This is a genomic window from Haloarcula sp. R1-2, assembly GCF_011627385.1.
In the GTDB taxonomy this organism is placed as follows: domain Archaea; phylum Halobacteriota; class Halobacteria; order Halobacteriales; family Haloarculaceae; genus Haloarcula; species Haloarcula marismortui.
Genome location: NZ_JAANTG010000001.1, coordinates 109,914 through 225,256, shown reverse-complemented (window position 1 = coordinate 225,256; position 115,343 = coordinate 109,914). Strand labels below are relative to the sequence as shown.

97 protein-coding genes, 3 tRNA genes and 5 pseudogenes (2 of these 105 cut by a window edge) are annotated in these 115,343 nt (G+C 58.2%); 49 read left to right on the top strand and 56 right to left on the bottom strand.

Annotated elements, in window-relative coordinates; all coding sequences use genetic code 11:
• Positions 1 to 715, top strand: partial view of a histidine kinase N-terminal 7TM domain-containing protein gene (locus tag G9C82_RS01075; RefSeq protein ID WP_127013144.1) — the 3' end only. It extends 1,343 nt beyond the left edge of the window; 715 of the gene's 2,058 nt are visible here — the last part of the coding sequence; its start codon lies beyond the left edge, outside the window; it ends in the stop codon at positions 713 to 715.
• A gap of 159 nt (positions 716 to 874) precedes the next feature.
• Here the strand turns inward: G9C82_RS01075 and G9C82_RS01070 are convergent, their stop codons facing one another.
• The gene (locus tag G9C82_RS01070) at positions 875 to 1,150 is read right to left on the bottom strand and encodes a PadR family transcriptional regulator (protein ID WP_004518082.1); all 276 of its coding nucleotides are present in this window, start codon (positions 1,148 to 1,150) and stop codon (positions 875 to 877) included.
• Between the two features lie 722 nt (positions 1,151 to 1,872).
• Positions 1,873 to 2,019, bottom strand: a complete 147-nt coding sequence (locus tag G9C82_RS01065) for a hypothetical protein (RefSeq protein WP_004961170.1) — start codon at positions 2,017 to 2,019, stop codon at positions 1,873 to 1,875.
• 59 nt (positions 2,020 to 2,078) lie between these two features.
• Between G9C82_RS01065 and G9C82_RS01060 the strand changes: the two genes are divergently transcribed.
• Positions 2,079 to 2,798, top strand: a complete 720-nt coding sequence (locus G9C82_RS01060) for a hypothetical protein (RefSeq protein WP_004961169.1) — start codon at positions 2,079 to 2,081, stop codon at positions 2,796 to 2,798.
• Positions 2,799 to 2,801: 3 nt separating this feature from the next.
• On the opposite strand, the gene G9C82_RS01055 is transcribed toward G9C82_RS01060, so the two are convergent.
• From G9C82_RS01055 to glyA, 4 genes are all read right to left on the bottom strand, one after another.
• On the bottom strand, positions 2,802 to 3,284 hold the full coding sequence (locus tag G9C82_RS01055; protein ID WP_127013143.1) for an NUDIX hydrolase: 483 nt from the start codon (positions 3,282 to 3,284) through the stop codon (positions 2,802 to 2,804).
• Positions 3,285 to 4,178: a bifunctional methylenetetrahydrofolate dehydrogenase/methenyltetrahydrofolate cyclohydrolase gene (locus G9C82_RS01050; RefSeq protein ID WP_127013142.1), complete on the bottom strand. Its 894-nt coding sequence runs from the start codon at positions 4,176 to 4,178 to the stop codon at positions 3,285 to 3,287. It lies immediately after the preceding gene.
• A 75-nt stretch (positions 4,179 to 4,253) separates the two neighbouring features.
• Complete coding sequence (locus G9C82_RS01045) at positions 4,254 to 4,844, bottom strand: hypothetical protein (RefSeq protein ID WP_007190308.1); 591 nt, start codon at positions 4,842 to 4,844, stop codon at positions 4,254 to 4,256.
• Between the two features lie 75 nt (positions 4,845 to 4,919).
• A complete protein-coding gene (gene glyA, locus G9C82_RS01040; RefSeq protein WP_004961161.1) occupies positions 4,920 to 6,167 on the bottom strand; it encodes a serine hydroxymethyltransferase in 1,248 nt (415 codons plus the stop codon).
• A 153-nt stretch (positions 6,168 to 6,320) separates the two neighbouring features.
• Between glyA and G9C82_RS01035 the strand changes: the two genes are divergently transcribed.
• From G9C82_RS01035 to G9C82_RS01025, 3 genes are all read left to right on the top strand, one after another.
• On the top strand, positions 6,321 to 8,408 hold the full coding sequence (locus G9C82_RS01035; protein ID WP_127013141.1) for a hypothetical protein: 2,088 nt from the start codon (positions 6,321 to 6,323) through the stop codon (positions 8,406 to 8,408).
• Positions 8,409 to 8,786: 378 nt separating this feature from the next.
• Positions 8,787 to 9,605, top strand: coding sequence for a transcriptional regulator TbsP (tbsP, locus tag G9C82_RS01030; RefSeq protein ID WP_004961158.1), 819 nt, complete (start codon positions 8,787 to 8,789; stop codon positions 9,603 to 9,605).
• Positions 9,606 to 9,636: 31 nt separating this feature from the next.
• Entirely contained in the window at positions 9,637 to 11,346 is a 1,710-nt protein-coding gene (locus G9C82_RS01025; RefSeq protein ID WP_127013140.1) for a YcaO-like family protein, read from the top strand.
• A 15-nt stretch (positions 11,347 to 11,361) separates the two neighbouring features.
• Here the strand turns inward: G9C82_RS01025 and G9C82_RS01020 are convergent, their stop codons facing one another.
• The 3 genes from G9C82_RS01020 to G9C82_RS01010 form a co-directional block, all read right to left on the bottom strand.
• Positions 11,362 to 12,510, bottom strand: coding sequence for a DUF63 family protein (locus G9C82_RS01020; RefSeq protein ID WP_004961153.1), 1,149 nt, complete (start codon positions 12,508 to 12,510; stop codon positions 11,362 to 11,364).
• A 95-nt stretch (positions 12,511 to 12,605) separates the two neighbouring features.
• Entirely contained in the window at positions 12,606 to 13,445 is an 840-nt protein-coding gene (locus G9C82_RS01015) for an inositol monophosphatase (RefSeq protein WP_007190305.1), read from the bottom strand.
• 72 nt (positions 13,446 to 13,517) lie between these two features.
• A complete protein-coding gene (locus G9C82_RS01010; RefSeq protein WP_004518094.1) occupies positions 13,518 to 13,718 on the bottom strand; it encodes a hypothetical protein in 201 nt (66 codons plus the stop codon).
• Between the two features lie 891 nt (positions 13,719 to 14,609).
• On the opposite strand from G9C82_RS01010, the gene G9C82_RS01005 reads away from it, so the two are divergent.
• Positions 14,610 to 15,827, top strand: a complete 1,218-nt coding sequence (locus G9C82_RS01005; RefSeq protein ID WP_004961149.1) for a glycosyltransferase family 2 protein — start codon at positions 14,610 to 14,612, stop codon at positions 15,825 to 15,827.
• A gap of 27 nt (positions 15,828 to 15,854) precedes the next feature.
• On the opposite strand, the gene G9C82_RS01000 is transcribed toward G9C82_RS01005, so the two are convergent.
• On the bottom strand, positions 15,855 to 16,694 hold the full coding sequence (locus G9C82_RS01000; protein ID WP_127013139.1) for a hypothetical protein: 840 nt from the start codon (positions 16,692 to 16,694) through the stop codon (positions 15,855 to 15,857).
• A 372-nt stretch (positions 16,695 to 17,066) separates the two neighbouring features.
• Here G9C82_RS01000 and G9C82_RS00995 point away from each other — a divergent pair, with 372 nt between their 5' ends.
• From G9C82_RS00995 to G9C82_RS00985, 3 genes are read left to right on the top strand one after another with little or no spacing between them, the layout of a single operon-like run.
• Positions 17,067 to 18,512, top strand: coding sequence for a DUF58 domain-containing protein (locus G9C82_RS00995; RefSeq protein WP_127013138.1), 1,446 nt, complete (start codon positions 17,067 to 17,069; stop codon positions 18,510 to 18,512).
• Positions 18,509 to 19,009 (top strand): hypothetical protein, encoded by a 501-nt coding sequence (locus tag G9C82_RS00990; RefSeq protein WP_127013137.1) that lies wholly within the window; start codon positions 18,509 to 18,511, stop codon positions 19,007 to 19,009. Before G9C82_RS00995 ends, G9C82_RS00990 begins: the two co-directional genes overlap by 4 nt.
• Positions 19,006 to 19,959 carry a hypothetical protein gene (locus G9C82_RS00985; RefSeq protein WP_127013136.1) on the top strand — a complete coding sequence of 318 codons (954 nt, stop codon included), beginning with the start codon at positions 19,006 to 19,008 and terminating at the stop codon, positions 19,957 to 19,959. Before G9C82_RS00990 ends, G9C82_RS00985 begins: the two co-directional genes overlap by 4 nt.
• Positions 19,960 to 19,973: 14 nt before the next feature.
• Here the strand turns inward: G9C82_RS00985 and G9C82_RS00980 are convergent, their stop codons facing one another.
• The 7 genes from G9C82_RS00980 to G9C82_RS00950 form a co-directional block, all read right to left on the bottom strand.
• The gene (locus G9C82_RS00980; RefSeq protein ID WP_007190299.1) at positions 19,974 to 20,984 is read right to left on the bottom strand and encodes a MoxR family ATPase; all 1,011 of its coding nucleotides are present in this window, start codon (positions 20,982 to 20,984) and stop codon (positions 19,974 to 19,976) included.
• Entirely contained in the window at positions 20,977 to 22,071 is a 1,095-nt protein-coding gene (locus G9C82_RS00975) for a DUF4350 domain-containing protein (protein WP_127013135.1), read from the bottom strand. Before G9C82_RS00975 ends, G9C82_RS00980 begins: the two co-directional genes overlap by 8 nt.
• Positions 22,071 to 22,346, bottom strand: a complete 276-nt coding sequence (locus G9C82_RS00970) for a hypothetical protein (protein WP_004961135.1) — start codon at positions 22,344 to 22,346, stop codon at positions 22,071 to 22,073. Before G9C82_RS00970 ends, G9C82_RS00975 begins: the two co-directional genes overlap by 1 nt.
• Before the next feature lie 96 nt (positions 22,347 to 22,442).
• Positions 22,443 to 25,508 carry an FtsX-like permease family protein gene (locus G9C82_RS00965; RefSeq protein ID WP_127013134.1) on the bottom strand — a complete coding sequence of 1,022 codons (3,066 nt, stop codon included), beginning with the start codon at positions 25,506 to 25,508 and terminating at the stop codon, positions 22,443 to 22,445.
• 7 nt (positions 25,509 to 25,515) lie between these two features.
• Positions 25,516 to 26,217 carry an ABC transporter ATP-binding protein gene (locus G9C82_RS00960; RefSeq protein ID WP_127013133.1) on the bottom strand — a complete coding sequence of 234 codons (702 nt, stop codon included), beginning with the start codon at positions 26,215 to 26,217 and terminating at the stop codon, positions 25,516 to 25,518.
• Between the two features lie 90 nt (positions 26,218 to 26,307).
• Positions 26,308 to 27,996 (bottom strand): sodium:phosphate symporter, encoded by a 1,689-nt coding sequence (locus G9C82_RS00955; RefSeq protein ID WP_127013132.1) that lies wholly within the window; start codon positions 27,994 to 27,996, stop codon positions 26,308 to 26,310.
• 277 nt (positions 27,997 to 28,273) lie between these two features.
• A complete protein-coding gene (locus tag G9C82_RS00950; RefSeq protein WP_127013131.1) occupies positions 28,274 to 30,298 on the bottom strand; it encodes a hypothetical protein in 2,025 nt (674 codons plus the stop codon).
• A gap of 209 nt (positions 30,299 to 30,507) precedes the next feature.
• On the opposite strand from G9C82_RS00950, the gene G9C82_RS00945 reads away from it, so the two are divergent.
• Together G9C82_RS00945 and G9C82_RS00940 are read left to right on the top strand one after the other, a co-directional pair.
• Positions 30,508 to 31,521 carry a DUF1616 domain-containing protein gene (locus G9C82_RS00945; protein ID WP_127013130.1) on the top strand — a complete coding sequence of 338 codons (1,014 nt, stop codon included), beginning with the start codon at positions 30,508 to 30,510 and terminating at the stop codon, positions 31,519 to 31,521.
• A 116-nt stretch (positions 31,522 to 31,637) separates the two neighbouring features.
• The gene (locus G9C82_RS00940) at positions 31,638 to 32,171 is read left to right on the top strand and encodes a metal-dependent hydrolase (RefSeq protein ID WP_127013129.1); all 534 of its coding nucleotides are present in this window, start codon (positions 31,638 to 31,640) and stop codon (positions 32,169 to 32,171) included.
• Positions 32,172 to 32,295: 124 nt separating this feature from the next.
• Here G9C82_RS00940 and G9C82_RS00935 read toward each other — a convergent pair whose 3' ends face one another.
• From G9C82_RS00935 to G9C82_RS00920, 4 genes are all read right to left on the bottom strand, one after another.
• A complete protein-coding gene (locus tag G9C82_RS00935) occupies positions 32,296 to 32,436 on the bottom strand; it encodes a hypothetical protein (RefSeq protein WP_004961121.1) in 141 nt (46 codons plus the stop codon).
• A 192-nt stretch (positions 32,437 to 32,628) separates the two neighbouring features.
• Positions 32,629 to 34,281, bottom strand: coding sequence for a PGF-CTERM sorting domain-containing protein (locus tag G9C82_RS00930; RefSeq protein WP_127013128.1), 1,653 nt, complete (start codon positions 34,279 to 34,281; stop codon positions 32,629 to 32,631).
• Between the two features lie 454 nt (positions 34,282 to 34,735).
• A complete protein-coding gene (locus G9C82_RS00925) occupies positions 34,736 to 36,010 on the bottom strand; it encodes a PGF-CTERM sorting domain-containing protein (RefSeq protein WP_174789821.1) in 1,275 nt (424 codons plus the stop codon).
• 779 nt (positions 36,011 to 36,789) lie between these two features.
• Positions 36,790 to 36,873: transfer RNA gene (locus G9C82_RS00920), tRNA-Leu, on the bottom strand.
• A 199-nt stretch (positions 36,874 to 37,072) separates the two neighbouring features.
• Here G9C82_RS00920 and G9C82_RS00915 point away from each other — a divergent pair.
• On the top strand, positions 37,073 to 37,555 hold the full coding sequence (locus G9C82_RS00915; protein ID WP_011223399.1) for a DUF309 domain-containing protein: 483 nt from the start codon (positions 37,073 to 37,075) through the stop codon (positions 37,553 to 37,555).
• A gap of 45 nt (positions 37,556 to 37,600) precedes the next feature.
• Entirely contained in the window at positions 37,601 to 38,389 is a 789-nt protein-coding gene (locus G9C82_RS00910; protein ID WP_004961101.1) for a succinylglutamate desuccinylase/aspartoacylase family protein, read from the top strand.
• A gap of 141 nt (positions 38,390 to 38,530) precedes the next feature.
• Here the strand turns inward: G9C82_RS00910 and G9C82_RS00905 are convergent, their stop codons facing one another.
• The 3 genes from G9C82_RS00905 to G9C82_RS00895 form a co-directional block, all read right to left on the bottom strand.
• Positions 38,531 to 39,439 (bottom strand): aldo/keto reductase, encoded by a 909-nt coding sequence (locus G9C82_RS00905; protein WP_127013127.1) that lies wholly within the window; start codon positions 39,437 to 39,439, stop codon positions 38,531 to 38,533.
• A 337-nt stretch (positions 39,440 to 39,776) separates the two neighbouring features.
• Positions 39,777 to 40,760: a hypothetical protein gene (locus tag G9C82_RS00900; protein ID WP_127013126.1), complete on the bottom strand. Its 984-nt coding sequence runs from the start codon at positions 40,758 to 40,760 to the stop codon at positions 39,777 to 39,779.
• Positions 40,761 to 41,202: 442 nt separating this feature from the next.
• Positions 41,203 to 43,008 (bottom strand): ABC transporter ATP-binding protein, encoded by a 1,806-nt coding sequence (locus tag G9C82_RS00895; protein WP_049939148.1) that lies wholly within the window; start codon positions 43,006 to 43,008, stop codon positions 41,203 to 41,205.
• 489 nt (positions 43,009 to 43,497) lie between these two features.
• Here G9C82_RS00895 and G9C82_RS00890 point away from each other — a divergent pair, with 489 nt between their 5' ends.
• Positions 43,498 to 44,430 carry a glycosyltransferase family 2 protein gene (locus G9C82_RS00890; protein WP_127013125.1) on the top strand — a complete coding sequence of 311 codons (933 nt, stop codon included), beginning with the start codon at positions 43,498 to 43,500 and terminating at the stop codon, positions 44,428 to 44,430.
• Between the two features lie 222 nt (positions 44,431 to 44,652).
• Positions 44,653 to 45,957: an acetamidase/formamidase family protein gene (locus G9C82_RS00885; RefSeq protein WP_007190284.1), complete on the top strand. Its 1,305-nt coding sequence runs from the start codon at positions 44,653 to 44,655 to the stop codon at positions 45,955 to 45,957.
• A 21-nt stretch (positions 45,958 to 45,978) separates the two neighbouring features.
• Here G9C82_RS00885 and G9C82_RS00880 read toward each other — a convergent pair whose 3' ends face one another.
• A complete protein-coding gene (locus G9C82_RS00880; RefSeq protein WP_004961097.1) occupies positions 45,979 to 46,239 on the bottom strand; it encodes a ubiquitin-like small modifier protein 1 in 261 nt (86 codons plus the stop codon).
• Positions 46,240 to 46,474: 235 nt separating this feature from the next.
• Here G9C82_RS00880 and G9C82_RS00875 point away from each other — a divergent pair, with 235 nt between their 5' ends.
• A complete protein-coding gene (locus tag G9C82_RS00875; RefSeq protein WP_004961096.1) occupies positions 46,475 to 47,041 on the top strand; it encodes a hypothetical protein in 567 nt (188 codons plus the stop codon).
• A 39-nt stretch (positions 47,042 to 47,080) separates the two neighbouring features.
• Here G9C82_RS00875 and G9C82_RS00870 read toward each other — a convergent pair whose 3' ends face one another.
• Positions 47,081 to 47,848, bottom strand: coding sequence for a hypothetical protein (locus tag G9C82_RS00870; protein WP_241244066.1), 768 nt, complete (start codon positions 47,846 to 47,848; stop codon positions 47,081 to 47,083).
• A 303-nt stretch (positions 47,849 to 48,151) separates the two neighbouring features.
• On the bottom strand, positions 48,152 to 48,667 hold the full coding sequence (locus tag G9C82_RS00865) for a metal-dependent hydrolase (protein WP_127013124.1): 516 nt from the start codon (positions 48,665 to 48,667) through the stop codon (positions 48,152 to 48,154).
• Positions 48,668 to 49,671: 1,004 nt separating this feature from the next.
• Here G9C82_RS00865 and G9C82_RS00860 point away from each other — a divergent pair.
• Positions 49,672 to 50,889 (top strand): Cdc6/Cdc18 family protein, encoded by a 1,218-nt coding sequence (locus G9C82_RS00860; RefSeq protein ID WP_127013123.1) that lies wholly within the window; start codon positions 49,672 to 49,674, stop codon positions 50,887 to 50,889.
• A gap of 93 nt (positions 50,890 to 50,982) precedes the next feature.
• Here the strand turns inward: G9C82_RS00860 and G9C82_RS21080 are convergent.
• The 8 genes and pseudogenes from G9C82_RS21080 to G9C82_RS21000 form a co-directional block, all read right to left on the bottom strand.
• Positions 50,983 to 51,093: pseudogene (locus G9C82_RS21080) on the bottom strand (glycosyl transferase family 1); the annotation flags it as partial.
• A gap of 92 nt (positions 51,094 to 51,185) precedes the next feature.
• A complete protein-coding gene (locus tag G9C82_RS00855; RefSeq protein WP_127013122.1) occupies positions 51,186 to 52,172 on the bottom strand; it encodes an SDR family oxidoreductase in 987 nt (328 codons plus the stop codon).
• Between the two features lie 139 nt (positions 52,173 to 52,311).
• Entirely contained in the window at positions 52,312 to 53,451 is a 1,140-nt protein-coding gene (locus G9C82_RS00850) for a glycosyltransferase family 4 protein (protein WP_127013121.1), read from the bottom strand.
• A 279-nt stretch (positions 53,452 to 53,730) separates the two neighbouring features.
• On the bottom strand, positions 53,731 to 54,717 hold the full coding sequence (locus G9C82_RS00845; protein WP_127013120.1) for an SDR family oxidoreductase: 987 nt from the start codon (positions 54,715 to 54,717) through the stop codon (positions 53,731 to 53,733).
• Between the two features lie 79 nt (positions 54,718 to 54,796).
• Positions 54,797 to 55,933, bottom strand: a pseudogene (locus G9C82_RS00840) (glycosyltransferase family 4 protein).
• A gap of 96 nt (positions 55,934 to 56,029) precedes the next feature.
• Entirely contained in the window at positions 56,030 to 56,365 is a 336-nt protein-coding gene (locus G9C82_RS21010) for a transposase (protein ID WP_347237899.1), read from the bottom strand.
• Positions 56,366 to 56,646: 281 nt separating this feature from the next.
• A pseudogene (locus tag G9C82_RS21005) lies at positions 56,647 to 56,763 on the bottom strand (hypothetical protein); the annotation flags it as partial.
• Positions 56,724 to 57,206: a transposase gene (locus tag G9C82_RS21000; protein ID WP_347237898.1), complete on the bottom strand. Its 483-nt coding sequence runs from the start codon at positions 57,204 to 57,206 to the stop codon at positions 56,724 to 56,726. The pseudogene G9C82_RS21005 and the gene G9C82_RS21000, both read right to left, overlap by 40 nt.
• 400 nt (positions 57,207 to 57,606) lie before the next feature.
• Between G9C82_RS21000 and G9C82_RS00830 the strand changes: the two genes are divergently transcribed.
• From G9C82_RS00830 to G9C82_RS00810, 5 genes are all read left to right on the top strand, one after another.
• Positions 57,607 to 58,866 carry a sulfatase gene (locus tag G9C82_RS00830; protein ID WP_127013119.1) on the top strand — a complete coding sequence of 420 codons (1,260 nt, stop codon included), beginning with the start codon at positions 57,607 to 57,609 and terminating at the stop codon, positions 58,864 to 58,866.
• Positions 58,867 to 58,901: 35 nt separating this feature from the next.
• Positions 58,902 to 59,921, top strand: coding sequence for a polysaccharide pyruvyl transferase family protein (locus G9C82_RS00825; protein ID WP_164734736.1), 1,020 nt, complete (start codon positions 58,902 to 58,904; stop codon positions 59,919 to 59,921).
• Positions 59,911 to 61,419: a flippase gene (locus G9C82_RS00820; protein ID WP_127013117.1), complete on the top strand. Its 1,509-nt coding sequence runs from the start codon at positions 59,911 to 59,913 to the stop codon at positions 61,417 to 61,419. Before G9C82_RS00825 ends, G9C82_RS00820 begins: the two co-directional genes overlap by 11 nt.
• Positions 61,420 to 61,440: 21 nt before the next feature.
• The gene (locus G9C82_RS00815; protein ID WP_127013116.1) at positions 61,441 to 62,445 is read left to right on the top strand and encodes a polysaccharide pyruvyl transferase family protein; all 1,005 of its coding nucleotides are present in this window, start codon (positions 61,441 to 61,443) and stop codon (positions 62,443 to 62,445) included.
• A 148-nt stretch (positions 62,446 to 62,593) separates the two neighbouring features.
• Positions 62,594 to 64,054, top strand: a complete 1,461-nt coding sequence (locus tag G9C82_RS00810) for a hypothetical protein (protein ID WP_127013115.1) — start codon at positions 62,594 to 62,596, stop codon at positions 64,052 to 64,054.
• Here the strand turns inward: G9C82_RS00810 and G9C82_RS00805 are convergent.
• The 3 genes and pseudogenes from G9C82_RS00805 to G9C82_RS00795 all read right to left on the bottom strand — a co-directional run.
• Positions 64,037 to 65,098, bottom strand: coding sequence for a glycosyltransferase family 4 protein (locus tag G9C82_RS00805; RefSeq protein WP_127013114.1), 1,062 nt, complete (start codon positions 65,096 to 65,098; stop codon positions 64,037 to 64,039). The two genes, G9C82_RS00810 and G9C82_RS00805, sit on opposite strands and share 18 nt — an antisense overlap.
• Before the next feature lie 49 nt (positions 65,099 to 65,147).
• A complete protein-coding gene (locus G9C82_RS20995) occupies positions 65,148 to 66,299 on the bottom strand; it encodes a glycosyltransferase family 4 protein (RefSeq protein ID WP_164734735.1) in 1,152 nt (383 codons plus the stop codon).
• 100 nt (positions 66,300 to 66,399) lie between these two features.
• Positions 66,400 to 66,828: pseudogene (locus G9C82_RS00795) on the bottom strand (IS1595 family transposase); the annotation flags it as partial.
• Between G9C82_RS00795 and G9C82_RS00790 the strand changes: the two are divergent.
• Positions 66,816 to 67,833: pseudogene (locus tag G9C82_RS00790) on the top strand (acetamidase/formamidase family protein); the annotation flags it as partial. The pseudogenes G9C82_RS00795 and G9C82_RS00790 sit on opposite strands and share 13 nt — an antisense overlap.
• Positions 67,834 to 67,857: 24 nt before the next feature.
• Here the strand turns inward: G9C82_RS00790 and G9C82_RS00785 are convergent.
• Positions 67,858 to 68,307, bottom strand: coding sequence for a UPF0179 family protein (locus tag G9C82_RS00785; RefSeq protein ID WP_127013112.1), 450 nt, complete (start codon positions 68,305 to 68,307; stop codon positions 67,858 to 67,860).
• A gap of 32 nt (positions 68,308 to 68,339) precedes the next feature.
• Positions 68,340 to 68,717, bottom strand: coding sequence for a DUF5820 family protein (locus G9C82_RS00780; protein ID WP_007190178.1), 378 nt, complete (start codon positions 68,715 to 68,717; stop codon positions 68,340 to 68,342).
• Positions 68,718 to 69,318: 601 nt separating this feature from the next.
• Here G9C82_RS00780 and G9C82_RS00775 point away from each other — a divergent pair.
• The 7 genes from G9C82_RS00775 to G9C82_RS00745 all read left to right on the top strand — a co-directional run bounded on the left by G9C82_RS00775 (position 69,319) and on the right by G9C82_RS00745 (position 79,380).
• Complete coding sequence (locus G9C82_RS00775; protein WP_127013111.1) at positions 69,319 to 71,391, top strand: PrkA family serine protein kinase; 2,073 nt, start codon at positions 69,319 to 69,321, stop codon at positions 71,389 to 71,391.
• Positions 71,391 to 73,673, top strand: a complete 2,283-nt coding sequence (locus G9C82_RS00770) for a PrkA family serine protein kinase (RefSeq protein WP_004961044.1) — start codon at positions 71,391 to 71,393, stop codon at positions 73,671 to 73,673. The genes G9C82_RS00775 and G9C82_RS00770 overlap by 1 nt, the downstream gene beginning before the upstream one ends.
• Positions 73,664 to 74,977, top strand: coding sequence for a YeaH/YhbH family protein (locus G9C82_RS00765; protein WP_004961042.1), 1,314 nt, complete (start codon positions 73,664 to 73,666; stop codon positions 74,975 to 74,977). Before G9C82_RS00770 ends, G9C82_RS00765 begins: the two co-directional genes overlap by 10 nt.
• Complete coding sequence (locus tag G9C82_RS00760) at positions 74,974 to 77,013, top strand: SpoVR family protein (protein WP_127013110.1); 2,040 nt, start codon at positions 74,974 to 74,976, stop codon at positions 77,011 to 77,013. Before G9C82_RS00765 ends, G9C82_RS00760 begins: the two co-directional genes overlap by 4 nt.
• A gap of 109 nt (positions 77,014 to 77,122) precedes the next feature.
• The gene (locus G9C82_RS00755; protein WP_127013109.1) at positions 77,123 to 77,509 is read left to right on the top strand and encodes a CBS domain-containing protein; all 387 of its coding nucleotides are present in this window, start codon (positions 77,123 to 77,125) and stop codon (positions 77,507 to 77,509) included.
• 94 nt (positions 77,510 to 77,603) lie between these two features.
• Positions 77,604 to 78,929, top strand: coding sequence for a cytochrome P450 (locus G9C82_RS00750; RefSeq protein WP_127013108.1), 1,326 nt, complete (start codon positions 77,604 to 77,606; stop codon positions 78,927 to 78,929).
• Between the two features lie 58 nt (positions 78,930 to 78,987).
• Complete coding sequence (locus G9C82_RS00745; RefSeq protein ID WP_007190173.1) at positions 78,988 to 79,380, top strand: secondary thiamine-phosphate synthase enzyme YjbQ; 393 nt, start codon at positions 78,988 to 78,990, stop codon at positions 79,378 to 79,380.
• A 31-nt stretch (positions 79,381 to 79,411) separates the two neighbouring features.
• Here G9C82_RS00745 and G9C82_RS00740 read toward each other — a convergent pair whose 3' ends face one another.
• Positions 79,412 to 81,394 (bottom strand): long-chain fatty acid--CoA ligase, encoded by a 1,983-nt coding sequence (locus G9C82_RS00740; RefSeq protein ID WP_127013107.1) that lies wholly within the window; start codon positions 81,392 to 81,394, stop codon positions 79,412 to 79,414.
• A gap of 483 nt (positions 81,395 to 81,877) precedes the next feature.
• Between G9C82_RS00740 and G9C82_RS00735 the strand changes: the two genes are divergently transcribed.
• The 3 genes from G9C82_RS00735 to G9C82_RS00725 are packed head-to-tail and all read left to right on the top strand — an operon-like array spanning position 81,878 to position 85,437.
• Positions 81,878 to 83,026, top strand: coding sequence for a poly-gamma-glutamate biosynthesis protein PgsC/CapC (locus tag G9C82_RS00735; RefSeq protein WP_127013106.1), 1,149 nt, complete (start codon positions 81,878 to 81,880; stop codon positions 83,024 to 83,026).
• Positions 83,023 to 84,189 carry a Mur ligase family protein gene (locus G9C82_RS00730; protein WP_241244064.1) on the top strand — a complete coding sequence of 389 codons (1,167 nt, stop codon included), beginning with the start codon at positions 83,023 to 83,025 and terminating at the stop codon, positions 84,187 to 84,189. Before G9C82_RS00735 ends, G9C82_RS00730 begins: the two co-directional genes overlap by 4 nt.
• A gap of 9 nt (positions 84,190 to 84,198) precedes the next feature.
• Positions 84,199 to 85,437, top strand: a complete 1,239-nt coding sequence (locus tag G9C82_RS00725; protein ID WP_127013104.1) for a poly-gamma-glutamate hydrolase family protein — start codon at positions 84,199 to 84,201, stop codon at positions 85,435 to 85,437.
• Between the two features lie 84 nt (positions 85,438 to 85,521).
• Here G9C82_RS00725 and G9C82_RS00720 read toward each other — a convergent pair whose 3' ends face one another.
• The gene (locus G9C82_RS00720; RefSeq protein WP_241244063.1) at positions 85,522 to 86,328 is read right to left on the bottom strand and encodes a poly-gamma-glutamate hydrolase family protein; all 807 of its coding nucleotides are present in this window, start codon (positions 86,326 to 86,328) and stop codon (positions 85,522 to 85,524) included.
• A gap of 239 nt (positions 86,329 to 86,567) precedes the next feature.
• Between G9C82_RS00720 and G9C82_RS00715 the strand changes: the two genes are divergently transcribed.
• Positions 86,568 to 86,708, top strand: a complete 141-nt coding sequence (locus G9C82_RS00715; protein ID WP_164734734.1) for a hypothetical protein — start codon at positions 86,568 to 86,570, stop codon at positions 86,706 to 86,708.
• A gap of 174 nt (positions 86,709 to 86,882) precedes the next feature.
• Here the strand turns inward: G9C82_RS00715 and G9C82_RS00710 are convergent, their stop codons facing one another.
• The 5 genes from G9C82_RS00710 to G9C82_RS00690 all read right to left on the bottom strand — a co-directional run bounded on the left by G9C82_RS00710 (position 86,883) and on the right by G9C82_RS00690 (position 92,648).
• The gene (locus G9C82_RS00710) at positions 86,883 to 87,062 is read right to left on the bottom strand and encodes a hypothetical protein (protein WP_004961027.1); all 180 of its coding nucleotides are present in this window, start codon (positions 87,060 to 87,062) and stop codon (positions 86,883 to 86,885) included.
• A gap of 139 nt (positions 87,063 to 87,201) precedes the next feature.
• Complete coding sequence (gene glmU / locus G9C82_RS00705) at positions 87,202 to 88,383, bottom strand: bifunctional sugar-1-phosphate nucleotidylyltransferase/acetyltransferase (protein ID WP_127013102.1); 1,182 nt, start codon at positions 88,381 to 88,383, stop codon at positions 87,202 to 87,204.
• A 104-nt stretch (positions 88,384 to 88,487) separates the two neighbouring features.
• The gene (locus G9C82_RS00700; RefSeq protein WP_004961023.1) at positions 88,488 to 89,723 is read right to left on the bottom strand and encodes a DUF4352 domain-containing protein; all 1,236 of its coding nucleotides are present in this window, start codon (positions 89,721 to 89,723) and stop codon (positions 88,488 to 88,490) included.
• A 728-nt stretch (positions 89,724 to 90,451) separates the two neighbouring features.
• Positions 90,452 to 90,526, bottom strand: a tRNA-Glu gene (locus G9C82_RS00695).
• 157 nt (positions 90,527 to 90,683) lie between these two features.
• A complete protein-coding gene (locus G9C82_RS00690; RefSeq protein WP_127013101.1) occupies positions 90,684 to 92,648 on the bottom strand; it encodes a 3-hydroxyacyl-CoA dehydrogenase/enoyl-CoA hydratase family protein in 1,965 nt (654 codons plus the stop codon).
• 113 nt (positions 92,649 to 92,761) lie between these two features.
• Here G9C82_RS00690 and G9C82_RS00685 point away from each other — a divergent pair, with 113 nt between their 5' ends.
• A complete protein-coding gene (locus G9C82_RS00685) occupies positions 92,762 to 93,919 on the top strand; it encodes an acyl-CoA dehydrogenase family protein (RefSeq protein WP_011223436.1) in 1,158 nt (385 codons plus the stop codon).
• An 11-nt stretch (positions 93,920 to 93,930) separates the two neighbouring features.
• Here the strand turns inward: G9C82_RS00685 and G9C82_RS00680 are convergent, their stop codons facing one another.
• Entirely contained in the window at positions 93,931 to 95,208 is a 1,278-nt protein-coding gene (locus tag G9C82_RS00680) for an RNA-guided endonuclease TnpB family protein (protein ID WP_127013100.1), read from the bottom strand.
• Positions 95,209 to 95,618: 410 nt separating this feature from the next.
• Between G9C82_RS00680 and cysE the strand changes: the two genes are divergently transcribed.
• A complete protein-coding gene (cysE, locus tag G9C82_RS00675; RefSeq protein ID WP_007190163.1) occupies positions 95,619 to 96,176 on the top strand; it encodes a serine O-acetyltransferase in 558 nt (185 codons plus the stop codon).
• A 45-nt stretch (positions 96,177 to 96,221) separates the two neighbouring features.
• Positions 96,222 to 96,833: a DNA-3-methyladenine glycosylase gene (locus tag G9C82_RS00670; protein ID WP_004961011.1), complete on the top strand. Its 612-nt coding sequence runs from the start codon at positions 96,222 to 96,224 to the stop codon at positions 96,831 to 96,833.
• Between the two features lie 30 nt (positions 96,834 to 96,863).
• Here G9C82_RS00670 and G9C82_RS00665 read toward each other — a convergent pair whose 3' ends face one another.
• On the bottom strand, positions 96,864 to 98,216 hold the full coding sequence (locus tag G9C82_RS00665) for a RimK family alpha-L-glutamate ligase (RefSeq protein ID WP_127013099.1): 1,353 nt from the start codon (positions 98,214 to 98,216) through the stop codon (positions 96,864 to 96,866).
• Between the two features lie 114 nt (positions 98,217 to 98,330).
• Here G9C82_RS00665 and G9C82_RS00660 point away from each other — a divergent pair, with 114 nt between their 5' ends.
• The 5 genes from G9C82_RS00660 to G9C82_RS00640 all read left to right on the top strand — a co-directional run bounded on the left by G9C82_RS00660 (position 98,331) and on the right by G9C82_RS00640 (position 102,212).
• Complete coding sequence (locus G9C82_RS00660) at positions 98,331 to 99,353, top strand: succinylglutamate desuccinylase/aspartoacylase family protein (protein WP_127013098.1); 1,023 nt, start codon at positions 98,331 to 98,333, stop codon at positions 99,351 to 99,353.
• A gap of 99 nt (positions 99,354 to 99,452) precedes the next feature.
• A complete protein-coding gene (sdhC, locus tag G9C82_RS00655; RefSeq protein ID WP_004592522.1) occupies positions 99,453 to 99,872 on the top strand; it encodes a succinate dehydrogenase, cytochrome b556 subunit in 420 nt (139 codons plus the stop codon).
• A complete protein-coding gene (locus G9C82_RS00650) occupies positions 99,872 to 100,237 on the top strand; it encodes a succinate dehydrogenase hydrophobic membrane anchor subunit (protein ID WP_004592521.1) in 366 nt (121 codons plus the stop codon). The genes sdhC and G9C82_RS00650 overlap by 1 nt, the downstream gene beginning before the upstream one ends.
• 3 nt (positions 100,238 to 100,240) lie before the next feature.
• A complete protein-coding gene (locus G9C82_RS00645; protein ID WP_011223441.1) occupies positions 100,241 to 101,128 on the top strand; it encodes a succinate dehydrogenase/fumarate reductase iron-sulfur subunit in 888 nt (295 codons plus the stop codon).
• Between the two features lie 244 nt (positions 101,129 to 101,372).
• A complete protein-coding gene (locus G9C82_RS00640; RefSeq protein ID WP_007190160.1) occupies positions 101,373 to 102,212 on the top strand; it encodes an ABC transporter permease in 840 nt (279 codons plus the stop codon).
• Positions 102,213 to 102,419: 207 nt separating this feature from the next.
• Here G9C82_RS00640 and G9C82_RS00635 read toward each other — a convergent pair whose 3' ends face one another.
• Together G9C82_RS00635 and G9C82_RS00630 are read right to left on the bottom strand one after the other, a co-directional pair.
• Entirely contained in the window at positions 102,420 to 102,626 is a 207-nt protein-coding gene (locus tag G9C82_RS00635; RefSeq protein WP_241244061.1) for a 2-dehydropantoate 2-reductase, read from the bottom strand.
• A 5-nt stretch (positions 102,627 to 102,631) separates the two neighbouring features.
• Positions 102,632 to 103,981, bottom strand: a complete 1,350-nt coding sequence (locus G9C82_RS00630; protein WP_007190159.1) for a PAS domain-containing sensor histidine kinase — start codon at positions 103,979 to 103,981, stop codon at positions 102,632 to 102,634.
• A 248-nt stretch (positions 103,982 to 104,229) separates the two neighbouring features.
• Between G9C82_RS00630 and G9C82_RS00625 the strand changes: the two genes are divergently transcribed.
• A complete protein-coding gene (locus tag G9C82_RS00625) occupies positions 104,230 to 106,056 on the top strand; it encodes an FAD-binding protein (RefSeq protein WP_007190158.1) in 1,827 nt (608 codons plus the stop codon).
• A gap of 39 nt (positions 106,057 to 106,095) precedes the next feature.
• Here the strand turns inward: G9C82_RS00625 and G9C82_RS00620 are convergent, their stop codons facing one another.
• Positions 106,096 to 106,416: a cupin domain-containing protein gene (locus tag G9C82_RS00620; protein WP_007190157.1), complete on the bottom strand. Its 321-nt coding sequence runs from the start codon at positions 106,414 to 106,416 to the stop codon at positions 106,096 to 106,098.
• A 211-nt stretch (positions 106,417 to 106,627) separates the two neighbouring features.
• On the opposite strand from G9C82_RS00620, the gene G9C82_RS00615 reads away from it, so the two are divergent.
• A tRNA-OTHER gene (locus G9C82_RS00615) sits at positions 106,628 to 106,729 on the top strand.
• A gap of 377 nt (positions 106,730 to 107,106) precedes the next feature.
• Here G9C82_RS00615 and G9C82_RS00610 read toward each other — a convergent pair.
• On the bottom strand, positions 107,107 to 107,331 hold the full coding sequence (locus G9C82_RS00610; RefSeq protein ID WP_049919159.1) for a hypothetical protein: 225 nt from the start codon (positions 107,329 to 107,331) through the stop codon (positions 107,107 to 107,109).
• Between the two features lie 86 nt (positions 107,332 to 107,417).
• Here G9C82_RS00610 and G9C82_RS00605 point away from each other — a divergent pair, with 86 nt between their 5' ends.
• The 4 genes from G9C82_RS00605 (at position 107,418) to G9C82_RS00590 (ending at position 111,459) form a co-directional block, all read left to right on the top strand.
• Entirely contained in the window at positions 107,418 to 108,458 is a 1,041-nt protein-coding gene (locus G9C82_RS00605; protein WP_127013097.1) for a nicotinate-nucleotide--dimethylbenzimidazole phosphoribosyltransferase, read from the top strand.
• A gap of 2 nt (positions 108,459 to 108,460) precedes the next feature.
• On the top strand, positions 108,461 to 109,780 hold the full coding sequence (locus tag G9C82_RS00600) for a cobyrinic acid a,c-diamide synthase (protein WP_127013096.1): 1,320 nt from the start codon (positions 108,461 to 108,463) through the stop codon (positions 109,778 to 109,780).
• A 72-nt stretch (positions 109,781 to 109,852) separates the two neighbouring features.
• Positions 109,853 to 110,662 carry a diadenylate cyclase DacZ gene (gene dacZ, locus G9C82_RS00595; RefSeq protein WP_127013095.1) on the top strand — a complete coding sequence of 270 codons (810 nt, stop codon included), beginning with the start codon at positions 109,853 to 109,855 and terminating at the stop codon, positions 110,660 to 110,662.
• A gap of 2 nt (positions 110,663 to 110,664) precedes the next feature.
• Positions 110,665 to 111,459 (top strand): mechanosensitive ion channel domain-containing protein, encoded by a 795-nt coding sequence (locus tag G9C82_RS00590; protein ID WP_004960988.1) that lies wholly within the window; start codon positions 110,665 to 110,667, stop codon positions 111,457 to 111,459.
• Between the two features lie 6 nt (positions 111,460 to 111,465).
• On the opposite strand, the gene G9C82_RS00585 is transcribed toward G9C82_RS00590, so the two are convergent.
• From G9C82_RS00585 to purD, 3 genes are read right to left on the bottom strand one after another with little or no spacing between them, the layout of a single operon-like run.
• Positions 111,466 to 112,014: a DapH/DapD/GlmU-related protein gene (locus G9C82_RS00585; protein ID WP_174789849.1), complete on the bottom strand. Its 549-nt coding sequence runs from the start codon at positions 112,012 to 112,014 to the stop codon at positions 111,466 to 111,468.
• 20 nt (positions 112,015 to 112,034) lie between these two features.
• Complete coding sequence (locus tag G9C82_RS00580) at positions 112,035 to 113,531, bottom strand: TrkH family potassium uptake protein (RefSeq protein ID WP_127013093.1); 1,497 nt, start codon at positions 113,529 to 113,531, stop codon at positions 112,035 to 112,037.
• Positions 113,532 to 113,589: 58 nt separating this feature from the next.
• Positions 113,590 to 114,942, bottom strand: a complete 1,353-nt coding sequence (purD, locus tag G9C82_RS00575) for a phosphoribosylamine--glycine ligase (RefSeq protein ID WP_127013092.1) — start codon at positions 114,940 to 114,942, stop codon at positions 113,590 to 113,592.
• A 152-nt stretch (positions 114,943 to 115,094) separates the two neighbouring features.
• Here purD and G9C82_RS00570 point away from each other — a divergent pair, with 152 nt between their 5' ends.
• Positions 115,095 to 115,343, top strand: the 5' portion of a protein-coding gene (locus tag G9C82_RS00570; protein WP_004960980.1) for a hypothetical protein. The gene runs 15 nt beyond the window's last position; only the first 249 of its 264 coding nucleotides appear in the window; the start codon lies at positions 115,095 to 115,097; its stop codon lies off the right edge, out of view.

The window sequence follows — 115,343 nt, the reverse complement described above, 5'->3', positions numbered from 1 at the left end:
TGTCCTCAACTCCCGAGACGTGACCGAACAGCTACAGCGGAAACGAAAGCTGGAACGGCAGAACGAACGGCTCGACCAGTTCGCGAGTATCGTCGCTCACGACCTCCGGAACCCACTGAACGTCGCAAGCGGACGCCTCAGCCTACTTGAGCGCGATGTCGATGATAGCCAAGACGCGTCGATCGGCACGATACAGGAGCAACTCGAGCGCATGGAATCGATCATCGACGACTCGCTCATGCTGGCTCGCTCAGGTGAAACGGTTACTGAAACCAACGAGGTTGACCTCGAGATGATCTCCTACGATGCCTGGCAGAGCGTCGAGACTGACGGGGCGACCCTCGTCGTCGAAACGACGCTCCAACTCGACGGTGACCGTAATCGGCTCCGGAATCTGTTCGAGAACCTGTTCCGGAACAGCGTCGAACATAACGAGTCGACCGACCTGACTGTCGAAGTCGGGTCCTTACCCGACGGCGTCGGCTTCTATGTTGAAGACACCGGCACGGGCATCCCCAACCAAGAGCGCGACGCCGTGTTCGAACAGGGATATACGACGAACACGGAGGGGACAGGGTTCGGCCTCGCTATCGTTAAAGACATCGTGCAGGCCCATGGCTGGGAAATCTCGGTCACTGAGGCCGAGAGCGGCGGAGCCAGGTTCGTGGTCGAGTGCCACGAGTCACCGATGGTGAACCAACCTGGCACCACATGACGCTGAACGACTCCGTCGACTGGGCTACAGGCGTACAAGGTGTTGTATGTCTCCAGCGACGAATGCCGTCATCGTAGCGTTATCCGCTCCCGTCACCGAAGACGGACTTATCACTGCCGACGATACGACGGCCTCAGCACAAGCCGCGGTGCAACATCCTCAGAGGTCGACGTACTGGTCTTCCCACTCGCGGCGGGCGTCTATCTCACGACGCCCGCGACGCGTGAGCGTATAGAAGTTAGTCCGGCGGTCGCGCTGGCCCTTTTCGACCAGCCCCTTGTCGACAAGCGTGTCGAGGTTCGGATACAGGCGACCGTGATGGATTTCCTTCTCGTAGTACGCTTCGAGTTCCTCCTTGATAGCTAAGCCGTGGGGTTCCTCCCTGCCAGCGATCACGTAGAGAAGGTCACGCTGGAATCCTGTCAAATCGTGCATCGATTCTCCTATGTAATGATTTAGTATCTATACTGTTAAATATATCGGCCCAGAGAACTTGAGGTGGTTTCAGTAGTTTCGGGTATCGAATTTTCTGTATTTAGGCCCTCAGTCATCGTTTTGTCCATACGGTAAATACAGTCAGTATATCATCATTCTCCGGAAACTGATGGCAACAGTATTATTTGTCAGCCCAGGAGAGAGATGATAGAACGGTCCTGTGTGAAAGCAAGGCTGTAGTTGGCCCCACCGTCATCGCGGCAGAACGCAGAGCGATAGCTGACTCTCTGGAAGACCGGGTTGCGACCACGCTCAACGTGGAGGAGAGAAGGCCACGTTCACGCCGACAGTACAGGTCGCGTCTGAATTGAAAGTAGAGCGCGGTGGTCCAAGGGCGGCAATGGGAAACTCACTAATGAGGTCAAACTGGAATGGCTTGGGAGCGCGACAGAGGCAGACCTGTTCAGCAAGTCCATCACATCGTCCAGTAGTCACTTTCTGGACGTACAGAAATCACTCGTGTCAGGTTGTTTGCAGCGAAGTAAGTGGAAAGCGGTCGCGAAAAACGCGACCGCTTGCCGCCCTGAATTGGTCCCCGCTGACGCTTCGGCCCTCCAAGCGAAGCGTCACTTGGTCGAATGGGGCAGAATAACTTAAAAGTACCGGCCCCGTCCAGCAGATGTTAGTTATCGAATTAGAATCGAATGTAAGCTGTAACTAACCTAGATGTGTTCTTCCTCAAGTACCCATCCAAGTGCCCGCTTGTAGTGGGTAAACATCATTCGGACCCGCTCGTGGTCCATCTCCTCGTCGTCTAACTGTTCAGCAAGGAACTCGTACTGCTCACGGATCTCGTCTTCCGAGCGCATACGTTGGTGTAGACAGCCCTCACGGAACAATCTTGAGGGCTGCCCTCTCAGCATCAGGTATGAAAGTCCGCGGGGAGCGCGAGTGTCAGGACTGTGGCACGCGGTGGCGGTACTACGAGACGGGAAGCATTGCCTGTCCGGACTGTGGCAGCATCCACAGTGTCGGCATCGACGAGCACACCGAACACACCGACGCACCGGCCACGCTCGACCTGACGCCGGTGCGGAGCCGAATCGATGCGGATACGACCCGAGAAGTCGCCGACGCGGCAGCGGAGCGCTGCCGGGAGTACACGCGCAAGCGAGGGTTCATCGACGCGGGCGAGCTCCGCCCGCTCGACCCGACGTTCGTCGCCGCGGTCGAACTCCAGCACGTCGGCGCACACCTCGCTCGAGAGTTACGCAGCGGCGACCCGGCAGAGCGGTACTTTTATGAACTGCTCGGCGGGGCTGATGACGGCGACCGTCCGGCCGTCGACGAGGTCCCGTCGGCCCTTCGCGTGCCGTACGGGCTGGCGATGGCGGCCGCTGTCGACAGCTATCAGCGCGACGTGCGGACGTATCTGGACGCCAATTCGGAACCGACCGCACGACAGCTCTCCGGTCGGATTCGCGACCATCGAAAGCGGGTCGAGGCGCTGGACGGCGATGTCGACCCCGCGGACGCGAACCGCCTCGTCCATGCAGCGCGGGACCTGGGGTCGTACATCACCGGCGACGAGAGCGCCTTCGTCAGAGCTGAAAACTGGCTCACCGGAATCGAGGACGACACGGTGTAACCGTCACCGGAGTCGCCGTACAAGCGACTCGTCCAGACAGTTTTCGGGAACCGAGTCCCGCCACGTGACGGTCTCTATCGATTCACCGTCGAGGCCGGGGTCCGACGCGAGCGCCGTTGCATCTGCCGTCCCGCGATAGGTCCCGAAGAAGAACGTCGCCTCGCGGTCGCCGTCGGTTACTGTGACCTCGGTGACGGCAGCCAGTTCGTCGACAGCGATACGCACACCGGTCTCCTCGCGGACCTCGCGGCACACTGCCTCCTGACGCGTCTCGCCGGTTTCGACGCCGCCGCCTGGGAGCTTCCAGATGTCGTCCTCGTAGACGAACAGCAGGCGGTCCGCCGGGTCGGTGACGAGCGCGCCGACCGCCCAGCGAAGGCCGCGGTCAGCACGGGCGCGGACACCGTCTACGCCCGCTGTGTCAGTCTCTCTGGTTACTCGGCGGGTGTGCACGTCGCGGTCCGCAAAATCCGCAAGCGTCGGCATTCAGGGGAGGTCGACGTCGATGTCGTGTTGCAGGCCCGTCGCTTTGACCGTGTTGTACAGCAACATCGCGCGAGTCATCGGGCCGACGCCGCCGGGGACCGGCGTGATTGCGCCCGCGACCTCCTTTGCGCTCTCATACTCCACGTCGCCGACGAGTTCGTACCCCTTCTCCGTGTCTGCGTCGACGCGGTTGATACCCACGTCGATGACCGTCGCGCCCTCCTGTATCATCTCGCCGTCGATCATCTCCGGGACGCCGGCCGCAGCGACGAGGATGTCGGCGTTGCGCGTCCGTTCGGCGAGGTTCTCGGTGCGGGAGTGACACACCGTCGTCGTCGCGTTGCCGCCCGGTGCTTTCTGGATGAGCAGATTCGCCATCGGCTTGCCGACGATGTCCGAGCGGCCGACGACGACGGCGTCCTTGCCCTCGGTGTCAACGCCCACACTCTCGATGAGCTTCTGGATACCGTGGGGCGTACAGGGCTTGTAGCGGGCGTCGCCGGCGACGAGCCGACCGACGTTTTCCGGATGGAAGCCGTCGACGTCTTTCATCGGGTCGATGGCGCGCAGGACCGACCTGTCCTCGACGTGGTCGGGGACCGGCATCTGGACCAGAATACCGTTGACATCCTCGTCGGCGTTGAGGTCCTCTATGGTGTCGTACAGTTCGGCGGCGTCCGCGTCGGGGTCAATGTCGATGTCGATGGCCTCGATACCGACCTCCTCGCAATCGTCCTGTTTCATCGAGACGTACGTCTCACTGGCCGGGTCCTCAGACATCAGCACCGTCGCCAGCGACGGACGGTGGCCGGCATCGGCGAGGCGGTCGATGGACGCAACAAGGTCGTCCCGAATCGACTGTGCGACGGCGTTGCCGTCGATAATCTCTGTCATTAGGTACAACGGCGGCGCGGGGCGGTATGAACGTCCCGGATTTCAGTCAGACGCGACAGGCTAGCACGCTCCCACTCAGGGACAGTCCGACTCGGCAACCGACTTGCGCTCGGCTCCCTGCTGGATAGCCCGCGTCGCGCCGCTCGGGACAGCCACCGTCATCGCCTGCCCACCGTACTCGTGGGTCTGGTCGTGCCCCCGGACCACGACACAGCCCACGTCACTGGGAATCGTAATCATCGCCGACCGGGTGAACGGGGCCGTCGAGTGAGCGTGCAAGAGGTCCCGGCGGCCGAGTCTGTCGCCCGCCAGGGTTTCGACCTGCCACCAGTTCGCGTAGCCGTCCTCGCCGTCGTCGTCATGATAGAGTGTGACGTCGAAGCGGTAGTCGCCGCCGTCCTCGTCACTGACCTCAACGCCGACGACGTTGGCCTCCCGCAGGTCGAGTTCCTCGCCATCGGTCGTCTGGCCGGCAGTGGCCCGCTCAGTTGTCACAGTAGCAGTGTCCGTTTCTGACACCGTGGCCGCCGCAGTCGCCTCGCTCCCGCTGCCATCGCTCTGTCCGGTTTCCGCCCCGGACTCGACATCAAACTGCGTACAGCCGGCAAGTATCGACAGGGACGCGCCTAGTGCAGAGAGTAGCCGGCGCCGAGTTGTGCGGAGCATACCGGACGTGTCGGCTGGAAATGGTAAAAAGTGAGTTGCGAAGTGTGCGGATAGCAGAACCGCAGGCTTCCGGCGTTATTCGTACAGTGTGTACTCGTCGGTCATCTCGTCCACGCGGTCGCTGACTTCCGCGACGACATCGTCGTCGTGGGGAGCGTCGACGACCTTGTAGATGAGGTCCGCGACCTCGCGGCAGGCGTCCTCGTCGAAGCCACGCGTGGTGAGCGCGGGCGTGCCGGCGCGGATGCCCGAGGGGTTGAACGCCGAGCGGGTCTCGCCGGGAACCGTGTTGGCGTTGAGGACGATACCAGCTTCCTCCAGCGCTTCCTCAACTTCCTTGCCGGTGGTGTCAGGATGGGACGGCCGGAGGTCAATGAGCACGAGGTGGTTGTCCGTGCCGCCGGAGACCAGCGAGAGGCCGTGCTCTTTGAATTGTTCGCCGAGCGCAATGGCGTTGTCGACAGTCTGCTGGGCGTATTGCTCGAACTCGGGGGCAAGCGCCTCACCGAAGCCGACAGCCTTGCCGGCGACGTTGTGCATCAGCGGGCCGCCCTGCGAGCCGGGGAAGACGGCAGCGTCGATGTCGTCGGCGTACTCCTCGTCGCACATGATGATGCCACCGCGGCCGGCGCGGATGGTCTTGTGCGTCGACCCGGTGACGAAGTCGGCGACGCCGACCGGCGACTCGTGGACGCCGGCAGCAACGAGACCAGTGATGTGAGCGATGTCCGCGAGGTGGTAAGCGTCGACCGCATCGGCGGCTTCCTGAATCCGCTCGAAGTCGACCTCTCGGGGGTACGCCGAGTAGCCCGAAACGATGATATCCGGTTCGAACTCCTCTGCGTGGTCGTGGAGCCCCTCGTAGTCGACGTAGCCGGTTTCCTCGTCGACCTTGTACTGTTCGACTTCGTACACCTGCCCGGCGAAGTTCGCCGGGTGGCCGTGCGAGAGGTGGCCGCCGTGGGTCAGGTCAAGCGAGAGGATCTTGTCGCCGGGTTCGAGGACGCCGAGATAGACGCCCATGTTGGCCTGTGAACCGGAGTGTGGCTGGACGTTGACGTGGTCCGCGCCCCATAGCTCTTTCGCGCGGTCGATAGCGAGTTCCTCGACGTCGTCGGCGTACTCGCAGCCGCCGTAGTAGCGTTCGCCGGGATAGCCCTCGGCGTACTTGTTCGTCAACTCGGAGCTCTGTGCCTCCATCACAGCCTCGCTGACGTGGTTCTCACTGGCAATCATCGCCAGTGTGTCGTTCTGCCGGCCTCGTTCGCCCTCAAGGGCGTCTGCAACTGCCGGGTCCGCTTCCCGTACGGTTTCGTAGCTCATGTATCCGATTCAGGACCGATACGACAATAATCTACCCTTTGACCCACGCGCGTGTAATGTTATCAATGCTCGTTCGGTTCCGGGGTGTGGTGGGCGGTGACGACGTGCTGACAACCGTACGTATATATCAGATGACGTTCCACATATGCACACATGGTCACCTGGGGGGTGGCAGGCGAGCGGGTGGGCCGGGACGGCGGTGAAACGCTGGACTGGGATGGGGAAACGGCCGACCCGACCGCACTGGTGCACCAATTACACAATCGAGAGAGTACTGACGGAGAACAGTTACCACGGCGTGTCGACGATTGTTACCGCGGGTCCGTCACCGAGTTAGCGCTGCCGGCGGTCGATGCCATGGTAACCCGCGTTGATACTGGCGACGATAACGGGACGGTTGATTCACCGACAACGCTGCAGGAAGGCGAGTACCTGTTGACGATGCAGGCCCGTGCTGCGGATAGCGACCGGGAATCCCCGCTGGGCGTCGTCGACGACATCCGGATCCACGTCCACTTCGACGGCCCGGCGTCGCTCCATTCGGCCGGTATTACCACCGTGCTTAGTTTCCAAGAGCCGACGAGCATTACCGTCGGGTTCCTCTGGGAAACGAACACGGAGCGGCCGCATCTGCAGGTCCCCGCGACGCCCGAAGGGCTCGCAACGGCGATTACGCATCTGAGCGGAGCGCATCACACGATGCAGCCGTCCCGCTCGCATCCGGAACTCCGTGGACACCCGCCGATAGTCACGACCGGCGAGACAACCCGTATTCCGGAGCCGGTGCGACAGAACCGTCCCGAGACTGGTATCACGCTCCGTGTTCCGGAGTGCGAGGCGGAACTGCTCGTCAGCGCGCCGCTGGCGTACTATCTCGGCGCCAAAGTGGTGGTCGAGTCACGGGATGCCGCACTGCTGACGGCCGAAGGCACGTCGATACACCGCTCTTTCGACGCGTGGCCGTCGCTAGAGGCCGGCGTCGCAGCGCTGCTCCGGAAGGTGTTCTACCTCGACTGTCTGGTCAGACGCGTCGACCCGGCCGAGAGTGGCCCTCGTATCACGTCCGCCCTCTCGCTCGACCCAGATACAGTGCGGTCGCTGTCGCCGGCCGGCCGGCTCGAACGGTACATCGAGGTCTCGGACGAGGCCGTGAATTCGATTCTGCCTGAGTGGCCCCTCTCGACGTACGTCTCGCCGGAGCCGGAGCGGGTCCGCTATCTGCCCTTCCTCCTTGATCGGCTCAGTCTCATCTACCTGCCAGACAGCTCACGGCTTGATCAGGATGAACTACTCGACAGAACGCTGGCGGATTCGTATCTGAGTCGCGGATCGGCCGAACGCCCGCCAGTCATCGAGCCGAACCTGCGCGAGGGCCAACTGCACTCGTGGCTCGCGCCGGGGAACCCGATAGACGCCTGCAAAACGCCACCGGAAGCGTACGTGAACCGCTACCGGAGTCAGAACCGTGACACCGACAGCCAACAGGTCGCGGTCGTCCTCAACGACGAGGAGATGGCAGACGAACACACAGAAGTCACGGAGATATATCGGGCAGCTGACCTCCCCATGGACGTACGGGTCAGCGAACTGCTGTCGGTCAACGAACTGGCCGACGTGTTCCGGCAGCCGACGGAGTTCGTCCACTTCATCGGGCACTGCGACGAGGCGGGACTACGCTGTCCCGACGGTAATCTGGCACTGTCGTCGCTGTCGGAAGCCCGAACGCAAACGTTCTTCCTGAACGCCTGTGGCTCCTACGATGAAGGGCTTGATCTGGTCAAACAGGGCGCAGTCGCCGGCGCAGTGACACTCACCGACGTGCTGGACAAGCACGCCGCCCTGGTCGGGACCGCCTTCGCGCGCTTGCTCAGTAACGGATTCAGCATCCAGCGAGCGCTGGAACTCGCTCGCCGGCGGATAATGATGTGTAAAGACTACGCGGTTGTCGGCGACGGGACCTACTCCATCGTTCCCAATCCCGCGCATCCTGCAGTCGTCTGGCTCTCCGAAGGGGAGACAGGATTCGACGTGCAGTGTACGGTCGTGTCCCCGGAACGGCCCGGCGAGAGCTACCGCCTGCCGTTCGACGACAGCGCCGCGCTGAACGGCGAACAGACGAGCCACTCGCTCGGTGCTACGGAGTTGGCCGACGCGCTGGGCCAGACCTCGCTGCCTGTCATCTACGACGGGGAGTTCCACTGGTCCGATGACCTGGCCGCGCGCCTCCGGACGGGCTTCTGAGGAAGGGAGAGCTGTCAGACTCCATGGCCGGAGCCGAGGCGGCCGCTACCTGTTTTTGAACTGGCCGACCGAGTCGTTGCGGCGATGCGACATCTTCCGGGAACCTTTCGTACTGGGGGTCAGATTTGAGACGATACCCGGGTCGTAACTTCTGGCGGGAAGGAAACAGTGACACCAGCCACCGATTCGGCCGAATTTACGCGGCGTCACTGAGCGGCATTGGTGGTTCAGTCCGTGGGTCGAACGGCTTCTGCTTAGGATAATTGACCAATATTTTATCGCTGTTCGCTAGTGGGTGTTGTCGGATTGTTGGCGAAATCAACACAGTATGGCCGGTAAAATTAAATATAGCAGTACACTATATACTGGCAAGGGACAATGACCGAAAATCTCCTGCAAGACGACATCGGGTCCATGCTGACCACGGTGTTTGGGGCAACCGACGAGCCGGTGTACGTCGTGAACCCGTCGCGGCAGACCATTTCTGAGCTTGTATCGACACTAGACGCAGATTCGGGCGCTCCGGAAGTTCGGCTGCTGGCCGACGAGCGGGCACTGAAAGACGTCATGGACGACTTCCTCGTTGCGAGCACCGCGGCCGACCTCATCGATGAGGGGCGGCTCACGATGCGACTGCTCGACGACGTGCCGAACCACTCGGTCGCGGTAACTGTTGACACAGTGTACGCGCTCGTCACGATCAGCGATACGGTCGGCGGTCTCGGGACCGACGACGCAGCGTTCGTGGACAACGCCTACGACTACCACGACTCAGCTTGGACGGACGCCGACGAGTACTCACTCCGGACGCCGCCACTTAACCGCGTCCAGAGCACGCTTGAATCCGATATCGGCCCGGAAACCGCTTCGGACTTCAACGACGTTCTCAGCTCGCTGTCGACGGCCCGCGGCGATGGTGACGGGCTTGATGAGGTCACCATCAGTCTGCTTGTGGCTGCCCGAAACGGCGAACTCCTGTACGACATCAGCAAGTGGGGCGAGGATGTCGGGCTGGCGAGCAAGGCGACGTTCTCGCGGACGAAGACGAAACTCGAAGATATGAACCTCATCGACACCGAGAAGGTCCCGATTGACGTGGGTCGCCCGCGACTCCGCCTGATGCTCGGTGACGACCGGCTCAAAGACGCCGACCCGGACGAACTGGCCTCCGTCGCCCAATCCATCCTCGCCGCGTAGGTTTTTCTCCCTTCACCACGAGGGCTTCGGCATGCGAACTGTCGAAGTCGTCGGGCGTGGACCGGCTGTTGATGCACTTGCCGCGTTTCTCGCTGATATCGACGTTTCAGTAGCACAGCCGTCGACACCAGCGGACAGCAGTGGCGACCTCGCCATCGTCGTCGATACCGTCGGTTCGGAGCGGTTTGCGGCGTGGAACAACCGGGCGAAAGACGATGCCATTCCGTGGGTCGCCGTCGAACTGGGCGGCGTCGGTGGCGTCCCGGTGACTGACGCCGCGATTAGCGGCTTCGGACCTGAGACGGGCTGTTTCGACTGTCTCCGGACGCGGGTCGAGGCGACGGTCGATGACACCGAGGAAGTCACAGGAGCCCCGGCAGCAGCTACGCAACGATTCGCGGGAGCGCTGGCCGGTCGACTGGTGACCCAGTTTCTCGACGGCGACGCTGCCCTCCTTGGAACTGTCACGGAACTCCCGCACACCCAGCGGCGGTTCCTGCCTGTCCCGGGCTGTGACTGTGGCGGGACACAGGGCCATTCCCTCGGCGACGGTCGGCAGACGGCCCCCGACAGCGAGGCGCTATCGCGGGCGGAACTGGGCCTCGACGACCGGGTCGGTATCGCCACGGAGGTCGGTGAGGTCGAATCGTTCCCGGCTCCGTACTACCTGTCGACGCTCGCCGATACCGCCGGATTCAGCGACGTGTCGGCCGCCGCCAAGGCCGCCGGTGTTGCCATCGACTGGGACACAGCATTCATGAAAGCGCTGGGCGAGAACTACGAGCGGTACGCGGCCGGCGTCTACCGGGAAGGGAATCTACAGCACGGAACAGTCGCCGATGTACCGGCTGCCGTCACACCCGATACGTTCGTCAGAGACGAGGCCGAGTGGGACGAATCGCATGCGCTCCCCTGGGTTCCTGCCGAGAATCTGCTGACCGACGAGCAGCGGTCGCTGCCCGCCGAAACCGTCCACTATCCGCCGCCCTCGAACGCTGTCAGACCGGCAACGACGACCGGGCTCGGACTGGGCAACACCGTCACGGAGGCCTTGCTGACCGGGCTGTACGAGGTTATCGAGCGCGACGCCGCGATGCTGTCGTGGTACTCGACGTTCGACCCGCTCCGCGTTGCCATCGATGAGCACGAGCAGTACGAAACGCTCCGGCGGCGCGCCACATCTGAGGGCCTCGACGTGACGGCGCTGTTACTGACACAGGACGTGGACGTGCCAGTCATCACTGTCGCACTGGCACAGGACGAGTGGCCGCGCTTCGCGCTCGGGACCGACGCGGATCTGAACTCAGGTGCGGCCGCCGTCGGCGCGCTGGAGGAGGCGCTCCAGAACTGGATGGAACTCGATAGTATGGGTCCCAAGGCGGCCATGGATGCACAGGGTGCTATCGGGCGCTACGCCAAGTCGCCCGGTGAGGCGGCCGACCTGACGGCTGCGGAGACGGCAGTCCCGCTGGACTCGCTTGGCCCTGATGCGGACCTCTCTGGCGAGGCAGAGCTAGAGACGTTGTGTGACCGGGCGGCCGACGCGGGGCTCGCTCCGTACGGGACGCGGTTGACGACGCGCGACCTCGAACAGCTCGGGTTCGAGGCGGTTCGAGTCGTTTGTCCGTCGGCACAGCCGCTGTTCTTCGGTGAGTCGTTCTTCGGCGAGCGGGCCGAAGCCGTGCCGGCCGATTTGGGCTTCGAACCGCGACTTGACCGGGATCACCACCCGTTCCCCTAAGCGGACCAGTGGGTGTCAGATACCGAACGTCGCCCGCAGCATATCCCGCGAGCCCGGCCCGAGGCCGACGGCGGTAACGGCGATGAGCAACAGCAGTGCGTACCGTGGGCTGTCGTCGATGAACTCCTGGTTGAACAACGAGACGACCAGCGAGGCGACGGCAAGCTTGACAACTAAGAACGGCCAGGATGTGCCGATAGCGGCCGAGAGACCGGCCGGCTGGAGTGCCTCGGTAGCCGTAATGATGAACTCGTTGGCCGGGTGTTTCGGATAGTACGTTAGCGGGACATTGAGTGCGTCGAGCCAGTCGGCCAGCAGAACGTTCGCAACACCGTCGATTGCGTGGCCCCAGATGACCAGCAGGCCGATATAGCCAGTTCCGTCGTTCAGTACCGGGCGGTAGGACTCAAACAGGCGGTACAGTCCGTACGCCAGTGCCGACGCGAGTGCGACAGTCGTGATGAGGACTGACGGGTACAGCGTGGCGTACTCGCGGGTGAGGGCGACAAACGTGAGATACAGAAGCGTCACGGCGACAAAGGCCCCGCCGATAGCGCCGGTCGTCCGGTAGTAGCTGTCGACGACCCCACGCTGTTCGAGGTCCACGCAGACGACGAGGACGAGCAGGGTCAGCAGAAATACCGTGCCGTAAATCACGGGACTGATGATAAGCGAACTGAGCGGGTACTCGACGATCGGTGACACTCCGGCGTCGACTGCGCGGTCGGTTGCGTCTTCGACGGTCCGCAACGCACCGCCAAGCAGCATGAACGGCACGAACGCGAAGTAGAGCTTCGGGTCTTCGGCGATGTCCAGTCGCTCCAGAAGGAAGTAGACGCCGACGAGCATGTACACTAGAATCAGCATATAGCCGATTTCGGAGACGATAGTGTATCCCGGTTCGGCGATGAGCCGCCCCTCCTGAATGGCCGCCGTACAGCCATCGTACAGCGGTTGTGGGCCGGACGCAGTCATTTCGGCACAGCTAGCCGACTTGGCGTCCGCGTACACTGGCCCCCAGAAGTACTGCCAGAGGAACCGGTCCCAGACAGCCTGTGGAGCGGCCGTAACAGCGCCGACCGCGACGAGAAGGACTGCAACAAAAGAGCCCACCCAGAGCTGGCCGGGCCCGTACTCATCAACGGCTCGCTCGAGCGTATCCATGGCCGAGTGACCGGTGGCAGGCGGTTTTAGCGTTCCGGTCCCGTGTGCGTGGCGCGGAATTTCGCGCGGCACTGAACTCCGCGGGGCAAGTGTGTTCAGTTCTGTCTGAGCGCTTCGTTGCCGGCCGCCACGAAGGCCTCATGTGCCTCACCGTTGGAGGCAACGACGGAATCGCTGTCGTGGGTCCATGGCTCACCGTCGAGGTCAGTGACCATGCCACCAGCCTGTCGGACCATATGGACGCCGGCGAGCGTATCCCAGGGTGCCATCGGGCGCGTGCAAACGAGCCCCTCAAGCGCCCCGTCAGCGACGTGTGCCAGCGTTGCCTGGAACGAACCCAGGCGACGGATGTCGCCGAAGCGGTCGCCGACAGCGCTGCACAACCGACCAAACTCATCTCGGTCATCGCGGTCCCACCAGCCAACAGGCGCCACGGCAAAGGTCTCCGGGTCGGTTCGTCCGCTTACCGCGAGTTCGGTCCCGCCTCGCGTACCGCTCTCCGGGCCGGCGGCGTAGAGGTCACCGTACGAGGGCAGATAGGTCACTGATGCGACCGGCTCACCGTCGACAATTGCGCTGACGGCCGTCCCCCACAAGCGCATCCCACGGACATAGTTCGCCGTCCCGTCGATCGGGTCGATGACCCACAGGGAACCACTGTCGGGGACGCTATCGACCGCTTCAGGCTCGCGGTCAGCCTCGGGCCCGGCCCGCGTCGAAAGGTCTTCCTCACAGAGAAATCGGTCGTCAGGGAACTCTGCTCGAATCGTGGCGACGACCTGCCGCTGGGCGTCGCGGTCCGTCTCCGTAACGAGGTCGTTCTTGTTGGCCTTCGAATCGACACTGAGGTCGCCCCGGAACTGCTCGCGGGCAACGACACCGCCAGCGCGGGCCGCTCGCTCGGCAACCGCCGCCCGGTGGCTTGCATCTGTCATATCTGATGCTGGACCGCCCGTGTTCAAACCATCTCGCCTTCCAGCAAAACAGGACCGACGGTCGGCGATGGGTTACTCCTCTTCGACAGCCTCGTCGACGGCATCGAGAATGGCTTCGGCAATGTCCCGTGCCTCATTGGGCGTGTACAGGACCTGATTCCCCAGCGACTGTTCAATACGGACGTAGCCGTCATCGTCCTCAATGGAGAAAAACGCCGTATTCTCCAGTGGTGGCACGTGCAGGCTGGCCCCCTCGGACTGATCTGTGGCCATGTTATTGTTTAACACATGGAGTGGCTTAAATCTACGGCTCTGGGCGACGATGCTCGCCCAGTTACAAAAATTAATAATTGGACCCCAACGGCTTATACTCATCTCGGATATGTACGAATATGGCATCGATACGTGGGGCGCTTCAGTTTAGCAAGGACATCTCGATTATCATGCTGTTGGGAGTTGTCTACGTCCTTGGGCTAAGCGTCACAACGTTGGTCCGCGCATCAGAGGATCGATTGCCGCGGCTACACGCTGCTGGTGGCGAGATACGGAACCGACTTCGCCGCCCAGTGTAAGGCACTCGGCAATCGAAATCCCAGCGCTACCGACCGGCACATGAAATCAGGTGGCCGTCCCTAGAGCATGTCTGTCCGAATTGGTGAGTGTTCACCGACTGTAGACAATACCTGAGCCGCTTTTCTTAGTCTCTCGTTGGGTTCTCAGTGTAGTGCAACTCCTGCAAACGTGGCTGCCTCGCTGGCTGTTGTATTGTGTTATTTGAAATTCTGTAGGCGAAGTCCGCTGCTGATATAGTCTGCTAGTCTGACAGATGTATGCTTCATAACGTACATTAGTGCGTGAATAGTGTCGTTTACTGATAGGTGCCCATTCAACAATCTCATCATGGTCGAAAGAAATTATGCACAATCAGAGGAGAATAGCAGTTCTCATGCTGACTATTGTTATTAATCATGGATTATCCCACCCAACAGCTTTATTATATGCTGCTTTGACATGATACCCTGTGTGGGAACCATGCGGTACCTATCAGAAATGAGCCATTGAAATCAAATAAAATGGGGCCTACCAGCCGTATTCATCGAAAGCCGTTCAGGGGAGTGGAGAGCGCATGTCGCTAGACGCACCAGTTACAGCCGAGGTACGGGAATGACAATACAAGCAAATCAGGCAAATCAAGCAGACCAACAGGGGATCGCAGCCAAGACTGCAGACGAGTTTCTCGTTACGCCCGAGAGCGAAGTCACGCCGGTTTTGAGCGTCGTGATGCCCACGCTCAACGAGGAGAAAGGAATCGTAGAATGTATCGATTGGATCAAAACAGCGATCTCGGAGTTACGCGTCCCAACCGAGATCATCGTAAGCGATAGTTCGACCGACGCGACTCCTGAGCTAGCTCGCGAGCGGGGTGCGACAGTCGTGACACCTGACGAACCGGGCTATGGCTATGCGTATCGCTACGCGTTTGGCAAGGCACGGGGAGAGTACATTGCGATGGGCGATGCCGACACGACGTACGATTTTAAGATGATTCCACAGCTCCTCGAGCCAGTCCAGAACGGCGACGCGGACATCTGTATGGGGAGCCGACTCGAGGGTGAAATCCGTGATGGGTCGATGCCGCCGCTACACAAATACGTCGGCAATCCGCTCTTGACGCGTTTCCTGAACACGTTCTATGGAGCCGGTGTCAGCGACGCACACAGTGGTTTCCGTGTGTTCACCAAGGATGCGCTCGAAACGCTAGAGCTAGAGACAACCGGGATGGAGTTCGCCAGCGAGATGATCATGGAGGCCGGCGCGAACGATCTCACCATCGAAGAGGTCCCGATTATCTATCACGAGCGGGAAGGTGAGGAAACGCTTGACAGTTTCAGTGACGGCTGGCGACACGTCCGATTCATGCTCGTGAACGCGCCGGATTACCTGTTCTCGTATCCGGCTTTGTTGCTCGTCTCTGTCGGGGCAGTGTTGATGTCGCTGTCAATTGCCCAGCTGTCGATCGGTGGCGTCAACTTCGGCATACAGACGATGGTCGGCGGCTCGCTGCTAGCAATCGTCGGGTATCAGGTCTGGACGCTCGCGCTGTTCAGTTCCATCGCTGCGAACCCGATAAACAAACCCGACGGCGTACTCGTCGGCATGATACGGGAGCAGTTCCAGTTGGAGCACGGCGCGTCGATCGGCATCCTCGCGGCCGCAGTCGGAATTCTGTACCTCGGGGGCGTGTTCGGACAGTGGCTGTTCGCCGGCGAAGCGGCGTTGCCGTCAGCCACGGCGACCCTTCTGGCCTCCACAGTCGTGGTACTCGGGCTACAGACAGTGTTCGGGTCGTTCTTCATGAGCATGCTGGCAGACAGCAGCTAATCGTTGACTGCCACTTTTCCGGACGAGTCAGTTCCGCGTACATCTGCTAGAGCACGTTCCGTTCTCCGCGCACGCAATGTCAGGCTGTGTTCGGTTCTCAGCAATGAACTGCCATTCGTTTCGACCCACGCTGTCGGTACCGTTCGAATAGGTAAGTTGTCTGTACAGTCCGTTGTAGTTCATCACGCTATCGTACTCCGTCCGGGAGTAGCGCTCCTCATCGATACCGTCCTGATGGGCGTCGAGTCCCATCGCGTGCCCGAATTCATGCATGAATAGCGAAGCGGTGACCTTCGTCGAATCGAACCGCTCCATCGCCGCGATTTCAGGCCGTCCCGCGCCGACGAAGTAATCGTCACCGTTGTAGGCGACATCATCGGCGAGCAAGACGTAGTAGTAGCCGTCAGAACTGTACTCCGAATGGTTGGCCCGGAAGTCGTAGATATCGTTCCCGGAACCAGCACGGGATTTCGAGTGAACCGTCCCATTAGCTGAAAGGTTAGTATCATCCGTAACGAGATGGATATCGATCCCAGTGGAGTCGTCCGGGTTCGAAACGGGTGCATTCTCGAACGTCTCGACAATGGATGTCTGGACCGAATCGCTGAGCGTCGTTGCCTGTGTCGAATCGACTTCGACATAAATGTCCGTTCGGAGTGGGTCTGCATCCGGGATAGCCTGCTCACAGCGGACTTCCATGCCGTCCGGATAGCCGTCGTCCGTGTCCGCGTCGGTCGGGTCAGTGTTATAAGTAGACCGCTCTAGCGAATCCGACAGTCCGTCTCCATCTGTATCAGTGGCGTTCGCATCGGCCTGAACCTGCTGTACGTTCGGCGTATCGGCCCCACCGCCGCTAGTGGTGTTCATTTGCGGCGACATCCCGGCGACTGGAAACACGACACCGGCGAGAAGTAGCGTAGCGAGTACAATGGCACCAGCGCCGACCAGCGACGCGTTACGGAACCAGTTGCCGGTGAGACGACGGGTGCCGGTAGGGCCGTCTGGGTCTTTAGCTCCAATATTAAGACTGAGTCCAGAAGACGCATTCAGACAGGGTCCCAAAAACCGGGATAAAATAGACTTCTGCGACATCTATACACCAATATTCTTGATCAGAGGTTAAGTAAGTGATTCTCTGAGTATCAGTATCGATTTCGATATCAGGTGCAGATGTACTGCCGAAGTACCCGGGTATGTCTGTCGGTATCTTCAATGGGCTCGATTCAGTAACGGAACGTAATGCGTGTTACGCGGCGGTTCTGGCTCACGCTCACTGCTATCGGTAGCCTCATCGTGGGTGGTGGGCTCCTTGATGCACCCCTCTTAGTCGTCGGAGCCGTCGGGCTCGCAGGCTGGCTGCTCGCGATGCAGTTTGCGTTCGTTCGTGGCGTTTCTCGGCTCAAGGACGAACTCACAGTTAGCCAGTCACTCGACCGGTCCCGAATACGGACTGACGCCGAAACGAACTACACACTTGAAGCATCGGTCAACGCTGCCGGCGATCACCTGCCGCTTTCTATCGAAGCACAGATTCCACTCGCAGCGCGGATGGAAGCGGGCCCCACTCCGGATGTCGATCTCGGTGCGTCGATGCAGTCGTCATCAGTGACACTCCCGCTCACCTGGGAGACTGTTGGCAACTACACCGTTCCCGGAGCCACAGTGACGGTCAGTGACGGCACCGGGCTGTTTACCCAGTCGTTCACAACGGGGCCCGGCCCCGAAATAACAGTCGAGTCGCCGTCGGTCGGCCCGATTCACGTTGGCCAGAGTGGGAAACGGCTGCTACGCGGTGTCGGGGAGCACGATGCCCGCGGGCGGACGGGTGGCCTGTCAGCCGAAGAAATTCGGAAATACGTTCCGGGTGACGCACTGAAATACGTCGACTGGAAGGCGACTGCCAGACTGGACGAGGCACACGTCCGTAACTACGAGGCTGAGAGTAACCGTAGCGTGGTCCTCGTCCTTGATCACCGTCAAACGCTGGGCGATGGCGCACCTGGCGAAACGAAGCTAGAGCATCTCAAAGCGGTCGCAGCGGCGTTCCAGCAGCGTGCCGAAGCGACCCGCGACCCGTTAGGGTACGTGACTATCGATGACGCAGGCGTGACGGAATCGAGAGTCCCAGTAGCGCGAGCCGAGGTTTACAGGTCGTGTCAGCATCGGATCAGTGACCTCGACACCGAAACTGAGACGCCGCCGACAGCCACCACGACAGCGACGCACACCGGAACGATGACAGGGATGGTAAATCCGGCGGCGAACACACAATCACCGATAGAAGCGACGCTGCTCGCGTATCGGAGCGCTGCTGGGTCAAAGCGACACCCTCCCGACCAGCCACTGTACAACGGGTTGCAGGCGGCACCACAGGAGGTACGCAGCGCGGACCTGCTGGTCATTTGTACAGACGACAGCAACCCGAACGAACTGCGGAACACAGTTGGACTGGCAAGACGCAACGCAACAGAGGTCGTCGTGTTTATCACGCCGTCAGTGGCCTTCGATACGGACCTCCTCACGGACCTCGATACCGCCTACGAGCGGTATCGGGCCTTCGACCAGTTCCGGCGTGAATTGAACGAAATCGACTCGGTGACGGCCTACGAGGTTGGGTCGCCGGACCAGATTTCGGCGATTCTGTCCGGCAGCCCAGCGAACACAGACCAGCGGGGGTCCGTATGAGTATGGCACTGGCGAGGGGACGGTCGCTTCAATCACTGCCGACCGTGCTCGGCCTGCTGGGCATCGTCGCCGCGGCAGGCGGGCTCGTCCTAGGTGGACCGGTATGGCTTGGCCTCGTCGGTGTTGTCCTGGGCGGGCTCTATCTGTCCGGAACAGTCGTTCTCGCGGTCGTGCTGGGACAGATAGCACTCATCGCAGTTGGTGCACCGTCACTGCTATCGCTCGTCCTTGTCGAAGGTGGCCTGTTCCTCGCATTGCTTTCGGTCGCAGTTGAGACACCCGACAGTCGAGTCGCTGGCAGCCTCGTGGCGCTTGTCGTGCCACTGCTCGGCGGTCTCGCCTGGCTGTCGCTCGGACGCTTGAACCTAGACCCATTCAGGGCCGGGTCCGCCCTCCTCGTTGGGATTGCCATCGTCGGCTATCTGCTCCATCGCTATCTGCTGCTAGAACTCGATATCGTGACTGAAGACGCAGCTTCGGATCGTGAATTCCTATGAGTCAACCCGAGCCCTCGCAACTGGACGCATCAACTGATGACAGCGACCAGCAAACGGATGTTGTACCGGATCGCCAGACACTCGAAGCGGAGCTAGGCGTATTGCGAGAGGAGAACCGCCGGTTACGCGAGTCCTACGCGCATGCAAAGCGGGCAACGTTCAGACGGACCGCATTGGGCTTTTTTGCGGTCGGTGGGCTCTCCCTCATAGCGGCGTTCGTTTTTCCGGCCCTGCAAACTATTTTCATCGCGTTCGGTGGGACCGGTGTGTTCGCCGGCATCGTCACGTTTTATCTCACTCCCGAGCGATTCGTTTCGGCGTCGGTCGGTGACACGGTGTTCGACACGCTAGCCGATGTCGAGCAGCACCTTGTCAGCGAACTGGAACTCCAGACTGAGACGGTGTATGTCCCAACAGCATCCCACCCGGAGATGGCTGCGCGCCTGTTCGTCCCCCAGCACGTCGAGTACGCGGTTCCCGACCCGGAGCAGTTGGAAGAGCTGTTCGTCACGGGCGTCGAAGCGGAGCAAGGTATATCGCTTCCCCCGACCGGTGTCCGGCTATACACCGAGTTCAAGCGAACCCTCTCGGGTGAACTCGATGACGACCCCGATGCAATAGCGACACAGCTGACTGCGGCCCTGTCCGAGCAGTTCGAACTCGTCGACGACACAACAATCGAAATCGGTGGCGAGAACCGAACCGCTTCTATTGCCATCGATAATCCTGCGTTCGGTGACATTCACCGACTAGATCATCCGGTGGTGTCCCTGCTCGCGGTGGGGTTTGCCACGGGCCTTGACAGACCGGTTACCGTCGACACCCGCGATGACGAGCGCTTCAGCGGCGTCGTGACCGTGTCGTGGGACGCACTCGAACAACCATCGGCGCAGTCCAGTGGCACGGCGACTCCGGAACAAGAGACGACCACAATCCCGGAAACCAGCTAACTGCGGTCCGGTCGCTATTCGGAGTCGCGTTTCGTCCCGCCGTCACCGACCGCTGTCTCGACATCCGCACTGTGGTCGGTGTCAGACCCCGGCGGCGTTATCGACTGGAGGATTTCCTCGATAACCGCTTCAGCGGTGATCTGGCTCAGTTCGGCGTCGCTGTTCATAATGAGACGATGGCGCAACACCGGGAGCGCCATCTCTTTTACGTCGTCCGGAATGACATACTCGCGGCCGTTCAGACGAGCGACCGCTTTCGCTGTATTCTGCAGATCGATTGTCGCCCGCGGTGAGGCGCCGTGAATGACGTTTCGGTGGTCCCGCGTTGCGCCGACGATAGCGAGGATGTACTCCTTGATGCTGTCTTCGATATGTGTCTCAGGGACCACTGTCCGGGCGTCCAGAAGTTCGTCCCGAGAGATGACCTGCGAGATAGAGTCCGCATCAAGCGTCGGATTCGCGTCGAACCGGTCGAGGATTGCGCGCTCATCCTCGGAGTTGGGAATCTCAGTGACGAGTTTCATCTGGAATCGGTCGCGCTGGGCCTCCGGGAGTTTGAACGTCCCTTCCATCTCAAGTGGGTTCATCGTCGCAACGACGGTAAACGGCGTCGGGAGTTCGAGCGTCGACCCTTCGATAGACACCTGCCCCTCCTGCATCGCTTCGAGCAGCGCGCTCTGCGTTTTCGGCGGGGCGCGGTTGATCTCGTCAGCGATGACCAGATTGGTAAACACCGGGCCTTTCTGCAGTTCGAACTCGCCGTTTCGCTGGTGATACACTGTCGTTCCGGTGATATCTGCAGGGAGCAAGTCAGGCGTCATCTGGACCCGAGAGTGCTGGAGATCCGTCGCGTTGGCGATAAGCGTGGCAATTGTGGTTTTTGCGACACCGGGAACCCCCTCTAAAAGCACGTGACCGCGCGTAAGCATTGCGACAGTAATGTGTCGAAGAATCTGCTCGTTACCGATAAGAACTGTTTCCGTCTCCTCTCTGAGACGGTCGTACAGTACCGCCGGATCAGTCATTACGTTGACGGTCGGGCCGCTGTTTAATAACGGCTTCCGTTACTCGCTTTACTTGAGCGGATTCCCAGTCCGGGTGACGGCCGCTAAGGTACTTTTCCACGCCGTCTCGGGACAAGTGCGGGTCCGGCTCGCGGCCGCTGTATTCGCGGAATCGATCCCGAATAGGCTCGTCGAGACGGTGGTCGTACGCGAGTAGCGCCCCGACAAGCACGACGCCACAGAACAGTAACAACGCGTCCGACCGCTGCACGGCGAGGACGGCAGCGGCCACTGGCGGGATACTGCTGGCGTGTGAGTAATCCAGCAGGGCCGTGTCGTGATCGGCGACGATGTTCCGGACGAACCGTCGGTTGTCACCTCGTTCGAGCATCGCGTTCACGAAGAGACTCGGGTCACTGACGGCGATAACTCGACCGTCGCCGACCAATTCGCTTGTGACGACAGGTCGAGATGCTAACTGCTCCGCACCGTCGAGATTGGCGTTACCGTTGGTGTCGAGATAGGCGTATTCGGAGGTGTTGACGAGTGGCGTCGCGTTGCCGGCCCTGACAGTCGTGCCGTAGTTGAGGACGACAGTATCGACGCCGGCAGTCTCCGGATAGTCGCCGGCAGGCGTCGCTTCCGGGAGCGAGGAGTTGCAGTAATAGTTTCGGTTGTCGTACACCGGGCGACCGTCAAAACGCGCGTCAGCACCGACGGCAGCGAGCAGGGAATTCCCTTCTGGGCGGTAATCCTCGGCAACGACGAGTGTCCCGCCGCTTCGAACGAACTCCGCGATTCGTGCCCGCTCGCTCGACGAGTACGGCTCCGCCGGCGAGAGAACGACTGCAACCGTTCCGTCCGCGTCACTCGTCGGATACTGACTCACGTTCGTTCCGACGGTTACGTTTGCACCGGCATCAGCTGCGACAGTTCGAAGCTCGCCCGCCCCGTCCCACTGGGAATTATACGCACCGAACGCCGCTGAAGACGTGCTCGCGGCGTAGACGAGCGCGATGACCGTGAGGGCAGTGTAGGTGGCAAGCAGTAGCTGTGGGAGAGTGAGCGACGGGAGCCAGGAATCTTCGGGAGACGGTTCCGATACCATCAGATCAGCCCCGGCGGGAGAATTGCAAGGATACGTTTGATAACCACGTAAGCAAAGCCCACCAGACCGAGCCCGATGAGCCACCAGAGCCGCCGTCGCCAGCGCGGCGACACGGCCTGCGGTGCGACCAGTTCGACAGTAACGAGAAACCCGATCAGCGAGACGACGAAAAACAGCTCCAGTGTCAGCGCATCCAGGAGGGTCAACACGAGGATGGTCCCAAGCACCCACATGAGATGCCCGTAGATGAACTGCTGTCGCTGTCGGGTCGCCATGATACGGCGTTCTTGTCGGTAGACAGTCAAAGTTCCGACCGACGGGCAAGGTTCAGATTCCCACTGGACAAGCTGATCCCTATGCTAGGGACTCGGTCAGTCGTCGCTAGGCTGTCTTTCGTCGACCGACTCGTCGTCGGGCGTCCGCGTTCGGTCACCACTCGGGAGCAACGAGACCGGTGAGGCCGTCAGATACGGCACCGTTGCGACGAGGGCACCGAACAGGGCGAGCGAGACGCCACCGACGAATATCGCTGTGAGGATCGCTGGCGGCGTCCGCGCGGAAAGACGGAAGCCGAAGAAGACGAGCCAGCCGGCCCGCTCCAGCAGCTGTAACGCGAGAACGGACAGGCCAAGCGCGAGACCGGTCGCTGGGATCGCTATCCGGGCGATATCGGCCAGAATCGTCCGCAGGACCCGCCACTGCGTCGCGCCGGTTGAGCGATGGATGCCGATGGCCTGCCGGCGCGCGTGGACCCCCTGTGCGAACGTCGCCGTAGTACTGCCGACGGTACTCAACGCCGAGAGAACGACAAGGACGCCGAGAATCAACTGGACGTTCCCGAACACGCCCTCGACGGAGCGCTCGATTGGCGTTCCGGACGCGTACGACCCACTGCTTGCCACCGCAGATGCCAGCCGGCGGTCGCCGGTCACCTCGTAGTCCGCCGTGGTGAGGGTGGTCCCGTTGACTGTCATTCGATAGGTGTACGTTCCGGGCTGGCTCCGTCCACCGTCCGGGGAGAACCGCGTTTGCGTGACGTTTCCGGGCGGCATATAGACGGTCCGGTTCCGGGAGACACCGGGACCGATGACGCCCACGTTGCGCGTGAGCGGTTCCTGCCATGGGTTTGCGAGCCCGACCCTGAGCGTCGGTGTCGTCAGGACCGAGCCCGATGACGGAGCTATCGACAGCTCCCCGTACAGTTCCCGCTCAGTTCCACGGACGATTTGAATATCGTGTGTCGCCGTCTGGTTTCCGGACCGGGCCGTTATCGTGTAGTTCCCCGGCTCGCGTGGCAGGGGAACAACGGCAACACCGCTCGAGCCAGTTCTGAGCGACGGGCCGTTTACCGTGACGGTGGCGTTCGAAACGCGCTCGCCAGTTTTCGTGACGACAGGGACGGAGAGTCCCGACCCGGGCGGAGCCTGTGAGGGCAACTGGCTCGGAATCTCGATAGCGTTCGGCGAGACGACAGTCACTGGGTGGGTGTACTCCCCGGCAGTAGCGTTTGCGGTCCCCAGCTCCGACGCGGTAACGGAGACAGTACCAGTCCGCTCCTGTCCCGGCGGAACAGCCACCGTCGTTGTTCGCCGGTCGCCCTGATACCGGACTGTGACTTCCCGGTCCGCCCGCTCGTTGCCGACGTTTCGGACGGCGACGGTGAGGTTGACTGTGTCACCTTTTGTGACGCGTCTCGGACCTGACAACCCCGTCACGACAGCGCCCGACTGGTTAGCCGCGACACCGTCGGCATCGTCGATCTCAGACACCGGGCCCTTCACGCGAATCATGTGGACCTGCCCTGGCCCGGTCGCCAAGTCGGCCGCGGAGTCAAGCGGCAGAATGAGCAAGTCATCGAGCGTTCTGGGGGCGTCGTACCGTCCGACGATGGTGACCCGGCGAACCCCAGGCTTGACGCTCCCACTGACGGTCAGTTCGTCACCGACCTCGACATCGAGCGTCTGTGCGAGGTCGCTCCCGATGACGGCCTCGTCGTGTCGCTGTGGTCGCTGGCCTTCGACCAGCGTGGCTCCAGTGACGTTCGCGAACGCATCGTACTTCGCCCCGTGAGCCATGTACGGCTGGCCGTCCGAAACCTGAGCGTAGATGATCTCCGGGCTGGCCGGTGTCCCGTCGGCACTCAGAGCGGAGGCGTACTCAGCATCGAGCCGACTGTTCAGCGGGTGGGGCGCGCCGGCTTCGGTGATGGTCCCAGTGCCGCCCGCTTCACCGCCAAGCGGGGAGGCGAGGCCGGCCAGCGAGACAACCAGCAGGAACGTGATGCCGAACACGGTCAGCGTCGCCGCCGTCGGCACGACCGAGCGCCACGAAAGGAACGTCGGTGTGACCCAGCTTCTGAGCGTCGCAAGCGTCGACTGCCCGGACTGGCCAGACCGAGTATGGCGGTTTCCGAGAGAGGCCGGTGGACGAGTCGCCGCAGGATAGGCCGCGAGCGCGCCGGCAACCAGCCCCATCAGAACGAAAATGCCGGCGACGCCAGCGACGACAGTAGCGCTCTGGCCGGTGACAGTGATATCGAGCGCGATTGGGAGCCCGACGAAAATCGCGACGTTGACGAGTGCCTTGATAAGGATGAGTCCGACGGCGTAGCCCAGCACGACGCCGGTCGTGACGAGGAGGCCGGCACGAAGCGTAAACAGAAGCCCCACACGCCACCCCGACGCGCCGGTCGAGCGAATTACCCGTATCGCATCGAGTCGGTCGCGGACGCTCATCCGCGTGACGTTGTAGACGACAATGAGGACCAGCAATCCGCCAGCAGCCGCGGCGATACCCAGCGCCCAGAGCACCTGCTCCAGACCGCCAAGGACGTACAGGAGCGCGCTGACAAGCGGTGCCCCTTCACTCGGAAGGCTCCCTAGCCCGGTTCCGCTCGGACTGTGGTTGATGACGAAGTAGCCGGTGACGCCGACCCGCTGGGCGGTCGAGGCGTTCGTCGCGTACCACTGGTTCGAGAGGAACGTCGTTCCTCGCTGCTGTGGCACGACCGTGAGCGAGACGGTGCTGTTCGACCCGCTGACCGTTCGGGTCTGTTGCTGGGAGACCGGTCCTCGGCCGTCGACGCCGTCAGGAAGTGTCGGTAATCGACCTTCCTGCCACTGGGCCGACCCCTCGATGAGCACTCTGGGCGCATCGGGTGGGATGCCGACGAGACGAAGGTCGGTCCCGTCTGTGGTCGCCGTCGCTGTCGGGAGCACGGTGACATCCTCACCGGGTTCCGGCGGGCCGTGTTCTGCGTCGTGGTAAGTGACCGTCCCGGAGTTCGCAAGCGGTTCGGCGAACGTTTCTGAGTACGTGACGGCGGTGAACAACAGCAAGACCGTGCCGATGAGAAACGCGGCCGTCACGGCGACGACGACGACGGTGAGCCGATCTCGTCTGGACCAGCGAAACAGGAGAGCGTTTCTGTATCCCATCGATTCGTTAGTTCGTCTCCGTTGACGGGCTCGCGTCCGGCGTCGAGGCAGTATCCGAGACGAGCGTGCCGCCGCGGATGAACAGCCGTTCGTCGAACCGCTGTGCCAGTTGCGGGTCGTGGCTGATGACGACGAGTGCAGTTTCCGTCGATTCCTTCATGCTAAACAGGAGGTTTAGCACCGACTCGGCGGTGTCCGGGTCTAGCTGCCCGGTCGGTTCGTCGGCGAGAATTATTTCGGGACGGTTTGCAAGCGCTCGTGCGATAGCGACCCGCTGTTTCTCGCCCCCGCTCAGCGTCGCGGGGTACTGGTGTTCGAGTCCGGCGATGCCCAGTCGTTCGAACAGCGTGTCCAGCCAGTCGGGGTCACGGTTGCCCGCGTGTTCCTGCGGGAGCGACGCGTTCTCGCGGGCGGTCAGGTCACCGATGAGCTGGAAGTCCTGGAAGACGAACCCGAGCGTCGTCCGCCGCAGGCTAGCGCGCTGGCGTTCGGACAGGGCACTCGCATCTCGGCCGGCGACCTCCAATTGACCGCTAGACGGTGGTTCTAGGAGTCCGAGGACGTTGAACAGGGTCGACTTCCCGGCCCCGCTAGGTCCCTGCACGAGCATTGCCGCGTCGGACCCGACGGTAAGTGAGACGCCATTGAGAATCTTGGTGCCCCGTCGTGTGACACACAGCCCTGAGCCGACGAGGACGGGGTCAGTCATTGTCGGCCTTTCTGCCGGCCCCGTATTGTATGCCACGGTTACATACACGGGAAAAATGGACATAAGGTGGCCCCCACGAACCGTGTGCGCTCAGCAGTTCGTTCGGTTCCCGCCGGGGCGAACGAGGTACACGGAGTCGAGCCCCCGGGTGTCATAGACTACGTCGTTCTCGTACCGCCACTCCTCCAGCGCCGCGGGCGTGGTCTTTTCGCTTCCTGCCGGAAACAGGTGCGCCCCGGTTGTCCCCCACGACGCCCGCGACAGCGTCGGGCAGCTGGGTTCCATCCCGCCACCGAGCCATCGGGCGGTCGGCTGGTACGTACCGTTGGTTGAACCCGGATAGTACAGGTCAACGATACGGCTGAACGGATGGTCGGAAGCCCACTGTTCGTCGACGTGGTCTGCGGTGAACGTCGCGGCTGCGAACTGCGATTCGGTCGCCCCTGTCGGGAACGCTAGCGTGTCGAGATTGACGAACGCGATAGGCATCGTCATGACTGCGGCGACCACGACGACGATTGTCAGAACTGTTGCGAGTCGGTGGCTATGGGCCTTTGGCGACCCAAGTCCGCCGTCCGGTGATGGCGACCGCCGATAGGCAACTGACGCGATGCCGATGCCAGCGAGCACGAACACGGGCAGATGGACGAACGTCTGTCCGCGGAGCGCCGTCCCGTAGTACTCCGGCGTCAGCGAGGCGGTCAACGAGAAGTACACAATAACGATCGGCGCTAGCAGCAGCGCAAGCATGACCGGGCCGACCAGCCGGCGGTCGCGGCTCGCGCGCGGGAGGCCAACGACCGCAAACACCACCGGGATAGCGAAGGCCGCAACAAGCACCAGAAGGCCGGTCGGCGTGGTCTGTGTCCCGGGGAACACGGTCTGTAACGCGTTCGCGCCGAGCGTCAGGAACCAGAGACCGACCGCGCCGCCGACGGTCACCCGCTGCAGGCGAGCGCTCGTCCGCTGGAACCAGACAAGCGTCGCCACCAGCACGACCACCCAGGCCAGGAACAGCCCCGGATACGCGCTGATACGGTCGACGTAGGGAACCACCAGCTGGGACTGCTCCGCGAACCGGTAGTACCCCCACATATACACCCAGAAGCCTGCGACGACGGCGAGGGCAGTAACAGCGTCACGACGCGACGGAATCACAGCGAGGTGGGCGGCTAGCACTCCTGTCAGTACCAGCCCGGCAATAAGCGAACTGAACGTATGCAGGAGCGGGAAAGCAGCGAACAGGACGACCACGACTGCGCCCCAGCGACGCCTGTATCGATCCGTCGTGAGCAACCGATGGACGGCAATCGCAAACAGTGGCAGCAAGAGGAAGGCCAGCGCCTCTTCGTCGGTCTGGCCAGTCCGACGGAGATAGATTCCCTCCACTGCGAGCCCCATCCCGACCACGCCCATCGCCAGCGTCGTCCGGGAGTGACGCCAGCGACTCGACTGTGCGAGGCGTTTGACTAGCGCCATCGCCGTCAGACAGGACGCTGCACCGGTGACCGCGACGACCGGCTGGGCGATGTACAGCGGCCGCTCACCGGTAAGCGAACCGACGACCGTCAGCACAGCAGTAAACACGATGTTGTCCGCGCGGAACCGTGTGAGTGGAAACGTCCCCGTCCGAAGCGTGTCTCTCGCCAGTGCGACGTAGCCGAATCCGTCTAGCGTCGAGGGCAGCGGTGTCCAGTGGAGCGTCGTCAGTCGGGCCGCGGCTGCCACGGCCAGCACAGCCACGATGAGCAGCACTCGTCCCGTCCGGCCGTCACTCATTGGCGGGTCCTACAGCGGGTGGGTGTAAGATAGTTACCGCATTCCGACGGCCCCGTCGTGCTTACCGCCCTCGTCTGAGTTTACATGGGCATCCCTGCATTGTCGGTAGCAACGGCCGCCGACCCGTCGACCCCGACACCAACGAACCACGACTGCCGGGTTGCCACTATCAGATTCAACAGTTCGTACGCGTCACTCGTTTCCGCTGGTGCGCGCTGAAGACAGCAGTTCCAAACAGAATTGTGGACCACAGCAACGAAGGCCAGGGACTGGACGGTCAGCGGTCCCCGTTCGACTTGATCTCGCGGGTGCGGTCCACAGCCGCTTCGGCCCGTGACCGGTCGACTGATGTCGGCGCGAACGCTGCGGTCTCGAAGGTTTCGACCACTGTTTCGAGATCTGCCATCCGGTCCTCTGGAACGCCGTGCTCCTGGCTCCGCTGGAGGAGTTCCCAGTGTGTTGCCCCTTCATCAATCCCGTTTTCTACTGCTAGCACGTCGTGAACGGCGGTGTACGCGACCATCGCTGCGGCGTCGTAGTTCCCGCTGTCCAGATACGATTCGGCGCGGTCCTCGAATGTTGGCGTCGTTTCGTCTGACGACGTCGCCGATGGGTCAGGGTCAGTCATTGACGTGTCACCCGTCTCTGTCGGGACAGGCGAGTCCGTCTCCCGGGATTGGCGGACCCGTGGCACGACAAACCAAGCGGCGACGACAACCGCGAGCGCTACCCCGCCGCCGAAGACGGGCAGCCAGCTGGAGCCGATAACCGCGTTCCCGAAGGCTGCTGCCGGGTTCCCGTCTGAGCCAACCGGTGGGTTGCCGCCGCCAGACCCGGCCGCTAGCGTTGCCGTTGCAGTCGCGTTACCGAGGTTTGTCCTCGGCTCGTCGTACGTGGCGGTAACAGTAACGGACTCGTTGCCCTGCGGATTCTCGAAAACGGTCTGGAACGACCCGTTCCGGTTCGTCTCGACCCGCTGTGTTCCGCCAGCACCGATCTGCAGGCGTACCGGGCGACCCGTCACAGGGTCTCCAGCAACGGTCTGGAGTTGCCCCCTGACGAGAGCCCCGCCATCCGTGCGTGATGCACTCACTGAGAGGTTCGTTCGAGTCTCGACGACGACAACAGGAGTCTCCGACTGGACGCCTGCAATCGCTCGGTCTGCATACGGAACCCGGGCGACGACCTGACGCTCCCCGTCGTTTACCGTCGCCGGGAGTCGGATCGTTTCTGTGACGGTGCCGTTCGGTCCGGTCGTCGTCCGTGCAATGACAGTGTCACCAATAGCAAACTCAACCGGGACCGCATCGACACCGTCCGACGCGACTATCACGGACGCCGTGGCGTTGAGTTGGTCGCCGTATCCCACCACGTCCGGTGCAATGTCGCTCGTCACGTTCGGGGTCACCTGTTGTACGTCAATGGTGAACGTGTCGTTGTCGGACAGGTACACCGAGTCAGCCTCTGGGACATACTCGATCGATATGGATTGCGACCCCAGCCTGGCCGAGCGCGGCCGGTACTGCGTTTCGAACACACCACTCGAATCAGTCTGCACGGTTCGCGTCCGGTTCTCGATCCTGAGTGCGACCGCCTTGTCCGCGATGACTGAACCGTTCTCAGTCTGTATCTGCCCGGAGACCGTTCCGGGGTCACTGAACGATGCGGTCGAATCTATCGGCTGAACCGTGAGTGTCGTTCCGACGAGCGTCTCTTCACGGATAGCCGCCTGCGTCGCCGTGATGTTCGCTGTCGTCTCATTGATCTCGGTCTGTCCAGAAGACAGGTCGACAGATGTGGTGTTCTCGATCCGTTCGAAGTTCTGATTCAGTTCGTCGCCTCTGTCGCTGATGTTCGACGCTGTTCGCTCCATCGCACGCGCAGTGATGCGGGCTTCGCGTTCGTTACCGCGCTCGCGTGCTGTCTGATACGCCGCGTACTGTTGCCGATACCGCTGGACCTCGTTCGTGAGATTCCGCTGGTTCTCGCGCGCAGCCTCGAACTCCCTCGCCGCGGTGTCGTCCGTCTCCGACGACGTGTCTCCGGCGACCTCGACGTACTGCTCTAGACGCGTGTCGTAGTCGTCACCGAGGACCGACCGGGCCTGGTCGTACTGGGCGTTCGACAGCGCAATACTGCTGTTTTCCAGCCGCCCGCCCATTGTCCGAGCTAACCAGGCGGCTGTTTCGTCACTGTACTCACCGTTTGATACCGAATCCGGGTTTTCCTGTTGCGTCTCGTTGTTGTCCGCCGGGGTCTCCACCTGACGGTCCAGAGCCGGCCCCCCGACCTCGGTTCCCATCGCTGCCACCCCACCAGCGCCCGCTGTAAGCCCTAGTATGGTCAAAATAGTAAACACGGCCAACGACTGGCTCCGGAACACACCGAGGTATTCTCCCGGTTTGATAAAATGCGTTCGGTTGGCTTACCGGAGACAGTTGCAATTATGGACTGAGACAGAAAGCGAAGCAATCAGCTATTTTTTTACCGTGCCGATATGACTCACTGCCAATGGCTGAAACCAAGGCGTGGAAACTACTCTTGCCGCGCCAGCTCCGCCACCTCCCGGCCGATCTAGCAGGCGTTGTCGGCGTTGTAATTCTGACGAATCTGGCCGCCCTGCTGCCGGTCGTCTCCGAAACACCGGTCCGTATCATCGCCGGGCTTGTGTTTGTCCTTTTTATCCCCGGCTATGCGTTCATTGCAGCGCTGTTTCCAGAAGCCGGGAGCGGCCCCAGTACTGACAGTGAAACCGTTTCGAACCCGCAAGCGGACGGGATTGACGGGATCGAACGGACTGCACTCTCGTTCGGGCTCAGCATCGCTCTCGTTCCGCTGGTCGGTCTGGTGTTGAATTTCACGCCGTGGGGCATTCGCCTGCTTCCGATTCTCGTCTCGCTCAGTGGACTGACGCTCGTGTTGACCGCTGTCGCGGCTGTCCGACGCTGGGCGTTGCCCGCCGACGAACGGTTCCGCGTTCCGTATCGTGCGTGGCTCAGTGCCGGACGTGAGGAGCTATTTTCGCCGGCCTCGCGGACGGACGCCGCCCTGAACGTGCTGCTAGTCCTGAGCATCCTGCTTGCAGCCGCCAGTGTCGGGTACGCTGTCACGGTGCCGAAGGACGGTGAGCGGTTCAGCGAGTTCTACCTGCTGACGGAGGGCGAAGACGGCGAACTCGTCGCTGACGGCTACCCAACGGAGTTTGAGCGGGGCGAAGGCCGCTCGTTGATCGTCGGTATTGGGAACCAGGAACACGAACAGACGGAGTACACCGTTATCGCCGAGTTACAGCGCGTCGAGCGCGTCGGCAACGAAACGCAAGTCCGGGAGCGGTCTGAGCTACGGCGTTTCCAGCCGACGCTGGGACACAACAAAACCTGGCAGCGCCAGCACGAGGTGGAGCCAGAGATGACTGGGGAGAGACTCCGGCTCCAGTACCTGCTGTACCGTGGCTCACCACCCGAGACCGTGGACCAGACGACCGCGTACCGTGAAGTCCATCTCTGGGTGAACGTTACCGGCTGACCCACGTTCTCGTAGAGGACAGCACGACCCCGGTAAAGCGGGGCTGTCCTGCTGCCTGCGGTTTGAACATCGAATCCGGCGAACAGCTTTTCTTTTCTCGGCCCATTTGTTTCACGGTGTACCCCGCAGGCCACTTCCTCCTCGCAGCCGTCCCGCTGACGGTGTATGCGGTGGCTCGGTGGCGTCGCCTCCCGTCCGGGCCGGTGGTACTGCTCCTGCTTGTCGCGACGCAACTGCCGGATGTAATCGACAAGCCGCTCGCGTGGACATTCGCTATCCTTCCGAGCGGGCGAATGCTGGCCCACTCGCTTGTCGTCTCGCTACCTGTCCTCACCGTCGTTGTACTGCTGGCTGCCCGCCGTGGCTACGGGCAGTACGGAATGGTGTTTTCCGCCGGCTACCTCTCACACATCGCGGGTGACTTCTATCCGATTGTGCGGCTCGGGATGGAGTACTACTTCTTCCCGAACCTGTTCTGGCCGTTGCTGGCGGCAAACCCCGATAGAACGCCGTCGTTTGCGGCGCATTCACCCGACAGCCTGCTCTCGCTTGCTGTCCCTCTAATCGTCTTCGGAGTGGCCGTCAGCTACAGTCTCGTGACGGTGTACCGGAGCGACAAACGGGTCACAGTAGAGATACCACTGCGCTAGCGCTTCGTCCATCGGTCCTTGTAAGCCGAAGTGGCGGTTCGCCAGCGGCAGACTCAAGTTAGCAGCCAGATGTCGCCGCTGCTGTTTCCAGCACTGAACCCAGGGAAAAAGTAAAACGGCTGCCTCAGGCTGGGGCCGCGGATTCGATCGGCGCTTCGCCGCAGTTGACACAGATGTACTCGTCGTCAACGGTGAGCACGACCGGTGAGTTACACTTGATGCACTTGATCTTCGCCGCACGGGATGGCTTTGCGTAGTCCCCCATTGTATGTACCTTACACTGTCATTTTATTTGTAAAATAATATAAAATTACCCCTTTCAGCAACACTGTGTCTGCAACCGTTGGTGACATGATAGTTCAGTTATCCGCAAAACGTAGACTTCGGATAGGTATACAGCGGAAAAGAAGATCGCGTCAGAGAATTACCGAAACCGCTGCGTAAACTGGAGCGGTCGTTAGTCGCGCCGTGCCAGGAACCCGGCGCCTAGCAGTGCTAGCACCGCGACGAGGACGGTGAAACCGGGACCGCTCGAGCTCGTGGTTTCGACCGTCCCCTCCGTTCCGGTTGTGTCCGTATTATCGGGTTGCTGTGCCCCACCACCTGCGGTCGTAGCTGCTTCCGTTGGGTCCGCTCCGCCTCCAGCCTCGGTGTCGGTGTCAGTCGTCGTTTCGTCTGCTGTGTCTTCTTCAGTAGTCTCGTTATCGGAGTCGTCGTTCCCGCTCTCGTCATCGCTATCTCCGCTGTCACTCTCGTTACTTCCGTTGTCGCTTCCGTCGTTATTGTTGTCGTCGCTGTTGTCGCTTCCGTCGTTATTGTTGTCGTCGCTGTTGTCGCTTCCGTCGTTATTGTTGTCGTCGCTGTTGTCGCTTCCGTCGTTATTGTTGTCGTCGCTGGAGTCGCTTCCGTCGTTATTGTTGTCGTCGCTGGAGTCGCTTCCGTCGTTATTGCTATCGTCGCTGTCACTGCCATCATCGCCGCCGTCGTTGTTGCCATCACTCCCGTCGTTGCTGTCACTGCCGTCATCCGAATCTGACAGTTTGACCGTTCCGGTGGTAGAACTAATCTCGTTGGAGTCTTCGCCAACGGCAACGTGCACGTACGTGTACGCCCCGTTCGACCAGGAATCGAGCGTTTCGACATCAACGGTCGTATCGGCGGCATCAGATACTGTTGTCGCCGAGGCTTGCATCATGTCATCACCGGTCGAATCCGGCGATGCTTCAGAGAGCACAAATCCAAACAGGCCAATCAATCCCGCGGACGGCATCGCCCCTACCGTTGTCGAGTCCCCACTCGAAAAGGTGGCGTCATCATCCATCGACGAGACACCGTTGACGCCGTCGAAGGAGTTCTCGACCGTGACCTGATCTTCGGAGAAATTCTCATCAATGTCGCCGGTCACCCGGACGGTGCTCGTTCGCTGTTGCAGCTCGTCCTCGTCGAACAACAACACGGCGTGCGTGACAGCGTCGTCTTCTAGTTCGGTCTCGATATCGAGTGAGACGTTATCCCCTGCGGCGACATCATCGGCAGTCGTCTCGACCGTGGATGGGCTTTCCTGAACTATCGTCTGTTCGACACCGACAACGGTCACGTTGCCATCGGTCGAAACGTTGTTGTCCGAAACGGACAGGCCCTGTCCGTCATCGACAGTGACCAGAATGAAGCCGTAGGCACCGCCCGAGTCAGGTGTGTACGAGGTTTCGAGCACACCGTTGTCATCTATTGAATCGACACCTTCCGCGTCGTCTAACAGTTCGACCGAGTTGGCGTTGGAATCGTTCGTAAAGATACTCGCTAGATCGGTTCTGACGCTTCCTTCGCTAAATCCGGCCGATTCTGGGCCTTCAGAGAGTCTAACAGCAAGCAGTTGTGCCTCGTCGCCAGCTAGTCCAGTGGTTCCAGCCCCCGTAGTTGATTCGAACGTGAGATCCACTGACTCGCCCGTCTCGTGAATCGTATACTCGTCCCTGTTGAGGGGAACGTCACCGGTCTGTGCAGACTCGATGTTAATGTACGTCTCTGGGGCTGCTATCGCTGTCGGGCCGGTAGAAGACGTCCGAAGCGGGAGCAGTGACCGCTCCCACACATCCACGTTTTCCGTCACTGCCGTCGTTTGTCCGTCATCTACTGGCGTTGCCGCCGCCGACGTTACCGACAAGGGAGCCGCTAACACCAGCAGCACTGTAATCGCACAAATTACAGTATGTTTCCCTCTTGGTGTTTTATACATTACTGAATTTTTTCGGAGGGGTGCGGTATAATTCTTATGCAGTGACACTCAGCGCCACACAGTGTCATATAACGGTTGCAAAACACGTCGACACTGTCTTGGGATTTTACAGCGCGAATCCCGAATCGTGTCTTGAGACGACACCCTATTCGCAATGATGAGAACTGTACAGGAGAGCGACGGTTTGCGGCCATTTAATCGACAACGTACCCGTATGTGGAGTAAGCAGGATGAGATATCGCTGTGGGGTCGGTCTGATGCAGTAAAAGTCGATGGTGAAATGTGTGACTTATTCGGTGAACGCGGCCAGTGACGGCCGCCCGATCAGTTATTCTTCCTCGTCTTCGTCGTCATCCGCAGTGTTATTCGGCCCGCCAGCGTTATCCGGTGGACCGCCGCCGTTACCCGGGCTACCACCGTTATCAGGGCCGCCGCCCGGACTTATTGCTACCGTCCCGGTATCAGAGTTGATGGTACCGGACTCGGTACCGACTGCGACGTGGACGTACTGATACGCACCGTTCGGCCAGGAATCCAGCGTCTCAACAGTTACGTTGGCGTCGGAGTCAGCGCTGACGACCGTTGCAGAGGCGTGGATGACCTCGCCGTCGGCATCCGATTCGGCCTCGGAAACCACTGTGCCGAATAGACCCTGTACCCCAATTGCAGGTATCGACTGGTTTGTGGAGAGATTGACACCTGCGATACTGATGTTGTCATCAACTGTCGCAACACCGCTGACGTTGTCAAAGGAATTTTCGACAGTGATCTGGTCCTGACTGAAGCTCTCGTTTAGCTCACCAGACACCGTCACCGTACTCGACTGCTGCTGGAGTTCGCCCTGCTTTACCAGCACAACTGCGTGCGTGACGTTTTCATCTTCTATCTCCGTTGCAACGTCTAGCGTGACGTTGTTTCCGGGATTGACCGGGTTCTGCGTCGGCTCGACGGTCGAAGCGTTGTCCTGCACAACCGCCTGCTCGACACCGACGACGGTCACGTTCCCGTTCACCGACACGTTACCGTCAGATACAGACAGCCCCTCTTCGCCGCTGTCGACAGTCACCAGGGCGAAGGCGTAGACACCGCCTGACTCGGGAGTGTAGGACGCGTTTAGTTCACCCTCGTCACTTATCGCTCCAACGCCCTCTGCATCATCAAGTAGTTCCGACGAGGTGATATTCGAGTTGTTTGCGAGGACGTCTCCGAGTGAGCCCGGGATATCGCTGGTGTTTGCCCCTTCGGTGGTCGGGGCTTCATCCAACTTGACAGCCAGTAGTTGCGCCTCGTCGCCGGCAAGTGCCCTCGTCCCGGCACCGATTCTCGGTTCGAAAGACATGTTTATCGACTCGTTGCGCTCATGGATCGTCGCCGTCCGCTTGTTGAGCGGTAAGTCGCCAGTCGCAGCTGATTCGACGTTGATGAACGTCCGCGGTGCCACTATCGTGGTCGGCCCCTCTGAGGTCGTTCGCAGCGTGAGCGGGGACCGCTCCCACACGTCGACGTTTTCGGTCACCGAGACTGACTGACTCTCGGCAACTGGGGTTGCCCCGACAGTGGACATCACTGATACCGGACCAGCGAGTATCAACGCGACTGCCATCACGAAAATGGCAATCGGTTTTACTATTGGTATTTTTACCATTACTGAAACATTACTGAAGCCTTTGACATATTTCTTGTGCAGCGATACTATTTTGATGCATTTAGAACCCTTCTAAGAGCATTTAGAGTGAAAACTGGGACAGAATTGATTGTTTTCTTAAAATTGTTTGTTTTCTATAAGTATTAGCAAATGAGCTGGTAATTAACCGATGCTAAACTAGTCTGTATACTAATCAGTAACCGCAGTCCGCGTTTAGCGCTGTAATTACGGAACTGGTCTGGGACAGTCCAGTGGAGGGGTGGCTCCATCGGGCAGGCCTCATGGGCTAGTCACTGAGGGTTGCCGGGTACGCGGCGCTGCAATTCCACCTGATTCCCACCGAATGCCCGAACGCATGACATCGACTTGCTTTCGGACGGATTGTAACATGGAAGACGCCCGTCGGAATTCAGTCGGGGCGAGAGCACAGGACCACAGCAAGCTGCATCGCTGAGACACATCTACGGGACATCGGGTCGGAGAATTGCGAGGGAAGATCGCTCCGTGCGAGTCTTCCGGCACCGATCGGCCCGTGTCTTCTCCGCGAGTCACCACCGGGAACGGCGGCGAACCCGCGACCGTGACGATGGCCGCTCACTGTTTGCGAGGGACCGTGTCGGTCCAACAGTGCGAGGGAAGGGATTTGAACTACGGGAGGCGGGCAACCGCCCCGCCTGCTCTCATTCAAACCCTTCCGCGTGCATCCTTCGGCGCCGCGCTGTGCGGCCCCTATACGATGCGAGGGAAGGGATTTGAACCCTTGGACCCCTACGGGAGCGGATCTTGAGTCCGCCGCCGTTTCCTGGCTTGGCTACCCTCGCACGCGTATTGCATTCAGATACATGGTAGTGCGGTATAAATGTCGTACGGAAGCGACTCAGGGCCAGCCGGGCTCACAGCAACTGAACAAACGACACCAGATCGGACTGCTGTCGTGCGCTCAGATGGTGTCTGGGTTTCAGTGGCGATCATAGCTGACAGAACCGGTGGTTTGACCCACCGTGAACCAGTAGCGTAGGCATGGATGACCACACGCGTGACCCGACCGTCAAGGCCCCCGACGGGAACCCATCGGGGTGGCGGACCGACGGCCAGTGGGAACACGAGACGCTCAGACGGGCCGTGGTCCACGGCGTCCGCCTGTACAACTCCGGCGAGTTCCACGAATCACACGACTGTTTCGAGGACGAGTGGTACAACTACGGCCGCGGGAACACGGAGAGCAAGTTTCTCCACGGAATGGTACAGGTCGCCGCCGGCGCGTACAAGCACTTCGATTTCGAGGATGACGACGGGATGCGGTCGCTGTTTCGCACGTCACTGCAGTACTTCCGGGGCGTCCCCAACGACTACTACGGCGTCGACCTGCTAGACGTGCGAACGACAGTAACGAACGCACTGTCGGACCCGTCGGCACTGCACGGCTGGCAGATCCGTCTCGACGGCGAGTACCCGACGTGTCGCCCGGAGGACATCGAGTTCGCGGAGTCGCTCGAACACTGACTGAATCCGGATAATTCTAAAGGCTGGACGCGTTATCACGGGTAGATGCGAATCGAGCAACTGGGAGACGGGGTTCCGGAAGTGGCCGTCGTGGGGAGCATCCACGGCGACGAACCGTGCGGCCGGGACGGCATCGAAGCCGTCCTTGCCGACCCGCCCGCGGTTGAACGCCCTGTCAAATTTATTATCGCGAACGAAGCTGCCCTCGAGGCAAACCAGCGGTATCTCGATACAGACCTCAACCGCTCGTTCCCCGGCGACGCCGACAGTGAGTCCCGCGAGACACGGTTAGCCGCCGCCATCGCGTCTGAACTCCGTGACTGCACCGTGCTTTCGTTACACTCCACGCAGTCCTACGACGGGATGTTCGCCCTCGTCGACGAACTCACACCGGAGATGGAGGACCTCTGTAGCGTCCTTTCCGTAGACGCTGTCGTACAGACGAAAGGCGCAAACGAGGGGCGAATGATCGCGACAGTGGACTCCGTGCTTGAAGTCGAGTGCGGGTATCAGGGCTCCGCGGACGCCGCTGAGAACGCAGCACAGGTCATCCGAGAGTTCCTCGCCGCCACCGGCGTCACCGCTGCGTCGCCACCACAGCGAGAGACGTCACTGCCAGTGTTCCAGCTCGGCGAGCCGATTCCGAAGGCAGCGGCCGACCAGTACGAGGTGTTTGTCAGGAACTTCGAGCCGGTCCCCGAAGGCGACCCGGTAGCAGCGGCCGACGACGAAACTGTCGTCGCAGAGGAACCCTTCCACCCAGTCTTACTCTCAGCCTACGGCTACGAGGACGTGTTCGGCTTTACTGCAGATCGGATCGGGATGCTTGACTGAGACAGATTGCTGACCCGCTGATTTAGACGGCAAACGCCTTTCGGAAGACCGAACAGAACCCGTATTGACTGCCGGGTGTCAGTTGTCAAACGCGTTTACCTCTCAGTTGCCGAGAGTCCATTCAATCACCTGGAAAGGAGCTCAGGCAATCCGATTGTAGAGACTGTCCGGAACAAAATTTCCCAGAACACTGCGAGCCTCGTATATCGATCCGCCTTCGCGGTTTTCTCTGTACCAGAACGGAGGCTTGAGTTTCCTGATCCGCCGCATGTCGCGGTCAGTGAGTTCGAAGTCAAAAACGTCGATGTTCGCTTCTATGTGTTTCGGCGTCGCCGCTTTCGGAATCGTGACAACATTCTCCTGTTGTATCAGCCACCGGATAGATACCTGCGCTGCCGATTTGCCGTACCGATCTCCAATGGAACGCAAGACATCGTCTTCAACAGCTCGCCCCTCCGCAAGCGGACTGTATGCGGTGACTGTGACATCGTTGTCCTGGCAAAATCTGACGAGTTCCTCGTCACCCCAGTAAGGATGGTATTCAATCTGATTAGTCGCAATAGGAGCGTCCGAAAGTCGCATCGCCTGCTTGAGCTCCTTGATAGAAAAGTTACTCACTCCGATCTGATCGACCAGCCCGTCATCGACGAGTGTGTTGAGCGCGTTGAATGTTTCTTCCATATCGGCCAGTGGGTTCCACCAATGGACCAATAACAGATCTAAATACTCCGTTCCCAGCCGTTCAAGACATCCCTTCGCGGCCTCTATCAAGCGTTCATACTCGACCATTTCGGGATATCCCTTGATTTTTGTCGTCAAGAAGATGTCTTCGCGGTCAACGCTGGATTGTTCGATTGCGCGACCGACGGCCGCTTCGTTTTCGTATGCCATCGCAGTGTCGATATGCGTGTAGCCACAATCAAGCGCATTCTTAACCGCGTTGTAGCATTTGTACCCTCCGGTTCGGTAGGTACCGAACCCGAGAGTAGGGACCGTGGTCGTACCATTCTGCTCGGGAGCCATGTCGGCTGACTGCTGTGGTCGCTTCATTTTCCTCAGTTTTATCTGCTACAATCATGCTGGTAGAACGAGGGCTGTATTGGTATGAGCTTTATAATTCAACTGATTCAGATATGGACTGAGGAAGTGAAATAGTAGTGATGTGATGATGGAGATATAATTTACAGCTCTGTGCTACGATTTCATCGGAACCATGCTGAAACGGAGTCCCCGCGATTCGATTGGCTTTACAGAGGAGTTTACTTCGTTTCTGTAGCGTGTGTAGCTGGGAAGAGAGGATAATCTGGGTGGCATAGCAGCCAGACGACTCGTTACACTTGGTACCGAAAAGAGAGCCACGCAACATCAGGCTGAGACCATCGCAAGACTACGAATGATATCCGAGGTCAGACAACCGGTCGCGAATCTCGGTAGAGCCGTGTTCGACGCCGGACTCAAGTGGACGGTCCGATTGAATTGGTATCCGCTCATCGGTATCGAAAACCAGCCACGGTACTTCAATGAGTTCTGGGACACGAAGTTCTCCGGGATGCCCATATTCTCGTACGGGGAACGGCCACAGCCAGTCTGCAACTAGGTTCCCATGATCTGACGTGACCACTGTTTTGCCATCAACAGTGTCAAGCAGTTCTCGAAGATGTGGGAACAGCAGTTTGAGGTTTTCCCGATACGCTTCCCAGACACGTTGTTCTGAGACATCTCCCTGTCTCAGCCGTGCCCAGATTTTCTGTTCATCATTCGCTGAGGTACTAACGTCCGCACCCTTCGCTTTCTCCCGACCTTGCATTCCGGAATCAACCATTTCTCTGCCTGTTGGACCGAGAAATGGATGATGAGGCTGAATAAAATGTGCGAGTATCCGCTTGTTCGGATACGTTTTTCTGGCCGCTTTAACAGCAGCTACCATGTCTTCTGGGGGCACTGTTCCGATGTCCTCATCCCACTCTGTCTCCCACACGTTGATGACAGAATGAAAAACAGTGTCGAGTTCGACGGTACACCACTCGTCAACTGAGTGCATCGGATTGGCGGTTACGTACACTGTGTCGTAATATCTTCCCGCAGAGAAGTGCGCCTCTAGGAAACCGGGTGTACTAGACGCCTGGGATAGCCGCCGTTTCAATTGCCCTTCAAAAGGGTGCAGATCCGCAAACATATCGTATCGGCAGGCATCAAGAAGATAGCAATTATCCCAGTCCTCGGCCATCAAATCAAAGCCACTCGGTGAAACCGTATCGAAATAGTTGCTCACGATACCGTCAAAAATCCCATCATTTGTATATTGATATCGTGAGGCAATCAATTGGTTTGACCTCCAGATATCCGGTATGTACCTCTGCAGTTTGGTCATGGTAGTATACATTTCTACGCATCACTTAGCGATAAGCTGCCTAACTGGTGGTAGAGAGTTTTTACTAGTATTTTGGATAGGTGATTCGGGTATGCTGCTGCGCTTTTTCAAAGGTCAGAATAAGTGTTAGTCGTGATGCCTGACCCTGTCTTGCAGCCAAGTAGAGTTCCCATTGTTTATTTTCCGGATTTTCACAAGTCAGAGGCAGCAACTTGTGATTGTAGGGTTGTGTTCGTATTCCGTGAGAGTGGAGTCTGATTGCCCGCCCCTTGAATCGAGATCAAAGGTAGAATCTGTTCTGCGTATCACCGCACGTGATACTTAGCTCTTCTACGAAGCGATGCCAATGAGTAGTTTCAGCACCCAATGTGACACTAGGATAGAAAATTACCAGCGATTGCTTTCTTGAGCGGTGTCTGCGGTAACACCGAGTACAGTCCAGTTACCCACCTGACTGTATCGCATACAATTCAGCGTATTTCCCTTCACTTTCAACTAGTTCGTCGTGACCGCCACACTCGGAAATCCACCCGTCTTCCATCGTATAGATGCGATCAGCATTCTCGACAGTCGAAAGGCGATGAGCGATAGCGATAATCGCATAATCTCGCTCCATCGCTTCGATTGCCGCCTGCACTTCCTTCTCAAGGTTCGAATCCAGGTCGCTCGTTGCTTCGTCTAGAATTAACAGGTCCGCGTCTTTCAGAATCGCTCGCGCAAGAGCGACGCGCTGTTTCTGCCCACCCGACAAGCGGACACCGTCGTCACCGAGTTGAGAATCAAGTCCGTTCGGGAGGTCCGTGATGAACTGGTCCACCTTCGCGATTTCGCAAGCCCGTTTGATCTCAGCGTCCGTCGCATCCCGATTGCCGACGGTGAGGTTATGTCGAAGCGTGTCGTTGAACATATACGGGTTCTGGCGGACTATCGAGATTCGGTCACGCCACTCGCTGATATCCATTTGGCCGATTGGGTTCCCATTTGCACGTATCTGACCGCTGTCTGGCTCATAGTAGCGAGCCAACAGGGAGACTATTGTCGACTTCCCGGCACCGGACTGTCCAACGAAGGCGACGAACTCGCCTTTCTTGAGTTCGAAATCGACCTCCCGAAGAACGACCTCGTCGTCCGTATATGAGAACGTGACATCGTCGAACTCGACTGTTTCGACCTCTTTCGGGGTCGGTTGCTCTCCGGTGTCCGGTTCTTCCCACTCTTCGAGATCCCGCATGAATGACTGTGTCCGAACCAGATGGGGAAGGTTCTCTTCGACTTTGTAGAACCGCTTGTTAATCCCGCTTGCTTTGGGACCGAGCTGAAACATGAGAAACAAGAACAGGCCGAGTTCACCGAACGAGAGATTGGTGAATGTCAGGGCCACGTAGATAAGTGCGAAGATGAGTACGGAGACGACGAGATTCTGTGACTTCTTGATCGCTGCCCGATTCCGGCGGTTCGCGACTTTCGAACGCGTGTACTCTTCTAGGGCTTCCTCATACTCGTCATAGATTTCTGTTTCGAGATTGAAAACTCGGATGTCTCGAATGCCAATCATGCCGGCCTGAACCACTTGTTGCATCCGCTCGTTTGCCGCTGCAACGCGATCACCCAGATCGTACCCTGAGCCGATGAGATGCCGCAGACCGAGTCCTACGCCACCGATGATAAAAATAGCAAATGCTGTGAGTTGCGGTGAGATCCACGTTGCGAGAGCGAGATAGGCAACAGTGAGTAGTAGCAGATCGAATAGTTTCACGAACCGCTTGATGACTTTCGAGGCTGCTTTCGACTCGGTGACGATCGCGTTCAAGATGTTGTCTGACCCCTTTCGGTCGAGAAATTCCATCTCCGTCTCCAGAGCGCTGTCAAAGAGGTTCTCGCGGATGTGTCGTTCGTAGGAAAGCTGGAGTACATCGCGTAACCACGTGAGGAGAAACGACGATGTATAGCGCAGACAGGTCGCTAACGCCACTCCGCCAATGACGTACTCGATCGTGAACGGAATCCCGAGTGTCTGATAAACGGTAAAGAAAATACCCGCTATGCCATCAGCCTGTGTCACCGGTTCTGATGACTGCATGAGTTCAATGATTGGAATGATAAACGTCAGTCCGACGCCTTCTAATACGGCCGTTACCAGACCGAGCCCGACGATCATCACCGTGAATTTTGGGGCATATCGGGCCGCATAGAGAAGCGCATCAAGTTTCTCCTGCCGTGAAATGGTGTCTGAGTTTCTGCCGGTCATCTGTTCAGTTGTCATCCCCGGGACCGTTGGAACAGATTGTGCCATCTTCGGTTACAGCGGTTCGGCCAGTACACGCCAACGATTGCCATCTGCACATTGATATAGTGAAAAAAGTCGATCTGCTTTCCTTGTTATAAGCTTACTACTGTATTTTCGGCTGTGAGGCAGGACAATTCCACCAGCAACGGTTCTACGTACGGATTAGTATAATTTAACTGACTGTAATGGAGGGTACCCGTTCTTAAGCGGATATTCCAAGGGGGGACTCAAAAAAAAAGAATTTGCGCGCCGTGGTCACGGCGCTTCCTGAGTATCTCTGCGTTTGTACCGAGTGATCGTAGCGGAGAGGTGAGACTCAGCGGCAAAGGGATGACCAGACTTTCAGGATGAGCCGATCGGGGTCCAGTGTCAAACAGCAGCGCTGTAACGTATCATCCAACGCCTGTATACACCTCCTAACAAAAAATATTCACTCAGAATACACTTCACATGGGCAGAAAAATATCGGTGATTATCCCCACTCACTACCGAAATGACCTCCTCCCCACAGCGATCGAGAGTGTGGCCCGACAGGATTACGAACCCGTCGAGTTGATCGTAGTTGATGACTCGGGCGAAGGGTACGCCGAACCGGTGCTTGCAGAGTACGACGAGGTGATAGACAGGCCGATAATAAAAGAGGAGAACGAGGGGTGGCAGGCAGCCTACACGACTGGAATCGAGCAGTCGACCGGCGAGTACATCCAGTTTCTGGACGACGACGACTACCTCTACGAGACGAAACTGAAAAAAACGGCGAACGTTCTCGACCAGAACCCGGAGGTCGGTGTTTCGTACTGCGGCGTAGTCCGTGGTGATGAGGGGGATTTTTACCCAAAACAGGAGGTGTCAGGCCATTTTCTGGAACCAGCGCTCCGGTTCCAGACGTTTCCCATGTGGACAGGCTCGATGTTGATGGAACGAGAAGTACTGTGTGACTGCCTCCCAATGGCTGGGATGGGTGAGGAAGACGACTTGGACATCGAACTGGGCGACACAGACCTCAAAATAGAACTCGCGAAGCGGACGAAAGCCGACTACGTCGACGAGTGTCTGACGTTCTACCGTCAAGAAGGAAACAAGTTATGGACCGGAAAACGGAGATTTAAAAAAATACTACAGAACATTCGTCATCAAAAGGATATATACAATCAGTATCCAGAGATACGTCGAGATCTCCTTGCAGAGTGGTACGAGCGTCAGGGACGGAACTATCTTAACGAACAGATCTGGTCAGCGCAAGCAATACAGTGTTTTATTAAATCAGCCTATTACGAGCGGAAACAAAAGTTTCCGAGGATAATCGAGACGCTGGCCGCGATCCTCGGCCGACCTGGTGTGATGTCAGCGGTGCGCGTGAAGCGAACCCTGCTTGACGGGTAATAAACGGACATCCAACGCCCGAGTCTACTCGCCCGCTGGTTCCAGAAGTCTGCAAAGCGGGGCCATCCAACGTCCAGTTGTGATACAAATGGGTTCGTCGGTGGGACTTGGCGGTGGAACTGAGGCGCGCATCGTGGCGGACTTCCACTTGTGCAGGGCGACGACTAGAACGGTTCGATCCACGCTATGATTTATTCTCCAATAGCCCGTGCTGGAAAATGTATGTCAGAGCAAATCCAGCAGGAACTCGATGTCGACCGGTTTACACTGGGACTCGTCGGGCCGGATCAGGAATGGGCCGGTACGGTTGCCGACGGCGGGACCGTTCGCACCCACACGCCTCCCGCGTGCTGGGGGCCGATGATCACCCCCGAGTTCCGCGGCGGCCATGAGGTGACGCGACCGATCCGGGTCGAGAACGCCGAACCCGGTGACGCGCTCGTCGTCCACATCAAAGACGTCGAGGTGACGAGTGTCGCAACAAGCACGGGCAGCATGGCCGAACGGGAGGACGCCTTCGGGAGTGACCCGTTCGTCGACCATCGATGCCCGGAGTGTGGCACCGAGTGGCCCGACAGCGTCGTCGAGGGCACCGGCGAAGACGCGATTCGCTGTGCGGAGTGTGGGGCCAACGCCTCGTCCTTTGGCTTCGAATTCGGGTACACCGTTGCCTTCGACGAGGACCGCTCGGTGGGCCTCACGGTCGGCCCCGATGGTGCCGCGGACCTCGCGGAGCGCGCTGACGAGGCGACGGCACTGCCCGACCACTCCCGGCAACACCCGATTTTGCTGTACAAGCCCGACGAAATCCCGGGCACGCTCGGGCACCTCCGGCCGTTCATCGGGAACATCGGGACGACGCCGTCGGTCGAGTTTCCCGATTCACACAACGCCGGTGACTTCGGCCAGTTCCTCATCGGAGCCGACCACGACTGGGGCCTCGCCGACGAATCGGCGCTTGCGGCCCGGACGGATGGCCACATGGACTCGAACGATGTCCGCCCCGGCGCGACGCTCATCTGCCCCGTCGAGATAGACGGCGCGGGCCTCTACGTCGGGGACCTGCACGCCAACCAGGGCGACGGCGAACTCTCGCTTCATACGACCGACGTGAGCGGCCGCACCGAACTCGAAGTCAGCGTCATCAAGGACCTCGACATCGACGGGCCGCTTCTGCTTCCAAACGAGTCGGACCTGCCGGATATCGCCAAGCCGTACACGGACGCTGAGCGGGAGGCAGGCAAGGCCCTCGCCGCCGAACACCACGTCGATAACGTCGTTGATGCAGCGCCGCTCCAGATTATCGGGTCCGGCGCGACTATCAACGACGCCACCGAGAACGCGTTCGCACGGGCTGGAACGCTCTTCGGTATGTCAGAGGGTGAAGTCCGGGCACGCTGTACGTTCACCGGCGGCGTCGAAATCGCGCGACTGCCCGGCGTTGTCCAGCTCTCGATGCTCGCGCCGATGGCCCTCCTCGAAGAACAGGGGCTCGCCGGAACCGTCCGCGAACAGTACGACCTGTAGTTGGACGGCGGCCGTTGGCGTTCACCCACCTCGCATCGCCGGAAAGAGTTCGACCGCCGCGCCGGACGGGACCCGCTGGTCATGGGTCGCGTTGTCCCCGTCGACCATCACCCGCACACTCGGTCGGAGTTCGCCGTCCGCATCGACTAACTGTGACTCCGCACGCGGATACGCGTCGACGAAGGCCGTAATCACGGCTCCGACGGTGTCGCCATCGACCGTAATCTCGACTGTTTTCGCTCCTGTCGCCGCCCGGAGCGGCCCGTATACGGTCACGTCCACACTGCACAGTCAGGTCCCAGACCGCAAAAAGATACGTCTCCCGCTTGATGTCGCTGCTGAATGTGAACGGATTCGCCGCCAACACAGTCCGACCAGATCGGATACTCCGTCCCGGTTTGTGCGAATGCTATCGCGATTCGAACTGGAACGGAACGTAGAGTCGCCAGCGGCTATGACAGATGGCAAACAGACAAAAGAGGTTTATAAGCACAGTTGAAACCGAACAACTGCTACGATGCCCTCCAAGCAAGCCGTCAGTAGCCTCGGGAGTCTGCTCGCCGTACTCGGACTCGCCGGGGTCGCAACAGCACAGCCTACAGCCCCGGGTGGGAGTGCGGGCCCGGCCCTCAACGTTGTCCTCCGTTTCGGTGTCGGGTTTGTTATTCTCGCAGTTCTGGGTGCCGCAGCCGCCGCTATCGGCCCGACGTATACGACAAACGCCGTGCGGGAGATTCAGGATGACCCCGGCGACGCAATCGGCTGGGGGATTCTCGTCGGTATTCTGGTCCCCATCGGACTGGTGCTACTCGCACTGACAATTATCGGGGCTCTGGTCTCGATCCCCGGACTACTTCTCATCGGCATCCTCAGTCTCGTCGGTACCGGCATTACCGCCGTCTGGGTCGGGAACTCGGTTATTGGCGATGACGGAACCGTCAGCGCAACAGATGGCGTCGCCGGCGGGCTGTTACTGGCCGTCCCCTTCGCAATTCCAGTCGTCGGCGGCCTCCTCCTCAACCTCATCACGCTCGTCGGCCTCGGTGTCGTCGGACGCGGGCTGTACGAGAACTGGACGGACTAAGCGAGTGTTCGCCGACGGTTGAAGCGGTTTCTCTCGGGTTCAGCTCGCACCGGGACACCCGAGTTCGTGCGGGTCGTCGTACACCGCTGGCGGAATCGAGATGGCGGCTGGGTCACCGTACTCACTGTACTGGACCGTGATCGTGGCGGTTGCAGTCGCTCCACGCTGTGAGATTTGTATTCTGAGTTCCGACTGTACCGGTCGGTTCGTTTCCGGATCAAGCCAGAGTCGCGCCGTCGCGTTCTCAAGTGAGCCGCGGCGTAGCTCCATGTCGCCAGCCTGTCGGCGATCCATGAGTGACCTGATAGTCTCAGTGCTCGGTGACGCCGTGACAAGGACAGTCCGGTTACCGTCAAGCGTCTCATTGCCCCGCCAGTAGACGTTCGAGCGTTCGAAGAGCAGCAGTTGCCGATGGAGCGGCGTCGTGGTCGCCCACGGCTCGGAGCGCGAGACGTTCTCAACGGCGTAGCCACCCCAAGGGTCCTGACAGCCTTGGTATGCTCTGTACCCGTCGATGTAGGATTCGACCGTTTGGTCTTGTGTCCGCGTCGTCGCTTGCATCCGTTTTGCGGAAACGTTTACGGCACCATCGCCGTCGACTCTCACAGTCCGTGATTGCTCACCATCCGACGCTGTCACGTGCATGTCCATTTGGAACCGGTACGCGTCGACGGCGGCGACGGTGCTGTTCGCCTCCTCGACAGCCGTGACGGCTCGTTCGTCGCTCGGTGGCGGGCTATCAGTCATGAATGCACCACACCCGGCAAGGAAGGAAACGAGGCATACGGCGAGGACCAATCGTCGCATACAGTGTTCTCGCTCGCCCGTCCGCCTAAAACATCATGGGTCCGATTCGTGACAGCCCAACAGCTGAAAACAGCGCCCTCGCTACATCATAGGGGAAGCTCCCGGCAGAATGGGGTCACTGCGTCGTCAGTAACTCCACTTTCCCGGTTACGCGCATAGGTTGCAAGCAGGTGGAGACACAAGCACAGAATGCAAGTGATCAGGCCGCTCCGGTTGGAACTGCTGTCTGCCTGGCAATCGTCTCCGGAGAATCGTTATTTCCGCCTGATATGCAGTTCTGGCTCCAGCGTGGTGCCGACACCGCTATCTACTGTCGAGTTGGGCTTGCAGGTCCACGACTAGCACGTACGCCACCAGCGTGAGGACGAGCACCGAAAACCCGGTCCAGAGATGCAGATTCACTGCGCCCTCACCGACCCACTGTGGGACTGGCGAGCGTGCGACGGGCGGCTGGAGCGGCCAGAGCAAATCTGACGACACGTACGGGTTCGGAGGCAGGAGTTGTTGATTATCGGCTACCAGATGTGAGAGGTGGGCGAACGCAAACGCCGTTCCAAGTCGAGTCCGGTCCGTTCGGACTGCGTACGCGACGACGACAATCGACAGCGGAATTGCGAACGGGAGCGAGTGCATAAACACCCGACCGGAGGGGATGAGATGAAGCTCGTACGCTAACGGCTTGTCGATGAGATCTGGGAACTGGCTGCCGAAGAACGTAACCGCGACCAACTGGAGCGACGGGAGGTGTCTGTCCCGGAGGAGTGCGTATACTGCGACAGGGAGGAGGGCGATGATGAAATGCTCGCTCGGGAGGACCATTCTCTGGTTAGTAGTGCTGAGGTCGTGTGCGAGGAAATGCCTTGTGTGGGATCCGCGTTTGCGCGTGCCATTGCGTTCAGATACACAGTCCACACCGCTCGGTTCACAGAGGCGCTGTAAGTGTTCTTTCGGGTTATTGCGTGTGAACCGCCTCGGGGTCAAGCCCCGAGGCACTCGGCCTGCTCCGCCAGTAGACCTGATTTCTGTGCCGCTATCGCTGGGACACAACCCACCGTGTCCAGTGTCTTTGGTAGCAGTTGGTTCGTGTCCGGAACGGTGTCTCTCTTTCGAGGATAATTGCCAGAGCGGCTCCACGGCTGCCGCCGTGGGTGGTCTTTGGGACGGGTCTCGCGAGGATGCACGTGATAGAGCGTGTGATTGTCGCTGTCTGGTTGACGAGAAGCCTGTCCCAGACACACCTCGCACCGAGTGTACTGGCTGTCAGTGTCTGAACGACAGCTGCCAATCTCAGACACACCTCACACCGAGTGAAGATTGGTTTATCCACTGGCTCCGATGAACGTCAGATAACGGGGTGTGAACTGGCAAAAGCCGCGAAGTCGCAAGCAGAATCGAGTATCCGACCAGACTGGTATCTTACAGTAGTCCGCGAGTGGCACCCACAGGCACACACCACGTACCGAGTGTACTGGCCACTGATCGTTGTCGACAGAGACACATTATGAGCTGAGTGGCAATCGTGCACCTTCCGCTAGTCGTTCAGTTTACTGTTGGTAGACGGCATGCCACTAGTGAGAGGGGGACGGGTTCGTGTATCCAGATATCGTCCATCGTAGGCTGTGTACCGTATGGCGTGTAGCCGTGCGTAACCGAGTGTGAGCACTGTGCCGTTACACTCGGTAGGTGGTGTATACTTTCTGGATGCTAAATGTATAAAGCAGTTCGTAATCGCATTGAATTTGGTTTTGAGGGGTTCTTGAAGTTTTCACTCGTTGTCCGGTCGCCACGCTTATGATACAGGGATGATTCTGATAGGGTAGATAATGTCTGGCTCAAATGAGGACGATAATATCTTCAAAACTGGCGGCATATTTGCTAACAGGGAGTTGGTTCGAGTCGGCCACGTCCCTGATCTAGAGCGGGTTGTCGGCAGAGATGACGAAGTCAGCGCTATCGGGCAAGCACTCGGTCCGGCAACGGTCGGCGGCCCACCGGAGAGTACGATCATATACGGCAAGACCGGGACCGGAAAGTCACTCGTTGCGAGGTGTGTGTCTCGTGAGGCTCACTTCGAGGCACAGGCAAACGATATCTCGTTTCAGCAGGCGTACGTCGACTGCTCCGATTATCAGACCGACGCAAAGGCAAGCCGGGAAATGGCACGCAAACTAGTGGCGAGCCTCGACGCAGATATCGACGTCCCGCGTGTCGGAATCGGAGCCGCCGACTACCGTGACATCACCTGGGACCTGCTTGAGGAGTACAACATTAACTCACTGGTCGTGATTCTCGATGAAATCGACAAGCTAGACGACGACGAACTGTTACGCAGCCTCTCTCGGGCTCGCGAGAGCGGGAAGGCGGAGGCGCACGTCGGTGCCATCTGTATCAGCAACAAAATCGAATATCGCGAGCGATTGAGCGAACGCATTGACTCCAGTCTTCAGGAGAACGAACTCGTCTTTGACCCCTACGACGCCGGCCAGTTACGGGCGATTTTGGAAAACCGGACAGACGCCTTCGAACCAGACGTGTTGGAGCCCGACGTGATTCCGAAGGTCGCGGCTCTCTCAGCCAAGGAACACGGGGATGCACGGAAAGCGATCGATACGCTATACGAAGCTGGCCGTCTCGCTGAGAAACAGGGGACGGAGACAGTCACAGTCTCGCACGTCGATGACGCCGTCCAGCAAGCAGAGGTGAACCGCTTCGAGAAACTCGTGCGTGGGACGACGCCGCATGTGAAATACATCCTCCGGGCGCTGGCGCTCCTCACGGTCGACAACCCCGCGCAGGAGGCCTTCCGAACCCATCAGATCTATACGCTCTATCTGGAGGTCGCAAAGCAGGCTGGAGCGGATCCGCTCTCCGAGGATCGCGTGTACCGACTGCTGAAAGAACAGTCGTTTCTCGGGGTAACTGAATCGAATCATACAGGGGGTGGACAGGGTGAAGGGAGCTACCTTGAGCATCGACTGCTTCGGGATCCAGCGGTTGTCATTCAGGCTATAGATGGCTCAGCGACAGGCGGGGACCCATGACGATGTTTCACTCGTTACGAGGTGTGTGGGTCGGCTACAGTATTAAACGCAGACGAGGGACAAAGCGCAGTTCTGGTGTCGCTAGAGCTCAGGTTACCATGATCCGTCAATAGCTCGCTGATACACGGTTTCGGCCTGATCTGCTACCGCATCCCAGTCATATTGCTGCGCGCGTCTGACGGGATCTTCCGATGGCCGTTTACCTCTAAAGTGGCTTCGAGTGTCTCCGTGAGGTGAACGAATCCCTTCACTTCCTCGTAGATTTTCAGGGATTCCGACAGTCGCGGAGTATGGTCTTACGAATTCCGGACAAGTGGTTCATACCACTCTCTGTTTTCTCGATACCACTCAACGAACTTCGAGACACCTTCGCGAATCGTGTGGTCAGCCTCGTACCCAAGGAAGTCGTGTGCCTTTGACGTATCGGCATGCGTGTGCTCGGCATCGGCGTCGTGGCGGTCTTCGTACACTAGTTCTAAATCAGGGGCCAATTGGTCACGAATTTCCTTCGCTAGCGTTTTGATTTCGATATTGTCCGTCGAACCTATGTTAATAGCTTCACCGTCTGCTGCGTCTTCATCAAGTAATGTGACGTTCGCCTCAACAATATCCTCTATATAGGTGAAATCTCGCGTCTGCGTGCCGTCACCATAGATAATTGGTCGCTCACCGTTGATGCACCGGGAGACAAAGTTCGAGATGGCCATGTTTGGACGCATCCGTGGGCCATAGACAGTGAAATATCGCAGTGCAACAGTCGGAAGATCATACACCTCAGCATATGAACAGGCATATCGTTCAGCCGCTAGTTTCGATGCTCCATAGGGCGACACAGGCGTTGTCGGGTGTTGCTCATCGTATGGAAGATATTGTGGAACGCCATATACTGAAGACGAAGACGCCATTACGAACCGTTCGATACCCTCGTGTCGACAGGCATCAAGTAGATTTAACGTGCCATCAACGTTGACTTCATCGTATTTTCGTGGGTTTTGAACACTTGGTCTAACACCTGCCTGTGCAGCCTGGTGGTACACGTAGTCAGTGTCGGTGACCAAATCGGTGACAAAGTCTCTGTCACAGACATCCCCTTCGACAAATTCGTAGTCACCATCAGCCCCTTCAGCAGCCTCACGGCCAATGTCGATATTATGTTGTTTAATATCAAGGTCGTAAAACGGTTCGAGTTTATCTACAACGACGACATCATGACCATCTCGGACAAAGCGTTCAGAGAGGTGTCCACCAATGAATCCTGCCCCTCCGGTGACAAGAATTTGCATTGGTGAGGTACTTGAGAGCTATAAATAAAAACTTCTTGAAATACAGTTGACCATAGGACTATACTCTGATCGCAGTAGCGACATTTGGAAGGAATTTGATCCCTTCGTTCAATATACTGAGGTATCGTTATAGTTCATGTTACCACGACCCGTCTATTGCTCGCTGGTAGACAGTTTCAGCCTGATCAGCTACCGCATCCCAATCGTATTGCTGTGCGCGTGTGACTGGATTTTTCGATGGACGCTCACCGTCTAAAGCATCATCGAGGGTGTCTGTGAGCGAGTCAACGGTGGGATCAACGAGAAAGCCCGCATCATCAAGGACTTCGTCTGCCGCCGAATCTGGGTGGTCAGCAGCAATCACGGTGCAGTCGGCAGCCATCGCCTCGACGAACGTAATTCCGAATCCCTCTCTCGTTGAGGGAGACGCGAATATGTCTGCAGCCCGTATATGGCCGAGAACATCCTCGTACTCTTCGAGAAAGCCTAACATCGAAACGCGGTCGGCGTGTGTCAGTGATTCGCGTTTGGTATCCAGCCGGTCACGCTCCGGGCCATCACCGATGATCCCCAGCGTGACCTCATGCCTGTCGGCGACTGCATCGAAAGCCTCTAGCAGAATGTCAACGTTCTTGTGCTCGATCAGTCGACCCGCAAAGACGATGTCGTAGCCGGTGTCGGGGCGGGGGGCCGTCTGGACCTGCTCGGTGTCGAGTCCGTTAGGAACCACCTCGATATGCTCGCGGGCCGGACCGATGGCAGCGAGGTTGTCCGCTGTGATGCCCGAAACCGCAATCGGATGCTGGGGCGTCCTGGCCGTGAGTTGTTCGACGAGTTTGCCACCCGGAGCGAGCGGGCCAAGGTACTCCTCCCAGTAGTCGCCCCAGACCTCATGCCAGGTCGTGACCACTGGTGTGCTAGTCCCGAGGCTAGCAAGCTTCGTCGAGAGAACTGGAAAATACGGGAAGACGCTAGCGATCGCAAGGTCGTGTTCATCGTTGCTGAGACGTCGACGGAGCGGAGGGAGTGCCCGAGCCGCAAAGTCGATGGCCTCGGTGATGGACCGGCGGTCGTCTTCGTAGAGCTCTGCTTCTGGGGCGACTGCACGGAGGGTCATTCCCTCGTGTGTGGTCTCTGCCGGTCCGTCCCAGAAATGTCGGCCGTAGATGGTGATGTCATGGCCCTCGTCGGCGAGGCGAGTGCCGATTTCGTGGATTCGCTTTTCTGCACCCCCGGTGACGAACGGATATATAACGTTGCTTATAAAACAGATATTCATCACTATGTGAATACTATGTCATCAGAAGATGTCTTGAACACTTCGTTTTAAAAATACTAAGAGTGACAGCAAATATTTCTCCTCACTCGCCGCGCTTTGGAACCGTAGATTAATACATCTACTCCCATTACGGTGCTGTTTAATTAAGATAGAAACCCAGTTTAACAACTTTTGAATTGTTTCTCAGACAGCCATATATCAATTTTCGCACATACAGTCGAGAGATAGTTGTGAAGGCAAGGGAATCTTCCATAACGTGAATAATGTTGCTACAGACTGTTACGTATTCCGAACAAGTGGTTCATACCACTCTCTATTCTCTCGATACCACTCAACGAATTTTGCGACACCTTCGCGAATCGTGTGGTCGGCTTCGTAGCCAAGGAGGTCTTGTGCCTTCGACGTATCCGCATGCGTGTGCTCGGCATCGGCGTCGTGACGGTCTTCATAGACCAATTCTAGGTCAGGAGCCAACTGGTCACGAATTTCCTTCGCTAGCGTTTGAATTTCGATATTGTCCGTCGAACCTATGTTAATAGCTTCACCGTCTGCTGCGTCTTCATCAAGTAGCGTGACGTTTGCCTCGATGATATCCTCTATATACGTGAAGTCTCGCGTCTGCGTGCCGTCGCCATAGATGATTGGCGGCTCACCGTTGATGCACCGAGAGACGAAGTTCGAGATGGCCATGTTTGGGCGCATCCGTGGTCCATAGACAGTGAAATATCGCAGTGCTACAGTCGGCAAATCATACACTTCAGCATATGAACAGGCATATCGTTCAGCCGCTAGTTTCGATGCTCCATAGGGCGACACAGGCGTTGTCGGGTGTTGCTCATCGTATGGAAGATACTGAGGTACGCCATATACTGAAGACGAAGACGCTATTACGAACCGTTCAATACCCTCGTCCCGACAGGCATCAAGTAGATCTAGCGTGCCATCAACGTTGACTTCATCGTATTTTCGGGGATTCTGGACACTTGGTCTAACACCGGCCTGTGCAGCTTGGTGGTAGACGTAGTCAGCATCGGCAACTAGTTCTGCGACGAAGTCGTTGTCACAGACATTGCCTTCGATAAATTCGTAGCTACCGGCAGCATCTTCTGCAGTTTCACGCCCAATGTCATTGTTATGTCGTTTAATATCGAGGTCGTAAAACGATTCGAGGTTATCTACAACGACGACATCGTGGCCATCTCGGACAAAGCGCTCGGCGAGATGTCCGCCAATGAATCCGGATCCACCAGTGACAAGGATTTGCATTAGTCAGAGACTCAAGTGCAGTAAATAAAAAACGCAATGGTACGACCAAAGCTTAGAAGCTATATTTTTGCCGCTGATCTCACCACTCGTCAGCCGCTGCAGCCGTATACGCATCTAGAGCGTCCTCAGCTACTTGATCCCAGTCAAACCGTTGTACACGTTGTCTCGGCCCTATGGCCGGCTCTGCACCGGCAAGAACACGGTCCAGCACATTGGCGACACCGTCGACAGTCGGGTCAGTCAAAAATCCTGCATCACCGATGACCTCGCCAACTGCCGAGTCCGAATGATCAGCGCCGATGACTGTACAGCCCGCTGCCATTGCCTCCACAGCCGTAGTCCCGAAGCCTTCCCGCGTACTCGGTGTTGCGAAGATACTGGCTGTCTGCATCTGTGCCAAGACATCGTCATACTCCTTGAGGAAGCCAGTGAATGTTATCTGCTCAGCTATTGATAGCGCATCAGCTAAGTTTTCGAGTTCCGCACGTTTCGGGCCATCACCGATAATGCCGAGTGTGGTTTCTTTTGCCGCAACCTGGTCGAACGCTCGCAGGAGGATGTCCACGCGCTTGTCCTCGATTAATCGCCCTGCGAAGAAGACATCGAACCCGTCCTCAGCGGGGGATGTGTCTCGAATCCGCTCGTAATCGATCCCGTTCGGAACGGTCCAAATCTGGTTGCGTTCAGGGCCGATGCCACCCAGACGACTCGCGGTGAGTTCTGAGACAGCAATTGGATGCTGTGGGAGGCGAGCAGTGACGTGCTCAACGGCCTTGCCAAACGGTGCTAGATGCCCAAGATAATCGTCCCAGTAGCTTTGCCAGATTTCGTGCCAAGTTGTTACGAGTGGCGTATCAGTACCGAGTGCCGCGATCTTGCTAGCCAAGACTGGAAAGTAGGGAAACACAGATGCGATGACAACATCGTATTCGTCTATGTGTCGTCGCAATGGGATCACCACGTCTTTTGCGAACTCTAGCGCTTCACTGATTGACTGTCTCCCATCGTCATCCGTGTAGAGTTCGCGGTGGGGACACACTGCTCAGAGTGTCATTCCCTCGTGTGTGATCTCTTTCGGCCCATCCCAGAAATGACGTCCATAGACGTTTACGTCGTGGCCGTCGGCAGCAAGTCAACGTCCGATTTCGTGGATCCGCTTTTCGGCACCGCCCGTGACGAAGAGATATATAGCATTACTCACAAAACAGACATTCATATTGTGTTGTAAAATGACTTATTGGGTGGGACATTGAAAAAAACCGCTTCAACGACGAAGAAGTGTGTTATGATGAGAATCACTTAACTAAATAACTCAGCTTTGCACGTTAGCGTCAGCAGTTGAGTGAACGAAGAGGTGGTCGATCTCTTCCATAAGGACATCAATGCCTCGGCCATCGTTGTCCCGAACCCACGAGAGGAGGTTGTAGACGACTTCTTTCAGAGAGTTTTCAAGGTTCGCTCGAAGCGATGACGCTTTCGAGCGAACCGTTCCCAAGGCGCTCGAGTCAGGATCAAGACGGATGAGACTGTAGGCGGCCATGAGAAGGTGCCAGTGCCGACTGGCACCTTCGTCTGTCTGCATCTCGCAGTCTCCCAAGCCGAGATCCTGCTTCGAGTCCTCGAAGAACGTCTCGATGCGCCACCGCATCCGTAGGAGCGAATCACGTGCTCGGTCGGTGCGTCGATTTTGTTCGTGGCGAGGTACTTGACCGGATTCTCTTCGTCTTCATCGGTTTCCTTCTCGGCGTTAACTAACTTCACGTCTCCCAGTTGGGAGACGGGAAGCTTCTTCATCCAGATATGGTATGTGTCGTCCTCAATATCGCGCTCAACCGTGTCGATGCGCTTTGCCAGCGCATCGACGCGGAGTTTTTCGCCCGCGTAGGTCACTTGTCGATTGCTGCGGAGCGGGCCGATCCAGTCCTTGCCGTAAGATTCGATTTGTTTAGGAAGGTCAGAATCGTGAGCGAACCACGAGTCGAAGAGGTAGGTGTGCCTGCGGACACCTACCTCTTCTTCGAGTTCCGTAACAATCTCTCTGGCCAGATCGTATTTCGTGTCGTGGCCGTCGTCCTCGTCATCTTGCTGTTCGTAGAGGCGGAAAGTGAGTGGATAAGCTGTTTTGTCGTCAGCGTAAAAGGCGTAGATGAGGTCTTGGCCCAGATAGTGTCATTTTCGGCGTGATCGTAGAGCCGACCGACGCCGGGGACTTCGTCCCCGGCTTTCTCGGTGATCGTGTCGTCAAGGATAATGTAGCCATCCTTCGACCAGCGCGTTTCACCGTGTTTCTGAAGTTCTTCGAGACGTTCGTGATTGAACTGCTGTTCGTCCCAGTCGTACTCGGTGAGGAACTTGTTGAGAGTTCGTTTTCCGCTGGCTGGAATAACTTCACGTGCGATACCCGCCACGGTCTTGTTGCTGCCGCAACAAGACCGTGGCGTAGGTTTTCGAATGACGGCGTTGTGCCGGTGACAGCGAGTCAGATTCATTGAACGCATGCGTGCACGACAAGAAATCCGTAATCGGCATCATCCGTTTTTGCTACCGCCTACGTCACGCTCCTACTTCAACGTGCAAAGCTGAGTAAATAAATGAGAGAGGATGTTCTCTCACTCTTAAATCAGAGAGCAACAATAACGAACTCCTGTAACCTATCAGTTCTTTCTATCTCCGAGAATATTCAAATCAGGATAAGAGGTAGGTAGAGTCACACTCCAATGTCACATGACTGCCGGCCGTATAAAACCATTGAAGATGGTAGCCTATACGAGTCCGTCGACGACCCACGATAGTGAGACCGAATTTTTAGCGCGGGTTGTACGACTCTTTAAGCGTAGTTTCTACCGTCTTCGGAAGAATAAAATCACCACAGGGAAAATGATATTTCATATGACTGATTCCCCGCAAAACGTCATTCTGCTTTCTGCAGATGCGCTCCGTGCAGACCATCTCTCCTGTTATGGGTATCATCGGGAGACATCACCTGTTCTTGACGAGTTCGCAGAGGAGTCCATTCGCTTCGAGAACGCGTACAGTGCTAGTTCGCACACGCGAGAGGCAGTGCCAGCGTTGTTAACCGGGAAGTACCCCGATGTGGCTGTCGATTCGAAGTACCAACTCGCCACAGAGACGATTGCATCAACCCTCTCTCAAGAAGGCTATGCGACAGCGGGCTTTCATTCAAATCCGTTTGTCTCGCGTGCCTACGGTTTTGACGAAGGATTCGACCACTTTGATGATGATCTTCACCTAGGGCAGAATAAGCTAGTCGCTTTGGCACAACGAGCCCTTGATAAACTGCGAAACCGTCACTATGCACGCGCTACAGAGATTAACGAACGATCTCTAAAGTGGGTCGATTCATTAGATGAAGAACCGTTTTTCCTATGGAATCACTACATGGACACTCACGGGCCCTATGAACCTCCGAGTGAATATGCAAAACTGTACACCGACCAGGACCTGTCGGGGCGAGATGCACAATCACTATACAAAAGGGCAATTGATGATCCACACTCAATTACTAATAAAGAAAAACAACTACTGATTGATTTATATGATGGGGAGATCCGGTACAATGATTATCATTTGGGTGAATTCTTCGATGCACTCAGGGAACGAGATCTATTCGCAGATTCATTAATTATTGTCACAGCTGATCATGGTGACGCCTTCGGCGAACATGGCTATTACGAACACCCGCGGTATCTCCATGAAGAAATCACGAAAGTACCGTTGTTTGTTAGGGTCCCAAGTGGTCGGAATGATGTAGTGGAAACTCCGGCAAGCACGCTAGACATTGCATCAACTTTAGATAATGTTATTAAACACGATATGGTAAATAATGGCACTTCGTTACTAAAACTTTCTTCAAGTGAACGTACTGTGTTTCAACAAGTTCGTGGTAGTAAGAATGAAAACATACGCCGTTATGCAATTCGTTCCTCGGATAGTGCTTGTTTTTGCGAAGAAGACTTAAACGATGAATCTAAAGATTTCTCCCAGTGTGAAAATTCTTCTATGAAATTGGAGTTGGAAGAATTTGTAGAGAACCGGAATTCAAACTCCAAATCGAATGAAGAGGCTTCTAATAAAGATGACATGAGTCAGATAGAAAATAGATTAAGAGCATTGGGATACAAAGAATGAATAGTTATATTCTTAATAGAATAGATGGAAATGTAATGATTGTAGGGGGCTATGGGGTTGGAAATATAGGAGATGAAGCAATACTTAGTGGGCTATTGAAAAATGCATCCGCAAATATTAGTAAAATAACTGTTGTAACTCATGATGTTAAGGAGACAAGAAGATTACATTCCGATGAAACCCCAAAAAGAACTAAACTGAAAGCGGTTAGTCCATCAAAAATACAGCTGATTAGAGAATTGGTTAAAAATGATCATTTTCTTTTCGGAGGCGGAGGGCTATTTTCACACTATATGGGACCATATGCAAAAAAAATACCCCATTATGCAACGGCTGCAAAAGCACTAGGTAAGTCTGTTCATTGGACAGCAATTGGTGTTTATTCTTCTACACCAACTATGACAAAAAAAGGACTAAAATTCTCTATGAAAAATTCAGATAATGTCTCGGTCCGTGATCCAGTCAGTAAGGATGTACTAAATAATATAGGGGTCAGCCCAGTAAAGCTTGTGGATGATCCGGCAACCAAATTAGAACCTAAGGGTGAATTAGGGAGTAAGTCTTTATATGAACAAGGAATAGATACCAATGAACCAATATTTGCAATAGCGGCTCGTAAAGTAAAAAATGCCCGCTTGAATCAACAGCTATTTCATTCATATATTCATGCTGGTAGAGAACTCAAAGATCGTGGATTCAACGTTGTTCTTATGCCATTTTGTAAACATTCATATGAGCCTACTGGGATGGATCATAGAACGTGCGAAGCTGTATCGGAAGAATTAGGAAAAATTCCTATCGTCTCATATAATCACCCAAAAGAAGCTCTTAGTATAGTTTCCCAGTTTGATGGTATACTAACTACAAGACTACATTCTATGATCTTTGCGAACATTAGTGCAACACCATTTGTTGCCATTGAATATGCGGATAAAGTTTCATCTCTTTTAGATTCTTATGGAAAATCATCACAGGGAATTCCTCTTGATGAAGTAAATGAGAGAATAGTCATGGATAAAATACAATCTGAGATACTGGAATTAAATGACTTCTGACTCTACCGCAGTCGGCAAAGCAGGTATACTAGTACTGTTGGGAACCGCTCTGGGGATGTTATCATCATTTATATTCCGTATAACCTTATCAAATAACATTTCTAAATCCGCTTTCGGAACCGTAATATTATTCCTTTCTTTAATTAATATAATAGCTATTCCTACAGTATTCGGCTTACGGGAGGGCATTGTCAAGTATCTATCGAACTCTGATTTGGCTTCTAAAGAAAGAGATTCAATTATTACATTTTCATTAGTAATTGTAACCACTTCTAGTCTAATAGTAGCTCTTATAGGTATTGTGTTTGCAGACAACATTTCTGTTTGGCTATTTGACAACACCGACACAACTATTGTTTATATCCTATTAGCTTCTTTACCGATATATGGATTGAACAAATTGTTCAAGGGGATATTAAGAGGGTTTATGTCTTCAAAGAATTTCATAAAACATTCAAAGATCGTAGAGCCTCTATCGCTTCTGACAATAGCTATACCTCTCTCTTATCTATCAAGTAAAACTGACTGGATAGTTTTGGGTGTTTTTTTCTCATACGTCATTACACTGATGTATGGCATTTTTATCACAATAAGGTCAGGTTGGTCTCCGGGTTTGAACATAGATTTCAATTATGGATTGTTAAGTTTTAGTTTTCCATTAATGATCTCATCATCTGTATTTATTTTGTTATCTCAGTTTGACAAAGTCGCTATTGGATATTATATGAGTTCTGAATTTATCGGTATCTACGAAGTGGCTGTAACTATAGCGATGTTACTTGGCTTGTTCCGTACTGGTTTCGGGTTTTTACTCTATCCAAAAATCACAGAGTTAATCTCGATAGGAAACGAAAAGAAAATATCCAAAATATACAATAACTCTACTAAGTGGATACTTGCTTTAACTACACCTGCTTTCGTAGCTATTTGTATCCGACCTCATTTTCTGATTAGAGCGTTTGGAGAACACTATTCGGTGGGTACTATTAGGGAATTGTTGATAATCCTTGGTTTTGGGCTGTTTATAAATGCTGTTGTTGGACCAAATGGTGAAGCTCTCTTGGGATTTGGTAAATCTAAGACCATAATGGTCTATAACATAATCTCTGTCGTAATAAATTTATTTTTAAACGTTATTTTAATTCCGATATATGGGCTTCAAGGAGCTGCATTTGCATCAATGGTAGGATATCTTAGCATGAATATATTGAAATCTGGGGATTTACTTTTAAATCATGAGATCAAAATATTATCTATCAAATCTATCATAATGGGTTTATCTGGAGCGGTAATTACTATTTATATTTCAAATTTTGTCCCAGTATATAACGAATTATACTTTAACATATCCAGTGCGGTATTGTTATATATTGTATGCTTTATTACTGAAATAGTTATTTTATGGGCACAAGGTGGAATCACATCAGATGACGTGGAACTCATTAATAGCACTGTATCAGATATTATAAATGCAGTTGGAGTATTCAAATTTATATAGGTTAAACACGATGTCAATTTTGTGCAAATACTACTACTCAGAACTTGGACTACAAATATAGGGAATGGTTTTATCGATAAAGGTGCCCGTTCACTGATTGACCAAGCGGCATCTGATTCAGATGAAATAATAGAGGTTAGTGGATTCCCTAACTTAGTCGCAGATCATAAATCCTTAGGAGAACTTTCAGGTTTAGAGGGGGCATTAGGGGCTGTAGGTTCTTATGCTGCAAAGATTTGTAGAAAACAGTCAGACTATACGAAGCGAATTATTAACATTTCAGAATTCACAGATCCTGATATAGCTATCCTCCCTGGTTGTGTACTTTACAGACACGGTATAGGAACCTATCTTCCTGTGCTGAAACGTTTACGTGAAAGGGGTGTGCCAATAATTCTTTTGGGAGCTGGTGGAGGGGATTACAAAGAAGAGACAATAAATAACACCAAAGAATTACTAAAAGATGTCGAAATCAAAGGATTAATAACGAGAGACGAGAAGGCATATGGATTTTATTCAGATATTGCTGAGCATTCATACAATGGTATAGATTGTGCCTTTTTTATTAACGAATTGTATAACCCCCCGAAGGCTAACACAACATTCGACATGGCGACCTTTGATAGTATCGACGAGCCACAAATTGGTGATGGGAGACGGATTATCCGAGCAGATCATAATCCCTTCGAACAACCACATAGAGGCTTATTGAAAAAATTGAAATTTAAGATGGATAGAAGTGTCTTTTATAACAAAGAGGACATATTTGTTTCGGACAATATAGGGGATTATTTATTCTTGTATAAAAATGCAACACATACACACAGTGATCGAATCCATGCCTGCGTACCTGCCTTGGCATATGGTGGGAAAGCAAAATTCTATTATGATACGCCCCGGGCGGCGCTCTTCGATCGTGTCCTAAGTGATGACATCCAGAAGAGTTTAGTCAGTCTGAATAAAAAAACGATACGAGAAGAAAAGGACCGTCAAATATCAGAATTAAAAGAGTTAATATCGAGCTAGAGATAATATGGATTACAGGAAGCAACAGAAAACATCTGTTATACTGTTTATCTCTCTATCAACTCTATTCTTTTATACAACCTTAATAGATCCCACATATAATCACATAATTCCGTATCTTATTCTATCTTTTATATTTATATGTGCAATGGTTATAACCAACATTTCCAAAAGTAAGAAACTTGTAGCTTCTATTTTAATATATCTGACACTCATTCCAGCATTAGTGGTCATCGACCCAGTAGAGACAGGGCTCTTTGGATATGATCCTTACATCAGGACAATACCAGAACTACATCGATTCATTGAGTTTACCAACCTGAATGAGTTCATGAATGATGGTGCAGCATGGCCGCTTTTCTATTCACTAAATACAGTAGTATTGGAAATAACAAACATAAAACTTCGAACTACAGCCAAATATATACCCTTATTATCGGTCACTCTTCCACTCTTGTACTACTTATTTGTTGGAAGATTATATGATTGGGCGATCGCTGGGTTTTCTGCCGTTGGGTTTGCATCAGTACGGACATTGCTAATGTTCGAAACAAAATTTGTCGACGAATTATTGGCAGTTATACTCTTGTTTGTATTATTTCTATTATATTCAGTGAAAATAAAAGGCAGGATCCAGAGAACTGCACCTGTTATCATTACAATTTCTATTTTATTAGCACATCACTTTACTACGGTTATCTTAACACTTTTTCTTTTAATTGTCCTATTTGTATGTATTTACAATAAATTTGACAGTCATACTAGGGTCCGAAAATTAAAGAGTGGTAATGCAACTCTGTTCCTGATATTGGTTGGTCTCAGCACGCTATTTTTATACTTTGCTCAAGACTACGTGCTCAGGTTTAGTATAAGATTGATCTCAGTTTTAAGTGGGCAGACTACAGCTACCACACCTTCAGGAGGTGTTAGTGGACTACAACAAACTGAAGGGTTATCTATACTGTCTATCATATCAAGGTCTTCAATATTCATATTGTTTATATTCGCATTAATCCATATTTATCTATTTATTTCAAATCGAGTAAATCCAGATTACGAGTTAACAATGATATTCTTTTCTGGAATCCTATCCACATTATATGTGGGATTTATAGTATTAGGAGCATTTATCCCCGTCCACCCAATCCGACTATTGATTTTCTTATGTGCGACAATCCTTCCCCCAGCAGTTTATACGATCCTATATGTCTCAAATATACTCAATAAGGAACACGCCAGGATTGGAATATCTTATTTACTAATATTCTTATTTGTCTTGTCACAAATTACGGCAATCCCTCCTCATGTTATCCAGTCGGATATTGATCAGACTGTGGTCGGACAAGGGCATTATTCTACTTCTCAGTTCAAGGCAAGCCAATGGTCTAATAACTATCACAATGGGGTAATTGCTGGATATGAGTGGGGTCTCTGGGCGTCTGAAGGGAATGAATTTGTCGAAAAGAAATTTGCAGACAATAATTGTGCTTCAGCTAAAATTGTATCGAGAAGTGATACATCAAGTAATAGAATGTCAATGTATTCGACTGTATATACCACTGGGGATTTAACTTTGATTGAATGTAAACCCTTATTTACTGAAAATTAAATTGTATCTATTAAGAGCACTTTTGTATGAAAAGTTTTCATCCACATAACTCCTAGCTCGCTTTGATACCTGTTCAAGATCATCTCTTTCAACATGCGATTTCACGACCGCAGACAAATTATCCAATTTGTCAGGTTTCATTAAAAATCCATTTTTTCCATCAGTAATTACGTCAGGTATTGCGCTTATAGAAGTAGCCAAACTGGGGGTTCCACATGCCATGGCCTCCAGTAAGACATTTGGCAATCCCTCTGAAGAAGACGGGAGGACAAATAATCTACATGAATTATAGAATCTACGCAGATCTGAGTCATTTATAAATCCTGAATATTTTATGTTTTCATGTTTTCTAGATAAATTTTCAACAGAATTACTCAATTCCCCAGTTCCACCGAATACAATATTTATAGATGGATTTTTTTCTGCGATTTGATCAGCAGCCTTAATTAACTTATGAACATTTTTCCTTTTATTGAGGCTCCCTAAATACCCGATATCATTCTCTCGTTCTGATATTTGTTCTGTTTTATAAAATGATTCCAAGTCCACATAGACACTACCAACTTTAGATTTCGGGCGTAAATGACCTAAATCCCAATGGTTTAACACACCAAGCGATTCAACAATTAGCTCATCGCCAATCCTCATATTTAATCTAGATATTTGAGGTAAGATACTCACATTAGGTTGTTGAGCGACAAAAAGTTTTGTTTCGACATTCAGGATTTTCCCCAATATCACTGGAGGCAAATAAGATGGTGATCTAAGAACAACTGAATCTATCGACTTTCTATTATTCATTAATACTTTTGACGCGAATGTTTGGTATTCTAAATATTGAGAGGCCTTATTCCAGAAAGAATTTTTAATATCTAAACTATAACGTATCCATTCTACATTCTCCTTATTAGGAGGTTGATCGCCACTGATTACGATAAGATTATCTGAAACAGAAGAAATTAATTTAACAAATTTCTTTAAGAATTCTTTAGAACTTTTGCTGCTATATGGATCACCGATTAATAATACAGATGGTTGAGCCATACTATTATCATAACCAGAGATATATTAATTTCTATTGGTTGAGGAGGTATTATCGATCTTCATAAAGGCTGGTTAGTGATTCATAATTGTTTTTCATATTGAACCGACTTTTGGCCTCCTGACTTTCAACGACTTGATCTTCTAATTTTAGAAGGGCATCCTCAAAGCCGTCGGTATTCGAAGGCTCAATCACGGCACATCCAGACAAGTCACTAAATGGTTCCCGAATGCCAGGTCTATTAGAAACAATGCATCTTGTATTCAAAATCAGAGCTTCTTGAATGATTCTTGGTGCTCCTTCATCACTGTATGTTGAAAGAAGACTAACATAATCACATGCTTTTATTATCGGTGGAATTTGCTCATGTGGTAGGAATTCGTCAATATACAATATATTGCTTTCATTTCTCTCTACCTCTTTAATTTCTCTGTGTATGTCTTGTCCAGCTGGGCTATTCGGTTCCCCTACAATAACTAAGCTGAATTCAATATCAGACTCTTTCTGATGAGTTATAAGATTATGTATACCTTTGCCTTCGGATATTCTTCCCGCATAGAGTAGAGTTTTTTCATTATATATTTTCCTTATGTCTCCAGCACTCAAGTACTCCTTTAAGAAGGACAGATTAGAAGTGGGATTGTTGAATAACTCCATATCTACACCGGTCGGTATAACTTCAGTTTCTGGGAGATTAATACCACAATTTTTCTCCAGATAATTTATACCAGAGTCAGACTTGAAATGAACTATATTTGCATAAGGCAATATATATCTATAGTAAATAATAATTGTGGCTTGGATTACATGCAGTTTATATTTGAAGGTGTTTTGTGAATTCTCTAAATATTCAGGAGTTATTTGTTTTGGTAGCCCCCTCATCGATACTATGGAATTCACATCCATTATGTTTGAGATTAACACAGCACAAAGTGGGCCCCCATAATAGTCGATAGAATGGATAATATCAAATTTTTCACCTCTGGCAAAATAATGATATATAATTAGAAGGACACAAGAAATCATGTAGAATGGTATTAAATATGTCCGGCGGTTAGTTCCCAAATTCACTATTGTCACATTCTCAGGTATATTAAATTCTATTTTTTCATCTGTAGCACGATATAGGGTGAGCTTTTCAACATTGCTCGAAAAATACTTTATTCTTTTTTCCCATATTGAAGACCATCTTCCAAATGACACCAAGGCCAAATTTGTACACATTGAATCAAAATAAGATATACACTTATTACTCTGTTTCGAAATGATTGGTTGTACGCTCATCCGTAGCACATTGTTGATTTCACAACGTTGCTCGAACAGCGTGTTTGAGAGCGTCTCGGCCGGGTTTCCGAAACAGCTCTTGGCGTAGTTGAAACGCTCTGAGATACTGTGTTAGCTTGTCCTTGGAGATACCTCGGTGGGGCGAGAGCCACCGTCGCACCCGCGACGCGTGGCTCTCGCAGGTGTTGACGTGCACCTCGTCGTCAGCGTATTCGCCGTCGCCGTGGACGACGTATTCGCGGTCGAATGCGTCGTCGTCTTCGAGCGGTTCGTACGCTCGAAAGCCGTCGGTATAGACAGTGAGTGACTCCTGCTGGCGGTCGGCCAGCAGGAGTCGAATCGTCGATTCGTCTGCGGCTTTCGCTGGAATCACGTACCGCTGTCCGGTGCCACGGTCGGCGATGATGAAGATTGGTGGCTTGTCGCTGCTATACGATCCACATCCGCGACATTGAGGTGACGAGTATGGCGACGAGCACGGGGTCGATGGCCGAGCGCGACGTAGCCAGATTCCGTCGTCGAGGAGACTGGTGAGGACGTCATCCGGTGTGCCGAGTGCGGTGCAAACGCCTCCTCGTTTGGCTTCGAGTACGGCTACACCGTCGCCTTCGACCACGAGAACGCCGTTGGGCTAACACTTGACAAGGACGGCGCACACGAGTTAGCGACAGACGCCGAGGAGGTGATGGACATCCCCGAGAACGCACGGCAACATCCGATCTTGCTGTACGAACCCGACGGGATGCCCGGGACGCTCGGCCGACTGCGGCCGTTCATCGGCAACATCGGGACGACGCCGCCGGTCACGATGCCGGATTCACACAACGCGGGGGACTTTGGACAGAGCCTCATCGGTGCCGACCACGACTACGGCGTCGAAACCGAGGCCGACCTAGAACAGCGGACTGATGGGCATATGGACATTCCGGAGGTCCGTGAGGGCGCGACACTGATCTGTCCCGTCGCCATAGACGGCGGCGGCGTTTACGTCGGCGATCTCCACGCGAACCAAGGTGACGGGGAGCTCTCGTTGCACACGACCGACGTGAGCGGGACCGTCACGATGGATGTCGAGGTCATCGAGGGACTCAAACTCGATGGTCCCATCCTGCTGCCCAACGAGGAAGATCTTCCGTTCATCAGCCAGCCCTACAGCGACGAAGAGCTAGAGGCCGGCCGCAACCCCGGTGCAGAGCACGCCGTCGACGTGCAGGAAAACATGGCACCGATCCAGGTGGTCGGCTCAGGTGCGACAGTCAACGACGCCACGCAGAACGCCTTCGACCGGGCGACGACGCTGCTGGACCTAAGCGAGGGCGAGGTCCGGGCGCGCTGTACCTTTACCAGCGGCGTCCAGATCGGTCGGCTCCCCGGTGTCGTCCAATTCGATATGCTCTCCCCGCTTGATATATTAGAGGATCGCGGCCTCGGCGATGCCGTCCAAACGCAGTAAGGGCCATAAGATGGGGTAGTTGCTCTATTCTCCGGGCGCTTCCAGCTCCACTAGCGTCAAATCACGATCTAGCATACAGTAGTCATGCGGCGGGTCACCAACAATCTCGGATATCCGATATTCCTCATCAAACTCAGCCCCAGCAGGCTCACAGTAGGGGTGGCTGGGACATTCGGTGTGCGGACAGGGGCCCGGCAGCGACGCCTTACTCCCAGCGTACGCACCCTTCGAGGGGACATTGGCCTGAATCGGTGCGGGCTCAACCTCGACGGCCCGAACGCCGTCTTGATGCACGGCACAGTCTAGCGTTTGCCCGCTCTGGCGGACGTTGGTGATCCGGTAGCGGTTCCCGGTCGTCAGATTGAGGCATTGGTCGCGGTAGGGACAGCCCTCACAGCCGCTGGCTTCGCCGCGGTAGACGAACTCCGCGCCGACCTCGGCGAGGCGCGTCCCGACGAGCGTGACAGTGGTCATACCGGGCTATAGAACGCCGCCACGGTAAAGCATCATGTCCGCCCGGTCAGGTCGTCCAGTTTATCCAGATACGCCTCGCGGGGCACCTGATACAGCGAGCGGTAGTCCAGTTCGCCGTCGGCGAACCGAGTAGCGAGTGCGACAGCGCCCTCAACGGCAGCGTCGCGGCCCTCGTAGGAATCGGCGTCGCGCTCGACTTCGGGCTCAAGATAAAAGGTGACGTACCAGCTTTCTCCGGTCCGGTCAGCGCCGGGGCGGCGGGTCCGTTTCCCGCGCGTGAGGTAAATAGTCGGCAGGCACGGTGCCGGGAACTGCTCCGAGTCGAATACGTCCGGGCGGTACGCGAGGATGAGCTTCTCGTCGGTCTCGTTCCACACCGTCCAGTCATCGGGGAGGCCCGACAGGTCCATACAGCCGAATCGGTGTGGACGGGCAAGAATCCGCTGGTCCGTCCCAGGCCCAGATACCGGCACTCGGTTGCACGACGGCAACAGCGATGCGCTGAGTTGCGCTGCCGTGTGTCCCGTTCTCGTTCGTCAATCAATCCGGCAACAGATTCACATCAATCCAGCGCTAAACACTGGCCGACCCACCAGAGAGAACAGTTGACAACCGACACAGTATATAAACCAATGCCAAAATAATGAGACATGGTAACATGGGTGTGCCCCGCCATCCCCGCATTCGGACGACTATCGGACCGGAATTTATCGGCGGTATGCACATGAGAGGGCAAAGTTCTTATATGAACAGAACTCGTACGGTAAATAGTATCGGAAACAGTTCGACACTGCTTCCCGTTACCACACCAGGTCGGAACAGTCCCCGTGTTCCGTCCGGCAGGTCAGCCATGGAAGGGCACACGCGTCACCCCGCAGTGAAGGGTGAACCAGCGGCTGTTTGCGGTCACATCTGCAGCGGACAGCACCGACACCGAGGAGCGACACAGCCCCGAGACCAGCCCGCGACAGTCGGTGGTCGCCTGCAGCCACGACGAACTACTGAGATAGCATGAGCAAGAACAACGAGACACTCGAAGCGCTGAGCAAGGAGTACCGTGACACGATACCGGCGGACCTCCGGAAGACGAACACGTTCGACTGGTATCTGCAACAGTTGTACGACGAGCCGGAGATCGCCCGCAACGCCCACCAGCGCGTGGCGGATATGTTCGACTACTACGGCAAAAGCTATGACGAGGAGGCCGGCGTGGTCGAATACGAACTGGCGAGTGAGGACCCGCTCCACGACGGTGAGAACACCTTCTACGGACGGGTCATCCACGAGGCGATGCACGAGTTCGTCAACAAGGTCAAATCCGGCGCTCGCGGGCTCGGCCCCGAGAAGCGTATCAAGCTTCTGCTGGGGCCGGTCGGGTCGGGCAAGTCCGACTTCGACCGGCAGGTCCGGCGCTACTTCGAGGACTACACCAGCCGGGACGAGGGCCGGATGTACACGTTCCGCTGGACGAACCTCTGTGATGTCATCCACGACCAGGACCCCGCCGACGACGTGGTCCGGTCGCCGATGAATCAGGACCCGCTCGTGCTTCTCCCACAGGCACAGCGGGACAAGGTCATCGAAGACATCAACGCGGAACTCGATGCCCCCTACACTATCCGAAACGAGCAGTCGCTGGACCCCGCCTCGGAGTTCTACATGGACCGCCTGCTGGCCGAATACGACGACGACCTCCAGGCCGTCCTCGAAAACCACGTCGAGATCGTCCGCTTCGTCGCCGACGAGAACCAGCGCCGCGGAATCGAGACCTTCGAGCCCAAGGACAAGAAGAATCAGGACGAGACGGAGCTCACCGGCGATGTCAACTACTCGAAGATCGCCATCTACGGCGAGAGCGACCCGCGAGCCTTTGACTACTCCGGGGCGTTCTGTAACGCCAACCGCGGCATCTTCTCGGGCGAGGAGCTGCTGAAGCTCCAGCGGGAGTTCCTCTATGACTTCCTCCATGCCAGTCAAGAACAGACAATCAAGCCAAAGAACAACCCCCGTATCGACATCGACCAGGTCATCGTCGGCCGGACGAACATGCCCGAGTACCGGGACAAAAAGGGCGACGAGAAGATGGAGGCGTTCAACGACCGGACCAAGCGCATCGACTTCCCGTACGTCCTCCAGTACCAGGCCGAGGCCAACATCTACCAGAAGATGCTGCGCAACGCTGACCTACCGGATATTCAGGTCGAGCCCCACACGCTGGAGATGGCGGGCCTGTTCGGTGTCCTCACCCGCATCGAGGAGCCCGACAACGAGTCCATCGACCTCGTGCAGAAGGCGAAAGCCTACAACGGCGAAATCGACGAGGCCGACGACGTTGACGTGAAGAAACTCCGCGAGGAGGCCGAGAAGATGGCCGACATCGGCGAGGGGATGGACGGCGTCTCTCCGCGGTTCATCGGCGACGAGATCGCCGAGGCCATCATGGACTCGATGCACCGCAGCCGGGACTTCCTCTCGCCGCTGACGACGTTCAATCACCTCGAAGGCAACCTCGAGAACCACGGCTCTATCGACGAGGAGTCGTTCAGCAAGTACTACCGCTTCCTCGAACTCGTCCGCGAGGAGTACAAGGAGCGGGCCATCGAGGACGTGCGTCATGCGCTGGCCTACGACATGGACGAGATCCAGCGCCAGGGCGAGAAGTACATGGACCACGTCATGGCCTACATCGACGACGCGACCGTCGAGGACGAACTCACCGGCCGCGAGCAAGAGCCCGACGAGCAGTTCCTGCGCTCCGTCGAGGAGAAGCTGAACCTCCCCGAGGACCGCAAGGACGACTTCCGGCAGGAAGTGTCGAACTGGGTGTCCCGTCGCGCACGCGAGGGTGACACGTTCAACCCACAGGACAACGACCGCCTGCGCCGCGCCCTCGAACGCAAGCTCTGGGAAGACAAGAAACACAACATCAACTTCTCCGCGCTGGTCTCCAGTTCGGAAATGGACGACGAGGAGCGCAACCAGTGGGTTGACGCTCTCATCGAGCAGGGTTACTCCGAGGAGGGCGCCAAGGAAGTGCTCGAGTTCGCTGGTGCGGAGGTCGCCAAAAGCGAGATGGAAGAGTAATGACAGGCCAGGAGTACATCGACCGCGCGGACGAGTCACTCGACGCCGCCTACGAGGCCCCGATGAGCCTCGCGGAGTACGTCGACACCGTCCTTGAAACGCCACAGGTCGCGGCCCACGCCTCGAAGTACCTCCTCGACGCCATCGAGGACGCAGGGACGCGGATGGTCATCGAGGAGGGCGAAGAGAAGGAGCGCTACCGCTTCTTCGACGACCCGTACAACGACGGTGAACACGCCATCCTCGGCAACACCGAGGTGCTGAACGCCTTCGTCGACGACCTCCGCTCGATTGCGGCGGGCCGCGGGAAAGACGAGAAGATCATCTGGCTGGAAGGCCCGACAGCCACGGGGAAATCCGAGCTGAAGCGCTGTCTCATCAACGGCCTGCGGGAGTACTCGAAAACACCCGAGGGCCGGCGCTACACCGTCGAATGGAACGTCGCCGGGGCCGGCAACGACGCCACCAGCATGACCTACGGGAATGCGGCCATCGAGGACGAGGACGACTGGTATGAGAGTCCCGTTCAGGCCCACCCGCTGACGGTGTTCCCCGAGGACGTACGGACAGGCCTGCTCGCCGAGGTCAACGAGCGCCTCGACGACCACATCCCCATCCGCGTCGACGGCCAGCTGGACCCGTTCTCGCGGGAGGCCTACGACTTCCTCGAAGAGCAGTACCGCCGGCAGGGCGAGACGGACCTGTTCTCGGCGGTCACCCAGCCATCGCATCTCCGGGTGAAGAATTTCGTCGTGGACGTGGGCCGCGGCATCGGCATCCTCCATTCCGAAGACGAAGGAACGCCCAAAGAGCGCCTCGTCGGCTCGTGGATGCACGGGATGCTCCGCGAACTCGATTCGCGGGGCCGGAAGAACCCACAGGCGTTCAGCTACGATGGCGTCCTCTCGCAGGGCAACGGCCTGCTGACTGTCGTCGAGGACGCCGCCCAGCACGCCGACCTGCTCCAGAAGCTGCTGAACGTCCCCGACGAGTCCCACGTCAAGCTCGACAAGGGCATCGGGATGGACGTGGACACCCAGCTCGTCATCATCTCGAACCCGGATCTTGAAGCCCAGCTGAACAAGCACGCCGACCGCGAGGGGCAGGACCCGCTGAAGGCGCTGAAACGCCGGCTTGACAAACACGAGTTCACGTATCTGACGAATCTCTCACTGGAGGCCCAGCTCCTGCGCCGCGAGCTGACAAACGAGACGCAGGTCTGGGACCCCGAGACGTGGGACGAACTGGAGACGTGGATTCAGGAGCCACTGAGTATCTCGGTCCGGGATCAGGTCGAGACGGCCACCGAGAAGGAGCTGGCCCCACACACCGTCGAGTCCGCGGCGCTGTACGCTGTCGTCTCGCGGCTCGATAGCGCCGAAATCCCGACCGGGCTGGACCTTGTGGACAAGGCCCTGTTGTTCGACCGGGGCTACCTGATGGAGGGTGACGAGCGCGTCGACATCGACGACTACGACCTGGAGACCACCGCCGAAGACGGCGACCACGGTATCCCGGTCACCTACGTCCGCGACATCATCGCCGACCTGCTGCACGAGCCACAGGACCGGCACCACCCCGACCTCCCGGTCGAACACGTGCTGATGCCCCGAGACGTGCTCAATGCTGTCGCTGAAGGGCTTTCGGACGCGCCTGTATTCTCGACCGGTGAGGCCACGGAGTACGAGGAACGCGTCGTGACTGTCAAGAACTACATCTTCGGCCAGCAGGAACAGGACGTGCTCGACGCGATGATGCGGGACAAGCGCGTCGACGAGGCGACCGTCGAGGAGTACATCGAGCACGTCTACGCCTGGGAATCGGACGACCAGATCGAAAACGAGCGGGGCGAACGCGTCGACCCGGACCCGCTGAAGATGAAGGTGTTCGAGATCGAGCATCTGGGCCGGTTCGACGAGAAGAACTACGACGGCAACGAGCCCGACCACGCCGTCGAGCAGTTCCGCACCGACAAGATCATTACGGCACTGAACCGCCACGCGTGGCAGCGCCGCGACGAGGAGTTCCGTGTCGGCGACGTGAACCCCAAGGAGATTCCGGTCATCAACACCGTCCTCGGGAGCTACGACTGGGACGACATCCAGCGGACCTACGAGGACTTCGAGCCCGGGCAGTGGGATAACCCGCCGTCCGGGACCGAGACGGCTCGGCTCAAGGCGAAGACGCTGGACAACATGGTCGAGATGTTCGACTACACGGCGGCGTCGGCCGAGTTGACGAGCCGACACGTCATGAGTCAGGTGAGTTATAGATGGGACTAAAAGACGACCTCGAACGGTACCGCGACGTGGGCGAGGAGCGCCGACAGGACCTCTCCGAGTTTATCCAGTACGGCGATCTGGGCCAGTCTCGGGGCGACTCGGTACGCATCCCGATCAAGATCGTCGACCTCCCTGAGTTCGAGTACGACCAGCGCGATCAGGGCGGCGTCGGTCAGGGGGAAGGCGCCGAAGAGGGTGACCCGGTCGGCCAGCCACAGCCCCAGCCCGGCGACGACGGTGACGAGGACGGCGAACCCGGCGAGGAGGGCGGCGAACACGAGTACTACGAGATGGACCCCGAGGAGTTCGCCGAGGAACTTGACGAACAACTGGGGCTCGACCTCGAACCGAAGGGCAAGAAGGTCATCGAGGAGAAAGAGGGTGACTTCACGGACATCACCAGATCCGGCCCCTCCTCGACGCTTGACTTCGAGCGCCTGTTCAAGAAAGGGCTCAAGCGGAAGCTCGCGATGGACTTCGACGAGGACTACGTCCGCGAGGCGCTCAAAGTCGACGGCTGGGGGCCGGCCACGGTCTACGAGTGGACCCGCGAGCAGAACATGCCCGTCTCGAAGGCGTGGATCGACGACGCGTATGAGGAACTGCCAAGCGAGGAGACAGCCGTCTGGGACTCCATCGAAGAGATGGAAGACAACGTCGAGGAGGTCGAGACCTCCCAGCGTATCCGCCGGGAAGGAGTCAACCAGATCCCGTTCCGCCGCGAGGACGAACGCTACCGCTACCCCGAAATCGTCGAGGAACGCGAGAAGAACGTCGTGGTCGTGAACATCCGGGACGTTTCCGGGTCGATGCGCCAGAAGAAGCGGGAACTGGTCGAACGGACCTTTACGCCGCTTGACTGGTATCTCACAGGCAAGTACGACAACGCCGAGTTCGTCTACATTGCCCACGACGCCGACGCCTGGGAAGTCGACCGCAACGAGTTCTTCGGCATCCGCTCGGGCGGGGGCACCCGTATCTCCAGCGCGTACGAACTCGCCGCCGAAGTGCTCGAAGAGGAGTACCCCTGGAGCGAGTGGAACCGCTACGTGTTCGCGGCGGGCGACAGCGAAAACTCCTCGAATGACACCGAGGAGAAGGTCATCCCGCTGATGGAACAGATTCCGGCGAACCTCCACGCCTACGTGGAGACCCAGCCGAGCGGGAACGCCATCAACGCCACCCACGCCGAGGAGGTCGAACGCAACTTCCGGGACGCCGACAACGTCGCGGTCGCGTACGTCTCCTCGCCGGAGGACGTGGTGGACGCCATCTACGACATACTCAGCACGGAGGACCAATGAACAACGATAGATTCGCGAAACAGCGCGTAGCCGATGACCTCGACGAACCCGTCGAGGAGGCTGGCAATCTCGCCAGAAAGCTCGGTCTGAAGCCGTACCCGGTGAACTACTGGATCGTCGACTACGACGAGATGAACGAACTCATCGCCTACGGTGGGTTTCAGCAGCGATACCCGCACTGGCGCTGGGGAATGCAGTACGACCGCCAGCAGAAACAGGGCCAGTTCCTCGGCGGGAAGGCCTTCGAGATCGTCAACAACGACGACCCAGCCCACGCATTCCTTCAGGAATCGAACACGCTGGCTGACCAGAAGGCCGTCATCACCCACGTCGAAGCCCACGCGGACTTCTTCGCCAACAACGAGTGGTTCCGGATGTTCACCGACGGCACCTCCCGGACGACGACCGATGCGTCCGGCGAGGACCGCCGCCGCGGCCCTGACGCCGCCGGGATGCTCGCCCGCCACGGCGACACCATCCAGGAGTACATGCAAGACCCCGACATTGAGCGGGCCGAGGTCGAGCGGTTCATCGACCACGTCCTCTGTCTGGAGGACAACATCGACCAGCATATTCCCTACAGCCCGGTCGAGACGGTCCCCGAGGAGTTCGAGGACATTGAAGGGGCGGACGTGACCGAGCAGCTGGATGATCTTGAACTCTCCGAGGAGGTCAAACGGCAGGTGTTCGACGAGGAGTGGCTGGACGCCCAGCGTGACGACGACGAGAACGTCACGTTCCCCGCCGAACCTGACAAGGATGTTCTCGGGTTCCTCCGCAAACACGGGATGCAGTACGACGCGGACGCCGAGCGCGCTACAGAGATGGAAGATTGGCAGAAAGAACTGCTGGAACTGCTCCGCCGGGAGGCCTACTACTTCGCCCCACAGAAGATGACGAAGGTGATGAACGAGGGTTGGGCCTCCTACTGGGAATCCCTGATGATGACCGGCGAACAGTTCGCCGGCGACGACGAGTTCATCCTCTACTCCGACCACATGTCGAAGGTACTGGGGTCGGGTGGGCTGAACCCCTACAGCCTCGGGCTGGAAATCTGGGAGTACGTCGAGAACACGGAGAACCGCCGCGAGGTCATCGAGCGTCTGCTCCGGGTCAAGGGCATCACCTGGCGGAACTTCGACGACAGCGTCGATTACGAGATGGTACAGGACCGTCTCGAACCCCCAGCGTGGCTCACCGACATTCCGGGCCACCTCGACGACCTCGACCCCGAGGACGCCCGTGTCGACGCCGACGGACTGGCGGCGGCCCGCGACGGCGAGTTCGACGTGGACCAGTACCCCTGGAAAGTCCTGACCTACGAGGGGCTGGCCCAGCGGCACTACTCGCTGGTCAAACCCCAGTACCGCGGCTTCGTCTCCCGGGTCGGGCAAGAGGAACTGGAACGGACCGCCCGCTACATGTTTGACGATTCGCGCTACGACAGCGTTGCGGAGGCACTCTCGGACGTGGACTACACCCGCGGCTGGGAGCGGATGCGGGAAATCCGGGAGAGCCACAACGACGTGACCTTCCTCGATGAGTTCCTCACCCAGGAGTTCGTCGACGACAACGACTACTTCACCTACGAGTACACCCACGCCTCGGGCGACTACCGGGTGACCTCGACAGACCACGAGGATGTCAAGAAGAAACTGATGTTGCAGTTCACCAACTTCGGGAAGCCAACCGTCGTCGTCGAGGACGGCAACTACCAGAACCGCAACGAACTGCTGCTCGCTCATCAGTACAACGGCGTGATGCTCGACATCGGGCAGGCCAAGGAAGTGCTCAAGCGCACCTTCGAACTCTGGGGCCGCCCGGTGAACCTCCTGACCATCGTCAAGGAGTTCGACGACCACGACGTGGAGGTCGCCAAGCGCCGCGACCGCGAACCCGAGCCCGAAGAAATCGGCAAGCGAATCCGCTACGACGGCGACGAGGTGACCGTCACTGACGTGGACTGGGCCGAGGTCGAACACCTCACCGCGACCGATATCGATTACAACACCAAGCCGGACGAATGGCTGGCCTGAGCGCTGTGTGGCACCCCCGATTCGAGCGGAAACCAACTCCGCCACGCCGTCGGGTATTTCTCGCAGTACCGACCCAAATCGTATGTGAAATCGGTCCTAACCCCGGAACATGAGTGGCGCGACCGTCGCCGACTGCATGACCGAACCAGTGTTGACAGTGACTGCCGGCGAACCGGCGCTCGACGTTGCAGCGGCGATGGATGGCCAGTCGATAAAGTCAGTCGTCATCGTCGACGAGGCGTGTCAGCCGGCGGGCATTCTCACCTCGACAGACTACGTCCGGATGACCGCCGACGGCGTCGACCCCACTGAAGCGACTGTGGGGGAGCACATGACGACCGATATCGTCACCACGTCGCCCGAGACGGCGCTTTCGGCGGTCGCAAGCACAATGTGGGACAACAATATCAGTCACGTGCCGGTCGTCGACGACGAGAACCGGGTGACGGGTATCCTCTCGGCCACGGACCTCACCGTCTATCTCGCTGACGACTGAATGAGACGGTTGGAGGAGAACCGCCGTCGCACCGGAGACGGTTGCGTGACAGTCTCTGCCAAAGATTTTTCATTGTCTGGGCTAACCCGCGGCCATGGAGCCAACGGTACACACGCCACCGGGACTACCGGTTGTGGGGAGCCTCCCGCGGTTAGCGCGGGACCCGTTGCGGTTCCTGACCGGGATGCAGGACGCCTACGCAAACCAGTACCCGCTCGTTCGGGTCGACCCACAGGTTGGACAGTCAGTCACAGTTGTGCTCGACCCCGACATCGCCCATGAGGTCCTCGCGGACCGTGACCGGTTCCGCCGCCCAAACGTCGGGGCTCAGGAGCAACGGCGACAGGGGCTGGTATCGAGTGACGGCGCGCTCTGGGAGCAACAGCGGTCAGTGCTGGACCCGGAGTTCGTCGGCGGTCGGCTGGCGGACTACGCCGAGATCGCCGGCGACACTCTAGAGGAGACGCTGACAGCGTGGCCTGAGTCGGGGCGCGTAGACCTGTTCGAAGAGCTGTCGATACTGACGATGCGCGTCATCACACGGTCGCTGTTCAGCCAGGACACCGACCGCGAACGCGGGGAAACCGTCCATGAAGCGCTGGCCGCGCTTAATGATGAGTTCGACGCCTCCGTGTTCGATTTGGTCCTGCCCGAGCAGTTACAGTCCGGCGTCTCCGCGGAGTTCGAGGAAGCCGATGCAGTACTTGACTCTGTGGCAACGGAGTTCGTGGACTGGCATCTCAACCACGAGGACCCGCCCCGGGATGTGATTACTGCGCTTATCGACGCAAAGGCAGACCCGGACATCGAGCTCTCCGAGAACGAGCTCATCGACCAGACCGTGCTGTTCATGACTGGTGGCCAAGAGACGACAGCACTGACGATTGCCTATGCGTTCTACTGGTTGTCTCAGAACCCGGCTGCAAAGGAGCGTGTCAGAGCGGAGGCACAGGATGTGCTGGACGGGGGACAGCCGGGATGGGCCGACCTGTCCGACCTTACCTACACGGAGCGTGTTGTCAGGGAGACGCTGCGGCTGACACCAGCAGTCTGGAGCGTGTCTCGCGAGGCCCGGGAGCCGGTCACGCTTGCAGGAACCGACCTAGACGCAGGCGAGTTTGTCATGCTCCCCATATACGCTCATCACCGGGACAGTCGCGTGTGGTCGGACCCCCTGACGTTCGACCCGGACCGGTGGGCCGGTTCAGCCTCCCGTGGCGATAGCGCGTACTACCCCTTCGGCAGCGGGCCACGGGTGTGTATCGGTCGTCAGGTCGCCTTGACCGAGGCACAGTTCGCCCTTGCGCACGTGCTGCAGCACTACGACGTACAGGTGACTGCGGATGAACTTGATTTACAGCCGAGTGTGACACTGCGCCCGTCGGGACCGATGGAAGCCGAGATATCAGCCCTTGAGTAGCGTGGTCATGGGGTGAAAATGGCCTATCTTCACATAGGTCCGGGGAGTGGCATTCGATATGAGCGCAACTCGGTTCACCGTCGAAAGCGACACGCACACAGACGTGATTGATATCACCGACCGGGTTCGGGACGTGATTCCTGAAAACGCCGAAGGGACCTGCACCGTTTTCGTCCGTCACACCACGGCTGGCATCACTGTCAACGAGGCCGAGCCGCGATTGCTGGGTGACCTCAGCGACGCCCTCGGGGACCTTATTCCGGACAGCGGGTGGGACCACGACGAACTGGACGGCAACGCGGATTCACACGTCCGGGCGATGTTCGTCGGGCCAAGCGAGACGATTCCCGTCCGCGACGGGGACCTCGATATGGGGACGTGGCAGTCCGTGCTGTTCGTTGACTGTGACGGGCCGCGCGAACGAGCGGTTGACGTAGTCGTCACCGACTGAGACGGCGACGGCATTACTGGCGACCACCAAGTCAGGCTGCCTCGACCTGCTGCTCGCCGTATATCTCGGCGAGTTTCTCGCGGTACGCGCTGCGGATGTTGCGTCGCTTCTTTTTCATCGACGGCGTGAGCAAGTCGTTCTCGGCGGTCCACTCCCGGGAGACGAGCGCGAACGACTTGATCCGCTCGACACGTTCGAGTTCCTCGTTGACCGCGTCGACGGCAGTCTGGACCCACGCGTGGACGCGTTCGTCATCGACCAGTGCCTCGGGGTCATCGGGAAGGTCGATACCCTCGCTGTCGGCCCACCGGTGGAGTTCCTCGAAGTTCGGGACGATTATCGCGCCGACGAACTTCTGGTCGTCGCCGACGACCATGACCTGATCGACCCGGTCGTTCGTCGCGAACTGGTCTTCGATGGGCTGTGGCGCGACGTTTTTTCCCGTCGAAAGGACGAGCAGTTCTTTGAGGCGGTCGTGATAAATAAGGAAATCGTCGTCGGTGCGTTCGACGATATCGCCGGTGCGGAACCACTGGGTGCCGTCAATTTCCGTGAAGGCCCGCGCCGTCGCATCGGGCGCGTTCCAGTACCCCTGCGTGACGTTCGGGCCGTCGACGAGCAGTTCGCCCACGTCGCCGGTCACGCCGTCGAACTCGCTGGCGTCGACGACACCGGTGTCGATGTGAACGTCGACAGCAGGCAACGGGGCTCCCAGGGTGCCGGGCCTGATGTCTTCCGGCGGGTTCACACTCAGAACCGGCGACGTTTCCGTGAGTCCATATCCTTCGAGTATCGTCAGTCCCATCCCGAGGAACGTCTCACAGAGCGTTTTCGAGAGGCTGCCGCCTCCACTGACCATGAACTCGATGTTCCCGCCGAGCCGTTCTTTGACGGTGCTGTAGACGAGGCGGTCCGCAAGCGAGTGTTTCGCTGTGAGTATCGGTCCCGGATTCTCAGTGCGGGCGTACTCGCGGGCTACGTCCATCGACCAGTCGAAAATGCGCTTTTTCAGCGGGGACTCGCTGGCCTGCGTTCGCATATTGTCGAAAATGCGCTCGTACACTCTGGGGACGCTCAGCCCGGTCATCGGTTTCACAGTCTGAAGGTCATCAGCCAGTGTATCCGGACTCTCGGCGTAGCTCACAGCTGCGCCAGAGGCGTACATGAAGAAATGGCCTGCAAGGCGTTCGAACACGTGCGCCAGCGGGAGGAACGCTATCGAACGCGTGTCTGCGGTAATGGTCGGGAGGTCCGACGGCTTGTCCGGTCGTGGCCCGATTCGCTTGCGCGTCTGATTGACATTCGCCCGGAAGTTGCGGTGGGTGAGCCGGACCCCTTTCGGTTGGCCCGTCGTCCCGGAGGTGTAGATGAGGCTCGCCAAGTCGTCGGGGTCGCGTTCGTCCAGCCAGGACTGGTATGCCGTCTCGCTGAACGTTTCCTCGCCGCGCCTGTACACCGTTTTGAGCGTGTGTACGTCTTCGCGGTCCACATCGGTGTCGTCCATGACAACGATGAACGAGAGCGACAGGTCGTCCTCGATAGCCAGCACACGGTCCAGCATCGCAGCGTTCTCCACGACGACGGCGCTCGCCTCTGGGTCCGACAACAGATACTGCACCTGTTTCGACGAGGAATCCGTATACACGGTCGTCACCACCCCACCCGCAGACAGAATGGCAAAGTCACTCAGCGCCCACTCCATCCGGGTGTTGGACAGGATACCGACGCGAGCGTCCGAGCCGACGCCGAGGTCACGGAATCCTGCGGCCAAGTATTTGACGAGCTGATGCATCCGTTCGTAGCTGAGAGCGGCGTAGTCGCCGTCAGGAGCCGCCGGTATCACGTCGTCAGTCAGTGACCGGTCGTAGACGCCACCCTTGTACAGCTGAGCTGTTGTGTCGGCGTTCCGTGCCGCGCTTGCGGCGAACATCTCGCCCAGCGTGTCGTCGCCGATGACTTCGTCAGTGTACTCTTCCTCGGCCTGACGCCAACCAGAGTGCTTGCCCGCAGTCATGTCATGGGTCGGTGTTCACCATGGGAGCCCAAATATATGCAGGATGATAACACTTTTCGGGTTTGTTAGAGTTGTTTCACCGCGGTGTCGTCGGGTACCCAGACAGCAGCTAGCAACCGATCCAGATTACGACAACTACTCGATATATATCGCCCAGACGACGAGACAGATGGTGTTACTAATTGACAATGTGATAAATAAAGCAGTAAGGTGTCGTTTTTCCCCATACCATGCGTATAGGCTTTCTTTAGCTGTCACACAACAGAAATAAGAGTCATACTATGAGTTGAGTTTCGGCATTTTATATATCAATCTTACATTTTGCAGGTGTATAACAAATTCATATTAGTGTTTATAGATACAAGAGATGCACCTAAATGATATACGGTACTCTCTGTCGGCTCATGTAGATCCGACCATCGAGGAACAGCTGCCTGCAGAAATAGCCGTCGCACGTACACTGGGACTTCGACATAGCCAGGAATGATACTCTCCGGAGCAATTGTTATCACTGGCCTGGTACTTGGGGTGACAGCCACGCAGTTGTGGGATCTCAGGCTGTCAGGGGTTATTGTCGTTCCCCTGTTTGCACTGTACACACTATATGACGTCTCATCCCTGCCAGTGCTGGTCGTCAGTGTCGCGGCTGCGTACTGGTGCCTTACGGTCGTTTCCGAACGGACACTGTTGTACGGTCGAAGGCTATTATATACCGCAATCTTGTTTGGCGCGGTCATTCCGTGTATTGCCGTCGCCGTACTAGCATCGTTCGGCTACTACACCAGCTCGATTGAGGTGTATGCGATCGGAAGCATTCTCCCGGGAGTCGCAGCGTATAACCTCCACCGACTTGAGTTTGAGCGACTGGTTGATGATCTCGTCGCGACCGGCGCTGCGTACATTGGCCTGCTCATACTCGGTTCTGCACTGGTCTCAGAGACCACACTGGCACTGCTCGGTACGGACGCAACGCTCCTGTTTTCGCCAGCATCTGATGTCGCACAGTTCCGGAATGTCGCTGTTGCAGGCGGTAATTTCGGGATGATGCACGGTCCGGCAGTCGGCCTGAGCGTTCTGTTCCTGGGACTACTGGTATCGTTGTTCGTGGAGACGGTCTGGAACGTCCGGCTATACGGGATTATCGCCCTCCCGCTACTGGCACTCTTTGTTGTCGCCAAGCCTTCCGTGTTTTTGCTCTATGCCGCCTTCCTGCTGGCGACGTATGCGATCATTCAGTTCATCCATCGACGGACATTGGTGTATGGGCGGGTCCTCCTTTCAATGGCAGCCGTCACTGCTGTGTTGCTGTCCGTCCCTGCCGAGATGCTCACCGCTCTTCCGGGCAATTACCTGTTGTTCACCGCGCTGATCGGCGGAATCGGTGCATACAACGTCCACCGCCTCTCCGTGACCGAACTCCGCCAGTCGACCCGGCTTTCAGCAGCCATTTTTGCCGTATTTGTGCTGCTGGTGTCAGCACTGACGGCTCCCCCATCAGTGCCCGGTGGAATGGGATCGATTGCGCTGGTGACGGTTGTAGCGCTCGTCCCCGGCGGGCTGACGGCTGCCCGGCTTGAACAGCAACGACGACTCGATAAGCGATGGCGACCAGTCAGGAGAGACTCGGTATGAATCTCAAAAAATGTATCCAGCGGCTGCGCAACGTTGCGAACCGAGGACCGTCGCACAAAGCCCGATTAGGGAACATAGACGAGAAGATCGTCGTAACCGGCACCCGCGGGAAATCCGGCGCAACGCGCTGGCTCTACGAGATTCTGTACGGTCGCGGACGAGACGCGTTCGCGAAGATTACCGGGAATCGGCCGCTCGTTCTGCATGACGGGGAATCCCACCCGATTGAGCGAGGGCGGCGAGTCACGCTGTACGAAAACGAGGCCCAGCTGCGACAGTACGCACCGGTCGAAACAGCTATCTTCGAGAATCAGGCGATTGGGGAGTACACCACGCGAACGGTCCATCAGCGGTTCACGGATCCCGATGTCATCTTTCTCACCAACATCAGGAGCGATCACCTCGACTGGCTCGGGGACACTCCCACACAGATAGCCCGGTCGTTCGCCAGAACGATTCCCGATGGTGTGACGCTCGTCGTCGGCGAACAGCGTCCGACTCTTCGCGCAGTGCTGAAGCGAGAACTGGAGGAGACTGATGTTCAGATCCGCTGGGTGCTGGTTCCGAAGGCACTACAGAATGTGCCGGGCGCAGAAACGATACTCGGTCTGAATGACGTGCTTGAAGCACTTGGCGAACAGCCGCTCTCTGACCGGCAAATAGAGGCCTATATCGATGAAATGCAGGTCAGATGGACAACACTGGCCGACGGCCGCGTCTATAATGCTGCGTCAGTCAACGACATCGATAGTACCGAAATCGTCCGCCGGGCACTCGATGATAATGATGTTGACACTATCCAGCCGCTGATATACTTGCGTCCAGACCGCCGTGCCAGAACAGCGTCGTTTCTGTCCTATCTGGACGGGTTGTATTCGGATGATGTGTTCGAGGTAACGCACGCTGTTGGCCCGCACGCGGAACTGTTTGACAATCAGGCGTCGTTCCCGGTTGCGACGCACGATGCGTCGAAATCTGCAAGTGCTGTGTTAGACGCAGCACTGTCACCGGGCTGGCCGGTTTTCATCATGGGGAACACTGTCGCCGATTTCATGCGCGACCTCGAAGCCGAAATCGAGGCACGGCAGGCAGACAGTAGCCAGGGAATGCCGGAGGAATCCACGTCAGCGAACGAGAAACGAGCAATCGAACGTCCACAATAACGATTACCAATGACAGATGAGACGACCAATAACGACGGCGCACAGTCAACAAACACCCCTGCTACCACTGGCGACGACAGTAGCCAGTCGGCCACCGAGGCAGAAACAACAGCTGAGAACACCGCGGCAGACGTAAGCGCGAAAACCAGTGGCATCCGCCGACGGGCGGTAATCGCTGGGACGCTCGGCTCTCCCGCTCTGTTCGGGGCCGGCTTTGCTGCCGTAGATTCATTCGGCATCCCGAGTATGCCGAGTCTCATCGGTGTCGGGGCTGCCAGTCCGTTAGAGCAGGCAAGAAGCGGCACTGCGACGGCTGGTCAGATGGACAGTGCGACCGTCACGGTCGACAAACAGGCGGCACAGAATCTCCCAACGAACCGCTACAGACAACTTCACATTGCGGAGCCGGTCCGCAATATGCTCGACCGCGACCGTGGCGATCAAGTGCGTGTTACTCGCGGAAACGACGCCGCAGTCTATACAATCAGTGAAAGTATCAGTGGAGACGCAAGTACCGTTCGGACCTCAGCAGAGGGCAAATGCCGCGTTTCCTTCTACGAGGACGGGAGCTTCTCTGACGAACGGCGATGGGGTTCCCTGCGCGGGGATGATAACTGTAGCCTCGCCGGCGAAGCGTTTGACGTCGAGATTGATCCGCGAGTCCCTGCTGCAGACCTGAGCCCCAGTGAAGCAAAGGAACGCGGTGAACTCATCGAAACGCTCAATATGGGTGGGAGTGGGTACGCCGTCCTGGCACCGCACGGCGGACAGATACAGCCGTTCACCGGCGGGCAGGTCACACGTCTCCGTTCGGAATTCTCCGATGCCAGTGTCACGTCCTGGAAGCTTCAGGGATACGGGTCGGACACGAGTTTCTACCGGTGGTACGTCCCATCGGCAGAGCTCTCGACTATCTGCTATCCGCGTCTCGCCGAATTGTCCGAGCAAACATACGACTACGCAGTCAGTTTCAACGGTATCAACGAGAAAACGATCTATGTCGGTGGCGCTGCACCCGAAGACATCCGACAGTCGGTTGCCGATTCGATTGACAGTGCGCTGCCACACGACGGGTCGCCGGTCAAACTGGGTGAGAGTCACTACGCAGCAGACAGCCCACAGACGTTAGTCAATCGGGTTACTGAGAGCCAATCGAACGGGATCTGGATCGGACAGCCCATCGCTGACAGGCGAAAGTACAGTGACTTGATCGCTGCTGCTGTCGGATCGGCGTTGTTCGACGGCTGAAGACGAAACCGCGCTCGGATCCAATCGCTCCGCCATAGTTTCTGGAGACGGGAGCTAAGCGGTTGGCTGGGCCCGCGCTGTCTCCTACAACACTTCAAATACATCGGCAACTGCGTCAGCAACGGTGTTTCTTCGTTCGTCTCTGACCGCCCACGGTTGCTCAATCTGGACGCCGTCGCTCCCGGATGCGGTGATCCAGTTGACGATGTTCTCCGGCGAATCGCCGGCCCGTGAGCCATCAGTAGCAAGGCGAACGTCACAGTCGACAACCTCGGAGATGGCGTCGCAAACGTCTCTACGGAGCCAGGTGGGTGCAGCGCCGCCAATACCCACGTGAGACTCTGACCAGCCATGGAAGGCGACGGCGTGGTCGAACTCCCGATCAGAGATATCTTGTAAGGCCGGGAACGAGTCCGGGTGGATAGCTGTCGAGGTAATGTGCCACCGACGGAACGCGCCGCCGCCGGGCGACCATCCCGAACTACACCATTTGGTTGCGTCCAGTTGGGCTGTCATGCGTTCCGCCTGCGTGTCAGTTCCCCACTCAATGTATCCACCGTGTGGCGCAAGGACTGCCAGTTCAGACTGCTCCGACTCAGTTGTCCGTTCTATAAACCCACCTTCTGCTTTGGCTTGCTCTTCGTCCAGATTCGAATCAATAACGTCTGCGCTAACAGCAACGCGAAACGACCCGCTTTTCGCTCGCAGACGCTCTCTCCCATTGTTGTTGATGTATCCGAACGTATCGTCCGAGAGAGCAACAGTGAATACTGCGGCCTCGCCGTCGTACACGAGTCGAACCTGCTGGTCCGCCTGAACACCGAGAGCGTCCATCATCGACTGTGGAAGCCGGCACTGCTCCGCAGAGCCGATATCTTCGGTCTCTCTCATCTGCACAGTCGTATTATTACGGCCGGAGCCGCGGCCTGGATTTCCACTCACAGCAGTTGCACCGAGTGTAAGAATGGTACTGCCAGCACTTGAGAGAACAGTTCGTCTTGTGATTCGATCCATCACGTCTCAACAATATAATCTGTTTTATACGCATTGTGGCCAGATTATCTGCTCTGAGAATCCTGCGGAACCGTCATTACAGTACCATTTTTATCAGAGCGTCCCGTGTTCTTTACATGGTAATTTCATCTGAGCCGGTCTGGGGAAACGCGATGGACGACTTCGTACAGGAGTATCAGAACGCGATTGTCTATACTGATAAAGAACAAGAGACAGTCCTCCACGAAGGTGAGGTCCGTATTCTTGCAAACGGATAGGTCAAACTCCCTACAGGGAGACTACTCTCCCCCGATGCAGTGCATCACATCGATACCGGAACTGTGTAGGCACGTATGAATCATTGACACACATCTGTGGTCTGTCAAAGACGCACCGAGGGACGCAAACTGGAACAGGTACCCGGGCCTGAACCGGGAGGGAATACAGACGCGTTACTGCCACTCTAGCCGGCAGTCCTCGTTGCAAAAGTGGGCTGTTTCGACGGTGCTGTCCTCGATCCATGTAATGACGCGGTGGGTCACTTCGTTAGCGATAGCGTCACCGCATGTAGCACACTCCGGTGCCTCGTCCTCGTCGATATCTTCGTGGTGATCCGATGTCGGGTCGACCATCTTAGTTGGGAATGTCTTTCACGACACTTAATCCCACATACTTGCACTGAACGTCACGAACATATACGAATGACGAATCAGAAACAAAAGGACACCTGCGTGGAGTCATCGTACACAGATGCTCGCTGCGAGGTCCTCGCTATCGGTCCCGAGTGACGGATTCGCCGGGTGTCGTCGTCGCGCCCGATGAGAGGACAACGCCGGCGTTCAGACTGGTGTTGATGGCCGTCTTTGCGCCGTCGCCCGCGACGACACCGAACTTCCGCCGGCCTGTCGAGACGCGGTCGCCTTTCACCGTCATCCGCACCGGGTCGCCGTCGTGGCGAAGGTTCGCCACCTGCGTTCCAGCGCCGAAGTTGACCTCGCGACCGATGACGCTGTCACCCACGTAGGAGACGTGGGGAACGTTCGAATCAGCCATCAAAACCGTGTTCTTGAGTTCGACCCCGTGGCCGACGTGGGTATCTTCACCCAGAAGGGTCGCCCCACGAATGTAGGCGTTCGGCCCGATATGAGCGCCAGAGCGGACCAGCGCTGGCCCCTCGATGACGACACCGGGTTCGATGACTGCACCCGCCTCGACGACGACTTCGCCGCGCAGGTCCGCATCGCCCCGCACCTCCCCGTCGAGTCGCCGGTCCAGTTGTCCCAGTTTCCACTCGTTGGCCTCCAGTAGCTCCCAGGGACGGCCCACATCCAGCCAGCGGTCGACCGCAACGGCGGTGACTGTCGACTCCTCGATGACTTTCGCAAGGACATCCGTGATTTCGCGCTCCCCGCGGTCGCTGAGGGGCACGTCCAGCCAGTCCCGTGCCTCGGCCGGGAAGACGTACGCGCCTGCGTTCGCCAGGTCCGTTGGCGGGTCGTCCGGTTTCTCGACGATGCCGGTGATGGTGTCGCCCTCAGTTGATAAGACGCCGTAGCTTGTCGGGTCGTCAACGCGGTAGGCGGCGACCGACGGCGCGGCGTCAAAGAGGCCGCTGAGACTCTCGGCGTCGTAGAGATTGTCGCCGTTGAGGACTGCGAAGGGACCCTCAAGATGTTCCTTTGCGGCGGCCACCGCATCGGCGGTCCCCAGTTGTTCCTCCTGGACGGCAAAGCTGACCGGGACGCCGCCGTACTCATCGCCGAAGTACGAGCGGACTGCCTCGGCCTCATAGCCAACGACGAAGATGAGTTCGTCGGCCCCCGCCTGAATCGCGGTGTCTGCGGTGTGTGCCACCAGCGGCCGGTCAGCGACCGGAAGCATCGGCTTCGGTGTGTGGTCCGTCAACGGCCGCATACGCGTCCCCTGCCCCGCCGCGAGTACGACAGCTTGCATGGTCTGCCCGTCGCCCGGCCCCGAAAAATACCTACCGCTGTTGACTCGTTCGAGAAGCGGGAGACATAGAAGTCACAGTAGTGTACTCATGAGGGGCCCTACACCTATTCTACGGCCTCGAACGTCCACTCCGCTCCGAAAGGTGTCGTCCGGTAGTCCCACCGTCTGTCCGAATCCGGCTCCGTCACCAGTTCGATGGTTCTAGTTTCTCCAGCGGGAATCCGCTGTGTGAAGGGGCCATCGGCGTCAATGTACCACGTATCGGCGGAATAGCTGGCAAATAAGCCTGACTCTTCGGGTGTTTTGAACTCGAAGATAGATTTGAACATTCCGGCGCTGTCACCCACATTTTCGACCTCCATCGCAACTGTTGCTTCATCGCCTGTAACATCCTCCGGTGGCACATCGATATTCGCCAGTTCGAACTCGGGGAAGCCACCGGGAGACTGTAGCGGGATTTCGATATCAGCGACCGCACTCCCCTCAGCGAGGTTTATGCCGAATGTGAGGTCGTCAATCTGAGCCTTCGGGACAGCGTAAATCAGGTGGCCGCTGTAGGTCTGTCCCGGGTTGATGTTCTCCCCGGCTGCATTCGTTCCGTCACGACCTGCGGCCGACTCGCTCACGAAGCTCGATTCGGGAACAACAAAGTCGTCTTTTGACACTGTCTTTGCCTCACCCGTTCCATTCTCGAACGTAACGCTCAGAATCAGCAGGATATTATCTGAGACCGTTTCGCGGATAGCATGTGCAGTGTTGTCGCCTATGGTCCGTTCGCCAGGAGACAACTCGTAGGCTATCATCTGTTCATAGGTCATATCGGACACTGTGGCCTGAACCCCACTCGCAAGCTCAATGGTTTCCCCAGTGCTCCCCTGCTTCGGGAGGACCGACACGGTTGACGTGACTGTATCGTCGACAGCGTAGAAGTCCGAAGACGTTTCAAACGCCCATGCACCGGCGTAGTTGGCGTCAACACGATAGCTATGCGAGACTTCTTCGCCGGATTTCAGGCCATCAGCGTTGACGGTAACTGTCTGTGGCTCAGTGGCACCCGATTCTGAATGGACGAACTCGATGGTCGCATCCCCGGAGATCGGCTCGCCACCGACGTTGACAGCAGTCACGTCACCCTTGATGGTGTCACCGAACGCGACCTCTTTTGGCCCACTCACTGAGAGCAATTTCAGTCGCGCCGGTGCTTCCTGGTCTACTTCATACGTGGGTTCGGGCGTTGATGTTGACTCGTTTCCGTCTCCCCCGTCGCTACCACTGCATCCGGCAAGGCTGAGTGCAGCCATGCTGCTTCCAATCGTACCGATGTATGTTCGTCGGTCCATGTACTACTGGGATTATATACATATACAAATATGTTTTCTTTTAGTTATTTATTTGTCAAATATGAATGTATAACAGCTTATCATCCAAAATAAAATCTTGTAGATTTATTTGAGTCAATCGACTGTCAGGATAGCGGATACCACTGGTTTGCCTACCGTCAGCGTCTCCGACGGGCACGACAAGGGGGTCCGACCAACGTCCTGAGACAGCGACGGACCAGCGGCAAGTGACAAGCGTCCCGGCCCGCCGGAAAGTGACGCAGTTCGGTGGATATACCAGACGAACGGCCCACTGGCGGGGCAGTGGAGTCATTGCGGGACGAATCGGCCGATCGTGCGGGATGGGATAGTGTGCGTTTCTGGTGGCGAGACGACGGTCCATGCCGTTGACCGAATTGCCGGAGAGCGTGTCTAGAGCTACTCGTTCGAACGGTCGCTACGGGAGATTCAGACGACAGCTGACACAGTTGTCTGCTGGACCCGGAGCGATGACGCGACCGGTGTGCACGCGCTTTCTTTCGGCGGCGACCCGATATGGAGCGGCATCAGTCGGGGAACAACGACCCCCCTAACGGTCACAGATTCTAGGACGTATCTCGGGACACAGACCAGGTACACCGTGCAGCTCGGAGGCTGAAAGCGCGAGTGCGCACCACACCTGTTCAGCGGGGTGCTGCACCGAACGGCTGATGCAGCAGTTGCTTGCGAACTTGTTTGCGACAGTAATGTGCTCGGTCAGGGATTTGAACCCTGGTCCTCGGCTCGAAAGGCCAAGATGATTGGCCGGACTACACCAACCGAGCGTACTCAACCGTTCCGGGTGGACCAATTTAACCCCATCGAAATAGACGCTACCTGAGGATGCGTACCACAGGCGTGTGGCTAGCGTAAGCAGACCATCCCCGAGACGTCTCCAGCAAAAAGATGGGACGTATTTGCTCGGCGGACGTCTGTCTGGTATTACTTCCCTTCGAAGTCCGGCTCTCCGTCGCCCATGAACGCGTTGATGCCCTCCATCACGTCGTCGGTCCCGATGAGGTGGCCGAAGGCCTGTGATTCGACTTCGAGGCCAGCGTCGATGTCGTCGCGGCCGGCGAGCATGGCGCGCTTGGTGAGTTTCTGTGCGACCGGCGGGCCGGCGGCCATGTCTTTGGCCATCTCCAGCGCCCGCTCGTGCAGAGCGTCGTTGTCGACGACCTCGTTGATGAAGCCGTACTCGGCCATCTCGTCGGCGTCGTAACGGTCACCGGTGAAGATAATCTCCTTGGCGCGGCCTTCGCCGACGATGCGAGCGAGGCGTTGCGTGCCGCCCCAGCCCGGCAGTAGGCCGAGGTTGTGTTCTGGCTGGCCCAGTTCGGAGCGTTCCGAGGCCACGCGGAGGTCGGCACAGGTCGCCAGTTCCATCCCGCCGCCCAGCGCGTAGCCGTCGATTCCGGCGACGACTGGCATCGAGCATTCCTCAAGCTTGCCGAAGGTTTGCTGGCCCTTGCGGGAGAGTTCAATAGCGTCCAGCGGCGTCGCGTTCGAGGCCATCGCCTGCACGTCGGCCCCGGCAGAGAACGCCTTGTCGCCGGCTCCGGTCAGCAGGATGGCACGCACCTCGTCGTCATCTTCGAGCAGGTCGACGGCGTCGGCAAGGTCGTCCATCAGGTCCGGGCTGACGGTGTTCATCCGGTGTGGACGGTCGAGTTCGATGTGACCGACCATGTCACCGGGATATTCGACGGTGACGTTGTCGAACTCCGCCGGCGCATCGTCGTCGCTGCCGTAGAAACCGCCTGCCTCGGCGGCCTCTCGGAGGCCGTCAGCGACGGCATAGCGCTCCGCGCCGGTCTCCTCGTGGGTTTCCTCGAGTGTGTCGATAAGCGTCTCCAGACCGGTCTTGTCGGCGATTTTTGCGGGACCGTCCGGGAAGCCGCCGCCAAGCTGGACAGCCTGGTCAATGTCTGCAACGGGAGCCACGTCGTTCTCGACGAGTTTCCCGACCTCGTTTGCCATCACGGCGACGAGGCGGTGCTCGACATCTTCGCGGCCGGCATCCGTCGGAATATCGACGCCGCCGTTCTCATAGTCGTAGAAGCCCTTCCCGGTCTTCTTCCCGAGTTCCTCGTTCTCGACCTTCTCTTCGAGCAGCGGACACGGGGCGTACGGCTCGCCGAGGACCTCGTGCATGTACTCAAGCACGTGCAGCCCCACGTCGTTGCCGACCTGGTCCGAGAGTTCGAACGACCCCATCGGTAGGCCCATGTCGAACTTCGTCGTCGAGTCGACCTCGGCGATGGTCGCCGCGTCGTCGTGGACGAGCCACGCGGCCTCGTTCATCAGCGGGACGAGGATGCGGTTGACGATGAATCCCGGCGAGTCCTTGCGGACGCGGACCGGTGTTTTGCCGAAGTCTTCGGCAAGCGCCTCGATGGCTTCCAGCGTGTCGTCGCCCGAGTGTGCGCCGGAGATGACCTCGACCAGTTGCATCCGCACCGGCGGATTGAAGAAGTGCATCCCACAGAACTGCTCGGGCCGCTCGGTCACTTCCGACAACTCCGTGATGGAGAGGCTGGATGTATTGGTGGCGAAGATGGCGTCTTCGGGCGCGTGTTCTTCGACCTCTGTGTACACGTCCTTCTTGATCTCCATTTTCTCCGGCACGGCTTCGATGACCACGTCGACGTCGCTGACTGCTTCCTCGACATCGACCAGCGGCGTGACGCGGTCAAGCGCCGCATCGGCTTCCTCCTGGGTGAGCTGGTCTCTCTCGGCCAGCTTGTTCAGCGACCACTCGATGTTGTCGTAGCCGTCCTCGACGAACTCGTCTTTGATGTCTCGCATCCGCACGTCGTAGCCTGCGAGCGCGGCCACTTCGGTGATTCCATGGCCCATATTCCCGGCACCGAGCACGGCGATAGTGTCAATATCCTCGAAATCCATGACATATCGTTCCACTGCCGGCCGAGGCTTCAACGTTTCTCTCATTAGAAAACCACTCTCCAGTTTATTTCGGATTACAAACCATTAATGCATATCACGTCAACACACCACATATGGACTTCGGACTGACAGAAGAGCAGCGACAGATACAGGACGAGATAGCCCGGTTCGCGGAAAACGAAATCAAACCCGTCGCGACCGAGTACGACACTGAAGAGAAGTTCCCACGAGAAATCGTCGAAAAGGCCGCTGAGATGGGGCTAACCGGGGCGAACATCCCGATGGAGTATGGTGGCGCAGGCTACGATACGCTGACGAACGCCATCATCGCCGAGGAACTGTTCGCGGCCGATCCCGGTATCGGTCTGAGCATCCAGTCGGCCGCGTTCGGTGCTGACGCCCTCATCGGGTTTGGCTCAGAGGCCCAGAAGGAGGAGTACTTGGAGCCCGTTGCCACGGGCGACGCCATCATGGGCGCGGCCATCTCCGAACCCGACACCGGCTCGGACGTGTCGTCGGTGTCGACGCAGGCGCGAAAGGACGGCGACGAGTGGGTCATCAACGGCAACAAGATGTGGATCACTAACGGCTCGGTCGGCGACTACTTCGTCGTGCTCTGTGAGACTGACCCGGACGCGGAGGGGCGGTACAACGGCTTCTCGCAGATTCTCATTGAGTCCGACCGCGACGGGTTCGAAGCCGAGAAGATTACGGGGAAACTGGGTATCCGTGCGTCGGATACCGCAGAACTCATTCTCAACGATGTGCGCGTCCCCGAAGACAACCTTGTGGGAACGCGCGGGGCCGGCTTCCTCCAGATAATGCAGTTCTTCGACGAGACCCGGACCGGCGTGGCCGCACAGGGCGTCGGTATCGCTCGCGGGGCCGCCGAGCGCGCGCTGGAGTACGCCCAAGACCGCGAGCAGTTCGGCCAGTCCATCTCAGAGTTCCAGGCCACCCAGCACAAACTCGCCGAGATGTTCACCGAAATCGAGGCGGCACGCCAGCTAACTCACAAGTCCGCCTGGAGCGTCGACAACGACGCCGACAAGCTCACCCAGCTGGCCTCAATGGCCAAAGAAAAGGCCTCCCGCGTCGCCGTCGAAACAGCCGACGAGGCCGTCCAGATCCACGGCGGCGCTGGCTACGTCAACGACTTCGACGTCGAGCGGTTCTACCGCGACGCCAAGATCACCCAGATCTACGAGGGGACGACCGAGATCCAGAAGAACATCATCGCCCGAGAACTGCTCGGGAAGGGCATGACGTAAACTACCCCACCCTACTTCGCTCGGTCTGACGACCTCGCTTCGTTGAGGGTGGGGCTTTCGCGTGGACTCCCGCTCTGGCCGGAATCTCCGGCAGGAGTCTCATACTCTCCGTTCGCGTTCAACGTCCCGCGATTCAAGCGCACGCCTACGGGTGCGCCTCCACCGTCCCCAGTTTGGTTACGACGGAGATACCGCAAACCGATGTTTTTTGCCGCATTGTAGTCGGCGTGGTTCTCGTAGCCGCATTTCAGGCACACGAACGCCTCGCTGTCGCGGTTGTCCGGGTGGGTGAACCCGCAGTGTGAGCAACGACGTGACGTGTTTTCCGGGTCTACCACTGCCACATCAATGCCGTGCAACTCGGATTTGTATTTCACGTACTCGTACAACCGCTCGAACGCCCACTTGTGGCCCCACGACGCTTCGGGGAGTCGGTCACGGATGCCGCTCAACTCCTCGAAGGCGATGATCGTACACCCGTTCTCGGCGGCTTCTTCGATGATACCGTTGGCAATCCGGTGGAGCATCAGTTTGAACCGGCCCGTTTCCTTCCCTCCGACCGACTGGATATTCTCGTGAGCGGCCCGCGTGCCACACTGCTGGAGCGAGCCACGCCGCTCCTCGTACTCGCGCCTCCAGTGGTCGAACTCGTGGCCGCTCCAGAACGTCCCTGTCGAAGTAACAGCGAGTTGGTTCACGCCGAGGTCAACGCCGAGGACTGTCCTGTGCCCGGTCGTCGCCTGTTTCGGCGTGTCAGACTCCACCTCCGCCTTTGTACGGAGATGAAGGAACCACTGGCCGTCTCTGTGGTGCAGTTCTGCGCCCGTCACTTGGTAGTCGTCGCTGTCGAGATACCGACTGTGTGGTGTGTCGCGGTCGGCGGCGGGAAGGAGGTACTCGACTTCGATACGGCCCTCAACGGTCGCCAGCGACACGTACTCGTCGTGGAATGTCGCGCACCGTTTGTCGTACACCACGGTCGGACTCGTGAAGTGCGGTTTTCCCGCGTACTCGCCCTGCTTCCAGCGGGCGACGGCGCTCTGTACGGCGTCGGCGGCCTTGTTGCGAGCGTTCTGGACGAGATTCGCGTGCAATCGTGTTTGCTCACGCACGTCGTCGTAGGTTTCTGCCTGCAACTGGGCCTTGCTCGTCGTTTTGTATTCGCCCTGCCATGCGTGGTCTACGACGTAGTTGGCGGCCCACAGAAATTCATCGACGGTTTCGCGGAGAAGTGCGGCGTCGTTGCTGTCCACGTCGAGTTTGACTGAAACAGTGCGCCGCACTTCCATGGCTCAGACGTGTGCTCGGTGTTTTATCAGCGTTGGGGAGAACAGACGGCAACAGTCCGTGGTCTGTGTCCGGGTTGTCGGCTTCCTCTCCGGCCTACTCGTTCGCTTCGCTCACTCCTTGAGGCCGGAGGCTCCGCCTCGAAACTGCATGATTTTTGCCTCGGTCACCGCTTAGTGGCCTGTGGACCTCCCGCTGCTTTCTTTAATTGCTGGTCGAACCACTGCTTTTTAAGCTATCGAGCGTCGTAGTTGTGGTAATCATGGGCGACCGAACTTCACGCCACGTTGCTCGCCCGCTTCGAACCACAGGCAGTCACCGCTTCTCCCGTCGCTGTTGTCGATTCTAATGTCCAGTGCTTCGGCCCGGCCAGCCGTCCCGTCTACAGACGACACCACCCACACTACACACCATGTTTGACCGACTGAAAGCGGATATTCGTACAGCACTCACAAAGGACCCGGCGGCGACCAGCGCGATGGAGGTCGCGCTCACGTACCCCGGCCTGCACGCGATCTGGGCCTATCGTGTCGCCCACTGGCTCTGGGCGAACGACCGAGCGTTGCTCGCCAGACTCATCTCCCACGTCGCGCGGTTCCTGACCGGCGTCGAGATCCACCCCGCCGCGGAGATCGGCGAGCGCGTGTTCATCGACCACGGGATGGGCATCGTCATCGGGGAGACGGCCGAAATCGGCGACGACGTGCTCCTGTACCACGGTGTCACCCTCGGCGGCACGTCCATGCGCCGCGAAAAGCGCCACCCGACGGTCAGGGACGGCGCGACCATCGGCGCTGATGCCTCGATAATGGGGCCGATCACCGTTGGAGAGAACGCGTCCGTCGGCGCTGGCGCAGTCGTCGTCGATGACGTGACCCCGGAAACGACAGTCGTGGGCAACCCGGCGGAGCCTGTCGGCGCTGCCGGTGTCGCCTCACCAAATCCGGACCCTATCATCGCTGACGGCTAACGGCGACAGATACGTTCTTTTCCGTCGAGTCAGTATCACAGAGCCATGAGTGACTCGCCACATGAGGTGTTACGCGCAGACCCCGATATCGGGCCGCTGGTCGAGACACACGGCGAACTCACGCTCGACCCGGCGTCGGACCTTTTCGAGCGGCTCGTCGTCTCGATTCTCCGCCAGCAAGTGTCGATGGCGTCGGCCGCCGCGACACGGGAGCGACTGTTCGACGCCGTCACCGTGACACCGGCGGGCATCAAAGACGCTGACAACGACCTCCTCCGGGACGCCGGGCTCTCGCGGCAGAAAACCCGCTACGTCAACGAGGTCGCCGATGCGTTTCTGGAACACGGCTACTCGCTGGAAACGTTCGAGGACGCCGCCGACGAGGAGATCCACGAGGAACTGACCGCCATTACGGGTGTCGGCGACTGGACCGCAAATATGCAACTCCTGTTCGCGTTCGGCCGAAAAGATGTGTTCCCAGTCGGCGACCTCGGCATCCGCAAGGGGTTCGAGGCCGTCGTCGGTGACGGGTACAGCCGCGCGGAGATGCGCGAGTACGCCGAGCGGTGGTCGCCGTATCGGAGCTACGCGAGCCTGTATCTGTGGCGGGCCAGCGAGGATATCGCCGAAAGCGTCGCAGAAGTGCGCGAGGACTGAGACGGCTCGAAAGCTGGTACGAACGCGTCGCTACTCTTCGCTCTGCTCTTCTTCCTCTGTTTCCACGTCTGACTCGTCGTCCGCACGGCGGGTCACGTCGACCTGATAGTGCTTGAGGATGTCCCGACCCAGCAACAGCGGATAGTCCATGTGCCCGCGGTCTTCGACGCTGGCGGTGACGGTGTGCTGGGTCCCGCCGACGCCGACGACGAGGTCGACGACCGGGCGCGAACGACCGGACTTGAGGCTCCCTGATTTGATCTTCACGATGTCGAGAATCGGCCCCGTTCCGATTTCCGCGGCGAGCTTGGCGTCGATACTGGTCCGGGTCGCGCCGGTGTCTGACTTCGCGAGGACGGACTTGGTCCCCTGCGTTCCGGTGACGACAACCTCCTCGATATAGCCGACGACGACGTTCTCCTGTGCTTTCGGCTGTGGCTTCTTCGGCGTACACGCAGGCTTGGAGTCGTCAAGCCGGTCGGAGAGTCGCTCGACGGTTTCATGATCGACACTCCCGCCGGCCCGCTCGATGGCGAGCTGAGCGATGTACGGGGCAGGGCTGACGCCGCTGGCCTTGAACAGGCCACGGAACCCGGCAGTGGGGTTCACTTCGAGCACGTAGTAGCCGTCATCGCTCTGGACGATGTCGACGCCGGCGTAATCCAGCCCGATAGCCTCGACCGAGTCGAGCGCGATTTCCCTGACTCGCTCGGGGAGTTCACCCGTCATGTCCTCGACCTCGCCGCCGAGCGCGACGTTCGTCCGCCACTCGCCCTCGGGCGCATAGCGGTTCATCGCCCCGACGATCTGGTCGCCGACGACGTACACGCGAAGGTCGTGGTGGCGCTGCTCGTCGTGTTCCATGTACTCCTGTAAGAACGCGTAGCGGCCACCGACCTGTGCGTTGACCTGGTTTTCCAGATCGACCATCCACGTCCCGCCGCCGTGGGTGCCGATGGCCGTCTTGTACACCGCACGATCACCGAAGCGGTCCCGTTCCTCGTTCAGCAGGTCACTCGATAGCGCGAGCAGGGCGTCCGGGACCGGAACGCCGGCATCGGCCAGCGCGGCAGCGCTTGCGAACTTGTGGAGGGCCGTCGTCGCCGCCATCGGCTCGTTCAACGTCGGTGCGAGCCGGCTGATAGTCATCCCGAGGCCGATCCCTTCCGCGGGGTGTTCGTCGCTGGAGAGCAGCAGCCGATTTGCGACCACATCAACGGCGGGCTCGAGCGTCATTTCGCCGTCGGTAACGCTTATCGCGGTGTTTTCGGCGCGAAGCCACTCCGTGTCGTAGCCCATCTCATCGACTGCGTTCAGGATGGCCTTCGACTCCTTGCTGGAGTGGAGGCTGAGAACGCCGACAGTAATATCCTGGTCGCTCATGCTGTCGCCTTCTGCCGGCCGCAGTATAGATGTACGGATATGTAATACGGGACGACTCTACCGGGGGACCGCCTTGCCGGAGGGGTTTTAGCCGCCGCCTCTCGTTGTGATGGCATGGACGAGGCCGAGCCGTTCACCTACGACGGGGGAATCGTTGCGCCGGGCGAAACCCGCAACATTCGCTACACGGTCAGCGAGACGTATCTGGGGGATGCCGTCCGGATGCCGGTTACCATCGTCAACGGGAAGCGGCCCGGTCCGACCGTGTTTCTCACTGCAGCGGCACACGGCGACGAACTCAACGGCATCGAGGTCGTTCGAGAGGTCGCCCACGAATGGAACCACGACGGGCTGGCGGGGACGCTGATCTGTCTGCCGGTGCTGAACGTCCCTGCATTTCTGGCACAGGAGCGGTACCTGCCGATCTACGACCGCGACCTGAACCGCTCGTTCCCCGGCGACCCCGAGTCGACGAGCGCGAAACGGATGGCCCACGAGATTTTCCGGAACTTTCTGGCTCCCTGTGACGTGGGCCTCGACTTCCACACGTCAACGCGCGGGCGGACGAATATGCTCCACGTCCGGGCGGACATGGACGACCCGAAGGTTGCGCGGGTCGCAAACGCCTTCTCGTCGAACGTCATCATCTCCTCGGACGGCCCGTCGGGGTCGCTCCGGCGGGAGCTGAGCGATTCGGGCGTCCCGACGATCACGATAGAGATGGGCGAAGCCCATCGGTTCCAGCGACCGCTCATCGACTCAGCGCTGGAGAGTGTGCGGTCGGTGCTTGCGGAGTTTGGTCTCCGGGACTCCGACACCGTCCGGTGGCCGGGCTGGCGGACAGTCATCGACGACAGCGGCGAGAAAACCTGGATCCGTGCGGACTCGGGCGGACTGGTGGATATGCACTACGACCGCGGTGACCTGGTGTACGAAGACGACGTGATCTGTACGATCGCCAATCCGTTCAAAACGGAGAATACACTGATGCGTGCGCCGTTTACCGGCCTGCTGGTCGGCATCCTTGAGAACCCACTGGTGTATCCCGGCAACCCTCTCTGTCATCTGGTCCGACTTGATGACCGGACACAGCGAGCTATCGAGTGGAACCGCCGGGCTGACGACGACGATTGGTAACTGCAGAGTAGTCAATTGACGAACGTCTTCGGACGAGATTCCGGCGATACGCGTCCATTGTAGAAACTACTATCTGTCCCCGGACTAACCCCCCAGTGTATGAGTCAGTCTTACAATCGCGGCACCGTCGAGGACTTCGGACGGTGGCGGGAGTTCACGGCCGGGATGTGGGCCTGGATCTTCCACAAGTTCACCGGCTGGGTTCTCGTGGGCTACCTGTTCACCCACATCGCGGTGCTGAGCACTTCGGTCGGCGTCGATCCGGCGAGCGCGCAGGCAGGCAGTGACCTCTACACCAGCACGCTCAGCGGCCTCGAATCGCTGCTGATCGTCCGGTTCCTTGAAGTCGGCCTGCTGGCCGTCGCCGTCTTCCACATCCTCAACGGGATTCGACTGCTGATGGTTGATCTCGGCGTGGGGCTGGAATCGCAGGACAAGAGCTTCTACGCGTCGCTCCTGCTGACCGGCGCAATCGTCATCGCAAGCGTGCCGACGTTCCTCGGGGGGAAACTAGCCTGATGGCACAGCACTACTCCTCCTTTGACCGCGGCGGGCGTCGCTGGCTGTTCCAGCGCCTGACGGCGGTGTTCCTCATCGGCGTGCTCGCGTTCCACTTCATGCTGTTGCACTTCGTGAACCACGCTTCGGATATCACGTTCCTTGGCACGCAGGCTCGGATGAGCCAGGTCAGCTACTTTGCGACGATGTGGCTGTTCCTCGTGACCGCGACGTTCCACGGCGTCAACGGCGTGTACAACGCGCTGGTCAATCAGGGACTCACCGGTTCCCAGAAAAACGCAGTCAAATACATGCTCGGCATCGCTGGTCTCCTGCTCGTCGTGCAGGGGACCCGCGTGTCGCTGGCCATGACGACCCTCGTCTGAACTATGAGTACGCAAATCGAACAACAGGAAACCGAGACGGAGGCCGACGAGGAAACAGAGCCCGAAGTCGAATCACCGGGCGACCGTCGGCGCGCACAGCGAGACGAACGACAGGCACAGGAGCAGGCCCAGCGGGAAGTCGAAGAGGAGACGCTCGACGACGACGACACGATCACGCTGAAAGTGTTCCGCTACGACCCCGAAGTCGAGGGGAAGCAGGAACCACGCTTCGACGACTTCCGCGTTCCGTTCCACAAGGGCATGACCATCCTCGATGCCCTCATCTACGCACGGGACCACTACGACTCCTCGCTGACCTTCCGACACTCCTGTCGACAGGCCGTCTGTGGGTCAGACGCCCTGTTCGTCAACGGACGACAGCGCCTCGGCTGCAAGACGCAGATCTCCGAGCTTGAGGACCCGGTCCGCATCGAGCCGCTGCCCCATCAGGAGGTCGTGAAGGACCTCGTCGTCGATATGGAGCACTTCTACGACCAGATGGAGGCCGTCGAACCGTACTTCGATGCCGACGAGACCCCGGACGACAAGCTCGAAGAGCAGCGCCAGACCCGGGAGAACCGCGAGAAGGTCAAGATGTCCACGCGGTGTATCTGGTGTGGCGCGTGTATGTCCTCGTGTAACATCGCCGCCGGCGACAACGAGTACCTCGGCCCCGCCGCTATCAACAAGGCGTACCGCTTCGCGATGGACGAGCGCGAGGGCGAGAACCGCAAGCAGGAACGCCTCCGTATCATCGAGCAGGAACACGGCGTCTGGCGCTGCCAGACCCAGTTCTCCTGTACCGAAGTGTGTCCAAAGGATATCCCGCTGACCGAGCACATCCAAGAACTCAAGCGGGAAGCGGTCAAGAACAACCTGAAGTTCTGGTGAATTCAGGGTAGCATTCCTTCTGCAGAAAGCCGCTAGTTGTCAGGTACGCTGTGTCTGTCGCCACCTGTCATTGGTCAGTTGTTTCAAAAGCGTACGCGCTTCCTCCACGACTAAAGTCGTGGGCTTCCGCGCTGCTCCCGCTGTGACCCAGAGTAGCCTGAGACAGTCACTATAGGGACATAGGCCCACAGTGCGTTCAGGAGCTATCAAGATTTATTGGCAACTCTGGACAACTATTCAACAAATGTCCCTCCCTGCGGTCATCAGGAAAGATTTCAACGACGCAATCCGCTCAGGAACGTTCCTCGCGACCACCCTGTTGTTCGTCCTCGTCGCCGGATTCTGGGCGGCGATTCAGCACGTCCCGCTGACGGCTTCGGCGAGCGATGTCCCGACTAGCACGCTGGCGCTGCTCAACAGTATGGGTCAGCCGATGAGTTTCTTTGTCCCACTGCTGGGGTTAGGCATCTCCTATGCCGCTATCGCCGGTGAGCGCGACAGCGGGAGCATCAAGCTCCTGCTCGGCCTGCCGAACTCGCGCCGTGACGTTATTCTCGGGAAGTTCATCGGCCGGTGTGCCGTTTTGACTATCGCTATCCTCGGCGGCTATTTTGTCGTCGCTGTCTTCGCACTGTTCACCTACGAGTCATTTGCGGCCGTCAAATTCGTGCTCTACACCATCTTGACGGTCTTCTACGGTGCGGTCTATGTCGCAATTGGTATCGGCTTCTCGTCGATACTGAAGTCTCAGTACACGGCGGTTATTGGTGCGGGGGGACTGTACATCCTCTTTCAGCTCGGGTGGGACGTTGTAACAGCTATTCTGCAGGTCATCACTGTCGGCTACACGCCCCCAGATTCCGGTGCACCTCCGTGGCTGATTGTCGTCCACGCTCTCAACCCGACTGCGGCAGTCGGCTACGCGGCACGGGCGATAATCCCCACGTTCGACGAAATAATGTCCTACCCAGTATCGGCTTCATTCTACCCTCCGAAGTGGGCCGGATTCGCCATTCTTGGGGGCTGGCTCGTTCTATCACTCGGGTTCGGCTACATTCGGTTCCAGTCGGCGGATATAATGTAAAGTTGCACAGTCCGACAACGATGATGGCGTGGTGCGTCCGTTCTCCACTCTGTACTGTCGTGGTCGGGCTCGCCTGTTACTCCCGTCTGGCCGTCGCCGGCGCGAGAATCGCTGTCACGGCCTTGTTCATCGGCGCATCACCCCGGCCTCGGCCGGGTCATCGGTCGCCGGGAGGACGACCGCCATATCGCCGTGGATACTCTCGACCTACAGCCCATCAGTTTGGAGTGCAGCTAGGTGGTCGCCTCTCGCAATGAGGTGGACCTTGTGGCCTGCGTGTGCCAGCCGAGCGCCTAGATGACCGCCAATACCGCCGACGCCGAAGACACAGAGTTTCAGACTCTGTAGGCTTACAGCGGACCGGAGCAAAGGGACTGCGGGCAGTCTGTCGCGGCAAAGCGCAGGCGCCCCCACAGCGGTCAGGAGTTCCGACAAATGAACTCGAATCGCGCACCGCCGCTCTCGCTGTCAGTCGCGATGACCTCCCAGTTGTGTGCGTCGACGATCTGTTCGACGATACAGAGCCCGAACCCGGTTCCGTCATCGGCCGTTGAATAGCCGGGTTTGAACAGGTCTGCAGTCCCGTCGGGGAAGCCCGCCCCGTCGTCCGTGACGTAGAATCCCCACGATTCTGTCCCGACAGTGACGGTTACGTCGTCGCCACCGTGTTCGACAGCGTTCCGAAAGAGGTTCTCCAGTAATTCCAGCATCGCACCTTCGTCGGCTTTGATGCTGTCGTCGGCCTCGGTTTCAAGCGTCGCATCCTGCGTGTCGACCATCGACCAGGCCCGCTGTGAAAGGGCGTTGAGGTCGATTGTCTCGATTTCCGCGGGATTAACGCCCTGTTTGGCGAGCACGAGCAAGTCATCGATGAGCGTGTACATCCGGTCGATGCTCCGCTCGGCACGCTCGAAATGTGCTTCTTCGCCTGTCTCACGTGCGAGTTCGAGCGAGCCGTCAAGGACGTCCAGCGGGTTCCGTAGGTCGTGACTAATCGCGTCCGAGAATCGCTCAAGACGCTGGTTCTGTCGTTCGAGTTCCTGTTCGCGCTGTTTCCGTGCGGAGATATCGCGGGTCGTCACGACGACGTGGTCTTCCAGCGGGCCGTTCGTGACTTGCTGGCCGCGGGACTCCGCCCAGATCCAGTCGCCATCTGCGTGGCGGTACCGGTGCTCGATGACGGCGACGTACCCCGGTTCGTCTATCATCCGGCCGAACTCGGTGAGCGCGTTCGGGAGGTCGTCCGGATGGACGTATCCAAAGAGGTCCGAATCCTGCATCTCGTCTTGCTTGTAGCCGAGGACGCGTTCCACGGACGGACTGATGTACTCAACGTTGCCCTGCTCGTCGAACACAGTGAGCACGTCGGAGGTATGCGTGACGAACTGGCGAAACTGGGCTTCGAAGCGCGGTCGGTCGCTGACATCGCGGGAGGTGAACACCCGGCAATCGCGGTCCGTCTCGGTGTCCCCTGAGACGGTTGTTTCGAGCCAGACCCAGTCACCGTCGGCGTTCCGGAACCGGTACTCAGTCCCGTCGTCTTCACGCTCGCCGGTAAGTGTGGCGAGGACACGATCTGTATCCGCTGGGTGGACGAGATCCAGCCAGTTCGTGCCGACAAGCGACTCCATATCGTACCCCAGTACGCGTTCGATTGCTGGACTTACAAACCGTATTGTCAATTCCTCGTCAGTAACTGCCAGCACCGTGGGTGCCTCAGCTAACACCGCTTCGAAATCGTCAGTTGACGTGAGGTACTGGTCTGGCATCAGGTTTGAAGCGGGTCAACGCCCGTGGTAGGACTGTCTGTGGGGTCCGATATCAGTAGTTGGTTCCTAAGTATTCACAGCACGTGATATAATTCCATCGGAGGGAACAAAACTCAGTTCGTCTAATAGTTCGTCCCGATAGCAGAAGCGGAATGCGGCCCATCGGTGACGAAGCTCTCGGTAACGCAACAGGGAGGCTTAAGTTTGGCTAATCCTAAGCCGAAACCACGCCAAGAGACACTCTCACAATGTACGAACACGATGTCATCGTGGTCGGCGCGGGTGGCGCTGGCCTCAGGGCGGCTATTGCAGCGAACGAAGAGGGTGCAGATGTTGCCCTCGTGACCAAGCTCCATCCGGTTCGGAGCCACACAGGTGCCGCGGAGGGTGGAATCAACGCCGCCCTTCAGGAAGGGGACTCCTGGGACCTCCACGCGTACGACACGATGAAGGGGTCCGACTACCTCGGCGACGCCCCTGCCATCGACACCTTCGCCAAGGACGCTCCGGAAGAGGTCATCCAGCTCGAACACTGGGGGATGCCCTTCTCGCGTGAGGACGACGGCCGCGTCTCTCAGCGACCGTTCGGTGGCCTCTCCTATCCGCGGACGACGTACGCGGGTGCCGAAACCGGTCACCACCTGCTGCACACGATGTACGAACAGGCGGTCAAGCGCGGCATCGAGGTGTACGACGAGTGGTACGTGACCCAGCTCGCGGTCACCGACCACGACGACCCCGAGGACCGTGTCTGTCACGGCTGTGTCGCCTACGACATCAAGTCCGGCGAAATTCAGGGCTTCCGCGCCAACAACGGCGTGATTCTCGCAACCGGTGGGCTGGGACAGGCCTTCGACCACACCACGAACGCCGTCGCCAACACCGGCGACGGCTGTGCGATGGCCTACCGCGCCGGCGTCCCGATGGAGGACATGGAGATGATCCAGTTCCACCCGACGACGCTGCCGTCCACGGGCGTCCTCATTTCTGAGGGGGTTCGCGGTGAGGGTGGTATCCTCTACAACGACAACGAGGAGCGGTTCATGTTCGAGCACGGCTACGCCAACAACGAGGGGGAACTGGCCTCCCGCGACGTGGTCGCCCGTGCTGAACTGACGGAGGTCAACGAGGGCCGTGGCGTCGAGGACGAGTACGTCGACCTCGACATGCGCCACCTCGGCGAGGAGCGCATTCTCGACCGCCTTGAGAACATCCTCCACCTCGCGGAGGACTTCGAGGGCGTCGACGGCCTCGACGAGCCGATGCCGGTCAAGCCCGGCCAACACTACGCCATGGGCGGCGTCGAAACCGACGAGAACGGCGAGACGTGCATCGACGGCCTCTACGCGGCCGGCGAAACTGCGTGTGTTTCGCTGCACGGCGCGAACCGGCTCGGGGGCAACGCCCTGCCGGAACTGCTCGTGTTCGGTGCCCGGGCCGGCCACCACGCCGCCGGCAAGGACATGAAGACCGCCGAAATCCAGACTGGCCCGTCCGCCAAGAGCGAACCCGGCGACGTGGAGCCGCCGGTCGACCCCGGCGCAATCGACGCCAGCAGCGGCGACGTCGCCGCCGACGGAGCCGCCATCGAACCGAAAGCGGTGCTCGAAAGCACTGTTGAGCAGGAACGCCAGCGCATCGAGGACCTCATCGAATCCGACGGCATCAACCACGCCGAAGTCCGCGCAGACGTACAGGAGACGATGACTGACAACGTCAACGTGTTCCGGACTGAAGAAGGCCTTGAGAAGGCCCTTCGGGACCTCCGGTCGGCGCGCAAGGAGTACGAGAACGTCGCCGTCGAAGACCCGTCCCGGACCTACAACACGGACCTTATCCACACCATCGAGACTCGCAACATCCTCGACGTGGCCGAGGCCATCACGCTCGGCGCGCTTGCCCGCGAAGAGTTCCGCGGCGCACACTGGCGTGCTGAGCACCAGGAACGCAAGGACGAGGAGTGGATCAAGCACACGATGCTTGCCTGGAACGAAGGACAGCCAGAGCTGTACTACAAGCCCGTCATCCTCGAAGGCGACGAAGAGACCTACGAACCGAAGGTCCGGTCGTACTGACGACCTGACCGTCGGCTGCAATATCTGTTTCTGCGAATTTCAGGGCGCGCCGACGAGAACGAACGTGCTCTCGGTGTCGCCGTTGTGGATTGTCCGTTCCGCCTCCGGCGGGAGCTTGATTGCGTCGCCCGCTTCCAGAGACACGCTTTCGCCGTCAACCTCGACGGTGGCTGTCCCCTCGACGAGGATGTACACCTCCTCATGGCCTTCGTCGGCGTGATCGTGTGGCTTGCCAGTCCAGCCGGCCTCACAGTCCAGTACAGTGACGCCGACCTGCTCACAGTCCAGCGGGTCTCGGAGGAAGTGCATCGCATCTGCGACCGGTTCCACGTCGGTGTAGTTGACTTTCGTGTAGCTCACATCCACTGCTGTCGCTGGCCAGCACAAAGTAAGTTGTTGTGAATCCGAAAAGAAAGAGCGCAGGGGCGATACCACTCACACCCTGTGCGTTGCCGCTGGAAGGCACAGACCAGCGTCCGGTTAAATCGCAGCAGAGTATCAGGAGTTTTGGGTGCGGAAACACCCGGAATCATCACTTACTTGGTTGTCAGGAACGTATTATAGATAGCTTGGAAGGGTGGCTCAGTGGTAGAGCGCTACCAACCAACATGCCAGAATCGGTTGGTGGTTACCCCGCAAAGGGCTCCGCGTGGTTCGACTCCCGCCCCTTCCATTTTTGTGTCTCGCTGATAGCGACTGCAGTCTGTTTTCTCAGCAGCACCTCAGTCGGCCGTATCTGATGGGTCGCTAACCAAGAACTACGGTACCGCTGAAAGTTGGAATTGACTGTCGGCGGTGAGGTAGTGCAAGGCGTCGATGTGGGAGCCGACGCCTCACAGGAAGTGGAAAGGTAAGGAATGTGGGGGTGGGGGGTGGGGGTGGTGCGGCACCGGTATGGTGCCTGTTAGAAACAATGCGGGGAGCTGTATAAAAAGTCACCGCTATGGTTATCATATCTGATTTTTCGATAGCTCGCCAGTACCGGATTCCACGCCATTGGTGCAGAGAATATTCGGAGAAATAGCGGCGCCGTATCCCGGTTTCAGTTAGCTACTTATGGGTGAACAATACAACGCTCCCGTCGTTGATCGTTGTACAGAGATCCATCTCGAAATCAAGATTGAGGGACGTGAACTCCTGCTTGCAGACGACCATATCGTCGAACGGTTCTTCACAGGACGGACAGGCCACGGCCGTCGTGTTCTGGTAGGAAGCGATCGCCTCGTTATCCTCGCGCGGCGTTAGCGACGAGCGGAGTTCGTCAAAATCGTCCATGTTCGGGCTACCGCGGGCGTACGGCATAAATCATACGCCGCCCCAGCACCAAGGTATTAAAGTTGACTTGTGGTAATACAACCACAATGAGTTCACTCGGTGGCGGCACGCGCTTTGCACTCGTCGCAGGAACCACGGAAACCGCAGGTCGGGCGGGGATCAGCGCCGCCGGAGCCGATCCCGAACTAATGTCGGTAACGCCCGCCGCAGACGCTGAATTAGTGACATACGGCACACCAGTTCGGACGGACGTGACACCAGTCAGTCCGAGCGGCTGTCCGACGCCGGCACTTGTGACACGGGCCGCCCGAGAAGTCCTTGGATTTGATGTCACAGTTGTCGATGGCGGACTGGCCGAGAAAACGGGGGCGCCAACAGTCTCAGTTGGCGCACGCCCGGGAAAAGACATCGCAGAGCAGGACCCGGTGTCGACGGCCCACGGGGCGTTCGCGGCCGCCAGACAGTTCGGCCAGTCGCTCCCGGCCGACGAGCTGTATCTGGGCGAAACCATTCCCGGCGGTACGACGACGGCACTCGGCGTCCTCCGTTCGCTGGGCGAGGACGGGATGGTCTCCTCGTCGCTCCCCGAAAACCCCACAGCGCAGAAATCGGAGGTGGTCGCCGAGGGACTGCAAGCAAGTTCGCTGGAGCCGGGCGACGCCGCAAACGAACCGAAACGGGCGGTCCGCCGGATGGGTGACCCCGTTCTGGCAACGCTCGCCGGGCTGACCGCAGGGGCCGTCGAGAGCGATACCGCAGTGACGCTGGCCGGCGGCAGCCAGTGCGTCGCCGTCGCTGCGCTGGTCCGCCACGGCGGCTACGAGGGACCGCTCGGACTGGCGACGACAAGCTACGTGGCTGACGACGAGAGCGCCGACGTGCGGGCGTCGGTTGACAGACTCGACCTCGACCTGACGGTAACGGACCCCGGCTTCGACCGGAGCGACCACGTCGCGATGGAACGGTTCGTCGCCGGCGAGGCCAAGGAGGGGGTCGGGATGGGCGGCGCGCTGGCGCTGGCCGACCGCGCCGGCATTCCGATGGCAGAGGTTCGGGACCGCTTTGCGGCCATCTACGACGACCTGATTGGCGATGCGCCCACAGCAACGGCCGAGGAGAGGACATGAAGATGGAGGGGTTCGTTCTCGCCGGCACAAGCTCCGGCGTCGGCAAGACCGTTGCCACGCTGGCGACCTTGACAGCGCTCGAAGACGCCGGGTATCAGCCCCAGCCGGCCAAGGCTGGCCCGGACTTCATCGACCCGAGTCATCACGAAGCACTCGTCGACACGCCGTCGCGGACGCTCGACCCCTGGCTTGCGGGCGAGGACGGGATGCGCCGGACCTACTGGCGCGGTGCGGGCGATATCTGCGTCGTGGAGGGCGTGATGGGGCTCTACGACGGGACGAAGACATCGACGGCAGCGGTCGCCGAGGGGCTGGACCTCCCAGTTGTTCTGGTCGTAGACGCGAAGGCTGGCATGGAGAGCGTCGCCGCGACAGCGCTCGGGTTCGCACAGTACGCCGACCGCATCGGTGTCGACATCGAGGTGGCCGGCATCCTCGCACAGCGCGCCCACGGCGGCCGGCACGCCGACGGTATCAGGGACGCGCTTCCCGAGGATCTTACGTACTTCGGTCGAATTCCGCCGATGTCAGACCTTGAGATTCCCGACCGCCATCTGGGGCTACATATGGGCTCAGAGGCCGGGCTCGACCGTGACGCACTCTCGACAGCGGCAGAGACCATCGATATCGAGCGGCTGGTCGAAACAGCACGGGCACCACCGGAAGTCGCGACTACGGAGCGAAATACTGGCGACTCGCCGACTGACCGCCGGGTCGCCGTTGCACAGGACAGCGCGTTCTGTTTCATCTACCCCTCAGTACTCGAACGACTCCGGTCTGAGGCGTCCGTCGAGCCGTTCTCGCCGGTCGCCGGTGACTCAGTGCCTGATGCCGATGCGATATATCTGCCCGGCGGCTATCCAGAACTCCACGGCGAGTCGCTCGAAACCGGCGGGACACTCGACGAGATAGCCCGTCGTGCCGCCGACGGCGTCCCCGTCTACGGCGAGTGTGGCGGGCTGATGGCGCTGTCGGAGTCGCTGACGACGACCGACGGCGACACCTACGAGATGGCCGGTGTTCTCCCCGCAGACATCGAGATGCAGGACCGGTATCAGGCGCTCGACCACGTGGAGCTAGAGGCACGGGCGGACACCGTTGCGGCCACGTCGGGGGCGCACCGCCGCGGACACGAGTTCCACTACTCTGCAGCGACCCTCAGCAGCGATGCGTCGTTCGCTTTCGACATGGTTCGGGGCGACGGTATCGACGGCGAACACGACGGCCTCACAGAATACAGCACCATCGGGACGTACTGTCATTGCCACGGCGAAAGTGGCGCGTTCGACCGTCTGCTTGCAGTGCCTTCGAAGGATATCTGACGTACGGCCCGCCGTCGGACGCGTGGCTGACTGCCCGCAACCTTTTTTTCGACAGACAGCGTCGTTCTGATAATGAACGAGTTGCGCGACCTACTCGGAGACCTGGTCGCAGACGTCGACGCCGTGTTCCTGTTTTCCCCGAACGCGTCGTTTTTCGAGGAGTTCGACGACGTCGACGAAGAAATCGTCGTTGTCGGCCCGGAGAACACTCTCGATGCGGAACCGTTTGTCGAGCTACCGATCGATTTCACCGACGTTGAAGGCCGCCTCCGCTTCGGTATCGAGGGCGCACTGGAGCAGGGCATCGTCGACGAGGGCGACGAAGTGCTCTGTGTGACCGAGGTGCTGGACGGGGCCGAGAACACGCTCGTGCGGGTCCAGACCAACGATTTCTCACCCTCCGGCGTGTACGACATGTTCGTCAACTCGCGGGCGGACGCAAGTGTCGTCCGTGATGTCTTCGAGGTCGCCATCGAACTGGGGAAGAAAGGCCAGAAGGGCAAGCCTGTCGGCGCTCTGTTCGTCGTCGGCGACGCCGGCAAGGTGATGAACAAGTCCCGGCCGCTGTCGTACAACCCTTTCGAGAAGTCCCACGTCCACGTCGGCGACCCCATTGTCAACGTGATGCTCAAGGAGTTCTCGCGGCTCGACGGCGCGTTCGTCATCTCCGACGCCGGCAAGATTGTCTCCGCATACCGGTATCTCGAACCCTCCGCGGAGGGGGTCGACATCCCCAAGGGCCTCGGGGCCCGGCACATGGCGGCCGGCGCGGTCACCCGTGACACCATGGCGACGGCTATCGTTCTCTCCGAGAGTGACGGGCTCGTACGGGCGTTCAAAGGCGGGGAGTTAGTCCTCGAGATCGATCCCGAGGAGTACTGAGGATGCAGTTTGGTTTCGACTGGGCAACCATCATCCGGCAGGTGTTCTCGCCACAGGGAACGTTCGTCTTTTCGCTCGTGGTACTGGCGTTTGGCATCGTGCTCGGCTATCTCGTCTGGCGCTCGTCCCGGCGGTTCATGCGCGAACTCGGTGTGCCAGAGGCAGTTGAGGGGACACCGTTCGAGCGGACGGCGCGAGGACTCGGCACATCAACTGTCGGCATCGTCTCGAACCTGGCGGCGCTGTTTATCTACATTACGACGGTCACCGCCGTCCTCAACATCGCGCAACTGACAGACCCGGAACTGTACTGGGCCCGCTTCACGTCGTTCCTACCTGACCTGTTTATCGCCCTGTTTGCCGTCATCATCGGCCTCATCGCGGGCGACAAGGCCAAGCTCATCGTCTCCGAGCGACTGCGCAGCGTCAAGATGCCCGAGGCGACGGTCCTGCCCGAACTCGTCAAGTACAGTATCTTCTATCTGGCAGTACTCATCGCACTCGGGCAACTGGGCGTCGAAACCCTTGCGCTGCTCATTCTCCTCGGGGCGTACGCGTTCGGGCTGGTGTTCGTCTGTGGACTGGCACTGAAGGACATCCTGCAGGCCGGTGCAGCCGGTCTTTACCTCCTGTTGACAGAGCCATACAGCATCGGGGACGAAATTGTCATCGGTGACCAGAGCGGCATCGTGCAAGAAGTCGACATCCTCGTCACGCGTATCGAGAGCGACGGCGAGGAGTACATCATCCCGAACAAGCGCGTGTTCAACACGGGTATCGTCCGTATTCGCGGCTAAGTGAGGTTACGCTTCTTCGGTTGTCTCGTCGTCCGCGCCCAGCGGTTCGGCCGGGACGCCAGCAACGGTCGTCTCTGGCGGCACATCGGTAGTCACGAGCGAGTTCGCGGCGACCTGTGCGCCCGGGCCGATTTCGACGCCGGGAAGCACAATCGCGCCCGCACCAATCATGGCCCGTTCGCCGACAACGACTTCGCCAGTGCGGTACTCATCCTGCAGGAACTCATGACACAGCAGCGTCGCGTCGTAGCCGATGATAGCGTGGTCCTCGACGGTGATGAGTTCCGGCCAGAACACGTCCGGCGTTGACTCCAAGCCCCACGCGACGCCGTCGCCGACAGTGACACCGAGTCGCGAGAGCAGCCAGTTCTTCAGCCGGAGGCTCGGCGAGATGCGACAGACGAGGATGACGACGTAGTTGACCATCACCCGGAGCGGGTGTTTGGCGTCCGGCCACGGGAACAGGGAATTGTGCGGGCCGGGCGTCGGGTGCTGGCGCAGCCGGTCGTGTCGTGGACCACTCACGTCTGTCGTATACGGGGCCGCGATAATCAAACCCGTCGGCTCGCCGGCGGTCACCGCGTCCAGAACGTCGGCGTCAGCATCACCAGCACGGGGACGATTTCGATTCGGCCGACCCACATCAGCAGTATCATCAGCACCTTGCTCGACTGAGCGAATCCCTCGTAGGTCCCGTAGGGGCCGGCCTGCCCGAACGCCGGACCGATGTTGAAGAACATCGACGCGGCGGCGCTGAGGGCCTCGAACTCGGTTATCGGTGCGCCCGCCCGCTCGCCGTCGGCCACGAGCAGGACAGTACCGAGTATGAAAAACACCAGCGCGACCAGCGTGTACGCATACACGTCGCGGACGGTGTCCTCGTCGACGATTTCCCGTCCCAGTCGGACCGGGCGGACACTCCAACGGTGGGCCGAAACGTTCAGGTCCCGCCAGAAGGACTTGGTGACGATGAGCCAGCGCAGCGTCTTGATAGAGCAGGTGGTGCTCCCGGCCATCCCGCCGATGAACATCATCACGAAGAGGACGTTCTTTGCGCCGGCCGACCAGGTGTTGAAATCCGTTGAGGCGTAGCCCGTCGTCGTGACGATGGCGGCGGTCTGGAAGACGGCGTGGCGAACCGTCGCCCCGACACCACCGGTGAATCCCTGATCAAGCACGAGCAGGCCGCCGATGAGCAGGGTGCCGACCCCGAGAATCCCCACGTAGAAGTGGAACTCCTCGCTCTGCCGGAGTCGGTCAGTGTCGCCCCGAACGAGCGCGTACAGCAGGACGAAGTTCGTTGCGCCGACGATCATGAACAGCGTCACCGCCCACTGGACGGCCGGGGAGAACGCGCCGATGCTCTCGGCTCGCGGCGAAAAACCCGCCGTTGCGATGGCGGTGAACGCGTGGGCAATCGCGTCGAAGAGGGTCATCTTCGGGGCGAAGCCGCTCACTCCCAGCACGAACAGAATAGCCGCCGCAGCAGCTGTCAGACCGAGATACAGCAATCCCAGGATGCGCGCCGTATCCTCGATGCCGGGCGTAAGCTTTGTCACATTCTCGGTCCGGGACTCGGTCTCCATGAGCTGTGCGCCGGCGACCGAGAGCCGCGAGAGCACGGCCGTCGCGAGCAACAGGACGCCGAGGCCGCCGAGCCACTGGAGGACCTGCCGCCACATCAACAGTGCCTGCGAGTGGGCGTCGAAGTCCCGGATGACCGTCGCGCCCGTGGTCGTGATGCCGCTCATTCCCTCGAACAGGGCGTTGACCGGGCTGGCGAACACGCCCGTCCCCTCAAGGAACAGCGGTATCGCGCCGACCACGGCGATGGACAGCCAGGCCAACGACACCGTCAGGAACGCCTCGCGGTCGTCGATGCGCTCGCGCTGGAGGCGAGCGAGCGTTGTGCCGACGCCCAGCGTAATCGCTATCGTGACGAGATACGGTAGCGGCGACTCACCGTACAACACAGCCACCAGTGCGGGAATCACCAGCGGAACGGCCAACCACTGCAAAATCGCACCGAGAACGTTCAGCGACGACCGCACGTCGACAGTGGTCAGTGCCAAGGGCGTTCACCGCCCGGCGATTTTCCGGCGCGTGACCGCTGACGCTGCCACCACGCGCTCAGTCCGCGCCGCCGCAGATGTCGTTCATGTGGTCGATACGCTGCTGAACCAGATCGGCTTTACCGATGTCGTGGCGGACCCGAAGCCCCTCTGTGCCGGCCCGCTGAAGCGCTTCTTCGGCGATGGCCTCCGCGTCGCCAATCGTTTCTGCGAGGCCGACAACGGCGTAGGAGCGAGAGGTAGTCGTGTAGATACCGTCCTCACGGTCGTCGACGCTGGCGTAGCACAGCAGCGCCTCCGGGGCCGTCTCCGGGTCGTCACCGGACTGCTTGCGGTGGTCGTTGACGACCTCCGCGATGACGTCGTCGTCGATTGTTACCTTCGCCCCGGCGTCGGGGTCGGTCGGGTAGCCGTCCGGGACGGCGTACTTGCAGACGGTCGCCAGCGGGCGGAAGGAGAGCTGTGGCAGGGGGTCGTCGTCGCGTGCGGCGGTCAGTACGTCGAGGAAGTCCGTGTTGAGCACCGGCAGCGTGTTCATCGCCTCGGGGTCGCCAAAGCGAGCGTTGAACTCCACGACGCGTGGCCCAGTCTCGGTGAGCATGAACTGCCCGTAGAGGACGCCCTTGTAGCCGTCGAGCGCGTCGACGGTCGCCCGGAGCACGTCGACGGCGTCCATGTAGTCGTCCTCGTCCATGAACGGCAGGTGGAGGCTGGCGTCGGAGTAGCTCCCCATCCCGCCGGTGTTTGGTCCCTCGTCGCCCTCGTAGGCACGCTTGTGGTCCTGCACTGCTGGCGTGACGCGCAGTTGCCCGTTTGCGACAAAGGCCTGCACGGTGAACTCCTCGCCGACGAGGCGCTCTTCGAGGACGACGCGGTCGTAGTCGGAACTCCGGAGGTACTCCTTGGCCTCCTCGGCAGTGCACTGGTCGCCGATGACGCGGACGCCCTTACCGCCGGTCAGCCCGGCGGGCTTGACCGCGAGGTCGCCGTCGTACTCGTCGATGTACTCGCAGGCGGCGTCCATGTCCTCGAACGTCTCGAAATCCGGACAGCCGGGGATATCGTGTTCCCGCATGAACCGCCGCTGGAACGCCTTGTCCGTCTCGATGCGGGCCTCCTGCTCCTGTGGCCCGAATGTGTAGATACCGGCGTCGTCCAGCGCGTCGGCGACACCTGCGGCGAGGGCCGCCTCGGGTCCGATGACCGCCAGCGTGGCGTCGACCTCGCGAGCGTAGGTCGTCACGGCTGTCGGGTTGGTCGTATCGAGTGCCTCGAAGCCGTCGGCGAGGGCGACGATGCCCGGATTCCGGTTGCCGGCACAGGCGTACAGCTCTCCCGGCGAGTTCCCGAGCGAGCGCGCAATCGCGTGTTCCCGGCCGCCGCCACCCACGAGCAGCACTGTCTCTGACATACCCGAAGGCCGGATGGGCTCTCACGTAAGTATTGTCTTTTCGCCGGTTTGCGCTGACTGTGGCAGTCGTTTCTGTGTCGAGCGCGCTCGTGTGCAGGTCCGCTGGACGGAGACCGGGAGCTACTTTGCCCGACTGTCTGACACACAGAGATATGTCCCCTCCCCGCCCCTTCATCGACCCCGCGACAGGAGAGATAGACAGGGCCCAGATACTCTCAGAGGCCATGCCACTCGCGAAGCTCATCGGCGTGTTCGTTGCCGGGAGCCTCCCTCTCTATGCAATCGCGTTCTTCGGTGCGGAGAACTCCGTACTGGGTGTAGTACTGGCCCTGCTCGGTAATTTCATCCTCGCCATCGGAGCCGGTGTCGTCCTGATGTACGTCATTGCCCGTGGAATCCGG

What these genes read in the sequence shown, in the direction of transcription:
- G9C82_RS01045 (WP_007190308.1), bottom strand. Translation starts at nt 4,844, where the DNA reads ATGCTCCGCACAACTCGGCGCCGGCTACTCTCTGCACTAGGCGCGTCC.
- dacZ (WP_127013095.1), top strand. Translation starts at nt 109,853, where the DNA reads ATGAACGAGTTGCGCGACCTACTCGGAGACCTGGTCGCAGACGTCGAC.
- G9C82_RS00935 (WP_004961121.1), bottom strand. Translation starts at nt 32,436, where the DNA reads ATGGGGGACTACGCAAAGCCATCCCGTGCGGCGAAGATCAAGTGCATC.
- G9C82_RS00805 (WP_127013114.1), bottom strand. Translation starts at nt 65,098, where the DNA reads ATGGCTCAACCATCTGTATTATTAATCGGTGATCCATATAGCAGCAAA.
- G9C82_RS00965 (WP_127013134.1), bottom strand. Translation starts at nt 25,508, where the DNA reads ATGGGATACAGAAACGCTCTCCTGTTTCGCTGGTCCAGACGAGATCGG.
- G9C82_RS00995 (WP_127013138.1), top strand. Translation starts at nt 17,067, where the DNA reads ATGCGTGTTACGCGGCGGTTCTGGCTCACGCTCACTGCTATCGGTAGC.
- G9C82_RS00690 (WP_127013101.1), bottom strand. Translation starts at nt 92,648, where the DNA reads ATGGATTTCGAGGATATTGACACTATCGCCGTGCTCGGTGCCGGGAAT.
- G9C82_RS00610 (WP_049919159.1), bottom strand. Translation starts at nt 107,331, where the DNA reads ATGGACGATTTTGACGAACTCCGCTCGTCGCTAACGCCGCGCGAGGAT.
- G9C82_RS00755 (WP_127013109.1), top strand. Translation starts at nt 77,123, where the DNA reads ATGAGTGGCGCGACCGTCGCCGACTGCATGACCGAACCAGTGTTGACA.
- G9C82_RS00820 (WP_127013117.1), top strand. Translation starts at nt 59,911, where the DNA reads ATGACTTCTGACTCTACCGCAGTCGGCAAAGCAGGTATACTAGTACTG.
- G9C82_RS00780 (WP_007190178.1), bottom strand. Translation starts at nt 68,717, where the DNA reads ATGGACCTGTCGGGCCTCCCCGATGACTGGACGGTGTGGAACGAGACC.
- G9C82_RS00960 (WP_127013133.1), bottom strand. Translation starts at nt 26,217, where the DNA reads ATGACTGACCCCGTCCTCGTCGGCTCAGGGCTGTGTGTCACACGACGG.
- sdhC (WP_004592522.1), top strand. Translation starts at nt 99,453, where the DNA reads ATGAGTCAGTCTTACAATCGCGGCACCGTCGAGGACTTCGGACGGTGG.
- G9C82_RS00785 (WP_127013112.1), bottom strand. Translation starts at nt 68,307, where the DNA reads ATGACCACTGTCACGCTCGTCGGGACGCGCCTCGCCGAGGTCGGCGCG.
- G9C82_RS00865 (WP_127013124.1), bottom strand. Translation starts at nt 48,667, where the DNA reads ATGGTCCTCCCGAGCGAGCATTTCATCATCGCCCTCCTCCCTGTCGCA.
- G9C82_RS01010 (WP_004518094.1), bottom strand. Translation starts at nt 13,718, where the DNA reads ATGGCCACAGATCAGTCCGAGGGGGCCAGCCTGCACGTGCCACCACTG.
- G9C82_RS01070 (WP_004518082.1), bottom strand. Translation starts at nt 1,150, where the DNA reads ATGCACGATTTGACAGGATTCCAGCGTGACCTTCTCTACGTGATCGCT.
- G9C82_RS01065 (WP_004961170.1), bottom strand. Translation starts at nt 2,019, where the DNA reads ATGCGCTCGGAAGACGAGATCCGTGAGCAGTACGAGTTCCTTGCTGAA.
- G9C82_RS00660 (WP_127013098.1), top strand. Translation starts at nt 98,331, where the DNA reads ATGGACGAGGCCGAGCCGTTCACCTACGACGGGGGAATCGTTGCGCCG.
- G9C82_RS00630 (WP_007190159.1), bottom strand. Translation starts at nt 103,981, where the DNA reads ATGCCAGACCAGTACCTCACGTCAACTGACGATTTCGAAGCGGTGTTA.
- G9C82_RS00870 (WP_241244066.1), bottom strand. Translation starts at nt 47,848, where the DNA reads ATGCGACGATTGGTCCTCGCCGTATGCCTCGTTTCCTTCCTTGCCGGG.
- G9C82_RS00910 (WP_004961101.1), top strand. Translation starts at nt 37,601, where the DNA reads ATGCGAATCGAGCAACTGGGAGACGGGGTTCCGGAAGTGGCCGTCGTG.
- G9C82_RS00590 (WP_004960988.1), top strand. Translation starts at nt 110,665, where the DNA reads ATGCAGTTTGGTTTCGACTGGGCAACCATCATCCGGCAGGTGTTCTCG.
- G9C82_RS01005 (WP_004961149.1), top strand. Translation starts at nt 14,610, where the DNA reads ATGACAATACAAGCAAATCAGGCAAATCAAGCAGACCAACAGGGGATC.
- G9C82_RS00685 (WP_011223436.1), top strand. Translation starts at nt 92,762, where the DNA reads ATGGACTTCGGACTGACAGAAGAGCAGCGACAGATACAGGACGAGATA.
- G9C82_RS01015 (WP_007190305.1), bottom strand. Translation starts at nt 13,445, where the DNA reads ATGACAGATGCAAGCCACCGGGCGGCGGTTGCCGAGCGAGCGGCCCGC.
- G9C82_RS00925 (WP_174789821.1), bottom strand. Translation starts at nt 36,010, where the DNA reads ATGGCAGTCGCGTTGATACTCGCTGGTCCGGTATCAGTGATGTCCACT.
- glyA (WP_004961161.1), bottom strand. Translation starts at nt 6,167, where the DNA reads ATGAGCTACGAAACCGTACGGGAAGCGGACCCGGCAGTTGCAGACGCC.
- G9C82_RS01035 (WP_127013141.1), top strand. Translation starts at nt 6,321, where the DNA reads ATGGTCACCTGGGGGGTGGCAGGCGAGCGGGTGGGCCGGGACGGCGGT.
- G9C82_RS00645 (WP_011223441.1), top strand. Translation starts at nt 100,241, where the DNA reads ATGAGTACGCAAATCGAACAACAGGAAACCGAGACGGAGGCCGACGAG.
- G9C82_RS00600 (WP_127013096.1), top strand. Translation starts at nt 108,461, where the DNA reads ATGGAGGGGTTCGTTCTCGCCGGCACAAGCTCCGGCGTCGGCAAGACC.
- G9C82_RS00715 (WP_164734734.1), top strand. Translation starts at nt 86,568, where the DNA reads ATGGTAATTTCATCTGAGCCGGTCTGGGGAAACGCGATGGACGACTTC.
- G9C82_RS00775 (WP_127013111.1), top strand. Translation starts at nt 69,319, where the DNA reads ATGAGCAAGAACAACGAGACACTCGAAGCGCTGAGCAAGGAGTACCGT.
- G9C82_RS00915 (WP_011223399.1), top strand. Translation starts at nt 37,073, where the DNA reads ATGGATGACCACACGCGTGACCCGACCGTCAAGGCCCCCGACGGGAAC.
- G9C82_RS00970 (WP_004961135.1), bottom strand. Translation starts at nt 22,346, where the DNA reads ATGGCGACCCGACAGCGACAGCAGTTCATCTACGGGCATCTCATGTGG.
- G9C82_RS00860 (WP_127013123.1), top strand. Translation starts at nt 49,672, where the DNA reads ATGTCTGGCTCAAATGAGGACGATAATATCTTCAAAACTGGCGGCATA.
- G9C82_RS00890 (WP_127013125.1), top strand. Translation starts at nt 43,498, where the DNA reads ATGGGCAGAAAAATATCGGTGATTATCCCCACTCACTACCGAAATGAC.
- cysE (WP_007190163.1), top strand. Translation starts at nt 95,619, where the DNA reads ATGTTTGACCGACTGAAAGCGGATATTCGTACAGCACTCACAAAGGAC.
- G9C82_RS00905 (WP_127013127.1), bottom strand. Translation starts at nt 39,439, where the DNA reads ATGAAGCGACCACAGCAGTCAGCCGACATGGCTCCCGAGCAGAATGGT.
- G9C82_RS00725 (WP_127013104.1), top strand. Translation starts at nt 84,199, where the DNA reads ATGACAGATGAGACGACCAATAACGACGGCGCACAGTCAACAAACACC.
- G9C82_RS00625 (WP_007190158.1), top strand. Translation starts at nt 104,230, where the DNA reads ATGTACGAACACGATGTCATCGTGGTCGGCGCGGGTGGCGCTGGCCTC.
- purD (WP_127013092.1), bottom strand. Translation starts at nt 114,942, where the DNA reads ATGTCAGAGACAGTGCTGCTCGTGGGTGGCGGCGGCCGGGAACACGCG.
- glmU (WP_127013102.1), bottom strand. Translation starts at nt 88,383, where the DNA reads ATGCAAGCTGTCGTACTCGCGGCGGGGCAGGGGACGCGTATGCGGCCG.
- G9C82_RS00850 (WP_127013121.1), bottom strand. Translation starts at nt 53,451, where the DNA reads ATGAATATCTGTTTTATAAGCAACGTTATATATCCGTTCGTCACCGGG.
- tbsP (WP_004961158.1), top strand. Translation starts at nt 8,787, where the DNA reads ATGACCGAAAATCTCCTGCAAGACGACATCGGGTCCATGCTGACCACG.
- G9C82_RS00810 (WP_127013115.1), top strand. Translation starts at nt 62,594, where the DNA reads ATGGTTATAACCAACATTTCCAAAAGTAAGAAACTTGTAGCTTCTATT.
- G9C82_RS00650 (WP_004592521.1), top strand. Translation starts at nt 99,872, where the DNA reads ATGGCACAGCACTACTCCTCCTTTGACCGCGGCGGGCGTCGCTGGCTG.
- G9C82_RS00670 (WP_004961011.1), top strand. Translation starts at nt 96,222, where the DNA reads ATGAGTGACTCGCCACATGAGGTGTTACGCGCAGACCCCGATATCGGG.
- G9C82_RS00760 (WP_127013110.1), top strand. Translation starts at nt 74,974, where the DNA reads ATGAACAACGATAGATTCGCGAAACAGCGCGTAGCCGATGACCTCGAC.
- G9C82_RS00700 (WP_004961023.1), bottom strand. Translation starts at nt 89,723, where the DNA reads ATGGACCGACGAACATACATCGGTACGATTGGAAGCAGCATGGCTGCA.
- G9C82_RS00680 (WP_127013100.1), bottom strand. Translation starts at nt 95,208, where the DNA reads ATGGAAGTGCGGCGCACTGTTTCAGTCAAACTCGACGTGGACAGCAAC.
- G9C82_RS00830 (WP_127013119.1), top strand. Translation starts at nt 57,607, where the DNA reads ATGACTGATTCCCCGCAAAACGTCATTCTGCTTTCTGCAGATGCGCTC.
- G9C82_RS21010 (WP_347237899.1), bottom strand. Translation starts at nt 56,365, where the DNA reads ATGCGGTGGCGCATCGAGACGTTCTTCGAGGACTCGAAGCAGGATCTC.
- G9C82_RS00825 (WP_164734736.1), top strand. Translation starts at nt 58,902, where the DNA reads ATGATTGTAGGGGGCTATGGGGTTGGAAATATAGGAGATGAAGCAATA.
- G9C82_RS00895 (WP_049939148.1), bottom strand. Translation starts at nt 43,008, where the DNA reads ATGACCGGCAGAAACTCAGACACCATTTCACGGCAGGAGAAACTTGAT.
- G9C82_RS00950 (WP_127013131.1), bottom strand. Translation starts at nt 30,298, where the DNA reads ATGGGAACCGAGGTCGGGGGGCCGGCTCTGGACCGTCAGGTGGAGACC.
- G9C82_RS00770 (WP_004961044.1), top strand. Translation starts at nt 71,391, where the DNA reads ATGACAGGCCAGGAGTACATCGACCGCGCGGACGAGTCACTCGACGCC.
- G9C82_RS00885 (WP_007190284.1), top strand. Translation starts at nt 44,653, where the DNA reads ATGTCAGAGCAAATCCAGCAGGAACTCGATGTCGACCGGTTTACACTG.
- G9C82_RS01020 (WP_004961153.1), bottom strand. Translation starts at nt 12,510, where the DNA reads ATGGATACGCTCGAGCGAGCCGTTGATGAGTACGGGCCCGGCCAGCTC.
- G9C82_RS00975 (WP_127013135.1), bottom strand. Translation starts at nt 22,071, where the DNA reads ATGGTATCGGAACCGTCTCCCGAAGATTCCTGGCTCCCGTCGCTCACT.
- G9C82_RS01050 (WP_127013142.1), bottom strand. Translation starts at nt 4,178, where the DNA reads ATGACAGAGATTATCGACGGCAACGCCGTCGCACAGTCGATTCGGGAC.
- G9C82_RS00855 (WP_127013122.1), bottom strand. Translation starts at nt 52,172, where the DNA reads ATGCAAATTCTTGTCACCGGAGGGGCAGGATTCATTGGTGGACACCTC.
- G9C82_RS00955 (WP_127013132.1), bottom strand. Translation starts at nt 27,996, where the DNA reads ATGAGTGACGGCCGGACGGGACGAGTGCTGCTCATCGTGGCTGTGCTG.
- G9C82_RS00740 (WP_127013107.1), bottom strand. Translation starts at nt 81,394, where the DNA reads ATGACTGCGGGCAAGCACTCTGGTTGGCGTCAGGCCGAGGAAGAGTAC.
- G9C82_RS00745 (WP_007190173.1), top strand. Translation starts at nt 78,988, where the DNA reads ATGAGCGCAACTCGGTTCACCGTCGAAAGCGACACGCACACAGACGTG.
- G9C82_RS00640 (WP_007190160.1), top strand. Translation starts at nt 101,373, where the DNA reads ATGTCCCTCCCTGCGGTCATCAGGAAAGATTTCAACGACGCAATCCGC.
- G9C82_RS00875 (WP_004961096.1), top strand. Translation starts at nt 46,475, where the DNA reads ATGCCCTCCAAGCAAGCCGTCAGTAGCCTCGGGAGTCTGCTCGCCGTA.
- G9C82_RS00845 (WP_127013120.1), bottom strand. Translation starts at nt 54,717, where the DNA reads ATGCAAATCCTTGTCACTGGTGGATCCGGATTCATTGGCGGACATCTC.
- G9C82_RS01025 (WP_127013140.1), top strand. Translation starts at nt 9,637, where the DNA reads ATGCGAACTGTCGAAGTCGTCGGGCGTGGACCGGCTGTTGATGCACTT.
- G9C82_RS00765 (WP_004961042.1), top strand. Translation starts at nt 73,664, where the DNA reads ATGGGACTAAAAGACGACCTCGAACGGTACCGCGACGTGGGCGAGGAG.
- G9C82_RS00945 (WP_127013130.1), top strand. Translation starts at nt 30,508, where the DNA reads ATGGCTGAAACCAAGGCGTGGAAACTACTCTTGCCGCGCCAGCTCCGC.
- G9C82_RS00735 (WP_127013106.1), top strand. Translation starts at nt 81,878, where the DNA reads ATGATACTCTCCGGAGCAATTGTTATCACTGGCCTGGTACTTGGGGTG.
- G9C82_RS01060 (WP_004961169.1), top strand. Translation starts at nt 2,079, where the DNA reads ATGAAAGTCCGCGGGGAGCGCGAGTGTCAGGACTGTGGCACGCGGTGG.
- G9C82_RS00985 (WP_127013136.1), top strand. Translation starts at nt 19,006, where the DNA reads ATGAGTCAACCCGAGCCCTCGCAACTGGACGCATCAACTGATGACAGC.
- G9C82_RS00750 (WP_127013108.1), top strand. Translation starts at nt 77,604, where the DNA reads ATGGAGCCAACGGTACACACGCCACCGGGACTACCGGTTGTGGGGAGC.
- G9C82_RS00980 (WP_007190299.1), bottom strand. Translation starts at nt 20,984, where the DNA reads ATGACTGATCCGGCGGTACTGTACGACCGTCTCAGAGAGGAGACGGAA.
- G9C82_RS00720 (WP_241244063.1), bottom strand. Translation starts at nt 86,328, where the DNA reads ATGAGAGAGACCGAAGATATCGGCTCTGCGGAGCAGTGCCGGCTTCCA.
- G9C82_RS00730 (WP_241244064.1), top strand. Translation starts at nt 83,023, where the DNA reads ATGAATCTCAAAAAATGTATCCAGCGGCTGCGCAACGTTGCGAACCGA.
- G9C82_RS00665 (WP_127013099.1), bottom strand. Translation starts at nt 98,216, where the DNA reads ATGAGCGACCAGGATATTACTGTCGGCGTTCTCAGCCTCCACTCCAGC.
- G9C82_RS21000 (WP_347237898.1), bottom strand. Translation starts at nt 57,206, where the DNA reads ATGAATCTGACTCGCTGTCACCGGCACAACGCCGTCATTCGAAAACCT.
- G9C82_RS00605 (WP_127013097.1), top strand. Translation starts at nt 107,418, where the DNA reads ATGAGTTCACTCGGTGGCGGCACGCGCTTTGCACTCGTCGCAGGAACC.
- G9C82_RS01000 (WP_127013139.1), bottom strand. Translation starts at nt 16,694, where the DNA reads ATGAACACCACTAGCGGCGGTGGGGCCGATACGCCGAACGTACAGCAG.
- G9C82_RS00900 (WP_127013126.1), bottom strand. Translation starts at nt 40,760, where the DNA reads ATGACCAAACTGCAGAGGTACATACCGGATATCTGGAGGTCAAACCAA.
- G9C82_RS00990 (WP_127013137.1), top strand. Translation starts at nt 18,509, where the DNA reads ATGAGTATGGCACTGGCGAGGGGACGGTCGCTTCAATCACTGCCGACC.
- G9C82_RS01055 (WP_127013143.1), bottom strand. Translation starts at nt 3,284, where the DNA reads ATGCCGACGCTTGCGGATTTTGCGGACCGCGACGTGCACACCCGCCGA.
- G9C82_RS00710 (WP_004961027.1), bottom strand. Translation starts at nt 87,062, where the DNA reads ATGGTCGACCCGACATCGGATCACCACGAAGATATCGACGAGGACGAG.